Consider the following 112,676-nt stretch of genomic DNA (forward strand, 5'->3'; position numbering starts at 1 on the left):
GCACTCGCGCCGATGGAACTGAAGCAACTGCTTGCCGAAGCGGAAGCGGCGCTGATCGCCCAGGCGTTGGCGCTCTCCAACGGCACGGTCGCGGAATCCGCCCGCCTGCTGGGCCTGAAGCGAACAACGCTTGTCGAGAAGCTGAAACGCATGGGCCTCAAGGCCGCGAACGAAGCCGCGTGAAGCCGTCAGGCGGCAGCCGCACGCGCCCTGCGCAATCGAAGGCCTAGAAGTCCGAATCCCGCAATCATAAGGATCCAGGCGTCAGGCTCGGGGATTGCGCCTGAATTGTAGGTGGTCAGTTCCGTTTCGAACCAGAAGGGCGTGTTCAGCGGCACCAGCAGCGGAATGCCCGCCACGCCGGAATCGCCCGCAGGCAGCAATCCGTCGCCCAGCACGAACGAAACAGATCCCCCTTTGCCGGCCTTGATCCGGCTCACGAAATCGTCGGAAACCAGCTTGGCGAGGGTCGGGTCTGACTGGGCCAGTGTCGGCAGCAGCAGGCTTGTGGCCTTGCCGTTGCCCTTGCCGGTCGCTTCTGCCAGCAGCCAGGATCCGCCCTCGGTCGCGACCGAGACGGTGAAACTGAATTCGGTTCGGGGCCCAAGATCGCTGGCGAAGCTGACGGGCACGAAGATCTCGCCCATCGCGGTCCCGTCGCTGAAGGCGGATTGCAGTGGATCCGGTGGGATGCCGATCGCTTCCTTCAGAACACCAAGGACGCCCTTGATCCGCGTGTTCTCGTTGGCCTTGCCCGAAATCCCGTCCGGGGCAGTCAGGGCAGGGGCCGCATTCTGATGGATATGAACATTCTCGGAAAAGAAGTTGTATTCCGCATAGGCGCGATACGCTTGCCGGGCGTCGCCCGCCGGCGGGCTGCCGACGCCGGATGTCATTTCGCCCTTCACCTCGGCCCAGATGAAGCCGTCGTCGTAGAAGGCATCTGTTCGCAGGCCCTGGCTGTGCGAAACCGCAACAGGGTTCGCCACGGCCACGGCATTGCTGCTTGCCGCGCTCAGGAAGTCCCACACGAAGCTGGCGGCCCGGTTCGCCAGTGCGATTTCCAGCGTCGTGAATGCGTGCGCCGGCATCGCAGCCACCAACAACGCAGACAGAACGGCAGGCTTCAGCATCTCCACCCCCCTTCGGCACCAGGATGGATAGTGAACCGGCCGATCAGAATTAACCATGATCCGAATCAATAATCCGGATCCCGGTGGCACGGTTGCCGGCTAAGGCGGCCAAATTGGAAAGGCGTTAGAACCCGGGTTCGGATGAAGGGTGGGGCGGGCTGCACACCCGCCACCTGGATCTCAACGCTTTGTGATCGGCACATAATCCCGCTTCGGCGCGCCCGTGTAGAGCTGTCGGGGACGGCCGATCTTCTGCTCCGGATCGCCGATCATCTCGTTCCACTGCGCCACCCAGCCCACGGTGCGGGCCAGCGCGAACAGCACGGTGAACATGCTGGTGGGGAAGCCGATGGCGGACAGGATGATGCCCGAATAGAAATCGACGTTCGGGTAGAGCTTCTTGGAGACGAAATATTCGTCCTTCAGCGCGATCTGCTCCAGTTCGCGCGCAACATCGAAGATCGGGTCGGTCACGCCCAGCTTCGCCAGCACTTCGTTCGCCGTCTGCTGCATCACCTTCGCGCGCGGATCGTAATTCTTGTACACGCGGTGACCGAAACCCATCAGGCGGAACGGATCGTCCTTGTCCTTGGCGCGGGCAATGAACTCCGGAATCCGTTCCGGGCGGCCGATCTCGCGCAGCATGTTCAGGGCCGCTTCGTTGGCGCCGCCATGCGCGGGGCCCCACAGGCAGGCGATGCCGGCGGCCATGCACGCAAACGGGTTGGCGCCCGAAGATCCGGCCAGACGCACTGTCGAGGTGGAGGCATTCTGTTCATGATCGGCGTGCAGGATGAAGATGCGATCCATCGCCTTTTCGATCACGGGATCGACCACATACTCCTCGGCCGGAACGCCGAAGGTCATCTTTAGGAAATTGCCCGTGTAGCTCAGCGAGTTGTCGGGATACATGAAGGGCTGGCCGACGGAATACTTATAAGCCATGGCCGCAATCGTCGGCATCTTCGCGATCAGCCGGTTGCTGGCGATCATGCGCTGCTTCGGATCGTCGATGTCGGTGGAGTCGTGATAGAAGGCCGAAAGCGCCCCCACCACGCCGCACATGATCGCCATCGGGTGGGCGTCACGCCGGAAACCCCGATAGAATTGCAGCAGCTGCTCATGCACCATGGTGTGGCGGCTGATGGTATGTTCGAAGCGCTTCAGCTCCTCGGCGGAGGGGAGTTCGCCCTCGGTCAGCAGATAGGCGACTTCCATGAAACTCGAATGTTCGGCCAGTTGCTCGATCGGGTAGCCGCGGTGCAGCAGAACGCCTTGGTCGCCGTCGATGTAGGTAATGGCGGATTCGCAGGAGGCCGTCGAGGTGAAGCCCGGGTCGAAGGTGAAGGCGCCGGTCTGGCCATAGAGCTTGCGGATATCGAGCACCTGCGGGCCGATGCTGCCGTCTTTCACGGGCAGATCGATGGTCTTGTCCCCCAGGATGATTTTGGCTTCCGTGCTCATGTTTCGCCTTTCCAATCCCGTTTCGTATGGGGCGCCTCGCCCCTTTGATGTGGTGCGCATTTCGATGCGCTTCCAGCCCCGGATCTGCCCCCGGGGCGCTTTCCAGTCCGGGCGCGTCGAAGCCGCGTCCCGCAAATCCCGGCGCATTCCGGATGCGCCCCGTTTACCCGAGCGCATCTCCGATGCGCCCCAGGCTTTCGTCGCGGCCCAGCGCCGCCATCACGGCGAACACGCTCGGCGCGTTGGGCTGGCCGGTCAGCGCCGCCCTAAGCGGCCCCGCCACCTTGCCCAGCCCCAGCCCATGGGCTTCCGCCACCTGTTTGGCGGCGGCTTCCAGGGCTTCGCGGTTCCACTCGGGAACCGCAGCCAGGGCTGTCCGCGTTTCCGCCAGCAGCCCAAGCCCTTCGGCGTCTAGCAACTTTCGGGCGGCCTCGTCCACAACCAGCGGGCGGCTGCGAACAAGAAACAGCGCGGAAGAGGCCAACTCGTTGAGATTCTTTGCTCTGGGCTTCAGCTCGTCCATGCTGCGAAGCAGCAGGTCGCGCTGCGCATCCGTCAGGGGGGCGTCCAGCATCGCCTCTATGCGTGGCGTCACAAGCCTCACCAGGCGCTCGTTCGCCGCCTGCTTCATGTGGTGGGCGTTCACGCTTTCCAGCTTCTTCAGGTCGAAGCGCCCCGGCGAGCGGCCCACGCCATCCAGGTCGAACAGTTTCACGGCCTCGTCGCGCGTCACAAGTTCGGTGTCGCCATGGGCCCAGCCCAGCCGCAGCAGGTAATTTTCAAGCGCCTCCGGCAGGATGCCCATCTCGTCGCGATAGGCTTCCACCCCCAGCGCGCCATGCCGCTTGGACAGCTTGGCGCCATCCGGGCCGTGGATCATCGGTACATGGGCATAGACGGGTTCCGGCCACCCCAGCGCCCGAATCAGCGCCAGTTGCCGGAACGTGTTGGTCAGGTGGTCGTCGCCCCGGATCACATGGGAAACGGCCATGTCATGATCGTCCACCACAACGGCCAGCATGTAGGTGGGGGTGCCATCCGATCGCAGCAGCACGAAATCGTCCAGCTCCGCATTGGCCTGCGCCACACGGCCCTGCACCTGGTCCTCGATCACAGTCTCGCCGTCGCGGGGGGCTTTCAGCCGCACCACAAAGGGCAGGTCCGGGGTTTCGATGCGGTCGCGCCAGCGGCCATCATAGCGCTGCGGAAGCCCCTGCGCCTTCTGCGCCTCGCGCATTTCTTCCAGTTCCTGCGCCGTGGCATAGCAGCGATAGGCCTTGCCTTCGGCAAGCAGCCGATGGGCGATTGCGACATGTCTGCCGGCGCGGGCGAACTGGAACAGCGGCGGGCGATCCGGCGTCAGGCCCAGCCAGTCCATCCCGTCGATGATCTTGGCGATCGCATCGTCGGTGGACCGCGCCCGGTCCGTGTCCTCGATTCGCAGCAGGAAGCTGCCGCCGTGGTGACGGGCATACAGCCAGTTGAACAGGGCCGTGCGCGCCCCGCCGATGTGCAGATAGCCGGTGGGGGATGGCGCAAACCGCGTCACGGGGCGTGGCAGGCTGGCATATTCGGGAAGCACGGTATCGCTTGCGTCTGGCATCAAAGGATCCGATTGAAGCCTCCGGGGTCGACAGAGGCGGTAAGGGCTGAAGTCGGGGCGTGGCTAGCAGCATCGGTGCGATCGGGCAAAAGGCGATTGATACGCCGCATGGATGGCGCGCGCTGGCCGGGGCGTGGATCGCCGCGCAGCAGCGCCAGCTGATCCTGTTCGCGCCCGTCGCCTTCGCAGGCGGCATTGCCCTGTGGTTCGGGCTTCCCTTCAACAGCCAGCGGCAGGCGGCCTTGCTGCTGGCACTTGCCATCGCGCTGTCTGGCCTTGGTGTCAGTGGTCTTATCAGGCGCCTTACAATCGCGTTCGGCCTGCTGCTGGCGCTGGGACTCGCGGCCGCCGAATATCGCAGCGCCTCGGTTGCGGCACCGCGCCTGCACCACCGGCTCACGCCTTATCCGATCACGGGAACGGTCCTTGCCGTCCGCCCGCACGAAGGGGGCGAACGCCACGCGATCCTGCTCCGTAGAGACGCGACGTCCGTCGATCCGCCCGTCACCGTTCGGCTTTCGCTGCACAGCGCCCCGCCGGCCTGGTTGCGCCCCGGCGCTCGCATCGGCGCGCTGGCCAGCCTCGGCCCACCGGCGTCGCCGGCACTGCCCGGTGCGCATGATCCAGGCCGCCGGGCCTGGTTCGAAGGCGTGTCCGCGACGGGGCGCATCTTTACGCCCCCCCGGTTGCTGGCCCCTGCGGCCGGCGGCCTGCCGCCGCTTGCCGCTGTCCGCGCCGCCGGCAGCGAAGCCACGCTGAAGGCGCTGGGCGGAGACGCTGGCGCCATCGCCGTCGCGCTGATCTTCGGGGAACAAGGGCGGATCCGGACGGATCTGCTGGCGGCGATGCGCACGGCCGGGCTTGCCCATATCCTCACCGTTTCCGGTTTCCACATCGTCGTCGTCGTAGGCGGGATGCTGTTCCTGCTGCGCCGTTTGCTGGCGCTGTGGCCCTGGCTGGCGCTGCGCACGTCCGTCACCCGGATCGCGGCAGTGGGGGCAGGGGCATCGGGCACCCTTTACACATTGCTGTCCGGCGCGGATCTGCCTGCCGTCCGTGCGGCCATCGCCGCCTGGGTGGTGCTGGGGGCCCTGATGCTTGGCCGCGATCCGCTCTCGCTCCGGCTGATCGGGTTCGCGGGCCTGCTGATCCTGCTTGCCCGGCCGGAAGCCCTGCTGAACCCCGGCTTCCAGCTCAGCTTTGCAGCGGTCACCGCGCTCGCCGCGCTGGCCGTCTCGCCGCTGGGCGCCCGGCTGCGCCGCCGGGCAGAGGACGGCCCGCTGCAACGGCTGGCCCGCCATGGTGCGGCCCTGTTTCTGACGGGGCTGGTCGTGGAACTGGCGCTGGCTCCCATCGTGCTCGCCCACTTCGGCCGGGCGGGCATTTACGGTCTTCTCGCCAACCTCGTCGCCATTCCGCTGACAGGGCTTGTGATCATGCCGCTGCTTGGTGTGTGGCTCGCCTTTTCCGCCATCGGTTTCGGCCCGCTGGTCGCCCCGCCACTGATCCGGTCGCTGGAGGCGCTGGCCGGGATCGGGGAGGCCGTGGCCGGCTGGCCGGGCGCCACCGTCCAGCTTGCCGCCATGCCATGGACTGCGCTGCTGCCCATGCTCGCCGGCGGCCTGTTGATCGCCCTTCTGGCGGGCCGCCCCCGCTGGCTGGGCGCGCCGCTGATTCTTGCGGGTGCACTGGTGGCCGTGCTGGCCCCGCGCCCGGATCTGTTCATCAGCGCGGATGGCCGACAGGTGGCGGTCGTCAGCGATGGCCGGCTGCACATGCTGCGCGCCCACCGGGAGGGTTTTCTTGTCGGCAACTGGTCGGAACAGGCCGCCGCAAGCCCCACCGCGCGGCTTTCCGCGTTTCCGGGCGCGCGCTGTTCGGCCGAAGCCTGCGAACTGTCTCTGAACGGCCTGAACCTGCTGGCGCTGAAGGATGAGCTGCCCGCGGATGCCGCCCGCCTGTGCGCCCGGGCCGATCTGGTGACCGCGCCCTTCGTCCTCCACGGCCCCTGCGCCCCGCGCTGGCTGAAGCTGGACAAGGCGGCACTGCGGCTGGAAGGCGCCGTCAGCATCCGCAGCGACACGCGCCGGTTCGACAGCGTCTCGAGGCGCGCGGGCGATCACCCCTGGAGCCCTTCGGCCCTTCCCGGCCAGCGTCCGCGCCTGCTAGGGGGGATGGAATGGACGGGCGTGATCGCGGAATGACGGACGAACAGGCCGCCCGGCGGCTGGCAGAGCTTGCGGCCCGGATCGCGGAAAACAGTCGTCTTTATTATCAGGAAGATGCGCCGGAAATTTCCGACGCCGAATTCGACGATCTGGTGGAGGAGAACCGGCGGCTGGAGGCGCAGTTCCCGCATCTGGTCCGCCCCGATTCGCCCAGCCGGAAGGTCGGCGCACCCGTTTCCTCCGGCTTCGGAAAGATCCGCCACGCCCGGCCCATGCTTAGCCTGGACAATGGCTTTTCGGATGCGGACGCGCTGGAGTTCGAAGCGCGGGTGAAGCGTTTCCTGAACTGGCCGGAGGGCGAAACGATCCTCTTCACCGCCGAAGCCAAGATCGACGGCCTGTCCCTGAACCTGCGCTATGAAGGCCGCCGCCTCGTGTCCGCTTCCACGCGTGGCGATGGCGCGGAAGGCGAGGATGTGACCGCCAATGCGCTGACCGTTTCGGCAATCCCGCACGAACTGCCCGCCGACGCCCCGGACATCCTGGAGGTGCGCGGCGAGATCTACATGACATGGGCTGCGTTTCAGGCGCTGAATGAGGCGCAGGAAGCGGTTGGTGGCAAGATCTTCGCCAACCCCCGCAACGCGGCTGCGGGCTCGCTCAGGCAGATCGATTCCCGCATCACCGCTTCGCGCACGCTGGCCTTCTATGCCCATGGCTGGGGCGAAGTGTCGGCGCCGATCGGCGAAACGCAGTATGATTGCATGAAGCGCTTCGAAAGCTGGGGTTTCCCGGTGTCAGATACGCTCACCCGCTGCCGGGGCATGACAGAGGTGCTGGAAAGCTATCGCGCGCTGCAACAGGCCCGGCCGACGCTCGGTTATGACATCGACGGGCTGGTTTCAAAGGTGGACAGCCTCGCCCTGCAGGAACGGCTGGGGCAGGTCGCCCGCCATCCGCGCTGGGCGATGGCGCACAAATTCCCTGCCCAGCGTGCGCTGACGGAGCTGCTTGCGATTGACATCCAGGTCGGTCGGACGGGCGCGCTCACCCCGGTCGCCCGGCTCAAGCCGGTAACGGTCGGTGGCGTTGTCGTCACCAACGCCACCCTCCACAACGAGGACGAGATCCGCCGCAAGGACGTCCGCGTGGGGGACATGGTGGAGCTGCAACGCGCCGGAGACGTGATTCCCCAGATCCTGCGATGGACAGGCGATGAAGCCGCCCACGCTGCCCGTGCGGAATATGCCTTCCCCGATCATTGCCCTGAGTGCGGAAGCCTTGCCCTGCGCGAGGATGACGAGGCCGTGCGCCGCTGCACCGGCGGCCTGATCTGCCCGGCCCAGCGCTATGAACGGTTGCGCCACTTCGTATCCCGCCGCGCCGTCGACATCGACGGACTGGGCGGCAAGAGCCTGGAGGAATTCCTGGCGCTGGGCTGGATCGCCAACCCGGCCGATATCTTCCGCCTGCACCGCCACGCCGACGAACTGGTCAGGCGTGAGGGCTGGAAGGAAAAAAGCGTCCGCAACCTGATCGACAGCATCGAGGCACGGCGAAACGTCGGGCTGGACCGGTTGCTGTTCGCACTGGGTATCCGCCATGTCGGTGAGGTGACGGCGCGCGATCTGGCGCGGACCTACCACATCTGGCCCAATGTGGAGGCGTTGCTGGATCGCCTCGTCGCCCACGCCCCCGAACCGGCGCTGGGCGAAACGCCGGAAAAGCACTGGAAGCGCCTGGCGGCAGACCGCGCCCAGCTGGTGGGCGTGGGCGGTGTCGGCCCTGAAGTCGCCTCGGCGCTCGCCGATTTCTGGCGCGAACCGCACAACCGCGAACTGGTCCACGACCTTCTGCGCGAAGTGACCCCGGCGGAGGTGCGCCTGGAAACCCGCGAAAGCCCGGTTTCCGGCAAGATCATCGTCTTCACCGGCACGCTGGAAAGCATGGGCCGCGACGAGGCCAAGGCCAGGGCCGAAGCCCTGGGCGCAAAAGTGGCCGGCAGCGTCAGTGCGAAGACCAACATTCTGGTGGCCGGCGCAGACGCGGGCTCCAAACGCGCGAAGGCGGAGGCGCTGGGCGTGCAGGTGATTTCAGAGGGGGACTGGCTGGCGATCCTTGGTCAGTAACCCCCGGCGGCGAAGCCGCCGCAAGCGCGACTGCGCGCCCGAGCCAGTGCGAGGAACCGGCGCGCAGCGCCGCAATCAAAGACTGTCGATCTGCCACCCGCGCCCGGCTGTCTCCCGCCGGCTGCCCCTCAGCGCCGCCCGCCGGTTCGCGGGCGCATCCTTGCGGAACAGCAGAACCGGCCATTCCCGACGGGGGGAACGGTCGATCAGCGTCAGCCCCTGGGCCCGGTAGGCCGCGATCACTTTCGCTGCCTGCGGTTGCAGCAGTCCGGCCAGGATCAGATGCCCGCCGCGCGCCACCACGGCGGAAACCGAAGGCGCCAGCGCCACCAGCGGCCCCGCCAGTATGTTCGCGAAAACCAGATCATAGGGCGCGCGGCCCGCGATCAGCGGATGCTCCACGCCGGGCGCCGCCAGCAGCGTGATCGCGCCCGGCCCCCGGCCGGCCGGCACGCCGTTCAGCCGGGCATTCGCAACCGCCACTTTCGTGGCGATCGGGTCCAGGTCTGCCGCCGTCAGCCGGGCCCTGGGGAACAGCTTGCGCGCCGCGAACGCCAGCAGGCCCGATCCCGTGCCCACATCCAGAACATTCCGCTTCTCGCCTCGCTTAGCCAGCCGCGCGGCCACACCGATGCAGCCCGCCGTCGTCGCATGCTGACCGGTGCCGAAGGCCAGTCCGGCATCGATGCGGATCGGCCATTGTCCCGGCTTTGCGGTGCCCCCCCATTCGCCCGTGTGCACATGGAAGCGTCCGATATCCACCGGCTCCAGCCCCGCCTGGGACAGCGTCACCCAGTCGGCGTCCTCGATGGCCTCCACCATGGGCGCCCGGCCGGATGAAGGAGCCAGCGCCCGGAACGCCGCGAGCAGATCGTCAGACGGCTGACCATCACAATAAAGCCGCAGAACCCAGGCGTCGCCATCTTCCGCCGCAACCAGCGTGGGGGCGGGATCCAGGCCGGGGAACGGCTCGTCCATCAGCGCGGCGGCATCCGCCTCGGCCCGGGTGCAGGGCAGGGTTGCAACGATCGCGGTCACAGCAGCGGCTCGATCGCAGCGATGGCGGCCGCCTTCCGCCCGGCCCAGCTGCCAGAGATTTCGACGGCCCTGATGTCGCGCAGGCCGAATTCCTCGACCACCCGTTCATGGAAGCGCATCCGAACCTGGTCCGCCCCGAACATCCGAACCGGATCCGCCACGAAGGGCACATCGGGCAGCAGCAGCAGATGCAGGTCCGCCCGGCTCTTGCGGGCGGCGAGGATGGGGTCTCGTGCGCCGAACAACATGGTCGCCCACACCGTGGTCATCACGATGTCCGTATCCTCGATCAGCACCGGCGGATCCGCGGCTGCCGCCTGATCGGATGCGATCTCATGCCCTTCGGCGATGGCGTAATGATCTTCCAGCGTAAGGTCGCGACGCAGCCGCTCGGTATAGGTCCGGCCGAACTCCGGCACCAGCAGCCCGCGGAAGTGACGGGCCAGTTCGGCCGCCAGGGTGGATTTCCCCACCGATTCCACGCCAGACAACACCACCCGCAGCATCAAGCGATTCCCCGTTCCGCCCGGCGCCATTCGCACCAGCCATAGATGGCGACACCCAGCAACACGGCATAGACCGCACTCGTGAACCACAGGGCCTGAGAGGCATAGAGCCCCACGGACAAGAGATTCACGAGGCTCCACAACGCCCAGGTCTCGACCCGGCGGCGCGCCTGCCAGAACTGCGCGGCCAGCGCCAGTGCCGTATTCGCGCTGTCCGCGAAGGGAACGGCGGCATCCGTCGTCCGGTGCAGCAGCAGCCCCGCCATCAGGCCAAGGATGGCCGTTCCCGCCAGCGTCACCCAGCGCTCGGTGCGGCTCATCCGCTGCACCGGCACGACACCGCCTTCACTGGCGGATCGGCGCCAGTTCAGCACCCCATAGATGTTCAGCCCCAGGAACAGGCCCTGCAGGGCGAACGCGGCAAAGAGATGCGCCCGCCAGAAGATGATCGCATAGAGGGCGACTGCCACTATTCCGAAGGCATAGTTCCAGAGCGACCGGCGCGCGACCAGCCACACATTGGCCAGAAGCAGGGCCGACGCCAGCGCCTCCAGCTGCCAGCTCATCCGCGGCGGCTCCCCCCAATGGCAGGTTGCCGAACGGGCCCTTCATATCCAAGGCTTGGCGCAGAGGAAAAGGGAAGGGGAGCCATGTCTCTGAAGCGGTGGCGGCAAAGGCATATGCCTGTCAATTCGGGATTATCCCGTGCTTGATCCGGCGAAAGAGGGAAAGCCGGCCCTTCAGGCGCTGATTTCGCGGGGGCTTGGCGAATCCATCCAGGTGGGCGAAGTCGTCCAGCTGTCGGGCGGCGCCTCCAGCGCCACCTACCGGGTGGAGGTGGAGGATGGCTGCGGCCTGCGGCAGCTGATCTTCCAGCGCACCGCCGGCCAGAATGGAAACGGCATTTCCCGCCGCGTGCAGGCAGAGGTGCAGACCCGCGCCGGCGGGCTGGGCGTGCCGGTCGCCCGTGTGATCGCCACCACCGTCGAGGAAGACGATCTCGGCGATGGCGCGGTCACCGAACTTGTCGCGGGCGAAGCGCTCGCGCCGCGCTGGCTGCGGCAGCCCGAATATGCCGCCGCGCGGGAGCTGCTGACGGCCCAGTGCGCAGAGGCGCTGGCGAAGCTGCATTCCGCCCCCGTCGGCCACTGGGCCGATCTGCCGCTGAAACGCGGGTCCGGCCTTGAGCTGCTGGATGACATGTTCGGCTGGTACCGCCGCATCGGCGTGAACGTGCCGGCCTATGATCTCGCCTTCGCCTGGCTCCGTCCGCGCATGCCCGTCACCCCGGCGACCTGCCTCGTCCATGGCGACTTCCGCTCGGGCAACTTTCTTGTCGGCGCCGATGGCCTGACCGCCGTTCTCGACTGGGAGCTGACGCACCTCTCGGTTCCGGCGGAAGATCTTGGCTGGCTGTGCGTCCAGGCCTGGCGCTTCGGCCAGTGGCAGCTACCCGTCGGCGGCTTCGGCAGGCGGGAGGCGCTGCTGGAAGCCTATGGCGGCGGCGTCAGCTCGGAAGAGCTTCACATCTGGGAAGTCTATGGCAATCTGAAATGGGGCATGAGTTGCCTGCAACTGGCGGATGATCATGTCTCTGGCCGGGTTCCCTCGGTGGAACGCGCCGCCATCGGCCGCCGCGTCACGGAAGTCGCTGCGGACCTCACCTACCTCCTCGCGTTCGGAGAGCTTTAGATGAGCCACCCAACCGCAACCCAGCTGATCGAAGCCGTGCAGCTGTTCCTGAAAGAGGCCGAAGGGGAACTGAAGGGCCGGCTCGCCTTCCACGCCAAGGTCGCCGGAAACGCGCTCGCCATCGTCACGCGCGAACTCGCGCAACAGCCCGATGCGGCGGAGGAACGGGCGCTCGCCCCCTTCGGCGGGGCGGACGCCCTTTGCGAGGGGCTCAGGTCCGGCGCGCTCGATCCGATGGACAAGGGGCTGCTCGTGGCGATCCGGCAGGGGGTGCTCGCCCGGCTGTCGGTCGACAATCCCCGCTACGCGACCTTCTCGCGCCTCGCGGAAAGGGATATCGCATGAGCTTCCCGCCCGCCAATTACCACGCAGACATCGACCCGACTGGCGATCGGATCCGTGATCTCCGTGACAACGGCCCGGATGGTCCCGTGGTGATGCTGAACCTGCTGAAGTTCAGGGAACGGGCGGATTATCCGGCCGGCCATCCGGACGAGGGATCGACGGGCGCGGAAGCCTATGCCCGCTACGAACGCCTTTTCACCAAGACGGTCGGCGCCATCAGTCAGGCCCGGCCGCTGTATGATGGCCCGGCCATGCGCATCCTCGCCGGCTCCGACGCGGACGGAGACTGGGACAGGATGCTGATCGTGCGCTATCCTTCGCGGCAGCATTTCCTGGCGATGATGGCCGACGAAACCTACCGTGACGGGCTCGTGCATCGCTATGCGGCGCTGGAACGGACCATCCTGCTCCAGTGCGGCGCCAACGAGGCGGAAGAGGCGGAGCCCGGGCGGAATGGACGGGAATAGGACAGTCGCCATGCAACAGCGGCATGGCTGCCACAGTCATCAGGCAAGCGCGCCGTGCGGGACCTCCGCTGTTGCAATACGACCGAATTCGCATCAATGCAGCCTGCGATAAGGGGATAGAAGGGATCACAAGGGCCAATGGCTAGCCGTCCGCTGTCGCCGCACCTCTCCATCTGGAAATGGCGGGTGCATGCGATCACATCCATCACCCACCGGATCACCGGCAACGGGCTCGCCTTCGCGGGTCTCGGCGCCTTTGCCTGGTGGCTGGCCGCCGCCGCCACCTCCCGGGAGGCTTACGAGACGTTCCAGGCGTTTGCCGGCAGCATCTTCGGCTGGGTTCTCTGGGTCGGCCTCAGCTGGGCCTTCTTCCAGCATCTCCTCTCCGGCATCCGCCACCTGCTGATGGACACCGGCTGGGGCTATGAACTGGGCGTCGCGAAGGCCAGCGCCACCTGGACATGGGTGGGCTCGGTGCTTCTCTCCGCCACCTTCTGGGGCGTCATCCTGTACGGCAAGGGAGCCTTCTGATGGCCGGCAAGTTCCAGAGCGCATCCGGACTCAAGCAGGTTCGCGGCCTCGGCAGCGCGAAATCGGGCGTGCATCACTGGTGGCTGCAACGTGTCACCGCCGTCGGCACCTTCGCGCTGGCCGTGTGGTTTGTCGCATCGCTGATCCTGCTGCCGAACCTTGATCACAGCAGCGTCGTCGCCTGGGTCGGCCAGCCGCTGGTCGCGGTTCCGCTGCTGCTGCTCACCGTGTCGGCCTTCTGGCACGCCCGCCTGGGCGTCCAGGTGCTGATCGAGGACTATGTGCATGGCGAAGGGCTGAAGCTGCTCGCCATCGTCGCTCTCAACTTCTTCATTCTGGGCGTGGGGGCGATCGCGTTCTTCTCCATCGCCCGCATCGCTTTCGGAGCCTGAGATGGCCGACGCCTACAAGATCATCGACCACACCTATGATGCCGTCGTCGTCGGCGCGGGCGGCTCGGGCCTGCGCGCCACCATGGGCATCGCGGAAACCGGCCTGAAGACGGCCTGCATCACCAAGGTGTTCCCCACCCGCAGCCATACCGTGGCGGCGCAGGGCGGCATCGCGGCGGCGCTGGGCAACATGGGCCCCGATCACTGGACCTGGCACATGTACGACACCGTGAAGGGGTCGGACTGGCTGGGGGACCAGGACGCGATCGAATATATGGTGCGCGAAGCGCCGGCTGCCGTCTACGAACTGGAACATGCCGGCGTGCCCTTCAGCCGCACCACGGAAGGCAAGATCTACCAGCGCCCGTTCGGCGGTATGATGCAGAACATGGGCGCGGGCCCTGCCGCCCAGCGCACCTGCGCCGCGGCGGACCGCACCGGCCACGCCATGCTTCACGCGCTCTATCAGCAGAGCCTGAAGTATGACGCGGACTTCTACATCGAATATTTCGCCATCGACCTGATCATGGAAGGCGGCGAATGCCGGGGCGTGATCGCAATCTGCATGGCGGATGGCTCCATCCACCGCTTCCGCAGCCACGCGACGGTGCTTGCGACGGGCGGCTATGGCCGCTGCTATTTCTCCGCCACGTCGGCCCACACCTGCACCGGAGACGGTGGCGGCATGGTGCTGCGCGCGGGGCTTCCGCTGCAGGATCTGGAATTCGTGCAGTTCCACCCCACGGGCATCTACGGCGCGGGCGTTCTCATCACCGAAGGCGCGCGCGGCGAGGGCGGCTACCTCACCAACTCGCAGGGTGAGCGCTTCATGGAACGCTATGCCCCCAGCGCCAAGGATCTCGCGTCCCGCGATGTCGTCTCGCGCTCGATGGCGATGGAAATCCGCGAAGGCCGTGGCGTGGGCAAGGAAGGTGACCACATCTTCCTGCACCTCGATCACATCGATCCGAAGATCCTGCACGAACGGCTTCCGGGCATCACCGAAACCGGCAAGATCTTCGCCGGCGTCGATCTGACCCGCCAGCCGCTGCCTGTGGTGCCGACGGTCCATTACAACATGGGCGGCATCCCCACCAATTATCATGGCGAAGTCGTCACCCTGAAGGATGGCAACCCGGATCATGTGGTGCCCGGCCTGTTCGCGGTGGGCGAGGCGGCCTGCGTGTCGGTGCATGGCGCCAACCGCCTGGGCTCCAACAGCCTGATCGACCTTGTCGTGTTCGGCCGCGCCACCGGCCACCGCATCGCGGAAATCGTGAAACCCGGCACCGCGCACAAGCCGCTGCCAAAGGATTCGGCCGATTTCGCGCTCACCCGGCTCGATCACTTCCGCAACGCGAAGGGCGGCACGCCCACGGCGGATATCCGGCTGAAGATGCAGAAGACGATGCAGAAGCATTGCGCCGTGTTCCGCACCGACGAACTGATGGCCGAAGGCGTGGAGCTGATGAACGGCGTCTATGCCAGCATGCAGGACATCCAGGTGACCGATCGCTCGCTGATCTGGAACACCGACCTCATCGAAACGCTGGAACTGGATAACCTGATCAGCCAGGCCCAGTGCACCATCCGGGGCGCGCTCGCCCGCAAGGAAAGCCGCGGCGCCCACATGCACGAGGATTATCCCAACCGGGATGACGAAAACTGGATGAAGCACACGATCAGCTGGTTCGAAGGCTGGGGCGGCAACGGCGGCGAGGTGAAGCTCGACAGCCGGCCGGTGCACACCTACACGCTCACCGAAGAGGTAGAGTACATCAAGCCAAAAGCGCGGGTTTACTGAGGGTTATATGGCAGAATTCCAACTCCCTGCGAACAGCCGCATCACCGGTAAGGGCAAATCCTATCCGGCCCCCGCCGGTGCACAGCGTCCCCGCACCTTCAAGATCTATCGCTGGTCCCCCGATGACGGGCAGAACCCGCGGTACGACAGCTACACCATCGATCTCGCGGATTGCGGGCCGATGGTTCTGGATGCGCTGATCAAGATCAAGTCGGAAGTCGATCCCACGCTCACTTTCCGCCGCTCGTGCCGGGAAGGCATCTGCGGCTCGTGCGCGATGAACATCGACGGCTCCAACACGCTCGCCTGCACCATGGCGATCGAGGATGTGAAGGGCGACATCACCATCACGCCGCTTCCGCACATGGAAGTCGTGAAGGACCTCGTGCCCGACATGACGCATTTCTATGCGCAATATGCCAGCATCAAGCCCTGGCTGCAGACCGTCACGCCAGAGCCTGCGCTTGCCGAACGGATCCAGTCCCCGGCTGACCGGGAGAAGCTCGACGGCCTGTACGAGTGCATCCTGTGCGCCTGCTGCTCCACCTCCTGCCCCAGCTACTGGTGGAACTCGGACCGCTTCCTGGGCCCGGCGATCCTGCTTCAGGCCTATCGCTGGCTGGCCGACAGCCGCGACGAGATGACGGGCGAGCGACTGGACGCGCTGGAGGATCCGTTCCGCCTCTATCGCTGCCACACCATCATGAACTGCGCGAACGTCTGCCCCAAGGGCCTGAACCCGGCCAAGGCAATCGCGGAGATCAAGAAGATGATGGTGGCGCGCGCAGTCTGACAGGCCCGGCGCGCGACGCTTGCATCCGGTCTCGGCCGGGATCGTGCGGCAGTCGCCGGAACTGACGGCATCCATCGCCGCGGCATGTGAAGAAGGCGGGCCCGGCCCGCCTTTTTCCATTCTCCCCCCCTCTCGTGAAGGCGGCTCATCAGCGCGGCTGTCGGCCGTCCGAAGCGTCGGGCTCCCACTTGCCGCGCGCCCGCCCGTCCGCCTAAACGATCCGCAAACAGAGGGGGGATTTATGCGTCAGGCAAGGTTTACCGCGATTGCAATGCTGGCACTCGCGCTCGCGGCCTGTTCAACCCGCGCACCCAGCCCCCCGCCGGAACCCTCCCGCCCGGCGCCCGCGCCCGCGCCGCTGTCCCCGATCCACCAGAATCTCGATCCGCTGGAAACCGTGTGGCACCTCCGTGCAGGGCTGAACGTCGCGGCGCTCAGCTGCGCCCAGCGCGTCGGGCCGGGCATCGTCACCGATTACAACACCTTCCTGAAGGCGAAGAAGGCGCTGCTGGCCGAAGCTTACGCGGCACTGACTGCCGATTATCGCGCGAAGGGCGGCAACTGGCAGCGCGCGCTCGATTCCGACATGACGAAGCTCTACAATCATTTCGCTTCACCCACCGCACAGGCCGCCTTCTGCGACGCTGCCGCCGCACAGGTGAAGCGCGCCATCGCCGCCACCCCGGATGAACGGCACCTCTGGGCCGAGGAGGCGCTCGCCAGCCTCGACCGGCCTTTCACCACGCCCCAGCTGGCTGTCGCCGCGCGCGGGCTGCTGGCAATGCCTGTCGCCGAACCGGCGATTCCCGGCGGCTGGCGCATTCAGCTGGGGGCCTTCGGATCCCGCGCCGGTGCCGAAAAGGCCTGGGCGGACATCCAGTCGCGCAGTCCTCAGGTCGGGGCGATGACCCCCCATTTCGAACCGGTTCCAGGCCAGTCGCTCACGCGCCTTCAGGTCAAGGGCGTCAACAGCCGCTCAGAGGCGATTGCGCTGTGCGCCCATGCCGCCGCAGCCGGTTTCGATTGCTTCCCGGTGAAGGCCGCAGCCTGAGATTTCCCCCCTTGTTCCAAGGGGGTTGCGCCAGACTGTGCATTATTGTCGCCAGCGGGAATCACCGGGCCGTTAACCTCTTTGCCCGGATAAGTCATCCTGCCGGTCAACGACAATAAACCCAAAGGGGGTCGCTCATGTCCGGTCGCGTCGGCAGCTCCGCTGCCATTTTCCCGCTCGCCGCCGCAACGCTCGCGCTGGTCGGGGCCTGTTCCCAGCCGAAGCCGCGCCCGCAGCTCCAGGCCGCCCGGCCCGCCGCATCGCCCGTCATCACAGCTCAGCAGCCGATCGCCCTCACGCAAGGCAGCAGCATCCGGCTGGTCAGCGTGGCGCCAGCGCAACCCTCCGTGCAGAAGGCCCGGCTCTCGGCAAAGAAATAGCCTGTTTGCCGGGGTTCTTGCGGGCGCGCGCCCTCGCCGCTAGGCCGGTTCCATGGCAGCATCACTGGTGGAAGACGGCCCCTGGAAGGGCTGGCGCGCATGGCATGCGAAGCCCGAGGGCCGGTTCGTCGACGGGCTGGGCGACGTCTATTACCGGGATGAACCCCCCGGCATCCTCGCCTGCATCGAAACTTCGCGCAAACATGCGAACGGCCTGGGTTTCCTGCACGGCGGTTTCCTGATGGCCTTCATCGACGTCACCATGTTCGCCACCATCCGCCATCAGCTCCAGCAGTCGGCGGGCGTCACGCTGCAATGCTCCACTGATTTCATGGGCGCAGGCCATGTCGGCAAACTGCTGGAAGGTCGCGGCCATGTGGTGAAGGAAACCGGCAAGCTCGTCTGGGTTGCGGGCACGCTCACGCAGGATGATGGCGTAAGCATCGTCTGCCAGTGGCACGGCCTGTTGCGCAAGGTTCCCCGGAACCAGTGAGCCGGATCCGCAAGGCTTATGACGCGCTCGTCGCGTCGGGTGAACTGCGCCCCGATCAGGCGCAGGCCTCCGTCGCGGACCGGCTCGACACGCTCGCCCACAGGCTGGAGCAGCCGGCCCGGAAGCCGGGTCTTCTGCGAAAGCTGTTCGGCGGCAATCCCGCCCCCGCGCCGCAGGGCCTCTATCTCTGGGGCGGGGTGGGGCGGGGCAAGTCCATGCTGATGGACCTGTTCTTCACCCATGTGGCGGTCGAACCGCGCAAGCGCATCCACTTCCACCAGTTCATGCTGGAAACCCACGCCCGCATCTTCGCCCGCCGGCAGTCCGATCCGGGCGATCCATTGCCGGCGGTCGCGAAAAGCTGGGCCGATGAAGCCAGGCTGCTCTGCTTCGACGAGTTGCAGGTGACCAACATCGCCGATGCGATGATCCTGTCCCGCCTGTTCACGGCCCTGCTGGCGTCAGGGGTCACCGTGGTCGCCACCTCGAACCGCCCGCCTGTCGATCTCTACAAGGATGGCCTCAGCCGGGAACTGTTCCTGCCCTTCATCGACCTGATCCAGCGGGAACTTCAGGTGATCCCGCTGGACGGCCCCACCGATTACCGGCTGCACCGCATGGGTGGGATGCCCACCTATTACAGCCCGAACGGGCCCGAGGCGACGAAGGCGCTCTCCGAACTCTTCTTCCGCCTGACGGATTTCCCGGTGGAGGATCGCGCCCATGTGCCTGCTGCCGAACTGGATGTCGGCGGCGGCCGCATCCTGCAGGTGCCGAAAAGCCTGAAGGGCGTCGCCGTATTCTCCTTCCGCAAGCTCTGCGGAGAGGCGAGGGGGGCCGCCGACTATCTGGCGGTCGCGCGGGCCTATCACACGGTCATCCTTGTCGGCGTGCCGAAGCTCGGCCCAGAAAACCGCAACGAGGCCAGCCGCTTCGTCACGCTCATCGACGCGCTCTACGAATGGCGCTGCAAGCTGCTGATCGCCGCCGATGCCCCGCCACATCAGCTCTACGAACAGGGCGACGGCCGCTTCGAGTTCGAGCGGACGGTTTCGCGCCTGATGGAAATGCAGTCGGCGGATTATCTCGCGGAAGGGCACGGCCTACGCGTCTGATCCGGCGCGGTTGAAGCGCATCAATGCGGGGTTGTCGGCACGAAGGGTGCCGCATATTGTCGCCCCGTAATTCGAGTCTCGCTCAGAAACCCGAATTGCCGCTAATTGCCGGCTGCCAGCCTGCTTTTCGCCAGTTCCCCGCGCCGTGCGCGCAACCTAGGTTTTCGTCATGGATCGACTGCGCAGCAACATCTTTCCCTTGGTGCTCGGCGTGCTTGCGCTGCTGGCGGCCGGGTTCGGGCTCTGGTGGTATCTGGAAGGCCGGCACTGGCAGTCCACCGACAACGCCTATGTCGAAGCCGACATTGCCGTCATCGCGGCCAAGGTGCCCGGCTATGTCGCCCGCGTCGACGTGACGGACAACCAGCCGGTGAAGGCGGGTGATCCGCTCGTGCACATCGTCGATGCCGATTATCGCGCCGCGCTGGCGAAGGCGGAAGCGCAGGTGGAGCAGCTTGCCCGCGCGCGGGGCGCGGCCGGGGCCCGCGCCGTCGCCCAGTCGCGAATGATCGCCGAGGCGCAGGCCTCGCTCCGCGCCGCAGAGGCCGGATCCCGCAGGGCGGCCGCGGATGCGGACCGCGCCGAAAACCTGCTGAAGCAGGGCTTCGCCACCCGCGCCACCGTCGATGCCCGCCGGGCAGAGGCGGAGGCCGCTGCCGCAGCCGTCGTTCAGGGCGAGGCCGCCGTCGCCGCGGCCGAGGCCGGGCGTGACGCCGCCAGCGCCGACACTGGCGGGGCAGGGGCCGCGCTGAAGGCCGCGCTCGCGGCGCGCGATGCAGCCGCGCTCGATCTGGAAAACACCGTGATCCGCGCGCCCTATGAAGGGGTGGTCGGAAATCGCACCGTCCGTCCCGGCCAGTTCGCCCGGCAGGGCCAGCAGCTGATGGTGGTGGTGCCGGTCGCCCAAGCCTATCTCGTCGCCAACTTCAAGGAAACGCAGATCCGCGGCATGAAACCGGGAATGCCGGTCGAGGTGGAGCTGGATGCCTACCCGGGCCAGCCGCTCACGGGCCGGATCGACAGCTTCTCGCCGGCGTCCGGCTCGCGCTTCTCGATCATCCCGCCTGAAAATGCCACGGGCAACTTCACCCGCATCGTCCAGCGGGTGCCTGTGAAGATCCTGCTCGATCGTCCGCTTCCCGAAGGTGTCCGCCTCACGCCCGGAACCTCCGCCGAAGTGCGGGTGGATCTGCGCCGAGCCCCGGGCGAATGAACGTCGCCGCCACGCTGGAGGCGCCGTCTGCGCCGCCGGCAACCGGCGGCCCGGATACCGCAAGCCTGATCGCCTTCATCCTGATGGCGTTCGGCATGTTCATGGCGATCCTCGACATCCAGATCGTCGCGGCGTCGCTGGGCCAGATTCAGGCCGGGCTATCGGCCTCCGCCGACGAGATCGCATGGGTGCAGACCAGCTACCTCATCGCAGAGGTGGTGATGATCCCGCTGTCGGGCTTCCTGTCGCGTGCGCTGGGCATCCGGATGCTGTTCGTCCTGTCGTGCGCGCTGTTCACCGCCGCCAGCCTCGTCTGCGCGATGGTCACCACGATCGAGGGGATGATCGCCGCCCGTGCCTTCCAGGGCTTCGTGGGCGGGGCGATGATCCCCACGGTCTATGCCGCCAGCTTCATGCTGTTCGGCCGCGAACGGCAGACGAAGGTCACCGTCATCATCAGCTTCATCGTCACCCTCGCCCCCACCATCGGCCCGGTGCTGGGCGGCTGGCTCACGGGGCTGTTCAGCTGGCACTGGATCTTCCTCATCAACCTGGTGCCGGGCGTGCTGATCACGTTGGGCGTGCTGCTGCTGGTGAAGCTGCCGGACAGGCCGGATCATGGCCTGTTGCGCAAGATCGACGTCCCCGGCCTGATCGCGCTGTCGCTGCTGTGCGGCGGGCTGGTGTTCGTGCTGGAGGATGGCGCCCGGCGCCAGTGGTTCCAGGATGAAGCCGTGCGCACCATGTCGGGCGTGGTGGTGCTGGCGGCCTTGGTGCTGTGGTGGCGGATCCATCATGCCGCGGAACCGATCATCAGCCTGAAGCCCTTCACCAACCTGAACTTCGCGGCTGGCGCCGGCATGGGTGCGGTGTTCGGCATCGGCCTATACGGCCTCGTCTATCTCTATCCGCTGTTCCTTGGCCGGGTCGCGGGCCTTTCCTCCGAACAGATCGGCACGACGGTTTTCGTCACCGGCCTGTTCATGGGGATCGGCGCGCCGCTGGGCGGGTTTCTCTCCACCCGGATCGATATCCGACTGCTTGCTTCCATGGGCTTCCTGCTGCTTGCGGGATCCACCTGGCTCGGCAGCGGCATCACCAGCGAATGGCGTTTCTGGGAACTGTTCTGGCCCCAGGCGCTCAGGGGAACAGGCATCATGTTCTGCATCGTATCCGTCAGCGTGATGGCGTTCGCCACGCTGCCGCAGGCGCAGATCAAGGATTCCACCGGCCTGTTCACGCTCTTCCGGAACATGGGCGGCGCGGCGGGCATCGCCATCATCAACACCATCCTTCAGATCCGCACCAATTTCCACCAGGCCCGGCTTGCCGAGTCGGCCAATCCCGGCCGCGCGGAAATCGCGGAGCGGCTCGACATGATGGCCAGTATGGCGACGTCGCGCGGGATGCCCGATCCCGACGGTTTTGCCGTCCGCGCGCTCGCCCATTCCATCCAGAAGGAAGCACTGACGATGGCGATCGCGGATGCCTTCCTGATCCTGTCGGCCATTTTCGTCTGTTCCGCCCTGATCCCGCTGTTCCTGAAGCGGCCCGGCACATTCGCGGATGCCCCGCCCGACGCGCATTAGAAACAGGTTCAGACCAAAGCCCGGTTGACCATTGCGAAAGCCGGGGTCTATCGCGTGCCTCGCAATTGCAACATCCACCGGCCAAGAGGATCACCATGGCACGCAGCAAGATTGCGCTTATCGGCGCTGGCATGATCGGCGGCACACTCGCCCACCTGATCGGCCTGAAGGAACTGGGCGACGTCGTCCTGTTCGACATTGCCGAAGGCACCCCGCAAGGCAAGGCTCTGGACATCGCGCAATCGGCGCCCGTCGACGGCTTCGACGTGACCCTGAAGGGCGCGAACGACTATGCCGACATCGCCGGCGCGGATGTCTGCATCGTGACGGCCGGCGTCCCCCGCAAGCCGGGCATGAGCCGCGACGACCTGCTGGGCATCAATCTCAAGGTCATGAAGGCCGTGGGTGAAGGCATCAAGGCCCATGCGCCGAACGCCTTCGTCATCTGCATCACCAACCCGCTTGACGCGATGGTCTGGGCGCTGCGCGAATTCTCCGGCCTTCCGGCCGAAAAGGTCGTCGGCATGGCCGGCGTGCTGGATTCGGCCCGCTTCCGCCACTTCCTCGCGGAAGAGTTCAACGTGTCGGTGAAGGACGTGACCGCCTTCGTTCTGGGCGGCCACGGCGACACCATGGTGCCCGTGGTGGAATATTCCACCGTCGCCGGCATCCCCATTCCCGATCTCATCAAGATGGGCTGGTCCACCAAGGAAAAGATCGAGGCCATCGTCGCCCGCACCCGCTCCGGCGGCGGGGAGATCGTCGGCCTCCTGAAGACGGGCTCGGCCTATTACGCCCCGGCGGCGTCCGCCATCGCCATGGCGGAGAGCTATCTGAAGGACCAGAAGCGCCTTCTGCCCTGCGCCGCCAACCTGACGGGGCAATATGGCGTGGACAATCTCTACGTCGGCGTGCCGGTGGTGATCGGCGCGGGCGGCGTGGAACGCATCGCCGAAATCGCCCTGAACGCGGAAGCCAAGTCCAATTTCCAGGTCTCGGTCGATGCCGTGAAGGAACTGCTGGTCGCCTGCAAGGCTATCGAGCCGTCGCTGGCCTGAGGGGGTAACAGATGAACATTCATGAATATCAGGCGAAGGAACTGCTCGCCAAGTGGGGCGTGCCGATCCCGAAGGGCATCGCGGCCTTCTCCGTCGAGGAAGCCGTTGAGGCCTCGAAGCAACTGCCCGGGCCGCTCTATGTAGTGAAGGCGCAGATCCATGCCGGCGGCCGCGGCAAGGGCAAGTTCAAGGAACTGCCGCCCGAAGCCAAGGGCGGTGTCCGCCTTGCGAAATCGGCCGAGGAAGTGGGCGTTGCCGCAGCGGAAATGCTGGGCAACACGCTCGTCACCATCCAGACGGGCCCCGCCGGCAAGCAGGTCCAGCGCCTCTACATCACCGACGGCGTCGATATCGCACAGGAATTCTACCTGGCGTTCCTGGTGGATCGCGCCACCGGCCGCGTCGCCTGCGTGGTTTCCACCGAAGGTGGCATGGACATCGAAACCGTCGCCCATGACACGCCCGAGAAGATCAAGACCTTCTCGATCGATCCGGCCACCGGCTGGATGCCGCACCACGGCCGCACCGTCGCCAAGGCGCTGGGGCTTTCGGGCGACCTCGCCAAGCAGGCGGAATCGACCGCCGCGAAACTCTATGCCGCCTTCCTCGGCACCGATGCCTCGCAGATCGAGATCAACCCGCTCGCCGTCACCGACGACGGCAAGCTGATGGTGCTGGACGCCAAGGTGGGCTTCGATTCCAACGCGCTCGGCCGCCATCCCGATCTCGTCGAACTGCGCGACCTCACGGAAGAGGATCCGGCCGAAGTCGAAGCGTCGAAGTACGACCTCGCCTTCATCAAGCTGGATGGCAACATCGGCTGCCTGGTGAACGGCGCCGGCCTCGCCATGGCCACGATGGACATCATCAAGCTGAACGGCGCGGAACCCGCCAACTTCCTCGATGTCGGCGGCGGCGCCAGCAAGGAGAAGGTGACGGCGGCGTTCAAGCTGATCCTCGCCGATCCGGCGGTGGAAGGCATCCTCGTCAACATCTTCGGCGGCATCATGCGCTGCGACATCATCGCGGAAGGCATCATCGCGGCCGCGAAGGAAGTGAACCTCTCGGTTCCGCTCGTCGTCCGCCTGGAAGGCACGAACGTGGAACTGGGCAAGGAAATCCTGGCCGGTTCGGGCCTCCCCATCGTCTCCGCAGACGATCTGGGCGATGCAGCCCGCAAGATCGTGGCCGAAGTGAAGAAGGTGGCCTGAACCATGTCCATTCTCGTCAACAAGAACACCAAGGTCATCACCCAGGGCTTCACCGGCAAGCAGGGGACCTTCCACGCCGAGGCGGCCATCGCCTATGGCACGCAGATGGTGGGCGGCGTCGCGCCGGGGAAGGGCGGGTCCACGCACCTGAACCTGCCCGTTTTCGACACCGTGCTGGAAGCGAAGGAAGCCACCGGCGCCGACGCCTCCGTCGTCTATGTCCCGCCGTTCGGCGCGGCCGACGCCATCCTTGAGGCGATCGCGGCTGAAATTCCGCTGATCGTGTGCATCACCGAAGGCATCCCCGTGCTGGACATGGTGCCGGTCAAGCGTGCGCTGCAAGGCTCGAAGTCGCGCCTCATCGGCCCGAACTGCCCCGGCGTCCTCACGCCCGGCGAATGCAAGATCGGCATCATGCCGGGCTCCATCTTCTCGAAGGGGTCGGTCGGCGTCGTCTCGCGGTCGGGCACGCTCACCTACGAAGCCGTGTTCCAGACCACGAATGAAGGCCTGGGCCAGACAACGGCTGTCGGCATCGGCGGCGATCCGGTGAACGGCACCAATTTCATCGACGTGCTCGAGCTCTTCCTGGCCGACGACGCCACCAAGTCGATCATCATGATCGGCGAGATCGGCGGCAGCGCGGAAGAGGAAGCCGCCCAGTTCCTGAAGGACGAAGCGAAGCGTGGCCGCAAGAAGCCGATGGTCGGCTTCATCGCCGGTACCACGGCGCCTCCGGGCCGCCGCATGGGCCACGCCGGCGCGATCGTGTCCGGTGGTCAGGGCAAGGCGGAAGACAAGATCGCGGCGATGGAATCGGCCGGGATCACGGTCAGCCCCAGCCCGTCGGAACTCGGCCGCACGCTGAAGGCGGTGCTGAACGGCTGATCCGGATGCCCGGCCGCCTGCGGGCCGGCCGGGCGTTCGGTCGACTTTGGTCGCATGGCTGCCATGATGACGGCACAAGCGGTTGAGGAACCTGTCCTCAACCGCTATCTGCTGCTTGAAGGCTCCTATAGGTGATTTGAAAGATGCAAGACGAGCAGGGCTTCCCAGACACCCTGCCACGCCCGAGCTGGGCGCGGCCGAACTGGCCCATCACGCCGGATGACGACCTGACGCTGGCGCTGGACGCCGGCCTGCCCGGCAAGGCGGCTGCCGCCGTTGCGAGATCCGCCGGCAAGCCCGCACCGGCCGCCAATTCGGATGAAGCGCGCCGCGCGGCCGAAGATACGGTGAAGGCGACGATGCTGATCCGCACCTACCGGGTGCGCGGGCACCTCGCCGCCACGCTGGATCCGCTGGGCCTGGCAGATCGTCCGCTGCCGGCCGATCTCACCCCGGAATATCATGGCCTCCATGATCCGGCCCGCACCGTCTATCTGGGCGGCCTTTTCGCCGGTATCGAAACCGTCACCGTCTCCGAACTCGTCGCCATCCTGCGCCGCAACTACTGCGGCCATGTCGGCCTCGAATATATGCACATCAACGATGTGGAGGAGCGGCGCTTCCTGCAGGAGCGGATCGAGGGCCGCGACAAGGAGATTCACTTCACGCCCGAGGGCAAGAAGGCGATCCTGAACAAGCTGATCGAGGCGGAGCAGTTCGAAAAGTTCCTCGCCCGCAAATATGTCGGCACCAAGCGCTTCGGTCTTGAGGGCGGCGAGGCCGCGATCCCGGCGCTCGAATCCATCATCAAGGTGGGCGGCGCGCAGGGCGTGAACGAAATCGTGATCGGCATGCCGCACCGCGGCCGGCTGAACGTGCTGGCCAACGTGATGCAGAAGCCGTTCCGCATCATCTTCCACGAATTTTCGGGCGGCTCCTCCAATCCGGACGATGTCGGCGGCTCGGGCGATGTGAAATATCACCTCGGCGCCTCAACCGACCGGGTATTCGACGGCAACCGCGTCCACCTGTCGCTCACCCCGAACCCTTCCCACCTCGAGGCCGTGAACCCCGTGGTGCTTGGCAAGGTGCGGGCCACCCAGCGTCTGAAGGGCGCCGCAAAGCCGGGGCAGACGAACGACGAACTGCAGGATCAGGTCCTGCCCGTGCTTCTGCATGGCGATGCGGCCTTCGCGGGGCAGGGCATCGTCGCGGAATGCTTCGGCTTCTCGGGCGTGCCGGGCTACAGCACCGGCGGCACCATCCATTTCATCGTCAACAACCAGGTCGGTTTCACCACCAGCCCGGCCTTCGCGCGCTCCAGCCCCTATCCCTCGGATGTGGGCAAGGTGGTGCAGGCGCCGATCTTCCATGTCTGTGGCGATGATCCGGAAGCCGTCACCTTCGCCACGAAGGTCGCCACGGAATTCCGGCAGAAGTTCAACCGCGATGTCGTGATCGACATGTGGTGCTACCGCCGCTTCGGCCACAACGAAAGCGACGAGCCGGCCTTCACCCAGCCGCTGATGTACGCGAAGATCCGCGATCACAAGTCGGTCGCTACCCTCTATGGCGAACGGCTGGTGGCCGAAGGGCTGGTCACGGCCAATGATATCGCTGCCATGGAAAAGGCCTTCATCGATCGGCTCGAAGCCGATTTCGAAGCCGCTGGTAGCTTCCGCCCGGAAAAGGCGGAATGGTTCGGCGGTCGCTGGCAGGGCCTGCACCAGCCGGCGGATCCCGTCACCGCCCGCCGTTCGGCGGATACCGGTGTCCCCGTCGCACGCCTCAGGGAAATCGCGGCGAAGCTGCACAGCGCACCTGAAGGCTTTACCATGCACCGCACGCTGGAACGCGTGGTGAAGGCGCGCGAAGCGGCCGTTGAAGCGGGCGAGGGGCTGGATTGGGCGACGGCGGAAAGCCTCGCCTTCGGCACCCTCGTCAGCGAAGGGGCCGATCCGTTCGGTGTCCGCCTGTCAGGTCAGGATTCCGGCCGCGGCACCTTCTCCCAGCGCCACGCCGTCTGGGTCGATCAGAAGACCGGGCAGAAATATGCGCCGCTGGCGCATCTGGGCGGATTCTTCGAAGTCTATGACAGTCCGCTGTCTGAATTCGGCGTTCTTGGCTTCGAATATGGCTTCGCCATGGCCGATCCAAAGACGCTGGTGATGTGGGAAGCCCAGTTCGGCGATTTCGCCAACGGCGCGCAGGTGATGATCGACCAGTTCATCGCGGCAGGCGAAGCGAAGTGGCTGCGGGCCAACGGCCTGGTGATGCTGCTGCCGCACGGTTATGAAGGCCAGGGGCCGGAACACAGCTCCGCCCGCCTTGAGCGCTATCTCCAGCTCTGCGCTGAAGACAATATGCAGGTCGCCAACTGCACGACTCCGGCCAACTACTTCCACATCCTGCGCCGGCAGATGCTGCGGCCGTTCCGCAAGCCTCTCATCATCATGACGCCGAAGTCGCTTCTGCGGCACAAGCGCGCCGTCTCGTCGCTGGCCGAACTGGGCGAAGGTTCCACCTTCCACCGCTGCCTCGATGATCTCACCCCCGCCGATCCGGCGAAGGTGAAGCGGCTCATCCTCTGTTCCGGCAAGGTCTATTATGATCTCGCGGACGAGCGTGACGCCCAGGGCCGCGAGGATGTCTATATCCTGCGCGTGGAACAGATCTATCCGTTCCCCGGCGACGCCATCGCGGACTATGCCGCCCGCTTCCCGAATCTGGAAACGGTGGTCTGGTGCCAGGAAGAGCCCAGGAACGCGGGCAGCTGGTTCTTCGTGGAACCGCTGATCGAGGAAGCGCTGGGCCGCCGCGCCGTCTATGCCGGCCGCGCCGCCGCCGCCTCGACGGCAACGGGCCTCGCCCGCCGTCACGCGGCCGAACAGGCCAAGCTCATTCACGAAGCGCTGGGAGAGGACAAGAAGGCGGTCCGCGCCGCCATCCGTTCCAGCCTGAAATCGTCGGCCACGAAGGCCGCCTGAGGGGACGACAATGGACGTTGTGATTCCGGCGCTGGGTGAAAGCGTCACCGAAGCGACCATCGGCCAGTGGCTGAAGAAGGCAGGCGATGCCGTGAAGGCCGACGAGCCGATCGTCAGCCTGGAAACGGACAAGGTCGCGGTCGAGGTGAACGCCCCGGCAGACGGCGTTCTGACCGAGCTGAAATTCAAGGAGGGCGACACTGTCACCGTCGGTGCCGTGATCGCCACGATGGAAGCCGGCGCCACCGCCGCTGCAACTCCGGCTCCGGCGGCGGCCCCTGCCGCCGCTGCTCCGGCGCCTGTTGCCGCTGCCGCACCGGCGCCTGCCGCTCCGCCGTCCGCTCCGGCTCCGGCCTATGAAGCCATCGCGCCCGCCGTGCGCGTGCTGCTCGATACCTACAATCTCGATCCCGCCAGCATCAGCGGCACCGGCAAGGATTCCCGTCTGACGAAGGGCGATGTGCTCGCCGCCATCGAGGCCGGCACGGCGAAGGTGAAGGGTGCCCCGGCTCCGGCTCCGGCGGCCGCCGCCCCCGTCGCGGCCCGCACCGAAGAGCGTGTCCGGATGACGCGCCTGCGCCAGACCATCGCGCGCCGTCTGAAAGAGGCGCAGAATACCGCGGCCATGCTCACCACGTTCAACGACGTGGACATGACCGCCGTGATGGACGCCCGCAACCGCTACAAGGATGCGTTCGAAAAGAAGCATGGCGTGCGGCTCGGCTTCATGTCCTTCTTCGTGAAGGCCTGTGCGCTGGCCGCCCGGGATGTTCCCAGCGTGAACGCCCGGATCGAAGGCGACGAGATCGTCTTCCACAATTACTTCGATGTCGGCGTTGCCGTTTCCTCCCCGGGCGGCCTTGTCGTGCCGATCCTGAAGGACGCCCAGGCCAAGAGCTTCGCCCAGATCGAGCTGGAAATCGCGGACTTCGGCAAGCGCGCCCGCGACGGCAAGCTGAAGATGGAAGAGATGCAGGGCGGCACCTTCACCATCTCCAACGGCGGCGTGTTCGGCAGCCTCATGTCCACGCCCATCCTCAACCCGCCGCAATCGGGCGTGCTGGGCATGCACAGGATCGAGGATCGTCCCGTCGTCCTGAACGGGCAGATCGTGATCCGGCCGATGATGTATCTGGCGCTCAGCTATGATCACCGCCTGATCGATGGCCGCGAGGCTGTCACCTATCTGGTGCGCGTCAAGGAAGCGCTGGAAGATCCCACGCGCCTCGTCATCGACCTTTGATGGACGAAGTGCCGCCCCCTTGGCTTGTGCTGCCAGATCTTCCGGTGAGTTCGATCGGATGGCGCATGGGTGATGGTGAAGAAGCATTGTATCGGTTCATCGAGTATTTTCATTCTCTTCCGCTTGAGCAAGCTCGGGCGTTGAAGGATCGATATCCAGAACCTGAGGGTTGGACAGGCTTTCTGGATAACTTGCTTAGGAGCAGGACTGATGTCTGAAGCCGGCTACGACGTGATCATTATCGGTGCAGGCCCCGGCGGCTATGTCGCCGCGATCCGTGCCGCGCAGAACGGCCTGAAGACGGCCTGTGTCGAATCCCGGGAAACCCTGGGCGGCACCTGCCTCAATGTCGGCTGCATCCCATCGAAGGCGCTGCTGCACGCGTCCGAACTCTATGAGGAAGTCTCGGCCGGGCATCTGAAGAAATTCGGCATCACCGCCAGCGCCAGCTTCGACCATGGCGAGTTGCTCGCCTCGAAGGACAAGGCCGTGAAGGGCCTGACGGATGGCATCGCCTTCCTGTTCAAGAAGAACAAGGTGGACTGGCTGAAGGGCCACGCGAGCTTCGAAGGACGGAACAGCATCAGGGTCGGTGACAAGAACTACACCGCGAAGAACATCGTCGTGGCAACCGGTTCCTCCGTCACGCCGCTGCCCGGCGCTGAGATCGACAATGACAAGGGCGTCATCGTCGATTCGACAGGCGCGCTCAGCCTGAAGAAGGTGCCCGGCCACCTCGTCGTCATCGGTGGCGGCGTGATCGGCCTCGAGCTCGGCTCGGTCTGGCGTCGCCTGGGCGCGAAGGTCACCGTCGTCGAATATCTCGACCAGATCCTGCCCGGCATGGACGGCGAAGTCCGAAAGGAATCCGCGAAGCTGCTGAAGAAGCAGGGCATGGAGTTCCGCACCTCCACCAAGGTCACCTCGGTGAAGGCCGGAAAGTCCGGCGCGACGCTCACACTGGAACCGGCCGACGGCGGCGACGCCACCACGCTGGAAGCCGATGTCGTGCTGGTCTCCATCGGGCGTCGTCCCAACACCGAAGGCCTTGCGCTCGAAAAGGCCGGCCTCGCTCTCAACGCGCGCGGCCAGATCGAGGTGGATCACCACTTCGCCACCGCCGTTCCCGGTATCTGGGCCATCGGCGACGTCACGCCCGGTCCCATGCTCGCCCACAAGGCGGAAGATGAAGGGCTCGCCGTCGCGGACAACATCGCTGGCCTCGCCGGCTATGTGAACCATGATGTGATCCCGTCCGTCGTCTACACCATGCCGGAAATCGCAGGCGTCGGCCTCACGGAAGAAGCCGCGAAGGAAAAGGGTGAAATCCGCGTCGGCAAATTCCCCTTCCTGGCAAACAGCCGCGCCAAGGCGAACCAGGATACCGACGGCTTCGTGAAGATCATCGCCGACGCGAAGACGGATCGCGTCCTGGGCGTCTGGATCGTCAACCGGCTCGCCGGCACGCTGATCGCCGAAGCGGCGCTCGCCATGGAGATGGGCGCGTCCTCCGAAGATATCGCGCTCACCTGCCACGCCCACCCGACGCACGCGGAATCGCTGAAGGAAGCCGCGATGGCGGTCACGGGCAAGCCGATCCACATCTGATGGAGCCCGCCGCGCTCGAGGAGCTTCGGCGCATCTTCATCGCGCTCGATTATCTCGGCGTCGCAATCTTCGCCGTCACCGGCGCCCTTGTCGCGGCCCGCGCCCGGCAGGACATCGTCACCTGCGCCTTCTTCGCTGGCATGACGGGCATGGGCGGCGGAACCATCCGCGATCTGCTAATCGGCGCGCCGGTCTTCTGGATTGGGGAGGCCGGATTTCTCGCCGTCTGCCTCGTCGCCACCATCGCCGTCTGGATTCTGCGCACCGAACAATGGCCCGGCAAGCCGCTGCGCTGGCTCGATGCTGTCGGCCTCGCCGCCTATTGCGCCTTCGGCTCTCTGAAGGCGCTCAGCTTCGGCATCGATCCGGTTCCTGCCGTTCTGATGGGCGTGATCACGGCGACGTTCGGCGGCGTCCTGCGCGACATCGTGGCGGGCCAGCCCTCCATCCTGCTCCAGCGCGAAATCTATGTCACCGCCGCCATCGTCGGCGCGGGTGTCACCGTTCTCCTCGCCACATTTGCGGGTCTCAACGGCTGGATCGCCGGCGGGGCAGGGGCAGCCAGCGCCTTCGTGATCCGCGCCGGCGCCATCGCCCGTGGATGGAAGCTTCCGATCCACCCGGGTTGAATCCGCCCATCGTCCGCCCGGCTCAGCGGCGCCGCCGGGCCAACAGATACAGGGCTGAGCCGACAAGCGCCGTCCCGGCCAGCATGATCCAGGCGTCCCGCTCTGTCTGCGAAACCGCCCACAGGCACAGCAGCGTCGCCAGCGCCAGCACCACGGACAGCCCGACCGGCGGCAGCGGCCGCTCCCCGGCATCGGCGCGCAGCTTCGGCAGGCTGGCATAGACCAGCAGGAACAGGAACAACCGCGCAATCGTTCCCAGCACGGCCAGCCACACGAAACTGCCGGTCAGCGCCATCAGCAACGCAACGCCGCCAAAGGCCAGAATTGCATTCGCAGGCGTCGCAAAGCGCGGGCTCACCCGTCCGAACCAGCCCGGAAGAACCCCGCGCTCCGACATGGCGAACAGCAGCCTGGGCGACGACAGGATGTTGCCGTGCAGGTTCCCCGCCAGAGAGGCCAGCACCGCCAGCGCCACGATCGTCGCGCCGGCCGCACCGGCCACGCTGTTCCCAAAGGCAATCATGGGCGCGTCATTGCTGGAAGGCGGGTCCACCGTCAGGAATCCGAACTGGATCAGCACGTAGAAACCGGTCGTCAGGATCAGTGTCAGCACCAGGGCACGCGGGATCGTCCGCCTGGCGTCCTGCGTCTCTCCAGCCGGCACCAGCACATTCTCGAACCCGACAAAGGCGTACAGCAGGATCAGCGCACTTGCCTCCACCTTCGATAAGGCGGGCAGGGCGCCCGGCATCGGCACCGGGCCGAACAGCCACAGCCCTGCCGCCACCAGCAGCAGCACCGGCACCACCTTCGCCACCGAAACAGCGCCCAGTAACCGCACGGATTGCTTCACGCCCGCCACATTCGCCGCCACCAGCGTCCCGATCAGCAGCAGGATCACGATCGGCCCGGCCAGGGCGGCATTCAGCGAAGGGAGCAGACCCGTGAAATAGGAGGCGAACACATTCGCGTTGGCGGCCAGCGCCGTCAGCTTGGCCAGCGTGTACAGCCAGCCCGCCTGAAAGCCGGCAAAGGGGCCGAAGGCCGTGCCGACATAGGCGACTGGCCCGCCACTGATGTCGAAACGGGCGGCGGCCGCCGCCAGCGGCAGCACCATCAGCAGCATCGCCAGGCCGAACACCGGGAACAGCCATGGGCCGAACGCGCCGAATTCGGCGTGCACCAGGCCCGGCAGCATGAAGATGCCGGCCCCCACGATGCCGTTGAACGAGATCAGCGCCGCCCCCAGCGGCCCGATCCCCCGGCGAAGGCCCTCAGTCTGCAAGCAGGGACTTCACGATGGCCGGAATGTCCGTGCGCGCCGCCGACGCGGCCGGCACGGAATAACCCGTGCAGGTCAGGCAATGGGCCTGCACGGTCGGCCCTTTCGCCACGGCGATGGCGGCTTCCACCTGCGCCGCCGCCCGCATCCGGGAAATCGCCACGGCACGGGCCATGGCGTCCTGCGCAGGCGCCGTGCTTCCGCCGGTCAGTTTCGAAAGCATCTGCACCAAGAAGGGCTGCGGCTGCCGCATCACAAGGATCCGCGGTTCCCCCTTCAGCCCGGCCTGCCGCGCCGCCTCGCGGATGGCCGCCGGCAGGTCGCCGTACCGGTCGATCAGCTTCAGCTCCTTCGCCCGCATGCCAGACCAGACACGCCCTTCCGCGATGGGTGCCACTTCGGCCACCGGCATCTTGCGCGCGCCGGCCACGATCGTCAGGAACTGCTGGTAGATATCCTGGACGCCTCCCTGGATCAGTGCCCGGGTCGCGTCGTTCAGGCCGCCGGCCACATCGGGCTGGCCGGAAAAGGGGGTTGTGGTCACGCCGTCGGTGGAAACGCCCAGTTGCTTCAGCGTTGCTTCAAAGGTGGGGAGCACGCCGAACACGCCGATGGAACCTGTCACCGTCGCCGGGCTGGCAAAGATGGTGTCGGCGCCCGTACCCACCCAGTAGCCGCCGCTTGCGGCCACAGGTCCGAAGCTCGCGACCACCGGCAGCTTCCGCGCCCGCGCCTCCAGCATCGCCTGACGGATCTCGTCAGAGGCCAGTGCCGATCCGCCGCCCGAATCCACGCGGACCACGATCGCCTTCACATCGTCGTTGGCAACCGCATCCTCGATCAGGCGGCGGATGCTGCTGCCGCCGGCCGTGCCCGCAGGGGCGTCGCCGTCCACGATGGAGCCGGCCACATGCACCACGGCCACCGCTGCGCCCCTTTCGGCCACCGGCCTTCGCGCCGCCCAGTAATCGCGGACATCGATCCGCCTGTAGTCGCCGGGCCGGTCCGGCTCGTCGCCGTCGCCCAGCCGTTCCTTCAGGCTCGCGTTCCAGGCGCTCTCGGTGATCACCACATCCACAAGCCCCGCGTCCTTCGCAAGCTCGGCCTGGCTCCGGTTCGCGCCACGCACGCGTTCGGGCCAGCTGGCCAGTGTCGCGGCGACGTCCAGTTCCTGCCGCTCGCGCTGAACGGCTGTGCGCCATGTCGCCCACAGGTCATTCGCCAGCTGCTGGTCCGCCTGCTTCGCCTGGGGGGATGCCTCGTTGCGGGTGAATGGCTCGACGAAGCTCTTGTAGGTGCCCACCCGGAACACCTCCACATTCACCTTCAGCTTGTCGAGCGCGTCCTTGAAATAGAGGTTGCTGCCCCCCGGCCCGGTCAGCGCCACGGCCCCCATGGGGGAAATCCCGATGCTGCCGGCATGCGCCGCCAGATAATAGCCGGAATCGGTATAGGCGGTTGCCCAGGCCTCCACTTCCTTGTTCTTCGCGCGAAAGCGCTTCAGCGCGGCGCCCACGCTTTCCAGATTGGCCTGGCCACCGCCCATGAACCCGTCCAGGTTCAGGGTGATCATGCGGATCGCCGGATCGTCGGCCGCCTTGTCGATGGCGCGCACCAGCGCCAGAGTCTCGGTTTCGGGGATGATGTCCTGCCCGCCCAGCAGCGCCAGGGGCGCCGGCTCCGCCGCTTCGTCCACCAGCAGGCCGTCCAGGTCGATTACCAGCGCAGCGCCGTCAGGCACGCTGACAGTCGGCGCACGCATCGACAGGCTGGCCCACAGCAGGCCGAACAGCAGCAGCAGGAACAGAAGGACCAGCGCGTCCTTCACACCCACAAGGAAAGTCCAAACGCCCTTCAGGAACTGCATCGACCCGGCTCCAGCTTTTCGTTGGTCAGACTTAGCCGCTGGCGGCCAAACTGCAAGGCGCGCCCGCGCCCCACCCGCAAAAGGCGCACTGCCGCGTGGCAGCGCGGTTGACTTGCACGGCATGGGTCGCAAATCTCCGTCCCATGGACATCCGCAAGGAAGATCTCGACGCCGCAGTCGAAGCCGGCGTCATCGATGCACCCGCACGGGACAGGCTGATCAGCTTCGCGCGGGCCCGCCTGCAGGGTGCTGGGCCGGATAACGAAAGCTTCCGGCTTCTCACCGGCTTCAACGACATCTTCGTCACACTGGCCTGCCTGCTGGTGCTGGGGGCGATCCCGGCGCTGCTGCCCGGCCTGGCGGCGGCGGTTGCCCTGGCGATCGTCAGCTGGGGGCTTGCGGAATATTTCACCCGTCGGCGGCGCATGGCGCTTCCGTCCATCATCCTGCTGCTGGCCTTTGTCAGTGCGGCCTTCGCCGGCACCTTCATGGCGATCACCGCAGGCGGCCACTGGGGCCGAGCGGCGCAGCAGATCTGGGCGCAGGGGCAGGTTACCGCGGCCTTTGCCCCGCTCATGGTCGCCGGACTGGCTGGCGCGGCTGCGGCTGCGCTGCACTGGCGGCGCTTCCGCGTGCCGATCACGCTCGCGGCCGGGGCCGGGGCGCTGGCCGTGGGGTTCATCGCGCTCGTCGGCGCGCTCGTCCCGTCCGGCCCGGCGATGCAGGCGGCGGCCTTTCTGGCCGGCCTCGCCATCTTCGCGGGCGCAATGGCCTACGACATGCGCGATCGGGATCGTCTCACGCGCAGCACGGATATCGCCTTCTGGCTGCACCTTCTGGCGGCCCCGCTGATCGTCCACCCGGTATTCAAGGTCACGGGCGTTCTGGAACCGGGGTCGGGCCCGGACGCCGCCGTCATCGTCCTGCTGCTGTATGTGGCGCTCACCACGCTTGCCCTGGTGATCGACAGGCGGGCGCTGCTCGTGTCGGCGCTGGTCTATGTGCTTCTCGCGCTTCAGGGCCTGTTCGCCGCCGGTCAGGTTGCCGCCGGGTTCGGGCTCACGGCATTGATCCTTGGCGCTTTTCTCATCATGCTTTCGGCGGGATGGGCGTTGCTTCGGCGTCGCCTTCTTGCGTTCCTGCCTGGCGGCTGGCGGGCGCGTCTGCCATCTCCTGTCTAGGCAGGGGGCGAATCACGGCCCACACCGGTTCCCCGCGCGCGTCGCGTGGAATCTCGCCCCAGGTCACCGCGCCGCGCTGAAGTCCGCTTGACGTGTACAGGGGGGCAGGGGCACAGGCCGCCAGAAGGGCGGGCGAAAGGGTCAGGCAAAGGATGATCTTCTTCATCATGCCGCGTCTCCCCACGGTCGCATATTCCTTTTCATATCGTTAACGCCAACAGCATAGGTTCCCTCTCCCACATGACGGACGCGTTGCAAAGCGTGCTGATCGAACGTTTCGCCGCACGCGGGGATGGGGTCGCCGCAGACGGGCGGTTCGTGCCCGGCGCCGTGCCGGGCGATCGGCTCCTCCCGGATGGCAGCCTGTTGCACGGCGCCGATCATGTCGAGGCCAGATGCCGCCACTTCGGCACCTGCGGCGGCTGCCAGCTTCAGCATGTGTCGGACCGCCTGATCGCGGACTTCGCGCGGGACAGGGTTCTTGCGCCGCTTGCCCGGTCGGGGATCGCGCCCGAACAGCTGATGCCCGTTCATGTCTCTCCGGAAGGCACGCGCCGCAGGGCCGCCATGCGCGCCACCCGCACGGATGGCGAAGTCCGGCTGGGGTTCAACGCCGAAGGCGCGCACCGGCTCGTGGACATGGCGGAATGCCCGGTGCTGCATCCGGCCCTGTTTGCGCTTGTCCCGCCGCTGCGCGGGCTCCTCGGCCCTTGGCTGGCGGAACGCTCCGCGATCGGCGTCACCATGACGCTGACGGACAATGGCGTCGATCTGCTGCTCGCCAACCTGCAGGCCAACAGTCTGCCGCGAATCGAAGGCCTCACCCGCTTCGCTGCCGATCAGGGTCTTGCGCGCCTGTCGGTCGAGGGACCGATGGGGGTTGAAACGCTGGTTGCCAACGCCAACCCCAGCCTCACGCTCGGCGGCGTTCCCGTCACCCTGCCGCCGGCGGCCTTCCTGCAGGCGACGGCGGATGGTGAAGCCATGCTCGTTTCGGCCGTCACCTCGGTGTTGGGGGATGCGCGGCGCGTGGTGGATCTGTTCGCGGGCTGCGGCACCTTCGCGCTTCCCGCCAGCCGCACGGCGCAGGTCCTGGCGGTGGACGGCGCCGGTCCCGCCATCCGTGCCCTCGCCGAAGCAGCCGGAAGGGCAGGGCGCCGGCTCCTCACCGAGCATCGGGATCTGTTCCGCAAACCGCTCGCAGCCGAAGAACTCGACCGCTTCGACGCGGCCATCATCGATCCGCCGCGCGCAGGCGCGATCGCACAGACGGAACAGCTCGCCGCCAGCCGCATCCGCACGGTCGCCGCCGTCAGCTGCAACCCGGCCACTTTCGTCCGCGATGCCGAACGGCTGGTCACGGCCGGTTTCCGCCTGGGCCGGCTCTGGCCGGTCGCCCAGTTCCGTTGGTCGACGCACGTGGAGCTCGTCGCAGAGTTCCGTCGCTGAGGCGCGTGACCGCACCGCCCTGAAAAGCGCTTCATTTCAATGTTGTTACATACACTGCTTCACAGACAGGGCGTCCGCCTTTCGCTAGATGGCGCTTGTCCAGGCGATGCCCCGGTATCCATGGTCCAAAAAGCAAGAACAGACAGCACAAAACCAAGAACAATGGAAAAATCCATGAAGGTCGCAATTCTTCTCGCACGCATCGCCACATTCGCCGCCATTCCCGGCGCCGCGCTTGCCGCTGCTCCCCACGGCCAGTCGGCGGCTCCCCTGTCCGAGCCTGCAAGCTGGGCATTCCTCATTCTCGGCGTCGGCCTCGTCAGCGCAAGTGCGCGGCGCCGGCGCCCTTCCACGCAGGTCCTTGCTTGACTGCGGATCGAACAGTTCTGGGTCGGAAAGCCGGGCGAATCCCTTTCGGGGGGTTCGCCCGCGCTCTTTCCAGCCACCCGCACCGTTGCTAACCTCCATGCCGAGAGAGGGCTGGAGGAATCTTGATGAACCATGCCCCGTTCGCCGCCATGCTGGGCGGCCTGTTGTTCGCCAGCCTGTCGCCCGCCGTTGCCGGCCAGTTCGATCCGCGCCAGCACCGGGCGCCCCTCGCCGGTCAGCCGACCGCCGTGATGGTGCTGGGGTCGCCGCACCTCTCGGGACTGCCCGAAAGCTTCCACCCGGATTCCCTTGCCCCCCTCATCGACAGGCTGGCCGCCTGGAAGCCAGACAGGATCGCGATCGAAGGCCTGTCCGGCCTGCAGTGCGATCAGCTTCGCCGCCACGCAGCTCTTTATCCTGCTGATCTCGCAGACCAATATTGTTTCGATCCGGCAGAGGCGCAGGCCGCCGCCGGGCAGGACGGCCCGGCCGCGCTGGCCGCCGCCGCGCAGATGTTGAAGGCTTGGCCGCAGCAACCGTCGCCGGCCGATCGCCGGCGGCTCGCCCTTCTTTTCCTCGCCGCTGGTGAACGGCCCTCGGCGCTTGTCCAGTGGCTGCGCCTCTCCCGGGCCGAACGGGTCGCCGCCGATGGCCTCACACCCGGGCTCGTGAAACTGCTCGATGAAACCATCACCCGCCGGAACGAGAATTATCTGCTCGCCCCCGTCGTCGCAGCCCGGCTCGGGCATGAACGGGTCTGGATGATGGACGACCATACGGCGGATCTTGTCGCCACGTCCTATGATCCGGGGTTCGAGGCCGCGATGAAACAGATCTGGTCCGGCCCCGCGCTCGATGCGCGGCTGGCGGTCGCAAAGGCGGTCGAGGCGAAACTCGGCAGCCCGGCCGCAACGCTCGCCATGTATCGCCATTACAACGATCCCGCAGAAGCCGCGCGCGCCTTCGAAACGGATTTCGGCGCCGCCATGCGCCATGAAAGTCCGCAGCTGTCCGGCCGCCGCTACCTCGGCTGGTGGGAAACCCGGAACCTGCGCATGGCCGCCAACATCCGGGAAGTCGCGGCTCTCGATCCCGGCAGCCGCCTTCTTGTCATCACCGGGGCCAGCCACAAGGGCTATCTCGATGCCTATCTCGGCATGATGCACGATCTGAAGGTTGAAAGTCCGCTGCCCCTTCTGGACTGAACGAAAAAGGGCCCCGCCCCCGGAAGGGAGGTGGGGCCCTTTGTCAGGTCAGATGCCGCCTTAGGCGAACAGCTTGGCCCAGCCGCGCTTCGCCCGGCCCTTCCAGTGGCCGCGATGATAGGCATCGCTCGCCAGCAGCGGCATCACGCTGCCCGCTTCCGCGAACACCATTTGCTCGATCGCGGTGGAAACCTTGCCCCAGCTGGCGGCTTCCTGAAGGGTCGAGGACGAGCAGGCGCCGTCACGCACGTCGGCGACGGTGATCTGCACGGCATATTTGTGCACGGCCACATCCTCATGGCCCAGGATCTCGGCGCAGACGACGGTATCCTGGATGAAGTTCTTCGGCACGCCGCCGCCGATCATCAGCAGGCCGGTTTCGCCCGCCTTGATCTTGATGTCGGTCAGTTCACGGAAGTCGGCGATGGCGTCCAGCACCATATAGGGCTGGCCTTCCTTCGCACGGTCCACCTGGTGCTTAACCAGTCCGAATCCGGCCGAGCTGTCCACGAACGCCGGGCAGAAGATCGGCACGTCATGCTCATAGGCGAGCTTGACGAGGCTGTTCTCCTTCTTGCCATGTTCCGCCAGATACTTCCCCATCTCGCGGATGAAGGCGCGGCTGGAATAGGCGCGCGGTTCCAGCGAGTTGGCGATCTTGTTGATCGTGAAGTCGCAGTCCTGCAGCTGCTCCTCGTCGATATAGGTGTCATAGATGCGGTCGATATAGAGCGACCGCAGCGTGTCGTCGTCCGGCACTTCCAGTGCCTGGTAATGCTTGTGACCAAGGCCTTCGAAGAAATCCATGTCCACGATGGTGGCGCCAGTGGCGACAACCACGTCCACCATGTTGTTGCGGATCAGTTCCGCATACAGATCCATGCAGCCGCCGGCCGAAGTGGATCCGGCGATCACCAGGCACACGGTGCAATCGGGATCGGACAGCATCTGGTTGTAGATGCCGGTCGCGCGCGCCAGATCGCGGCTTGTGAAGCTCATGTTCGCCATCTGGTCGATGATCGGCCGGGCGTCGAAGCTGCGGATGTCGATATGCTCGACCTTCTTCGACAGTAGCTCTGCTTTCCGTTGCGCGTTTGCTTGCTCGCTCATGTTCGTCTCCAACAGGAATTGAACCCCACCGCCGAAGCGGTGGGGAAAAACAATGAAACCTTGATGACGCGCTCAGACGCGCGCGACAACTCCAAGCGGCACGACATTTGCCGGAACGGTCGCGATGCCGCCTTGCGGGATCAGGCTCGTCATTGGCGAGTCCGTCACGATCACGGTATCGCCCGCGCCGAAGCCGTTGAAACCGGTGCGCATGGCCTGGCCGTAAGCGCCCAGCTGGCCGATCTCGATATAGTCGCCCGCCTTCACATCCGCCGGCAGAGCGAACGGACCCTTCATATGATCCATGTCGTCACAGGTCGGGCCATAGAAGGAATAGTCCATCAGCTCCGCTTCCGAGGCATCCGCGCGCACCAGTCGCACCGGATAGCGCCACTCCACATGCGCGGCATCGAACAGCGACCCATAGGCGCCGTCGTTGATGTAAAGTTCCTCGCCGCGTCGCTTCTCCACCCGCACCAGCACGCTGGCATAGTCGGCGGAAAGCGCCCGGCCCGGCTCGCACCACAGCTCGGCGGAATAGGAAACCGGCAGCGACTCATAGGCCCGCTCGATCACCGCGAAATAGGTTTCCAGGCTCGGCGGTTCCATGCCCGGATAGCGGCTGGGGAAGCCGCCGCCCACGTCGATCACGTCCACGGTCACGCCCGCTTCCACGATCGCCGCCCGCACGAAGGCCATGGCGTCGGCATAGGCCGCAGGGCTCATCGCCTGCGATCCCACATGGAAGCAGATGCCAAGCGAATCCGCCACCTGGCGCGCCGCCAGCAGCAGGGCAGGGGCGTCGGCCACGCCGATCCCGAATTTCGAAGCGAGGCTCAGCTTCGAATAGCCAGAGGAAACCTTCAGCCGCACGCACAGCGTCAGGTCGGCCGCCGGTACGCCATCCGTCGCGCAGGCGCGGACGATCTTCGCCAGTTCCTCATGCGTATCCAGGCTGAAGATCCGCACGCCATGCACATGATAGGCCTCGGCGATCGCTTCCTCGGCCTTCACCGGGTGCATGAATGCCAGAACGGCGTCCGGCAGCACCTCGCGCACCAGGCGAACCTCGGCGATGGAGGCAACGTCGAAATGGCGGATACCGCCTTCCCAAAGCGTCTCGATCAGGTGCGGCGAAGGGTTCGCCTTCACGGCATAAAAGCTCTTGCCCGGAAATTCCGAAGCGAAGAAGCGCGCCGCATCGAGGGCAGCATCAGGACGGACAAGGGTGACGGGAGCTGCCGGTTGCAGCTCGTTCGCTACCCGAAGCGCGTTATGATGGTTGTGCAATTCAAGGGACCTCCGGGGTGCAGTTTCAGATTCGACTGCCTTGCGGTGGAAGTCCCATGGGGCAGCGGGCGCGCATATGGGGTCAGTGCCCCCCCATGTAAAGTGGAAAATCATTGCACCCGCCCGGCATTTAGCCGGGGTCCGAAACCAGGCGGATCAGGCCGCCGCCAGCTTCGCCGCCACGAAGTTCGCCAGCGTTCCCACGCTCTCGAACAGCTCGCCGGAAACCTCGTCATCGTCGATCAGGATGCCGAAGCGATCCTCCAGCGCCGTCAGCACGGTCGCCACCGCCATCGAATCCAGTTCTGGCAGGTTGCCGAACAGCAGTGTGTCGCGCGTCAGCCCGGCGGCCACATCGTCGGCAAGCGAAAGCGCGCCAGCCAGCACCGCGGCGACATCCTCGACATTTTGTTCAGTCGAAAGAGACAGGCTGGCCACCCTGGTTCCCTGCGGTTTGCGTATCCGGCTTCCCATGTCGGCCGGCCAGATGGCCAGGCTCCCAAGGCCGGGCGCATTACCGCCGCGCCCGCTGCGATGCAACAGAAATGCGCCCTCCATTGCAAGCAGGCCCCAGCGCCCATAGATGCATGGCCCATGGCGACCGCCTTTCTGAAGATGCACGGGGCCGGCAATGATTTTGCCATCTTCGATGCCCGGCAACTGGCGCTTGCCATGCCGCCGGAACGTGTGCGCCGCCTGGCGGATCGGCACCGGGGCATCGGCTGCGACCAGCTGATCCTGCTGGAACCATCTGACAAGGCGGATGTGTTCATGCGCATCTTCAATCCGGACGGCAGCGAATCCGGTGCCTGCGGCAACGCCACTCGCTGCGTCGCCCACCTGCTGGGCGGGGCCGCCACAATCGAAACGCGTGGCGGGCTCCTCTCCGCGGCCGCCGCGGCCGATGGCGTCACCGTCGACATGGGCGCCCCCCGTTTCGGCTGGGCCGAAGTTCCGCTGGCCTATGCAATGGATAGCGCCGACATGCCGGTCGGCTGGGGCGAACTGGAACGCCCTGTCGCCTTGAGCATGGGCAACCCCCATGTCGTCTTCTTCGTGGCAGACACAGCTGCGGTCCCGCTCGAAACCCTGGGGCCAGAGATCGAGCAGGATCCGATCTTCCCGGAACGGGTCAATGTGAACGTTGCCACCGTGCTCAGCCGTTCCCACATCCGCCTGCGCGTATGGGAACGGGGCGCGGGGCTCACGCTCGCCTGCGGCACCGGCGCCTGCGCCACCTTCGCGGCCGCCCGCCGCAGGGGCCTCGTCGAAAGCCGCGTCATCATCAGCCTGCCGGGCGGCGATCTCGTGATCGCCGAAACCCCGCACGGGACCCTTGGCATGACAGGCCCCGTCGCCACCAGCTTTCGCGGAGAGACGGAGCTTTGACGGCCCGCGTCGTCATCCACGGCTGCCGCTCGAACCTTGCCGAGCGTGACGCGCTGGCCGCGCTCGCGCCCGAAGGGGCCACCGTGATCAACAGCTGCGCGGTCACGGCGGAAGCCGTGCGCGACGCCCGCGCGGCCGCCCGCACGGCGGCGGCCGAAGGCCCCGTCTATGTCACCGGCTGCGCCGCCACGCTGGAACCCCGGCGCTTCAAAGATGTGGCAACAATCATTCCCAATGCTCTGAAATTGAACGTGAATGCGTGGGGAAAGGAAGGACGGCTTCACGCGCAGCCGCCTGTCACGCGCCAGTCCCGCGCCTTTGTCGCCGTGCAGGATGGCTGCGATCATGATTGCACCTTCTGCGTCACCCGTCTCGCGCGGGGCCCCTCGCGCTCGGTTTCTCTCGAAACCGTTGTCGACCGCATCGCGGCACTCGCCGCGCAGGGCGTGGCCGAAGTGGTGCTGACCGGAATAGATACGACCAGCTACGGTCAGGATCTCCCCGGCCGCCCCCTGCTCGGCCGGCTGGTGCAGGCGATCCTCGCGCAGACGGCCATTCCCCGCCTTCGCCTGTCCTCACTGGATGCTGCCGAAGCGGATGCCGCCCTGCTGGAAGCGCTGGCCGATGAACGGCTGATGCCGCACCTCCATCTCTCGCTGCAATCGGGCGACGATCTCATCCTGAAGCGCATGAAGCGCCGTCACAGCCGCGCCGATGCCATCGCCCTTGCGCAGCGCCTGCACGCCATCCGCCCAGGTATCGCAATCGGCGCGGATCTGATTGCCGGTTTCCCGACAGAGGGGGAGGCAGCCCACGCCAACAGCCTGTCTCTGTTTGCGGATTGCGGTCTCGCCCAGGCCCATGTCTTTCCCTATTCGCCGCGCCCCGGAACGGCCGCTGCCCGCATGCCGCTGGTGCCGCCCGCCGTGGCGAAGGCCCGCGCCGCCGAACTGCGGGCCGAAGCCGCCCACCGGCTCGCCGGTTTCACCGCTGCCTTCGTCGGAAAGCCGGTCGACACGGTCAGCGAAGGCGGGCAGGGGCTTACCGCACACGGGTTGCGGTTGCGCTACGCCGTCCCCCGGCCCAGGGGTTCCCTCGTGCGGCTGACGCCCACCCATCTCGAAAACGGACTGCTCGCCGAATGAACGACGTCACGGAAAAGACGGGCTGGCTCGCCCGGATGCGCTCGGGCCTCACCCGCTCGTCCGAAAAGCTGGCGCAGAATCTCAGCTTCATGGTCGGCGGCGGCCGGATCGAGGCGGAAGACCTGGAATCGGTCGAGGAGGCGCTGATCTCGGCCGATCTCGGCCCTGCGGTCGCAGCGCGCATCGTTTCGAAGCTGGCCGAAGCCCGGCTCGCCGGCGAGATCGACATGTCGCGGGTGCGGCAGGTGGCGGCGGACGAAATCGCCGCCATCCTCGCGCCGCTGGCAAAGCCGCTCCTCGTCACCGCCTTTCCCCGCCCGCACACCATCCTGGTCGTCGGCGTGAACGGCACCGGCAAGACGACGACGATCGCCAAGCTCGCGCACAACTTCCAGGAAGACGATTACGCCGTGATGATGGCAGCCGGAGACACGTTCCGCGCCGCCGCCGTCGAGCAGTTGAAGGTCTGGGGGGATCGCCTCGCCATCCCCGTCATCTCCGGCAAGCCGGATGCCGATGCGGCGGGCCTTGCCTTCACCGCGATGGAACAGGCCCGCGCGTCGGGCCGGGATGTGCTGCTCGTCGATACGGCGGGCCGGCTCCAGAACAAGGCCGGCCTGATGGACGAACTCGCCAAGGTCCGACGCGTGCTCGGCCGCCAGCAACCTGGCGCCCCGCATGATACGATCCTGGTGCTGGATGCGACGACGGGCCAGAACGCCCTCAGCCAGATCGAGATCTTCCGCGAAGTCGCCGGCGTGACCGGCCTCGTCATGACCAAGCTCGACGGAACGGCGCGTGGCGGCGTGCTCGTCGCTGCGGCCGAGAAGTTCGGCCTGCCCATCCACGCGATCGGCGTGGGGGAACGTCTGGGGGATCTGCGCCCCTTCGATGCCCGCAGCTTCGCGAACGCGCTCACAGGAGCCTGACAACTTGACCGATCAACCCAAAGTCGGGGCAGCCCGGCGTGAACTCGACGGCTGGAAGAAGCTCGCCGTCGATCTTGGTCCGCTGATCATCTTCTTTGCCGCCTATTCCCGCTGGGACATCTATGTCGGAACCGCCGCCTTCATGGCAGCGACAGCCGCAGCGATGGCCGCAGCCTGGGTGCTCACGCGGCATATTCCGGCAATGACGTGGTTTTCCGCCGTTCTCGTCGGCGTCTTCGGCGGCCTCACGCTGTGGCTACATGATGAAACCTTCATCAAGATGAAGCCGACCATCGTGTTCCTGATCTTCGGGGGCGTGCTTGCCTTCGGCCTGCTGCGCGGGCGCAACTATCTGCGCTCGCTGCTCGGCTCGGCCTTCCACGGCCTCAGCGACACCGGCTGGACCTTGCTGGCCCGGCGCTGGGCGCTGTTCTTCCTGTTTCTCGCCGCCGCGAACGAACTTCTCTGGCGATTCTTCCCCACGGATGTCTGGCTGCACTTCAAGATCTGGGGGGATACGCTGCTGACGTTCCTGTTCGCACTGGCGCAGGTGCCCCTGATGCTGCGGCACGGCCTCAACCTCAAGGATGCGCCGGAAGGAGATGGCGAAAACCCCTGATAAGAAAGGCGTTTTTGCACTGCACAATTTTTCCCTGGGGGTCTGGTAATCTTAATGCGACTCGGTTACACATTGCCCTAACTTCATGGTCGAACCCGTTGAGGCCCTTGAAAAAGGGGTCTGCGGAAAAGGCCCGGGGCATAAAAAACAGAGGTCGCACCGATGCTGAAATCCTTCACCGCACTGGCGGTCGTCACCCTTGCTGCATCCTTCGCCACAGCGACGCCTGCGTCCGCGGTCACCGTTCTGCTGGGCGGCCCGTCCGGCACCGCCAGCAGCGTCACCCGATCGGCCGAAGGGGTGGATTTCACCTTCACCGCTGCACGCTTCACCGGCGATCCGTCCCTGCTCGCTGGCCTGTGGTCGCTCGGTGCTCCGCTGTCCGTCTCGATCACCTCGCCCGGCCTCGGCGTTGCCGGTGGCGGGGCCGGCAACCAGATCGATACCAACCAGGCGAACCGCCGCGAGGCGCTTGTCCTTACGGCCAGCCGTCCGTTCGAAATCAGTGGCCTCCGGCTCTCCGCGGCAGACAAGAACGACACGATGATGCTCTATGGCGTGAACGAAGACGGCAGCTTCGTCCCGCTCGTCAACACCGGCACGATCCGGTCCGGTTTCGATGGCGCCGCTTCGGTCATCAACAGCACCGTCAACGGCCGCACCTCGCGCCTCACTTTCGAAAATCCCTGGGGCAATTTCACCCAGTATGTCTTCACCACGCGGGTGCCCGGCGACATCCTCTACAACGGGGATCGCGGGCAGGGTTACCGGCTGGATTCCATCAGCTTCAACATCATTCCCGAACCGCGCATGTGGGCAATGCTGATCGCCGGATTCGGGTTCGTGGGCGTTGCCGCCCGCCGCCGGCGCTCGGTTGCCGTTTCGGCCTGAAGCCGGCCACAAGTTCCAACCCTGCGGAAACGGAAAGGGCGGTCCCTCGCGGGGCCGCCCTTTCTTCGTCACCTCTCGTAGGATCGCACCAGCTGGTCGAACAGCCGCACGCCATAGCCGCGCGGCCCCTTCGGAACCGTCGGCAGGTCGCTCTCGGCCCGGTCCATCGCCGCCATGTCGATATGCGCCCAGGCCGTGGGCTCCGGCGTCAGGAAGCTGATGAAATGCGCGGCTGTCCCGGCACCGGCCCGCCCGCCTTCCTTCGCGTTCCGGATATCCGCGATCTCGCTGGCCATGTCCTCGGCATAGCTCGGATGCAGCGGCATGCGCCACACATCCTCGCCCACGCCGGACGCGGCCTTTGTCACGCGTGCGGCCAGGTCCTCGTTGCGGGCGAACAGGCCGGCATACTCCTCGCCCAGCGCTGCCACGATGGAACCCGTCAGCGTGGCGATATTCACCAGCGCGGCCGGCCTGTATTGCCGGATCGTCCACTGGTTGGCGTCCGCCAGCACCAGCCGTCCCTCGGCGTCGGTGTTGATCACTTCCACCGTCTTGCCGTTCAGCGTCCGCACCACGTCACCGGGTCGCTGTGCGCTGCCGCCGGGCATGTTCTCCGCCAGTGCCGCCACGCCGATCACATTGGCCTTCGCGCCGCGCTTCGCCGCCGCAATAACCCCGCCGATCGCGGCCGCCGCGCCCGACATGTCGCCCTTCATTTCCCACATGCCCGATGCGGGCTTGATGGAGTTGCCGCCGCTGTCGAAGGTGATGCCCTTGCCGACCAGCGCGACGGGGGCGGTGTCGCCGGCGCCGCGATACTCCACCGCCAGCAGGCGTGCGGGCCGGCGCGATCCCTGGCCAACGCCCAGAAGCGTGCCCATCCCAAGCGCGCGCATCTGCGCTTCGTCCAGCACCGTCACCTTCACGTTCGGAACGCCCTTCAGCTCGCGCTGAACGGCGGCCACGAAGCTTTCCGGATACAGTTCGTTCGCCGGCGTCGTCACCAGATCCCGCGTGAAGCGCACGGCGGACGCCACATGGGCAAGATCCGCAGCATAGGCAGCCGCGGCGCCGGTTTCGGCCGTCACCACCACCACGGGGGTCGATGGCCGCGCCTTCGGTTCGGATTTCAGCCGGTCATAGCGATAGTCCGCCAGTGCGGCGCCATAGGCCAGATAGGGGGCAGATCCGGCCGGCAGTCCGCCCGCCAGGATCGCAATCTCCCCGGGCTCGTCGCGCAGCGCCAGCATCGCCTTGCCGGCCGCATCCGCCAGAGCGGCTTCCTTCGGCTGCGCAATCGCCTCGGTCCCGACCAGCAGGATCACGGGGTGCCCGCCCACATCGTGCAGCTTCAGCGTCGTCAGGGGCTTGCCCTCGAACCGGGCGGCCTTCGCGGCCGCGGTCACCGCCGCCGCCGTTGCGGCCGGCAGCCCGGAAGCCGAAAGGTCCAGCGGCGCGCGCACCGGCACGATCAGCGCCGCGCCGGCCGGAACCGTCGCGGCGAAGCGGATCGGCCGCTGGGGGCTGTTCTCGCGGGTCGAAGGGGCGACGCCGCTGCCAACCAGCCCGGCGGGCCGATCCTGCGCCAGGGCCGGCGTCGAAAGGGCAGTCGCAATCATCAGCAGTCCAAGGGTGGCAATCCGCATCTTCTTCGTCACTCCTGCGTAAGGTTACATCATTACCTAACGGCCAGCCGCCCCGCTGCCAAGACGACCCCCTCTTTGTTGGGCGTTTTCGCGGGCCGCTACAGGCCCTACATCAAGCCCCGCACAAGTTTGGGAGAGTGACATGCGCGAGGCACTGAAATTCTACATCGACGGCCAGTGGGTCGATCCCGTCAACGGCGTGAAGCCGCTCGATGTCATCAACCCGGCCACCGAACAGCCGATGGGCCGCATCGCGATGGGCTCTGCCGCGGATGTCGATCGCGCCGCGAAAGCCGCCTATGCCGCCTTCGAAAGCTTCGGCCGCACCACCCGCGCGGAACGGCTGGATCTGCTGGGCGCAATCGTGACCGAATATCAGAAGCGCTATGCCGACATCGCCGCTGCCATCACCGAGGAAATGGGCGCCCCCGCCTGGCTCGCCACCCAGTATCAGGCCGGCCTTGGCGCCGCCCACTTCCAGACGGCGATGGCCATCCTGAAGGATTACCGGTTCGAGGAAGACAGGGGCACCACCCACCTCGTGAAGGAACCGATCGGCGTTTGCGGCTTCATCACACCCTGGAACTGGCCGATCAACCAGATCGCCTGCAAGGTGGCCCCGGCCATCGCCACCGGCTGCACCATGATCCTGAAGCCATCGGAAGTGGCCCCCTTCAACGCCATCCTGTTCGCGGAAGTGATGCACGCAGCCGGCGTTCCCAAGGGCGTCTTCAACCTCGTCAATGGCGATGGTCCCGAAGTCGGCGCCGCCATCTCCAGCCATCCGCTGATCGACATGGTCAGCTTCACCGGCTCCACCCGCGCCGGCATCGAGGTGGCGCGCAATGCCGCGCCCACGGTGAAGCGCGTCAGCCAGGAACTGGGTGGCAAATCCCCGAACATCGTGCTGGACTCGGCCGATCTCGCAACGGCCGTCGGCGGCGGCATCCAGTCGATGATGCTGAATTCGGGCCAGAGCTGCAACGCGCCCACGCGCATGTTCGTGCCGCGCCCCAAGATGGAACAGGCCAAGGCGATCGCAAAAGCCGCAGCGGAAGCGATTACGGTTGGCGATCCCAACGGCAACAGCGTGATCGGCCCTGTCGTCTCCGAAGTGCAGTTCAACAAGATCCAGGCGCTGATCCAGAAGGGCATCGACGAAGGCGCAACCCTCGTCGCCGGCGGTCCGGGCCGTCCGGAAGGGCTGGAAAAGGGCTATTATGTGAAGCCCACCGTCTTTGCCGATGTCACCAACGACATGACGATCGCGCGCGAGGAAATCTTCGGTCCCGTCCTCGCCATGCTGCCGTATGACACGCTCGAGGATGCCATCCGCGAAGGCAATGACACGGTCTATGGCCTCGCCGCCTATGTGCAGGGTCCGGAAGACGAAGCGCGGCAGGTCGCGCTGCGGCTTCGGGCCGGGCAGGTCAACATCAACGGCGCCGCCCCCGATTTCATGGCGCCCTTCGGCGGCTACAAGCAATCCGGCAACGGCCGCGAATGGGGCGATCATGCCTTCACCGAATTCCTGGAAGTGAAGGCGGTGCTGGGATGGAGCCAGGCGCAGGCCGCCGAATGACAACGGCAGCCGGATGAAGCTTGCAGCGCGGGCGCTGGGCGTCTGTCTGGCGCTCGCGCTGGGCTTCATCGGCTGGGGCTATTGGGGGGCGACCCGCGCGGCCGTCATCGTGCGGCACGAATATGTGCTGAAGGGGCTGCCGCCGGGCACGCGCCTGACGGTCCTGCTGTTCTCGGATACGCACTACGGCCGGCCCGACATGCCGGCCGAACGGCTTGCGTCGATCGTCGCCCAGGCCAATGCGCTGAAGCCGGATCTGATCCTGCTCGCGGGCGATTACATCGGCGGGAAGGGGCTCGATGCCGGCAGCCGCCCGCATCTGGAACCCGCCGTTCGCCCCTTCGCTGCGCTGTCCGCGCCGCTCGGTGTGTTCGCGGTGCTCGGCAATCACGACAACGGGAAATGGGGCCCCATCGTCTTCGCCGCCCAGCCGGGGCCCCGCCTGCTGGTCAACGAACAGGTCGATGCGGGCCCGCTTTTGATCGCGGGCGTCAACTCCACGATGCACGGCGCGGATCTCCACGCCGCACTGAAGGATCTGCCGCCGCGCAAGCCGCTGCTGCTGCTGCGCCACGAGGGCGATTCCCTCGCCTACGACAGGCCCCCACCCGGAAGGTCGGTGCTGGCGCTCGCGGGCCACACCCATGGCGGTCAGATCCTGCTGCCGTTCCTCGGCTCGCCGGGGGAATGGAGGCTGGGCGAGCCGCTGTGCCGGCGCGGCTTCTGTCAGCTGAACGGATGGCCGCTCCTCGTCACATCCGGGGTCGGCACCAGCTGGCTGCCGCTCCGCATCAATGTCCCGCCTGAAATGGTCCTCCTCACCCTCGTCGCCGGATGAAGCCGCCCGGCGACAGGGGCTGACGCCGGGCGGGGCCGGTCACTCCGGCAGGAAGTCCGGCACGCTCAGATAGCGCTCGCCGGTATCATAGTTGAAGCCCAGAACCTTGGCGCCAGCCCCCAGCTCGGGCAGCTTCTGCGCGATCGCCGCCAGCGTCGCGCCGGATGAAATGCCCACCAGCATCCCTTCCTCACGCGCGGCGCGGCGGGCCATCTCCTTGGCGTCGTCCGGGGCCACCTGGATCACCCCGTCCAGCAGCTGCGTATGCAGATTGCCGGGAATGAAGCCCGCACCGATGCCCTGAATCGGGTGTGGCGAAGGCTGGCCGCCCGAAATCACCGGGGACAGCGTCGGTTCCACCGCGAACACCTTCAGGGTGGGCCACTTCGCCTTCAGCGCCTGCGCGACGCCGGTGATGTGGCCGCCGGTGCCCACGCCGGTGATGATGGCGTCCAGGCCTTCGGGGAAGTCGTTCAGGATCTCCTGCGCCGTGGTCCGCACATGCACCGCCACATTGGCCGGATTCTCGAACTGCTGGGGCATCCACGCGCCGGGCGTTTCCGACACGATTTCCTGCGCGCGGGCGATCGCGCCCTTCATGCCCTTTTCGCGCGGCGTCAGGTCAAAGCTTGCGCCATAGGCCAGCATCAGCCGGCGCCGCTCCAGGCTCATGCTTTCCGGCATCACCAGGATCAGCCGATAACCCTTCACGGCGGCCACCATGGCCAGACCGATGCCGGTGTTGCCGCTCGTCGGCTCCACGATGGTGCCGCCCGGCTTCAGCGCGCCCGTGGCTTCCGCATCCTCGATCATCGCCAGGGCGATCCGGTCCTTGATCGATCCGCCGGGGTTCTGCCGTTCGCTCTTGATCCACACGTCGGCGCCGGGAAACAGCCGCGCGACCCGAATGTGCGGCGTGTTTCCGATTGTTTCCAGAATGTTGGCAGCGCGCATCGGTCTCTCCTTCAGTCTCTCAGATTTTCCGGCACGTCCAGCCGGTCGGCATCCCTCAGCTCCGGGAACAGCCGCGCCCACAGGATCGTCACGATCAGGGCCAGCACACCCCCGCCCACGGTCGCTGCGACGGGCCCGATCGCGGCCGCCATCACCCCGGCGCGGAATTCCCCCAGCTCGTTGGAGGCGCTCACGAACAGCAGGGATACGGATGAAACCCGCCCCCGCATCGAATCCGGGGTGTGCAGCTGGATCAGGCTGGATCGCACATACACCGAAACCATGTCCGCCGCACCCAGCACCACCAGGCTCGCGATCGAAACCCACAGGATCGTCGAAAGCCCGAAGGCCACGGTCGCCAGCGCGAACAGCCCCACATTCACGAACATCTTCTGTCCCACGCGCCCGCCCAGCGGGTTGCGCGTCAGCCAGAAGGCGACCAGCGCCGCCCCCAGCGCGGGTGCGGCCCGCAGCCAGCCCAGCTCCGCCGGCCCCACGTGCAGGATGTCGCGGGCATAGATGGGCAGCATCGCCGTCGCCCCGGCCAGGATGACCGCGAACATGTCCAGCGAAATGGCTCCGAACACGATGCGGTTGCCCCGCACATAATCCAGGCCCTCCTTCACGGCGGAAAGCCCCTTCGCCCCGGTCGAGCGCGGCAGCTCCACCGGCGGAATCCGGAACAGGGCGATCAGCGAAGCTGTCAGCAGGGCCGCGGCCAGCCAGTAGGGCAGGGCGGGGTGAAGATCATAGCTGATCCCGCCCAGCACCGGCCCCAGCACCGCGCCGGCCTGCCAGCCGATCGAATTCCAGGCGATTGCGGTGGGCAGCACATGCGAAGGCACAAGGTTCGGCGCCAGGGCGGACAGCGACGGCGCCGCAAACGCCCGTGCCACGCCAAGTGCAACCGCCACCGCGAACAGCGGCCACAACAGGGTGGATCCGGCCACCGCCAGGGCCCCCAGCGTCAGCGCGCACAGCAGTTCCAGCGTGATCGCGGCCCGCGCGATCACGCGCCGATCCATGCGGTCGGCCACCACGCCCACCACCAGGCTCAGCAGGAACACGGGCAGGAACTGCGCCAGCCCGATCAGCCCCAGCAGGAAGGCCGCCTCGCGGATGGGCAGCGTCTGACGGGCCAGATCATAGACCTGCCAGCCGATCACCACCACCATCATGATCTGCGCCAGCGTCGATCCCAGCTTGGCCACGAAAAAGGCCCGGAAGGCGGGCCATGCGAAGGGTGAGGGGGGCGTATCGTCCACGTTCCGCGGGCTAGCAGGGGCGTCGCCCGCCCTCAAACCCATTTCCGCTTTCCGGGCTGAAATCCGCGCTGCGCGGATCCTTCCTCGCAGTTTGCGAAGGTTCAGGCCCCGGAAGTTCGTGGCAAACACGATCCGATACCGCCCTTGGGAGAGGGCGACTACGGGAGAATGATCTTGATGACCGTCCGCAACCGGGCTTCCGTCCTTGCAATCGCCGCCACGCTGGCGCTGGCCGCCTGCAACCAGAAGGCCGAAGCCCCGGCTGCGCCTGCCGGCCCGCAGGAGGATGTCTTTGCGAAGGCCGGTTCTGCCGCAGCCGAATGGCTCACCTATGGCGGAACCTATGATGAGCAACGCCATTCCAGCCTGACGAAGGTCAGCGCGGAAAACGTCGGCAATCTCGGCGTCGCCTGGACCTACGATCTCAACTCGAACCGCGGGATCGAAGCCACGCCCATCGTCCACGATGGCGTCATGTATGTCACCTCTTCCTGGTCGATCCTCCACGCCATCGATGCGCGCACCGGCAAGGAACTGTGGGTCTATGATCCCGGCGCGGACAAGTCCGTCGGCGTCGATGCCTGCTGCGATGTCGTGAACCGGGGCGTCGCCATCAAGGACGGCGTCCTGTTCCTGGGCGTGATCGACGGGCGGCTGGAAGCGATCGACGCAAAGACCGGCAAGAAGCTCTGGTCGGTGCAGACGGTCGATCGCTCGAAGCCCTACACCATCACCGGCGCGCCGCGCGTGGTGAAGAACATGGTGCTGATCGGCAACGGCGGCGCCGAACTGGGCGTGCGCGGCTATCTTTCCGCCTATGATGTAAAGACAGGCAAGCTGGTCTGGCGCTTCTACACCGTGCCGAACCCCGAAATGAAGCCGGACGGCGCGGCGTCAGACGCCGCCTTCGCGAAGCTCGGCAACGCCAGCTGGGGCAAGACAGGCCGCTGGACCAAGGATGGCGGCGGCGGCACGGTCTGGGATTCGATCGTCTACGATACGAAGAATGATCAGATCATCTTCGGGGTCGGCAACGGCTCGCCCTGGAACGCACAGCTCCGCGATCCGGATGGCAAGGGCGACAATCTCTTCCTGTCCTCGATCGTCGCGGTCGATGCCAACAGCGGCGAATACAAGTGGCATTTCCAGACCACCCCACGCGACAACTGGGATTACACCGCCACGCAGACGATCATCCTCGCGGATCTTCCCCTCGGCGAAGGCGGCGCCCCGCGCCGCGTGGCGATGCAGGCCCCGAAGAACGGCTTCTTCTATGTGGTCGATGCAAAAACGGGTGAGTTCATCTCCGGCAAGGCCTATGTGCCGCAGAACTGGACGACCGGCCTCGATCCCAGCGGTCGGCCCATCGAAACGGCCGAGGCACGGCCTGTCGCCGGCAAGCCCAGTCTGCTCACGCCCGGGCCGCAGGGCGGGCACAACTGGCACCCGATGGCGTTCAATCCGCAGCTGAATCTCGCCTATATTCCCGCGCAGGAATTGCCGCAGGGCTATGCCCCCAAGAAGGCGGCGGATCCCGGCACGAAATGGAACACCGGCTTCGGATTTGAGGATGGGCTTCCCGTCGGGCCCGTGGATGCCGCCGCGCTGAAGGCGATGCGCGCCATGTACAAGGGCCGCCTGATCGCCTGGGATCCCGTGAAGCAGCAAGCCCGCTGGACTGTGGAACTCCCCACCCCCTCAAATGGGGGCGTCCTGTCCACGGCGGCCGGGCTCGTCTTCCAGGGCACGGTTGGCGGCGATCTCGTCGCCTATGATGCCGCCACCGGCAAGCCGCTCTGGCGCGGCAATGTGAAGGGCGGCATCGCAGCGCCGCCGGTCACCTACGAACTCGATGGCGAACAATATGTCGCCGTCGCCAGCGGCTGGGGCGGGGCCTATGCACTGGCGGCCGGCTTCCTGTTCGACAAGGCGATCCAGTCCAACCTCGGTCGCGTCGTCGCGTTCAAGCTCGGCGCGAAGGGCACGGTGCCGGATCACAACCTCATTCCCGTGAACAAGGTGCCGCAGACGGCGAAGTTCGGGGATCAGGCGATGCTCCAGCGCGGCCTTGTCGCCTACAGCCGCAACTGCATGGTCTGCCACGGGCCCATGGCGATCTCGTCCGGCGTCCTGCCGGATCTGCGCTGGTCGCCCATCTCCGGCGATGCCGAAGCCTGGCGCGACGTCGTGATCGATGGCTCGCGCGCATCGAACGGCATGGTCAGCTTCTCCAAGGTGATGACGCCCGCCGATGCGGAAGCCGTCCGCGCCTATGTCGTCGCCCAGGCGCATGGCGCGCCGGATGCGGCAAAGGGCAAATGACGCGACGCCGGATCGTCGGGGCAGGGGGCGGTATAACCTTGCGCCCTCAGACCGGCAGATACCTCCCCGCCATGAAGTCGGGGCGTCTGGCGGAACTTCGCCAGTAACCGGCCAGCCCCGTTTCCTCGCACAAAGGCAGGAAACGGGGGTGGCTGCGCAAGGCCCGGGCGGGCGGCAGGAACAGCACAGAGGTGCCCAGCCGATGCAGCCGGGCCCTGCGTTCCACAGCTGAAAGGCCCGGCTTGCCGGCGTCCCGATACCAGGCCTCGGCCATCGTCATCGCCCGTTCGATGCGCCCAAGCCCGCACAGGCCCAGAATGGCGATCGCATTCGTTCCGCCGCCGAACGGCGCCAGATCCGACAGGGCGGTTTCCGCCACCTCGATACGATCCGCCCGCCTCGATTCCATCGCCTGAAAGCTCAGCCGCATCGCGTTCAGGATGCGCGAAGGCGCCCGCTGCTGCGCCTGAAGGCGGTCCACCCTGTTCACCGCCTCGCCCATCCGCCCGGCAAAGCCGAGCAGCCATGAATGAAGCAGATCCGACGCGTCCCTTCCGGACTGTCCGGCCTGCCAGGCCTCTGCCGCCGCCAGCGCGTCCGTCACCCCGTTCGTCGCCCACAGGGCCTGGATCCGCCTGGCGGCCGCCCCGCGATGCGCCGGATACGCCCGCAGCAGCGCCCCGGAAATCTCCAGGGAATCCGCCATCCGTCCAACAGATGCCGTCAGTTCGCCCATGCCGGCCCGCGCGGCGACATTCTCCGGCGCAACGTCCAGCGTCTGCGTCAGCCGCGCTTCCGCTGCATGCCAGTCCCCGAACAGGGGCGGCAGCAGGGCCAGCGCGGCCAGTGCATCGCCCTGCACCCGTTCCAGCGCCAGCGCGTGCCGTGCAGCCCCGCGCGCACCGGTTTCGGCATCGCCCAATGTGCCGGCAGGCGATGTCCGCGCGATCGCCTGCCAGCAAAGGGCCAGCAGACCCCAGGCATCGGCGCTCTCCGGGTTCAGCGCCAGTGCACGCTCCAGAATCCCCCTTGCGGTATTTTCCGCGCCATGATCTCGGATCAGAAGTCGTTGCCGCGCTTCGAAGACCAGCATGTCCGCACGCATCGAATGGCGCCAGCCCGCCGCCAGCCAGCCCGTCCCGCCCAGCGCGGCAAGCGCGGCGGACCAGCCGATCAGTCGCCTGCGCGAAGGCGCCTGCTGCCCTGTAGGGCGGGCATCCCCCGCAGGCGTCGGGGCGGCATCGGCCGTCGCCAGCCGGTAACCGACCTTCGGCACGGTTTCCACCCGAACGGTCTGCGATGCGGCTTCCTTCAGCGCCCGCCGCAGTCCGGCGATTGCGCGGTTCAGCGAATCCTCGCCAACCAGCAACCCGGGCCAGCAGCGTCCGGTCAGTTCCTCGCGGGGCACCACTTCGCCGCCGCCATCGGCCAGCGCCACCAGCAACTGCATCACGCGTGGTTCGATCAGGAAGGTGCCGGCCGGCCCTGTCAGGCGCCGTGCAGGCGGATCAGCCTGCACGTCCCCCACCGCCAGATGGCGGCTCCTGCCAAGCTCGATCGGCGGTTTCAGCGAACCTGTTGGCGCGTCCACCCGGCCCCCCATGGCTGCCCGTCAGGAAAATATCAGAAAACCATCGGCTGCTCATCATGGAAATGGAGCCGGGGCTGCCGCATCCTTGCCGTGGCCGGGGGTCATTCTGCCGACGTGCGGATGCCGTTGCAGCCACAGTCGGCCCGGCAAACAGGGAGAATGGGCATGATCAGATCCTGTGCGTTTGCTGCAATCCTTGCGGCAGCTGCGGTCGCCTCCCCGGCGACTGCGGCGCATTATGTCTCGAAGGTGATCGCAACGGGCCTGAACAATCCGCGCGGCCTCGCCTTCGGCCCGGATGGCGCGCTCTATGTGGCGGAGGGCGGTTACTATGTCTCTGGCGGGCCCACTGCCGTCACGCCACGCGGCGAAGTGGGCTATATGGAAACCGGCTCGATCACCCGGATTGCAGGCGGGGTCCAGTCGCGCATCCTCAGCGGCCTCCCGTCCAGCGGGCTCACGAACGGAACCGATGTCGGCGGCCCGAACGACATCGTCTTCACCCCTGACGGCGTCGGCCATGTCCTGATCGGATTGGGCATGAACCCGGCGATCCGCGCGGCCGAATTCGCGCCCGTCGGCAGCAATCTCGGCCGAGTCTGGTCCTTCATGCCCGGCCCGCTCGCCGCGGGCGCGGATATCTCCGCCTATGAACTGGCGAACAACCCGCTCGGCGGTGCGGTCGATAGCAACCCGTTCCACATGGCGGCCATCGGCAACGATCTCCTTGTCACCGATGCGGGCTCCAACACGTTGCTCAGGGTGGATCGCACGAACGGCACGGTTTCGCTCGTCGCTGCCTTTCCCGGCCGCTTCATCGGCCCGCCGGTTCCTTCCAGCGATGCTGTCCCCACCGGCGTCACCGTCGGGCCGGATGGGAATTTCTACGTCGCCGAACTCACAGGCTTTCCGTTCACGCCCGGCGCCGCCCGCATCTATCAGGTCACGCCCGCGGGCGTCGTGACGATCGCCTATGAAGGCTTTACCACCATCACCGACATCGCCTTCGGCAAGGATGGCAGCCTCTATGTCCTTCAGGCGGATTCGAACGGTCTGGCAACACCGGGCGGCAGTGGTCAGCTGATCCGGGTCGGCCCCGGGGGCAAGCGCAGCACTGTGCTCGAAGGACTGGTGGTGCCGACGGGGCTGGAAATCGGCGCCGACGGCAAGCTCTATGTCAGCAACTTCAGCCCGGTGGCCGGCATCGGCCAGGTGCTTGCAATCAGCTATGTGCCGGAACCCGCAAGCTGGGCCATGCTGATCACGGGGTTCGGCATCATCGGCGCGGCCCTGCGGCGCAAGGTGCGGGCCGTTACTGCCTGAATCGGCGAATTGCGTGGAACATCTCCTTCATTTCCAACATGTTAACCATGCAAGTGGTTGAAAACGCAATGTAGGATGATGTTCCACGTGGAACAACCAATGTGGTTATTCAATCAGGCGGGGTCTACGAAACTGTCCAGAACCATCTTCAGGCCCGCGGAATCGAAGTCGATTTCCAGCTTGTTGCCGTCCTGCCCCTTCACCGTGCCCATGCCAAACTTGGAATGATGCACGCGGGCGCCGATCCCGATGTCGTCCCGGGCGGCCCCGCCCACGGTCGAGCTCAGCGGCCGGGCGTTGATCGTCACGGCGCGGCGTGCGGTCGAACGATCCAGCCCGCCTGAAGACGGCGCGCCAGAGCGCCATTCCCCGGACCGCGCAGCCGCCCGTTCCCAGCCGGGCCCGCGCCCGCTGCCCCTCTCCACATCGCCGAAGGGATCGCGCTGGTCCAGTGCGGCGCGCCACAGGCTTGCGCCGCCCGTCAGGGTCGATTCCAGGGTCACATGCGCGTCGGGCAGTTCGTCCAGGAACCGGCTGGGAATGGCGCTTGTCCATTGCCCGTAGATCCGACGGTTGGCGGCATGCAGGATGGTCGCGCGCCGCCGGGCGCGGGTGATGCCAACATAGGCCAGCCGCCGTTCCTCCTCCAGCGCGGCGGCGCCATTCTCGTCCAGCGCGCGCTGGCTGGGGAACAGCCCCTCTTCCCAGCCGGGCAGGAAAACATGATCGAACTCCAGACCCTTGGCGGCATGAAGGGTCATCATCGTCACCTTGGCTTCCACGTCAGAGCGGTCATTCTCCATCACCAGCGCCACATGCTCCAGGAACGCCTGAAGGTCGGTGAACCCCTCCATCGCGCGCACCAGCTCGGCCAGATTGTCCAGCCGACCGGCGGATTCCGCGCCCCGATCGGCTTCCAGCATGGCGATATAGCCGGATTCCTCCAGCACCAGCTGCGCCAGCGCCGCCTGATCCAGGCTTGTCATCTGATCCCGCCAGCGGCGGATGCCCGCCAGAAATTCCGCCAGCGCCCGGCGGGCTGCGGGGGGCAGTTCTTCGGTTTCCACCAGCTGCTGCGCGGCGGCGGGCAGCGTCAGTCCGGTCGCCCTCGCATGGGCCTGGATCTTCGCCTGCGCCTTGTCGCCCAGGCCCCGCTTCGGAGTATTCACGATCCGCTCGAACGCCAGCGCGTCGTCGGGCTGGGCGATCAGCCGCAGATAGGCCAGCGCGTCGCGAATCTCGGCCCGTTCATAGAATCGGAAGCCGCCGACGATGCGATAGGGCAGGCCGATGGATATGAACCGGTCCTCGAACTCCCGCGTCTGGAAACTGGCACGCACCAGGATGGCGATCTCGGTCGGCGGGGCGCCTTCACGCAGCAGCCGTTCGATGCGCTCGCCCACCAGCCGGGCTTCCTCCGGCCCGTCCCAGATGGCGACGACATTCACCTTTTCCCCGGCGTTCAGCTCGGTCCACAACGTCTTGCCCAGCCGGCCCTGGTTGTTGGCGATCACATGCGCTGCGGCGGCCAGGATGTGTGGCGTGGATCGGTAATTCTGCTCCAGCCGGATCACCTTCGCGCCGGGAAAATCCTTTTCGAAGCGCAGGATGTTGGCGATTTCCGCGCCCCGCCAGCTGTAGATGGACTGGTCGTCATCGCCAACGCAGCAGATATTGCCTTGCCCGCCCAGGCTGCGCGCGGCCAGCAGTGTCAGCCAGCGATACTGGGCGGCGTTGGTATCCTGATATTCATCCACCAGCGCATATCTGAAGCGCTTCTGCCAGTCAGCCAGCACGTCGGGGTGGTCTTCGAAGATGCGGATCATGTGCAGCAGCAGGTCGCCGAAATCGGCGGCGTTCAGCTGCTTCAGTTCGGCCTGATAGCGGGCGTACAGATCCGCTCCGCGGCCGTCGCCGAAAGCGAATGATTCCCCCTTGGGCACCTGATCGGGCCGTAGCGCCTTGTTTTTCCACCGGTCGATCAGGCCGGACAGCTGGCGGGCGGGCCAGCGTTTTTCATCAAGCCCGGCATCGAGGATGATTCGCTTCAACAGGCGCAGGACATCATCCGTGTCGAGGATGGTGTAGTTGGACCTGAGGCCGACCAGTTCGGCATGGCGACGCAGCATCCGCGATGCGATGGAGTGGAAGGTGCCGACGAACGGCATGCCCTCGGATCGTGGCCCCAGCAGCTGGGCCAACCTGTGCCGCATTTCGGCGGCGGCCTTGTTGGTGAAGGTGACGGCCAGGATCTCCGACGGCCAGGCCCGGCGTTCATGCAGGATCTGGGCGAGCCGGGCGGTCAGCGCGCGGGTCTTGCCGGTGCCCGCGCCGGCCAGCACGAGGACAGGGCCGTCGAGTTGGGTCGCGGCTTCGCGCTGGGGCGGATTCAGCCCCCTGAGCCAGGGGGGATCTTGGGATGGGAGACTAGCCATGGACGAGAACAGATAGCGAACTCAGGCGTCGGCGCGCAACAGATGAAGTTGCGCCTTGCCGACGGGGCGGGTGGCATCCAGGGTGAATCCGGCCGGTTCGACGACCTCGTCACGCGCGGTTTCGATGCTGACCCATGTATGCGGTGCGATCCAGCCCATCGTCCGGGCAGAGGCAAGGGCAGGGGCCCAAAGCCCTTCGCCATAGGGCGGATCGAGGAAGATCAGATCCGCCGGACCCTTCGCGGGGGGTGGGGCGGCTGCGTCGTGCGCGAGCAGCCGCGCATTGGCGCCGAGTTTTCGGATGTTCGCTTCGATCGCCTTGCGGGCGGCAGGTGCGCGTTCGACGAGGAAGGCCTGTTCCGCCCCGCGCGACAGGGCCTCCAGCGCCAGCGCGCCGGAACCGGCGAACAGGTCCAGCACGGTCAGCCCCTCGAAGCTGCCGAGGCGGCTTGTGAGCATGGAAAACAGCGTTTCGCGCGTCCGGTCCGCTGTGGGGCGGGTTTCCGCGCCCGCCGGGGCTTCCAGCGGGCGGGAGCGCCAGGCGCCTGCGATGATGCGCATGCCTAACCCTCCCGACGAGGGGTGCGAATGAGGCTGCGCTTCAGGTTGGCGACCATCGGGCCCGGGACTTCCTGCACGCCCCGCGCGACGAGATCGCCCAGGTGGAAGGGGCCGTAGCTGGTGCGGATCAGCCGGCTGACCTTAAGGCCCATCGCTTCGCAGAGTTTGCGGACTTCACGGTTCTTGCCTTCCGTCAGCGTCATCGTCAGCCAGATATTGGCGCCGTCCGCGCGGGCCCGCCGATCCACCGAGGCATCGACCGGACCATAGTGCATGCCATCCAGCGTGACGCCCAGCGCCAGCGCCTCCAGATCCTGCTGCCGCACTTCGCCCAGCGCGCGAACGCGATAGGTGCGCGGCACGGCATTGGCGGGCAGTTCCAGCGCGCGCTTCAGTTCGCCGTCGTTGGTGAGGAGGAGCAGACCTTCGGTGTTCATGTCCAGCCGGCCGACCGGCACCAGCCGGGGCAGGCTCTGCGGCAGGGCATCATAGATGGTGGGGCGGCCGCCCGGATCCCGCGCGGCGGTGAGGAATCCCGACGGCTTGTGGAACAGGAAGATGCGGGTGACATCGGCTTCGGCGACGGGCTTGCCATCCACCGTGACGCCTTCGAGCGACTTCAGGATGGTGGCCGGGGTTTCCAGCACCTGCCCGTTCAGCGCGACACGGCCTTCCGCGATCATCCGTTCGATATCCCGGCGGGAACCGACACCGGCGCGGGCGAGGAGCTTGGCGATGCGATCACCGCTGCCGGGCGCCTTGGCCGCGCCCGGGGGCGGTGCGGTGCGCGCGACACGGGCGGCCCGGCGACCGCCGGGTGCCGCCCGTGCGGAGGCGGTCGGGCCGGACGGCCCGCGCCCGCCGGGGCCGCCAGGCCGCCTTGGCCCGCCGGAGGCGCCCGGCCGGCCGGGCTTGCGTGGGCGGCCGGGGCCGGTGCTGCGGGGAGGGCGGCCCTCAGCCATCGACGGGGACGCCGATCTGCGATTTGGACGTGCGGATGGTGAGGGAGGTTTTCACGCTGGCCACATTTGGCGCGCTAGTGAGATGTTCGGTGAGGAAGGCCTGGAAGCTGGGCAGATCGCGCGCGACGAGCTTCAGGATGAAATCAATCTCTCCGTTCAGCATGTGGCATTCGCGCACCTGCGGCAGGCCGGCGACATGGGTTTCGAACGCGCGCAGATCGGATTCGGCCTGGCTTTTCAGGCTGACCATGGCGAAGACGGTGATCGGCCAGCCCAGCGCATCGGGCGAGAGATCGGCGTGATAGCCCTTGATCACGCCCGCTTCCTCGAGCGCGCGGACACGGCGGAGACAGGGCGGGGCGGTGAGCCCGACCTTCTGCGCGAGATCCACATTCGTCATCCGGCCGTCGGCCTGGAGATGGGCAAGGATGTCCCGATCGATCTGATCGAGTTGGTGGATGCGGCTCATGTGCAGCTTCATTCTCCGAAATCGGGTGTTTGCTATAGGATTGTTGCGCACGCACGCAAGGGCCTTGCGACGAACGGATTGCATTTGCCACCAGGCGGTGCCGGCCCGTCACAACTTGCGCATGGGGGAAGCGCCGCCTAAGTCAGCCGTGAAAGGATATTCATGTGAGTGACGTCAGGCGCACGAAGCTGCTGATCATCGGCTCGGGGCCGGCCGGCTACACCGCAGCCGTCTATGGCGCAAGGGCCATGCTGGAACCGGTGCTGGTGGAGGGACTGCAACCCGGTGGTCAGCTGACCATCACCACCGATGTGGAGAACTGGCCCGGCGAAACGGCGATCATGGGGCCGGAGCTGATGGCGAAACTGCGCGCGCAGGCCGAGCATGTGGGCACGCACATCATTTCCGATATCGTGGCCGAAGTGGATTTTTCCCGGCGGCCGTTCCGTGCGGTGCTGGACGGCGGCGAGGTGATCGAGGCCGAGACGGTGATCGTGGCGACCGGCGCCAGTGCGCGCTGGCTGGGGCTGGAGAGCGAGACCCGCCTGCGTGGCAAGGGTGTTTCGGCCTGCGCCACCTGTGACGGCTTCTTCTTCCGCGGCAAGCATGTGGCCGTGGTGGGCGGCGGCAATACCGCCGTTGAGGAAGCGCTTTTCCTGACCAATTTCGCCAGCAAGGTGACGCTGATCCATCGCCGCGACGAACTGCGGGCCGACAAGACCAACCAGCAGCGTCTGTTCGCCAATCCGAAGGTGGAGATGGTGTGGAACGCCACTGTTTCCGAGGTGACCGGCACCGATGGTGTTTCCGGGCTGGTGCTGACGGACATGGTGACGGGCGAGACGCGACCGCTGGCGGTGGATGGCCTGTTCGTGGCGATTGGCCATGAGCCGGCCACCGCCCTGTTCCGGAACCAGCTGGCGATGGACGAAGAAGGCTATGTGCTGGTGACGCCCGGAACGCCGGTGACGAGCGTACCCGGCGTGTTCGCGGCCGGTGACGTGACCGACAAACAGTATCGGCAGGCCGTGACGGCGGCCGGGATGGGCTGCATGGCGGCGCTGGAGGCGGAGCGCTTCCTGGCGCATCAGGCCCATTCGCCGCAGCAGCAAGCGGCCTGAGCGCCCGGCGAGAGGGGATTTATGCCGATCGACTGGGACAAGCTGAGGCTGTTTCACGCCGTTGCCTCCGCGGGCAGCTTCACCGAGGGCGCCCGGCGGCTGAAGCTGTCGCAGCCGGCGCTGAGCCGGCAGGTGATCGCGCTGGAGGAATCGCTGGGCGCCAAGCTGTTCCATCGCCATGCGCGCGGCCTTGCGCTGACGAACGAGGGCGAGCAGCTGCGATCGACGACCAGCCGGATGGCCGAGGAGATCGAGCGGACGCGCAGCAGCATCGAAGCGACGCGCAACCGGCCGACGGGCGAGATCAAGCTGACGACGACGGTGAGTTTCGGATCCTCCTGGCTGCCGGTTCAGCTGAAGGATTTTCTGGACATGTACCCGGACATCCGGGTGAGCCTGATCCTGTCTGACGAGGAGCGGGATCTTGCCCGCGCCGAGGCCGACTGCGCGGTGAGGTTCCACAAGCCGCACCAGGCCGATCTGATCCAGCGCCCGCTGGCTTCCATCCGGCACCGCCTGTGCGCATCGGAAGCCTATCTGGCGGCGCATGGCGAACCCAGGACCCCCGCCGACCTGCTGAACCACCGCATGATCGCCTATGGGCCGGAAGCGCCGGCCTATCTGCGCAGCATCAACTGGGCGCTGGAACTGGGGCATGACGGGCCGCCGCGCGAGCCCGCACTGACGGTGAACAACAGCTTCGGGGTGTTGCAGGCGGTGGAGGCGGGCGCCGGGATCGCGGCGCTGCCATCCTATCTGATCCGCCATTCGGGCAAGGTGAAGGTGCTGCTGCCGGAGCTGCAGGGGGCCGTGTTCCAGACCTATTTCGTCTATTCCTCGGAACTGAGGGGGTCGGTGCGGGTCGCGGCGCTCAGGGATTTCCTGATCGACCGGATGACGCCTGCCAACCTGGGCGACCTGATCCGGTGAGGCGGGTGGCGGCGTGAACTGAGGCTGCATGTCATGCGTTTTGCGCATGGCTGCCCCGATTACTTCGCACTTGCACAAAAATCGGGGTTCTCCTACATAGGCGTTGTTGCTGCATTGCAGCGCGGCCGGCAAAGCCTCACTCCTCCCCGAGGCTCCCGGTCTGGTCGACCACCACTCTCCCTCCCTCCCTCGGAGGTCGACCGAAATCTGGGCCCGGCGTCGAGCTTGCTCCGCCGGGCCCTTTTTCTTTTTCGCCAACGGAACGCCGGGCCAGTGTCTTTCCAATTGGCCGGCGTCTTTCCAACGGGTTCGCGCGCCGCTATCTCCGCGCGCTGGTGGGGCCTGTAGCTCAATGGTTAGAGCTGGCCGCTCATAACGGCTTGGTTGCGGGTTCGAGTCCTGCCGGGCCCACCATATTCCGGATGTCCGGCCAGGGCGGGCAGGGCTGCCCGCCGATTTGTCGCGGCGGTCTCAGGCGTCTTTCGCGCAGCGGAATCCGATATGGCTGGTGGAACTGTCGATCGCCTGTGCATGGCGGGCGGCCGGACGGTAGCGGCGGCAATAGCTGATGGCGCACAGGTGTGACCCGCCCTTCAGGACCCGCCGTGGAATGCGGATTTGCGGCAGGGCGGGATCGAAGCTGGTTTCCAGGGCGTCGCCGCGTGGATTGCGCGGCGTGCAGCAGGCCTTGGGCAGGCCATCGCGGCCGCGTTCGACGGCGTGCCCGTCCGCATACCAGTCGCTGGTCCATTCCCAGACGTTGCCGATCATGTCTGACAGGCCGAAGCCGTTCGGCGGATAGTGGCCGACAGGCGAGGTGCGCATGAAGCCGTCCGCGCCTGTGTTGCCGTACGGGAATTCACCCTGCCATATGTTGGCCATGTGGCGGCCGCCCGGCTCAAGCGCCTCGCCCCAGGCGAATTCATGGCCCGATGCGCCGCCCCAGCCGGCATATTCCCATTCGGCTTCCGTCGGGAGCCGCTTGCCGGCCCACGCGGCATAGGCTTCGGCATCCGAGGCTGCGACATGGACGACGGGGTGATCTTCCAGACCCGCAATGCGGCTGTCGGGGCCGGTGGGGTGGCGCCAGTCCGCGCCTGGCACCCAGCGCCACCACTGGCTCCAGTCGTCCAGGCGGACAGGGCCGGGCGTGGGCGTGAACACCAGGCTTGCCGCGACCAGCATTTCGGGCAGGGCTTCGGGGTAATCCGCGGCGTCCGGCACCTGTTCGGCAAGGGTGATGTGGCCCGTTGCCGCGACGAAGGCGGCGAACTGTCGGTTGGTGACGGGGGTTCTGTCGATCCGGAAGCTGCTGACCTCGACCTCGTGCGCGGGCGATTCTTCGCGATAATGGGCATCGGACCCCATGCGGAAGCGGCCGCCGGGCAGCAGGATCATCGTTTCGTCTGCGCGCTTCTCAGCCATCGGAACAACCGTTGTCTCCGGCTTGGCCTGCATTGGGTTCGCCTTTGGCCTGCGGCCGGCCAGGCCGGACATGGCCCGGCTGCGGGCCGGCCTTCCGGAGATGGTGGAAGCCCGGGATGATCAGAGCGCCTTCGGGCCGGGTTTTTCGGCGGATGCGGTGCGCCGGGCCCAGTCCGCCCAGCCGGCGGCGAGGCCCGGCGCGACCGCGAGGGCGGCCAGTTCGGACCTGTCGGGCGGGCTGCGATAGGAGGCCTGAAGCACGCGGGCGATGGACCATGCGCCATGCGGCCGCTGTTCCAGCGTGACCGGGTTGCCGGCTTCTATCGCGCCTTCTTCCAGCACGCGCAGATACCAGCCGGAGCGGCCGTTGCGGACCATCGCCTTCACCATGCCGGGGTCGTTGAACCAGCGGGCGAGCGTGGCGCAGGGCTGGCGGGGCTGGCAAACCTCGACCAGTGCGGCGCCGATGCGATAGCGATCACCCACATGGGCGGTGGTTTCGTCCAGACCATCGATCAGCAGATTTTCGCCGAAAGCGCCCGGAACGAGGCGTTCGGCATGGCGGGGATGATCCGCGGCCCACAGCGGATAGTTGGCGGCGGCATAGGCATAGATCGCCTTTTCCGGCCCGCCATGAACCCTGCGGTTGCCGACTTCATCGCCTTCGAGGCCGAGCTTCAGGGCTGTGACGGGGCCATTGCGCTGGTCCCGTCCATAGGCCGTGATATGGCCATCGATGAGCCGGGCGCGGCCTGTGCGGAGCTGAAGGAGGCTGGGCATGACCCTGTCTATCGCGCGGACTTGCGGCTGGAAAGCGGACGCGCCAGTCTGCACGGATAATGACATGAAGGGGGACGAAACATGATCGAACTGACCGCCGCGGCGCAATCCATGCTGCAGAGCATCCTGGCGATGGGCCTGCTGACGCTGATGATGTTCATCTGGATGTACGCGACCCGTCTGCCAGCCTTCACGAAGGCGAAACTGGACCCGCAGGAGGCGATGCACCCCGGCACCTATCACGACCGGATCCCGAGCGAGGTGCGGCGCGTTGCGGACAACTACAATCACCTGTTCGAGGCGCCGACGATCTTCTACGCGGTGACGCTGGCGATCGTGCTGCTGGGGCTGGCGGATCCTGTGCATGTGATCTGCGCCTGGGCGTTCGTGGCGCTGCGGGTGGCGCATTCCATTGTTCAGGCAACGGTGAACAAGGTTGTGCTGCGATTTTCGCTGTTTGCGCTGAGCTGGGTGGCGATGGGCGTGATGATCGTGCGGGCGGCGCTGGCGAGTTTCTGATCCATCCGGATGACCGGTATCGCCTGGATTGCCGGAAAAGGTTAACGGCGATGGCGGTGTCGGAATTCTTTACATATTGGTCGCTCCCTCACGTCCTCTTCCCTCTTGAACTCAGTTGGCACGAAAGTTGCATAACTAAGTACGGGCGATGCGTTGCCCATTGTTTCGAAAGGGTAGGACATGAAGAAACTTCTTTTGGCGACCGTTGGGGCGGTGGCTGTGGCCGGGGCTGCGAATGCCGCGACCTATACGTTTGCGCCGGGCGCTCCGAGCCCGAGCATCCACTTCAATGTGATCGACGAGTTCAACGACCTTTCGGGCGTGACGGTCAATTACGGGCAAGTGCTGATCAAGACCCCGCCGGCCGATGGCGCAGGTGCACCGCCGGCCAATTCGGTTCCGGGCGGCACGAGCTATCTTTCGGTTCTGGGCGGCGGCAGCGCCACGATCAACTTCGCGCCGAACACGCGCGCCTTCCAGTTCGACTGGGGTTCGATCGACACCTACAACACGCTGACCGTGACCAGCACGAAGGGAACCTTCGTGTTCGTGCCGGGTAGCAGCAGCTTCCCGAACCTGGCCAATGGCAATCAGGCCCAGCCGGGCACCAACGGCCTGTTCACGGTTCGTGGCGGCCAGGATGGCGAGCGCTTCCTGTCGATGACGCTGACCTCGAGCAGCAACTCGTTCGAGATCGACAATCTGGCGACGGCTGCAATCCCCGAGCCTGCGACCTGGGCGATGCTGATCGCCGGTTTCGGCCTGGTGGGCGTTGCCGCGCGCCGGCGCAAGTTCGCGAACGCGAGCGCCTGACGAGACGCCGGCTTTTCAACCACAGGGTTGGATGAAAACCAGGGCGGATCGGCCTTCGCGGCCGATCCGCCCTTCGTTTGTTGACTGGCGCTTCAGCGAGCCATGAGCGCGGGCAGGGTGGCTTCGTGGGCCTTGCGGAGCGCGGCCACTTCCTGAGCGCCGATGCCTTCCACCTTCAGGGCTGTGCCGCCTGTTGTGCCGATGCGGGCGAGCGGGACGGGGCAGGGCGGAAGCGTGGCGCCGGGCTTCACGGTGACGATGTAGCGGCCCTGATCCTCAGCGAAGGCCCAGGCGGCGAGATGCGGGCCGGAGGGGCTGACGGTGGCGCCGATGCCGCCGGCCATCGCCATTTCCGCGAGCGCGACAAGAAGGCCGCCGTCGGCGCAGTCGTGCACCGCCGTCAGCGTGCCATCGAGGATCCGGGCGCGAACCCAATCGCCGGCGGCCCGTTCGGCGGCGAGATCGACCGGGGGCGGGGGGCCTTCCTCGAGGCCGCGGATCTCGCGCAGCCAGATGGACTGGCCGAGGTGGCCGGCGGCGGCGCCGACGAGCCAGATTTCCTGGGCCTCGCCCTTGAAGGCGAGGGTGGCGGACTGTTCCCAATCGGCGATCAGGCCGACGCCGCCGATGCCCGGCGTGGGCAGGATGCCCTGGCCTTCGGTTTCATTGTAGAGACTGACGTTGCCGGAGACGACCGGGTAATCGAGCGCGCGGCAGGCTTCGGCCATGCCTTCGATGGCGCCGACGAACTGGCCCATGATTTCGGGGCGGGTGGGGGCGGCGAAGTTCATGCAATCCGTGACGGCGAGCGGCGTGGCGCCGACGGCCGTGATGTTTCGCCAGGTTTCGGCGATGGCCTGCTTCCCGCCCTCAACCGGATCGGCGAAGACGTAGCGGGGGGTGACATCGGTGCTGATGGCCAGCGCCTTCTTCGTGCCGTGGACGCGGACGAGGGCGGCGTCTCCGCCGGGGCGCTGGACGGTGTCTGCGCCGACCATGTGATCATATTGTTCCCACACCCAGCGGCGGGACGCGAGATCGGGCGAACCGAGCAGGGTGACGAGATCGCCCAGCAGATCCAACGTATCCGCCACCTCGCCCAGCGGCGCGCGGGGCGGGGTGGGCACGAAGGGGCGATCATATTTCGGGGCGTCTTCCCCGATGGGATCGAGCGGCAGGTCGCAGACGAGATCGCCCTTCCATTCGAGCTGGAGCCGCCCGGTATCGGTGACATGGCCGATAACGGCGAAATCGAGCGCCCATTTGCGGAAGATCGCCTCTGCCTGGGCTTCCGCGCCGGGCTTCAGGATCATCAGCATGCGTTCCTGCGATTCCGACAGCATCATTTCATAGGGTGTCATCCCTTCTTCGCGGGTGGGGACGTTATCCATCACCAGCCGAATGCCGACGCCGCCCTTGGAGGCCATTTCCACCGAGGAGGAGGTCAGGCCCGCCGCGCCCATGTCCTGGATGGCGACGATGGCGTCCGTCGCCATCAGTTCGAGGCAGGCTTCGATCAGCAGCTTTTCCATGAAGGGGTCGCCCACCTGCACGGTGGGGCGCTTCGATTCCGAATCCTCGTCGAACTCGGCAGAGGCCATGGTGGCGCCGTGGATGCCATCCCGTCCGGTTCTGGAGCCGACATAAACGACCGGGTTTCCGATGCCGGCGGCGGCGGAATAGAAGATGCGATCGGTGCGGGCGAGGCCGACGCACATGGCGTTGACAAGGATGTTGCCATTGTAGCTGGCGTGGAAACGCACTTCGCCGCCGACGGTGGGCACGCCGGTGCAGTTGCCGTAGCCGCCGATGCCCGCGACGACGCCGCGCAGCAGTTGCCTTGTCTTCGGATGGCCGATTTCGCCGAAGCTGAGGCTGTTCATGAGGGCGACCGGGCGCGCGCCCATGGTGAAGACGTCGCGCATGATGCCGCCCACGCCCGTCGCCGCGCCCTGATAGGGTTCGATGAAGCTGGGGTGGTTGTGGCTTTCCATCTTGAAGATGGCCGCGTCGCCGTCACCGATGTCGATGACGCCTGCGTTTTCGCCCGGGCCCTGAATCACCCAGGGCGCCTTCGTGGGCAGCTTCGCCAGGTGGATGCGGCTGGACTTGTAGGAGCAATGTTCGGACCACATCACCGAAAAGATGCCAAGTTCCAGAAGGTTGGGCTCCCGCCCGATGGCCTTCAGGATGCGCTGATATTCTTCCGGCTGGAGGCCGTGTTCGGCGACGATTTCGGGGGTGATCGCAGTCATGACCGGCGCTCTAGCGGAGCGCGCGGCAACTGTCATCCGGTGGGTTGTGCAGGGCCCTCGTTCCGCTTATGTTCTTTTCCGGGTGGAGGAGAAATGCAATGGCCGTTCAGAACCCGCCGGCGGGCTATGCCGGGGTAACGCCTTATCTTTCCGTGAAGGACGCCGACGCCGCCATCGAATGGTATGTACGCGCGCTGGATGCCCAACTGAAATACCGGATGGCCTGGAACGGCAAGGTGGGCCATGCCGAACTGGCGATCGGCGGCGGGCATTTCATGCTGGCGGATGAATTTCCGGACATGGATATCCTGGGACCGGCAAGCCGGGGCGGGACGACGGTGAGCCTGCTGGTCTATGTGGCGGACGTGGACCTGGCGCATGCCCGTGCGCTGGCGGCTGGTGCGAAGGCGCTTCATCCGCTGGACACCAAGCCCTGGGGCGACCGCAGCGCCCAGATCGTGGACCCGTTCGGGCACCGCTGGACGCTGGCGACGCATGTGGAGGATGTGTCCAACGCGGAGATCGACGCGCGCATGGCAAAGATGACGGACGGCTGAAGATTTCGCCCGGGCCCGGCGGGCAGGCTGCGGTTCAGTCGTTGAACTCCGCTGCATCGGGGATTCGGGTGAAGGCGATCTTGGTGCCGATGAGGCCGGCGCGGCCCTTGGGCATGGACCCCAGCGTGACGGTGTTGCGGCCGAATTTTTCGTTCAGGACGTCCATCGCGCGGGCGATGCGGAGCGTGGGGCGGGACGGGGCATCGAACAGGTTGAGCTGGGTGCCGACGGCCGGGCGGATATCATCCAGCGTGACGCCGATGACCCGGATGCGATCGTTGCCGATTTCCCGCGCGAGGCGGGGCCAGAGCAGGGTGAGGGCGTCGAGCAGGGGGAAGCTGTCATCCGTGGGGGCGAACTTCACCGTGGCATGCCAGCCACGGCGGGATTCGAAGCGGGCGTGAAGCGTGAGGTGGCAGGTGACGCATTCGGCGCGGCGCAGCCGGCTGGCGGCCTTCAGCAGCAGGCGGCGGGCGGTTTCCCGGGCGGTTTCGAGCGAGCGGATATCGGGGGCGATGACATGGCTGTGGCCGATGGAGCGGCTCTGCTGCGGGCGTTCGGGCATGTCGCGGCCGTGGAGCGCATACCAGAGGCGGGCGCCGACGACGGAGCCCCAGCTGGCGGTGGCGGACTGCGGATCCTGGGCGAGCAGGTCTGCCATGGTGTGGATGCCGCGGGCGTTGAGGCGCGCTTCCATCTTCGCGCCGATGCCGGGGATGTCGCGCAGGGGGAGTGGAAGCAGGGCGCGGGGGAGATCGGTGGACTTCAGCAGCGTGAGGCCATCCGGCTTCTGCATGTCTGCCGCCATCTTGGCGATGAGGCGGGACGGGGCGATGCCGATGGAGGAGGTGAGGCATTCGCCGACCCGTTCCCGGATGCCGGCCTTGATGCGGCGGGCCAGCGCGAGGGCCTGTTCCGGGCTGTTTTCATTGTCGAGCAGGCGGCAGGCGACTTCGTCGATGGAGCAGACCTGGGTGACGGGGATGTGGCGCCACACCTCTTCCACGATGCGGTTGTGGAATTCGGTGTAGCGGCCGTGATCGCCGCCGCAGAAGATGAGGTGCGGGCAGAGGCGGCGGGCTTCGTCCACGCGCATGCCGGTGCGGATGCCGAACGCCTTGGCCGGATAGCTGGCGGCGATGATGGTGCCGCTGTCGATGCGTTCGGGGCCGACGGCGATGGGCAGCCCACGCAGATGCGGGTTCAGCTGTTGTTCGACGCTGGCGAAATAGCTGTTGAGATCGAGATAGAGCCAGCGCAGGGGTTGCATGGGCGGAACATAACAGGAACAGTTGCGCGGGTGAAGGGGCTGGGCCAAGCTGTGAGGGAGAATCGGAAGGGGCGCTGCGTGACGGAGCAGAGGGTTGAAGGACTGACGGTCGAGGAGCCCGAGGGCATTCGTGCCATCGAAGCCGGCGCCATCGTGGGGCGGCGGCTGAAATATTATGATTATTGCATGGCGGCCTTCGCGGTGATCCTGATCTGTTCCAACCTGATCGGGGCGGGGAAGGTGGCGCAGGTGAACCTGCCCCTGCTGGGGGCGGTGACCTTTGGTGCGGGAATTTTGTTCTTTCCCCTCAGCTATGTACTGGGCGATGTTCTGACAGAAGTTTATGGTTACGCCCGCGCCCGGCGCGTGGTGTGGGTTGGTTTTGCGGCATCGGTGTTCGCAGCGGGGATGGCGGCGACCGTGGTGGCCTTTCCGCCTGCGCCCGACTGGCAGGGACAGGACGCGCTGGCGAACGTGATGGGACAGGCGCCGCGGATCTTCGCGGCCTCCATTCTGGCCTTCTGGGCCGGGGAGTTCGCCAATGCCTTCGTGCTGGCGCGGATGAAGGTGTGGACGAAGGGGCGGATGCTTTGGACGCGCACCATCGGCTCGACCGTGGTGGGGCAGGGGGTGGACAGCCTGATCTTCTATCCGATCGCCTTCCTGGGCGTGTGGGAGACGAAGCTGGTGCTGACGGTGATGGCGACCAACTATCTGATGAAGGTGTTGTGGGAAGTGGTGCTGACGCCGGTGACCTATCAGGTGGTAGGCTGGATCAAGAACCGCGAGGGGCTGGACGTGTTCGACGTGGAAACGGATTTCACGCCGTTCCGGACGAAGGTGTGATTCGAAGGGCGCGCTTCACATCCATGTGGGAATGGGCGTGCCGGCCGTGCTGACGGGGCTCGCGCGGGCGCGGATTTTCAGGCGAGGACGCTGAGCAGGCCTTCGAAGAGCCTGCGGCCGTCCTGGTTGCCGTGGGCCTGTTCCACCACGCGTTCGGGGTGGGGCATCATGCCCAGCACATTGCCTTGCGCGTTCAGGATGCCGGCGATGTTGCGGGCGGAGCCGTTGACGTCCTCGGCGTAGCGGAAGGCGACCTGGCCCTGCTGTTCCAGGCGATCCAGCGTGTCGGCGTCGGCCTGGAAGTTGCCGTCGTGGTGGGCGACGGGGATCGTGATGGTTTCGCCGGGCTGATAACGCTGCGTGAACGGGGTTTCGGCCGTGACGACTTCCAGCTTCACGTCGCGGCAGACGAAATCGAGGCCGGCGTTGCGCATCAGCGCACCCGGCAGCAGGCCTGATTCGGTGAGGACCTGGAAGCCGTTGCAGATGCCGAGCACCGGGGTGCCCCGACCAGCCGCCGCGATCACTTCGCGCATGATGGCGCTGCGGGCGGCGATTGCGCCGGAACGCAGATAGTCCCCGTGGCTGAAGCCGCCGGGCAGCGCGATGAGTTCGAGGCCGGACGGCAGTTCGCTGTCGTCGTGCCAGAGCATGGCGGGCTTCACGCCCGTCACCAGTTCCAGCGCGACGGCGAGATCGCGATCGCAGTTGGAGCCGGGGAAGACGACGACTGCGGTTTTCACGCCAGTTCCACCTTGAAATTCTCGATCACGGTGTTGGCGAGCAGCTTGCGGGCCATATCCGCCACCTGATCCTCTGTGGTGCCATCGGCCACGTCGAGCTCGATCACCTTGCCGACGCGCACATCTTCCACCTGCGGGAAGCCGAGGCCTTCGAGGGCGTGATGGATGGCGCGGCCCTGCGGATCGAGGACGCCGGGCTTGAGCGAAACGGTGACTCGGGCTTTCATGGGGCGTGCCTATGCGCCAAACACCAGGGGAAGGGAAGCCGGATGGCGAATGGAACGGCGAACATCGCGCTGCTGATCGATGCGGACAATGCGTCGCCCGCAGCGATCGACTCCGTGCTGACGGTGCTGGCCGAGCTGGGTGCGGTGAACATCCGCCGGGCCTATGGGAACTGGAGCAAGAGCGCGCTTTCGGGCTGGTCCGGCCTGGCGCATCAGTATGCCATCGAGCCGCAGCAGCAATTCGACGTGACGAAGGGCAAGAACGCCACCGACATGAAGATGGTGATCGATGCCATGGATCTTCTCTATTCGGGACGGGTCGACGGGTTCGGCATCATGTCGTCTGACAGCGATTTCGCGCCACTGGTGATGCGGCTGCGGCAGAATGGGCTGCAGGTTTACGGATTCGGGACGGAGAAGACGCCCCTGAGTTTCCGTCAGGCCTGTTCCCGGTTCATCGATGTCATGCGGCTGCCCGCCGACAAGGAGAGCGGCGAAGCGAAGCCGAAGGTGGTGGATGAAGAAGTCGTGGCGTTGCTGACCGATGCCTGGAAGGCTTCGAAGCGGGACGAGAACGGCTTTGCTTCTTTGAGCGAGGTGGGCCAGCGCGCGGGCAACCGATCCTCGTTCGATGCGCGAAACTATGGTGCCTCCAGGCTTTCCGACCTGATTGGAAGGATCCCGCATTTCCAGGTGGAACGGCGGGACAACCAGACATTCGTGCGTCGGGTTCGCTAGCCGGCACAGCCGGGTTTACTGCGCGAAGCGATCCACGGCGGTGAGCGCCTGGGCGAAGGGGCGGGTGCCCGGTGCGATGACTTCGAAATGGCCGGCGACCGGGGCGAGCCAGATATCCGCCTTGTCACCGGCCTTGCGGCCGGCCTGGGCGAAATCGAGGCCGATGGCCGGGAAGGCGGCGGCGTCATAGACGCCGTGCAGCATCACCACGGGCACGCCGAAGGGCAGAAGCCTTTCGGGGCTGGTGTCTGCGAAGCGGAGGTCGTCGGCACGTTCGCTGCCATCCTCGGCTTTTTTGGGGGCGAGCTTTTCCACTGTGTCCGCGCCGCAGAGCGTGTCGATTTCGGCCGACCAGTTGGCGAGCGAGCCGAGGCCGCCGACCGAGACGACCCCGCGCGGTTTCAGCGGGTTTTCGCCGTGGAGCGGGCTGGTGGTGGCGATCTTGCCGCGGCCGGCGGCCCAGAGCGCGAGATGGGCACCCGCCGAGTGGCCGAAGAAAACGACGCGGCCGAGATCCAGTTTGCGGGCTTCGGCATGGTCGCGGATGAGATCGATGGCCTTCGCGACATCCTGGTAGGTACCGGGATAGCCGCCGCCGTCCTCATCGATGCGGCGGTAGCCGATGGACCAGACGGCATAGCCCTTGTCGAGGAAGGCGCCCGCGGCCGGGCGAAGCAGTTCGGGGCCGGCGACCTGCTGCCGCCAGCAGCCGCCATGGATCATCACCACGACCGGAAGCGGGGCATCCGGCGTTTCCGACGAGGGCTTCGGCAGGAACAGTTCGACGAACTGGCTGGGACCCTCGCCGTAGCGGATGGTTTCGGCGGGCGCGGCGGCGGGCAGCGAGGCGACGGCGCGCGGTGTCATCAGGCGCGGCAGATCCGTGAGGCCGGCTGTCTGCGCGAGAAGGGGCGCCGCCAGAAGCGCCGCCCCGGCCACCATCATCCGTTTCATTGCGTGTTGCGGGCCTTGCGGGCTTCGTCGAGATCGAGGACCGAGCCATCGGAGCCTTCGGGAAGCAGGCCGAGGCGGCGCGCCACTTCCTGATAGGCTTCCACCTCTCCGCCGAGGTCGCGGCGGAAGCGGTCCTTGTCCATCTTTTCGTTGGTTTTCATGTCCCACAGGCGGCAGCCATCGGGGCTGATTTCGTCCGCCAGGATCACGCGGCTGTAGTCATCCTCCCACAGGCGGCCGAACTCTAGCTTGAAGTCCACCAGCCGGATGCCGATTCCGGCGAAAAGGCCAGTGAGGAAATCATTGGTGCGGATTGCCATGTCGACGATGTCGGCCAGTTCGTCCTGGCCGGCCCAGCCGAAGCAGGCGACATGTTCTTCGGTGATCATCGGATCGCCGAGCGCGTCGTCCTTGAAATAATATTCCAGGATGGTGCGCGGGAGCTGGGTGCCTTCCTCGATGCCGAGGCGCTTGGAGAGCGAGCCGGCGGCGACGTTGCGCACAACGACTTCGATCGGAATAATTTCAACCTGGCGAACCAGTTGTTCGCGCATGTTGAGGCGGCGAATGAAGTGCGTGGGGATGCCGATGTTGCCGAGCAGGGTGAAGAGGTGCTCGGAAATGCGGTTGTTGAGGACGCCCTTGCCGGAGATCGTACCCTTCTTCTGGGCGTTGAAGGCGGTGGCGTCATCCTTGAAATACTGGATGAGCGTTCCGGGCTCAGGCCCCTCATAGAGGATCTTGGCCTTGCCCTCGTAGATCTGGCGGCGGCGGGACATGTTCATATTCCTTGAGACTGAAATCCGGGCATAGCCGGTTCGATGCCGCCGGGCAACGCGCTAGCAGTGGCGCCGGGTGCCGGGTTGTGCGAGGCTGCGTCCATGATGATGCTGATGATGCTTGCCGCCGCGGCCGTTTCCGACCCGCTTGAGCCTGTTCGCCCCCTTTGCGGGGCCGCCTATGCCGGGCGCGTGGTGACGACCGACCCCGCCGACGCCGACATGGCGGGCAAGCCGCTGATCATGCATGTGCGGGTGTGCGATGCGGGCGAGGTGCAGATTCCCTTCCATGTGGGGGATGACCGGTCGCGGACCTGGTTCCTGACGGCCATAGACGGGCGCTTCCGGCTGAAGCACCGGCATCGGCATGCCGACGGATCGCTGGATGCGCGCACATATTATGGCGGGGAGAGCGCCGGCCCCGCGCAGCCGTTGCCGGGCGGGGGCTGGCAGGTGGCGTTTCCGGCCGACGCGCATTCGAAGCAGATGTTCGTGGCACAGGGGGTTCCGCAATCGGCCGCCAATGTCTGGACGGTGACGCATGTGCCGGGGCGGATGTTCGCCTATCAGCTGCAGCGGCCGGGGCGGCTGTTCCGGGTGGAGTTCGACCTGACGAAGCCTGTGACGCCGCCGCCGCCCCCCTGGGGGGACGAGGGGGTCGCGAACCGCTAGCGGCAAAAGGGCTGGGCGCGGGCGGCCTGATCAAAATGCAGATGATCGGCGTGCGGCGCATCATAATCCGGTGAGAGGGTGGTGCCGAAATAGCGGCAGGCGCCGGTGCGGATTTCGCGCAGGAATGCGCGCTGGGCGGCGTTTCCGTTCCAGTCTTTCAGGAGGTTTATTTCCCGACCGGAGGCGAGGCGGAAGCCTGCGATGTCGATGGCATTGGCGCGGGCATGTTCGGACAGCTGAGCGCCGGGGCGGTTGCTGATCGGGCGGCAGCCATAGCCGCCGAAATGGCGGATGGCGGCGACGGGCTCGCCAAGGTGGCGGCGGGCGGCTGACTGGAGGACGTCGCGCTCCCACAAGGTGAGGGCCGCGGCGACAGCGCAGCTGGTTGCCGGCTGATCCGGCAGCCAGCGCGGGTTTCCGGGCGGCGCAGGCTGGCGGCTGACGGCCCAGCCATAGCCGCAACCGCCGGGCCCGGCGCGGCCCGGCAGGATTGTCGGGCGGATGCCCGTGCGTTCCAGTGCGGCGCGGCACTGGGCCGGGTCCCGGTTGAGATCGGTAAAAGCTTTCAGCGCCGGGGCGCGGCCCGGCGGCGGGACAGGGGCAGGGGCGGGCCTGCCGCAGGCGGCGAGAGCCGCCGCCAGCAGCAGGGGCCAGGCCTTCACGCCAGTTTCACGAGCATCTTGCCGGTGTTCGAACCCGAGAAGAGGCCGATGAAGGCGTCCGGCGCCTTGCCGATGCCTTCGAACACGGTTTCTTCCCAGCGGATCCGGCCCTGCTGGATCCAGCCGCTCATCTCGGCCAGGAACTGCGGTTGCAGGCTGGCGAACTGGGTGACGATGAAGCCCTGCATCCGGATGGACTTGCCCACCACATACATGATGTTGCGCGGGCCGGGCGTGGGTTCGGTAGCGTTGTAGTTCGCGATCATGCCGCATTCGACGAGCCGTGCGAACGGGCGGGCAAGTTCAAGCGCCACTTCCAGATGTTCGCCGCCCACATTGTCGAAATAGACGTCGATGCCCTTGGGCGCGGCTTCGCGCACGGCGGCGAGGAGGTTGCCGCAGGTCTTGTAGTTGATGGCGTGATCGATGCCGGCGGCCTTCAGCCAGGCGCATTTCGCATCGGTGCCGGCCGTGGCGACGACGGTGCAACCCTTGATCTTCGCGATCTGGGCGACGGCGGAGCCAACGGCGCCTGCCCCGCCGGAGACGAAGACGGTTTCGCCCGGCTTCGGTTCCCCGATCTGCGTGAGGCCCGACCAGGCCGTGAGCCCCGGCATGCCGAGGATGCCGAGATAGGCCTGAACCGGCACGCCTTCGATGGCGGGCAGCTTCGTGAGGGCGGCGGCCGGGGCGTTGAAGCCTTCCCGCCAGCCGAGCATCGAGGAAACGATGTCGCCGGGTTTGAAGCCGGGATCATTGGACGCGACGACTTCGCCCACCGCACCGCCTTCCAGCACCTTGCCGACCTGGAAGGGCGGCACATAGGAGGGTCGATCATACATGCGGCCGCGCATGTAGGGGTCGACCGACATAAAGTGATTGCGCACCTGCACTTCGCCGGGACCGGGGGCGGGCAGATCGACCGTCGCCAGCTCGAAATGTTCGGCGCCGGGCACGCCGACAGGGCGGCTCTTCAGGTGGATTTCGCGGGTGGTGGCCATCTCTCTCTCCCCAGATTCCGTTGTTTCGGAAGTTTCAGCGCGCGGGCTGCGGGTTTCAACCCGCATTTCCCGTCAGTGTGCGGATTTCGCCGGCTTCAGCTTCGCGACGAGCGTGACGGCCTGGGCGATGATCGCGCCGAGAATCAGGCCGAAGATGCCCGCGAAGGCGGCATGGACAGTCCATTCGATGGCGCCCTGAAGCACTGGCGACAGGGTGGCGACGGCCTGCGCCCAGCCATGGAGGGCGTGGGGCAGGGCGGGCCAGAAGCCGATGACTTCCATGCCGTGCAGCACGATGCCGCCGCCGACCCATGCCATTGCGGCGGTGCCGATGACGGAGAGGGCGGCGAGCAGTTTCGGCATCGCGGCGACGAGACCGCGGCCGACGGCCTTCGACGCCTCGTTCGGCCGGGTGGCGAGATGCAAACCGACATCATCCATCTTCACGATGAGGGCGACGCCGCCATAGACGAGGATGGTGACCGCGAAGCTGACGCCCACAAGCGCGCCTGCCGTGGTGGCGAGCGGCAGGTTGCCCAGTTCGCCAAGGGCGATGGCGAGGATTTCGGCCGACAGGATGAGATCGGTGCGGATGGCGCCGTTGACCATCTTCGATTCAAGTTCGACGGGTTCCAGCAGGATCGGGCTGTCGGGATCATGGCCTTCGGCGTGCTGGTGCAGGCCCAGCTTTTCCATCACCTTTTCAGCGGCTTCGAAGCAGAGGAAGGCGCCGCCGAGCATCAGCAGCGGGGTGAGCGCCTGCGGCAGGAAGGCGGCGAGCGCAATGAAGACGGGGGTGAGGAAGAGGAGCTTGTTGCGCAGCGAGCCCTTGGCGATCTTCCAGATGATGGGGAGTTCGCGTTCGGGCTTGAAGCCGGTGACATAGGTGGGCGTGACGGCGGCATCGTCGATCACGACACCTGCCGATTTAGCCCCGGCCTTGGCGGTGGCGGCCGCGACATCATCGAGGGAAGCGGCTGCGACCTTGGCGATCGCGGCGACGTCGTCGAGAAGGAGAAGCAGACCGGATGCCATTCAGTGATCCTTCGGTGTCTGGAGCATGGCGGCGATCGCCTCGTTCGCGAGCGCGTCCGCCCGTTCGTTCAGGGGGTGCCCCGTATGGCCCCTTACCCATTCCCAGTGGATGTTGTGCGGACGGACGGCGAGATCCAGGGCCTTCCACAGATCGTCGTTCTTGACCGGATCCTTCGCAGCGTTGCGCCAGCCGTTGCGTTTCCAGCCGTGAATCCATTTGGTAATCCCGTCCAGCAGATATTTGCTGTCGGTGACGAGGATGATGCTGGACGGGCGCTTCATCGCCTCGAGCGCCCGGATCGCGGCTGTCATTTCCATGCGGTTGTTGGTTGTGAGCCGTTCCGCGCCACTGAGGATCTTTTCCGTGCCATTCCACTGGAGGATCGCGGCCCAGCCGCCAGGGCCCGGATTGCCCTTGCAGGCGCCATCGGTGGTGATGCGGACTTCAGGCAAGGCTGGCATAATGGGCGAGCCTGCGGACGAAGGGGAGGGGATCCTTGCGCTGGACGAGCGCATCGGACGGGGGCGCAAGCCAATCCTGCGCGCGGGTGAGGAGGAAGCGGAGCGCTGCGCCCTGGCCCAGCAGCGGGAAGGCGGTGCGTTCGGCATCGGTGAGGGGGCGAACCGCTTCATAGCCTTCGAACAGCGCGCGGGCATGGGCCATCAACGGAGCGCGGCCATCCCTGGGGAACGCCCAGGCGGCGTGCAGGACGGCGAGATCATAGGCGTAGAGATCGGTGCAGGCGAAATAGAAGTCGATGAGGCCGGTGACGGTTTCGCCCAGCATCAGGACATTGTCTGGAAAGAGATCGGCGTGGATGGTGCCGCGCGGAAGATCGGCTGGCCAGCCGGCGGCGAGCACATCGAGACGGCGGGCGACGGTGCCGGCGAGGCCTGGTTCGATGCTGTCGAGCCCGGCGCCGAGTTCGGCGGCGCTGGCCTGCCAGTGGGCAAGGCCGAGTGCGTTGGGACGTTCCGCCGAGTAGGTGGCGCCCGCGACGTGCAGCTGCGCGAGCGCGGCGCCGGCGGCGCGGGCCTGCGCGGCGGTTGGCGCGGAGACGGAGACGCCGGGCAGATACTGGATGAGGCAGGCTGTCTTGCCGACGAGCTGCTGGATCGCCGCGCCGGACCTGTCGCGGATGGGGCGGGGGACCGGCTGGCCGGCATCCGCCAGATGCTCCATCAGGGCGATGAACCAGGGCAGGTCGGAAAGGTCGATCCGCCGTTCATAGAGGGTGAGGATGTAGCGGGCGGTTTCCGTTTCGATCAGGAAATTGCTGTTCGAGACCCCTTCCGCGATGCCCTTCGCGGAGACGAGCGCCCCGGTTTCATAGCGCGACAGAAAGGCTTCCAGCGCCTCCGCCGGGACTTCGGTGTAGACGGCCATGGCGGGGGATCAGGCGACGACGAGGGCGCGGGGCAGCTTGAAGACCACCTGTTCGGTGGCGGTCGTGACTTCCTCGATCGAGACGCTGAAGCGATCCTTCAGGGCATCCAGCACTTCCTGCACCAGCACTTCCGGCGCCGAGGCGCCGGCGGTGAGGCCGACGGTTTCCACGCCTTCGAACCAGGCCCAGTCGATGCTGGCGGCGCGCTGGATGAGGCGGGCCTGCGCGCCTTCGCGGGCCGCGACTTCGCGCAGCCGCTGGGAGTTGCTGCTGTTTTCCGCGCCGATCACCAGCACCAGCTGGCACTGCGCGGCGATTGCCTTGACCGCCGTCTGCCGGTTGGAGGTGGCGTAGCAGATGTCTTCGCCCTTGGGGCCGATGAGGGACGGGAAGCGGCGCTGGAGCGTGGCGACGATTTCGGCGGTGTCGTCAACCGACAGCGTCGTCTGGGTGAGGAAGCCCAGCTCGCTTGTGGGGGGCGAAACGGTTTCGGCATCCTCGACCGTTTCGATGAGTGTCATGGAGCCTTCGGGGACCTGACCGAAGGTGCCGATCACTTCCGGGTGGCCGGCGTGGCCGACAAACAGGATGTGGCGGCCCTGATCCACCAGCCGTTCGGCCTGGCGATGCACCTTGGAGACGAGGGGGCAGGTGGCGTCGAGCCAGTCGAGCCCGCGTTCCTGCGCGGTGGCGGGGATGGATTTGGGCACGCCATGGGCGGAGAAGATGACCTGCGCGCCATCGGGAACCTCGTCCAGCTCCTTCACGAAGACGGCGCCCTTGGCCTTGAGACTGTCGACCACGAAGCGGTTGTGGACGATTTCGTGCCGGACATAGACAGGCGCGCCATGCTTTTCGAGCGCGAGCTCCACGATCTGGATTGCGCGTTCGACGCCGGCGCAGAAACCACGGGGTGCGGCGACGAGAACACGCAGCGGGGCGGCGTGGGGGGTGGAGGCGGGGGAAGAGGACATGGGCTGCCCTTAACGGAGTTTGCCCCCCTCATGAAGCCCCTTCCCAGCGGTGCGTCGCCCGCCTAAGGACGGGGTTCGCTGCGGGCCTGCCCCGACTGTGATGAACCCGGGGGCGGGCTAATGAGGAGAGCCTCAACTTGTCGAAGTCCTTTCTGGCTGTCGGGCTCCTGGTTTCGGCGCTCGCGCTGACCGGCTGCAACCGCAACCCCCTGCTTGTGAAGCGGTCTTCCTGCCCGGCGGTCGCCGTACCCGCCTATGTCGGCAGCGTGACCAAGTTCGATCCGCCCCAGAGCCGCGATGCCGACGCCATCGACGTGACGGCGCAGCTTTCGGACGTGGTGGGCAACTGCACCGAGACGGCCGAGTATCTGTCCACCGACGTGAGCTTCAAGGTGACGGCGCAACGCCGCAAGCCGGGGCCTGCCCGCCAGGTCTATCTGCCGATCTTCGTGGCGCTTGCGCAGGGCGGCAATGTGCTGGTTTCCAAGCAGGTTACGGGCGTGATGCTGGAGTTTCCGGAAGGCCAGCTGCGCGCCGAAGCCCGGGGCGGGGCGCAGGCGCAGGTGCATCGGTCTGCGGTGACGCTGCCGCAGGAGGTGCAGGAACGGATCACGCGCGAACGCCGGCCGGACGAGCCCGACGCGCTGGTTGACCCGCTGTCGGATCCGCAGGTCCGCGCGGCGGTGCGCGCGGCGAGCTTCGAAGTTCTGGTTGGCTTCCAGCTGGATGACGCCAGCCTTGCCTATAACGTGGCCAAATAATCAGCGGATTCGGATTGTTTCCGGCGACCGGAGAAAAGAATGTTCTTCCGCTCGATCGGGCGGAGCGTAAATCATGATGATGTGACGTGCATCAAACCTCCTGAGGCTTGAAGACGGCCGGGTTTCTCGGCTTTCTTCGAACTCCGGGCAGCAAGTGATTCGAGTTGCTGCCCATGTGGAGAGTATCAATGCCGCATCAGCGCAATATCGACATGGATCTTTTGCGCAGCTTCGTGACGATCATTGAAACGAAGAGCTTCACGCGGGCGGCGGTCCGCATGGCCCGCACCCAATCCGCCATCAGCCTTCAGATGAAACGCCTGGAAGAACAACTGGAGACACGCCTGTTCGAACGCGGCGGGCGCGGCGTGGAGCCGACGGAGGCCGGAGTCATGCTTCTGTCCTATGCGAGGCGCATCCTGGCGGCGAACGACGAGCTTGTCGGCCGCCTGGTGGAGCCGGATGTGGAGGGCGATGTGTTGCTGCGGGCCCCGGACGGCTTTGCCGGGCAGCATCTGACATCTGTGCTGGCCCGTTTCCAGCGCGCATTTCCGCTTGTTCGGTTGCAGGTGGCAACCACCCCGGATGGGGCTGTCGATGCCGAGCCCGACCTGGTCCTGTCCACCGGCCTTGGCAGGGCGCCGCAGGGCGCGGATGAGTTGATGCGCGAGACGCTGACCTGGTGTGTCGCCGAAGGATCCGAAACGGTTCAGTCGCTTGGGGATTCGGCGTCGCCATTGCCGCTGGTGCTGCCGATGGGGGGCGATCCCGCACGGGCGGGTGCGGTGGCGGCCCTGGAGTCGGCCGGCCTGGCCTGGGTGCCTGTTTTCGAGGCCGGCTCTCGCTGGACGATGCAGGCGGCGGTGGCGGCAGGGCTGGGCGTCGGCCCGCTGCCGGGTGGGGGCCTGGCATCCGGACCACATCGGCTGACAGAGGCAGACGGACTGCCCGCGCTGCCGGATGCTGTGACCTGGGTGGAGGCGAGGGACGGCGCAAGCCCGGCGGCTGAGCGTTTGCGGACGTTTCTGGTGCAGATGTTCGATGCTCGCCCCTGAATCTGGCCCTGACAGGGTCTGCATCTGCTTGACGTCCGGCCGTTCCTCGCCCTATGGGCCACGACCTTCCTGCCGGGATGCCCGGCGGTTCTTGCGGCGACCGTAGCTCAATTGGTTAGAGCGCCGGTTTGTGGTACCGGAGGTTGCGGGTTCGAGACCCGTCGGTCGCCCCACTTTCCTGACAGCAGGTTTCCCGATGCGCGATTACGGTTATGGCGTGCTCTTGTTTCCGGGCCTGATCGTGGGCCTTGCTGTCGGCCTCTTCATCGGCCAGCCTTCGGCGGGGGCCGTGATCGGGCTGGGCGCCGGCGGCCTTCTTGCCCTGGCGCTGCAGTTTCGCCGGCGGAGCTGATCGCGCAGGGCGCCTGTTTCAGGCCAGGGCGCGGGCTACCCAGATGACGCGCCCAAGAACCCGGATCACCGATGGATCGCAATCCGGATAGGACGGGTAGGCCGCGTTGTCGGACAGGATCGCGACGTGGCGTGTGACCGGGTTGATCGCGAGCCGGCGCGCGGCGGGGCTCGATTCGGTTTCGATCAGATAGAGGCCGTCGCGCGTGAGCGCGGCATTGCCCTGATCCACCAGCAGATGATCCCCTGAAAGCAGGGTGGGCGCCATCGAGTCGCCTTCGACCACATGCGCGACGAGATTTGCGGCCTGAGCCGGGGCGAGGCCGGGAAGCAGGCGGCTATCGAGCAGGATGCCGCCCGGGACGCCGCCGGCATAGCCGATATCGAGCAGGGGGTGACTGGCTGGATCCGGTTGCAGACCGATCGGAGCGGGCGGGGCGCCGAGGAGGCTTTCGGGAACGCTGAAATGCTGTGCGAGGATCCGGCGCTCCATCTCTCCGAGGCGGCGGGGCACGCCGCGCCGGATATATTGCTGGATATAGGCTGGGTTGCGGCCGAGCAGGCGGGAGATTTCGGCATAACCCTGACCGGACTTCCGGATCAGATCGTCGAGCTGTTCGCGGATTGCCTGGTCGGGCACCTGCCCACTCTCCTCGCTGGATGACCGCTGATTCCTATTTACCATAAGTTTTTACCTAGACTAGTAGGAAAATCACAATCAGATTGGACCTTGTCGATTCGGAAGGCGGCGGGGCCTCCGGGCAATTCGGCCGGATCGACACCGGGGTCGACATGTGGAGGATTCCTTTCATGTCGTTGCTGCATGCGATCGAGACCTGTCTGAGACTTTCGAATGTGCCGCCGTCGCGTTTTGGACGGGACAGCGTGAAGGACCCGCGCCTGGTGCATGACCTGCGTCGGGGGCGGCAGCCCGGCCGGCGAGTGGAAGAGCGGGTGAAACGCCATATCGAACAGGTGCTGCGCAGCCTGCCTGCGCAGAAGGGCGCACAGCACCACAGCCGGAGGCACGGCTGATGCGGGTTGGCCTGACGCAGGTTTCCGCCAGCCTTTTGCGCGAGATCCGCAAATGGGCTGCAGGGCCGACACCGCACGATGCTGTGCCGGAAGGCGATGCCGGCGTCGGGACGCGGACGGAGACGCCGCTGCTGATCATCGAGGATTTCGGCGAAGCGCCCTGGGCGAGCCTGACATTTTCGGGCACGCGCCACCGCGTGGACATCCGGCTGGAAGGGGAGGCGTCTGCACTGGCCGCGCTGGAGGAGGGCCTTGCGGGCTGGGAGGCGGAATCCGCGCCGGTCCTGACCGGACATTTTCTGGCCGACCTGCAGGTCACGCGGACCGGGATGGTCGAACTTGATGGCGCGCGCACGTCGCTGAGCCTCCGACTGGATGCGTTGACCATAGAGGAATAGGAATAAGGCGCAAGAAATCTGTGCATCCATAGGATAATACCTATGGATGCACTTTCCAGCGAGATGGAATCCTGTTCCGAGTGTGGCTCAGATACTGCTGGTGCGCGGGCTTGGGCCGCGTTAGAATCTGAGTCCTGCCCAAATCGGAACGGGCGGGCGAGGACGGGGGGCGAGTTTGCAACGATGCGAACGGGATCGGGGCGGTGCGATTCGCAGCGGGCGGAAAGCCCTGCTGCTGGCTTGTCTGCTTGGAATGGCGCCTTCGGCTTGTGGCAGTTCCGATCAGGCGCCATCGCCCCCGCCCGCCCAGCCTGTTTCGCTGCACCAGGTGGGACGTACGGAGCTGTCGCTGGCGACACAGGCCACGGGCACGGTGCGCCTGCGGCGAGAAACCCCATTGGCGTTCGTGAACGACGGACGGGTTCGCAGCGTGCAGGTGCGCGAGGGTGACAGGGTTCGGGCCGGGCAGGTCCTGGCCTCTCTGGATCGGATTGCGATCGATGCGCAGGCACAGGCGGCCGCCGTGCGAAGCCGTCAGGCCGATGCCGAACTGCGCCGCCAGCGCGATCTGGCTGCGAAGGGCTGGGTTTCGAAGGCGCGGGTGGAGGCTGCCGAAGCGACGGCGGAGGCCGCCAGGGCCGAATTGAGCGGCGCGCGCTTCAGCCAGCGGTTTTCCACCATCACGGCACCGGCCGCAGGGGTGATCCTGGCGCGTCTGGCCGAACCGGGGCAGACGGTCGCGGCCGGATCGCCGGTGCTGACGCTGGGTGAATTTTCGAGCGGCTTCGTGGTGCGCGTGCCCTTTCCCGCGGGGCGGGCAGCAGCCCTGTCGGCCGGCGATGTGGCTGACGTGACCTTCCGCGACGGCGCGGCCCCACCGATGAAGGCACGTATCATCGAGATAGCGGGCCGGGCCGATCCGGCCACGGGCACCTTCCAGGTGGAGTTCGCGCTGCCTGCCGATCCCGCTCTGAGATCCGGACTGATCGCCGACGTGGCCCTGAGCGGGGCCGGGGCGCCGGCCGCCGCCCTTGCGATTCCCGCCAGCGCACTGTTCGCCGCGCGGGCCGATGAAGGCTTTGTGTGGCGCTTTGATCCGGCGACCCGGAAGGTGGGGGCGCGGATGGTGCGCCTGGGCCGGGTTTCCGCCGACGGGGTTGAAATCCTGTCTGGCCTGGCGCGGGGGGACCGGATCGTGGCCACTGGCGTCGACCGGCTGTCCGAGGGGCAGGCGGTGAAAGTGGTTCAGGCAGAGGCGCGTTGACCGCCACATGCTGAACAGCCTGATCGCCTTTGCCGTTCACCGCTGGCAGGTGACACTGGTGTTGTTCAGCCTGATCGCGGCGCTGGGCGCGCAGGCCTTCCTGACCATCCCGCGATCGGTGGATCCCACCTTCAAGGCACCCTTCGTGCTGATCCTGGCGATCCTGCCGGGGGCCGACCCGGCCGATATCGAGCAGACGGTGACGAAGCCGATCGAGGATGCGGTGGCCGGACTGGACGCCATCGACAAGATCGAATCCAGTTCGCTGGACGGGCAGGCGGTGATCACCGCGCAGTTCCTGTGGGGATCGGACCCGGACCGGAACTTCGATGAGGTGGTGCGCGAGGTGAACGCCATCCGCGCAAATCTGCCCTCGGGTCTTCAGCGGCTGGAATTCCGCCGCTTCCGCACGACGGAGGCCGTGGTTGCGCAATATGCCATCGTTTCCGACACCGCTTCGTGGCGACGCATGGAGAAGGTGGGCAAGGATCTGAAGGAAGCATTCCAGCGCCAGCCGGGGGTGCGGGTGGCGGCCGTCTGGGGTGTGCCGAAGCCGGAAATGCGCGTGTCGCTGGATCTGGGACGCCTGGCGGAACTGGGGATTCCGGTGACGCAGGTGACGGATGCGCTGCGGGTAGGCGGAACCGATACACCGCCGGGGCCGATCCGATCCGGCGACCAGCGGCTGAACCTGAAGGCGGGCGGCGCATTCCGAAGCGTGGAGGACGTGAAGGCCGTGCCGCTGCGGGCGGTGAACGGGCGCGTGGTTCGGGTGGGCGATGTCGCCAGCGTGGAATGGGCGACGGCGGAACGCACCCATGCGACCCGCTTCAACGGCAAGCGGGCGATCTGGGTGACGGCGACCCAGAAGGATGGCGTGAACGTGCTGGATGTGGAGCGCGCGCTGACGGCGACGGCGGCTGCCTATGCCCGGACGCTGCCGCCTGACATGAAGCTGGAGCTGGCGTTCGACCAGTCGCTGGACGTGAAGCGCAAGCTGGCGCTGCTGGCGCGCGATTTCGGGCTGGCGCTGGCGCTGGTGCTGCTGACGCTGCTGCCACTGGGGCCGCGCGCGTCGCTGGTGGTGATGGTGTCCGTGCCGCTGAGTCTGGCGATCGGGATGTTCGTGATGCTGGTGTCGGGCTTCACGCTGAACCAGCTGGTGATCACGGGCTTCATCGTGGCGCTGGGCATCCTGGTCGATGATTCGATCGTGGTGGTGGAGAATATCTCCCGCCATCTGCGCATGGGCTATTCGCGGACAGCCGCGGCGCTGGCGGGCACGCAGCAGATCGCGGTGGCGGTGGTGGGCTGCACGGCGGTGATCGTGCTGGCCTTCCTGCCGCTGACGGCGTTGCCGGGTGGGGCGGGGATGTTCATCCGGGGGCTGCCGATCGCGGTGATGTCCACGGTGATTGCGTCGCTTCTGGTTTCGCTGACGATCATTCCCTTCCTGGCATCCCGGATCCTGCCGAAAGACAGCGATCCGCACGGGAACAGGGTGCTGCAGGCCGTGGATGGCGGAATCCAGCGGATCTATGCCCCGATCCTGCATCGCGCGCTGGAGAATCCGCGCACCACCTTCCTGGCGGCGACAGCCCTGTGCGTGGCGGCGCTGGGGTTGATCCCGGTGCTGGGGACCAGCCTGTTCCCGCCGGCCGATGCCTCTTATTTCCAGGTGGAGATCGAGGCTTCGAAGGGCACGGACACGGCCGCGACCGAGCGGGCGGTCGCCTTCGTGGAGCAGACCCTGGCCGCGGAGCCGCTGGTGCAGAACCGGATGGCGAATGTGGGGCGGGGCAATCCGCAGATCTTCTACAACAAGGCCGAGATCAGCCAGCAATCCAACATCGGCATGGTCGCCGGAACGCTGGCCGAATGGGATCCGGTGGAAACGCCGGCGCTTTACAGCCGCCTGCGGGCGAAGTTCGAAACCTGGCCGGGCGCCCGTATCCAGTTGAACCCCTATCAGAATGGTGCGCCGATCGACGCCCCCATCCAGTGGTTCCTGACCGGGCCCGATCTTGACCTGCTGCGGCGGTATTCGCTGGAAGCCGAGGCGATCATGCGCGCGGTGCCGGGGACGCGCGACGTCCGCAACCCGCTGGCTTTCGATCGGCTGGATCTAGACCTGGGGCTGGATGCCGACAAGGCCGCCCTGCTGGGCGTGGCGCCGGCAAACGCCCGGCGGGTGACCCGGCTGGCGCTGGCAGGGGAGACGGCGGGCCGATACCGCGACGCGGAGGGCGACAGCTATGATGTGGTGGTGCGCCTGCCGCAGCCCGGCTTCACTGGCGTGGCGCCCGGTGAACGGCTGGGGGCACTGCAGGATGTGTCAGCGCTGGAACGGGTGTTTGTGCCGACGGCGGCCGGTGATGCGGTGCCCTTGCCGGCGATCGCCACGCCGCGGCTGACGGGTGGACCGGCCGCCATCGACCGATATGGCCAGCAGCGCAGCGTGGGCCTGACCGCCCATGTTTCGGACGGCTATCTCACTTCGAAGGTGAACGAGGAGGTTGGGGCCAGGCTGAAGGCGATGAAGCTGCCGCCGGGCTATGGCTTCGTGCAGGGCGGCGAGGCGGCGGAAGAGGAAGAGAGCTTCGGCGGGCTGGGCGGCGTGATCCTGTTCGTGGCCTTTTCGATCTTTGGTGTGCTGGTGCTGGAATTCGGCCGTTTCCGCGAGACGATCGTTGTGGCGGGCGTGGTGCCGCTGGGCATGTTCGGCGGGCTTATCGCCCTTTGGCTGACGGGCAATTCGATCAGCTTCAACGCGATCATCGGTTTCGTCGCGCTGATCGGGATCGAGATCAAGAACTCCATCCTGCTGGTGGATTTCACCACCCAGCTGCGCCAGCAGGGCGTTGAGCTGCGCGAGGCGATCGAGCGGGCCGGCGAGGTGCGTTTTCTGCCGGTGCTGCTGACGAGCGTGACCGCCGTGCTGGCGCTGCTGCCGCTCGCGCTGTCGGGCTCAGGGCTTTATGCGCCGCTGGCCTGGGTGATTATCGGCGGCCTGATTTCATCAACCCTGCTGAGCCGGATCGTGACGCCGGTGATGTATCTGCTGCTGGTGCGCCATGCGCCGCCGTCGCCGCGGCTGGAGCATGCGCCGAAGCCGCTGCCGGAAGCGTAGGGGGCCGCGATCAGCGCGAAAGCGCTGACTCGCAGACTCACAGACGCGATCGGCCGGCGGAATCGGCGATCACTATCGCCGATCCGTCCGACGGCGCAGGCTTTGCCTGCGCGCTCTTCTGTTTCTGTTCACTGGGGCAAGATGCCGGCGCAGCTTTGGCGGATGGCCCCCACCCCAACCCCTCCCCTGACAGGGGAGGGGCTTTCAGCCCAGCCGGGCCAGCGCTGCGCGGAGGCGTTCGGCCTCGGCTGTCCGGGCGGCATGGTCTTCGCGGGCCTTTTCCACGGCTTCCGGCTTGGCGCGCTCGACAAAGCCGGGATTGGAGAGGCGGCCGTTGAGCGCGGCGGCTTCCTTTTCGGCTTGTTCGGCGGCCTTTGACAGCCGGGCCTTTTCGGCGGCGAGATCGATTACGCCTTCGAGAGGCAGGGCATAGGTGCGGCCTTCGACCACAATCTGTGCCGAGCCGCCTGCGGGCGGCGGTGCGAAGGACAGGGCTTCGATGCGGGCGAGGCGTTCGAGCGCGGGAAGCTGGCCTTGCAGCCGAGCGATCAGCGCTTCGTCCGCCTCTGTCGCGTGAAGAACGAGCTTTGCGACCGGCGGCACGTTGAGTTCGGTGCGGGCGGAGCGGATCGCCGAGACGAGATCGATCAGCCAGGCGATTTCTCTGCTGGCGGGATCTTCGGCAGGCTGGAGAGCGGGCCATTCGGCCAGGATCAGGTCTGTGCGGCGTTCGCCCTGCGCGTGCCAAAGCTCTTCGGTGATGAAGGGCATGACAGGGTGGAGGAGAATGAGGATCTGATCGATCACCCAGCCTGCCACGGCTTTTGTCTCGTCCGCGGCCTCTCCACCTTCGGCAAGGAGCGGCTTGATGAGTTCCAGATACCAGTCGCAGAAGCGGCTCCAGACGAACTGGTAGAGGCCCAGCGCATATTGATCGTAGCGGAAGGCCGACAGCGCGGCTTCGGCATCGGCGGCGGCCTGTGCGGTTTCCGCGAGGATCCAGCGGTTGACGGGGAGGGTGGCCGTTGGGGTTCCTGCGGCGGCGGAAATGCCCTGCGCCTGCGCGAAGCGGACGGCGTTCCACAGCTTGGTGGCGAAGTTGCGATAGCCTTCCACCCGCTTTTCATCGAACTTCACGTCACGGCCCTGGGTTTCGCTGGCGGCCATTGTGAAGCGCAGCGCATCGGCGCCGTAACGGTCGATCAGTTCCAGCGGATCGACGGTGTTGCCCTTGGACTTTGACATCTTCTGGCCCTTCGCGTCGCGCACGAGACCATGGATGTAGACGGTTTCGAAGGGGACCTTTTCCATGATCTTCAGGCCGAACATCATCATCCGGGCGACCCAGAAGAAGATGATGTCGAAGCCGGTGACGAGCACGCTGCCGGGGTAGCCGCGCGCCAGATCGGCGGACTGTTCGGGCCAGCCCAGCGTGACGAACGGCCAGAGGCCGGAGGAGAACCAGGTATCGAGGACGTCTTCATCCTGCCGCAGCGGCACACCGGCACCGGCCTTCGCCTGTGCTTCGGCTTCGGAGCGGGCGACGATGACAGCGCCATCCGGCGTGAACCAGGCCGGGATGCGATGCCCCCACCAGAGCTGGCGGGAGATGCACCAGGGCTGGATATTGTCCATCCAGTTGAAATAGGTCTTTTCCCAGGCCTTCGGCACGAAGCTGGTGCGGCCATCGGTGACGGCTTCGCGGGCCTCGACCGCGAGCTTGCTGGTGTCGATATACCATTGGTCCGTCAGCCAGGGTTCGATCACCACGCCCGAACGGTCGCCGTAAGGGGTCTGGATGACCTTGTCCTCAACCCGTTCCAGCAGGCCCAGCGCATCCAGATCGGCGACAATGGCCTTGCGGGCTTCGAAGCGGTCCAGCCCGCGATAGGCCTGGGGGATGCTTTCATCCGCCAGGATATTCGCCTGTGAATCGAGGATGTTGATCCAGCCGATTTCCTTGTGGCGTTCATAGACCTGCCAATCGTTGAAATCGTGCGCAGGCGTGATCTTCACGCAGCCGGAGCCCAGTTCGGGATCGGCCCACTCGTCCCCCACGATGGGGATCAGCCGACCGGTCAGCGGGTGCGCGATCTTCTGCCCGATCAGATGGGCATGGCGGCCATCCGAAGGGTTCACGGCGACGGCGGTGTCGCCCAGCATGGTTTCGGGCCGCGTGGTCGCCACCACGAGATGGCCGGACCCGTCTGCCAGCGGATAGCGCAGGTGCCAGAAATGCCCCTGCGTCTCGCGCGTTTCGACTTCGAGGTCTGAAATGGCGGTCTGGAACTTCGGATCCCAGTTCACGAGGCGCTTGTCGCGGTAGATGAGGCCCGCTTCGTGGAGCCGCACGAACACCTCGATCACGGCCTTGTTGAAGCCTTCATCCATGGTGAAGCGTTCGTTGGACCAGTCCGCGCTGGCGCCCAGCCGGCGCATCTGGCGGGTTATGGCGCCGCCCGACTGTTCCTTCCATTCCCACACATGGTTCAGGAAGGCCTGCCGGCCGAGGCCCTGACGGGTGAGGCCCTGCGAAGCGATGGTGCGTTCCACCACCATCTGCGTGGCGATACCGGCGTGATCGGTGCCGACCACCCAGCGCGCGTCCTTGCCCTTCAGCCGCTGCCATCGGATCAGAATGTCTTGCAGTGTCTGATCCAACGCGTGGCCGATGTGCAGCGTGCCCGTGACATTGGGCGGGGGCAGCACGATGGTGAAGGGGTCGGCATCGGGGCGGGAAGGGCGGAACAGGTCCTTCTGTTCCCAATGAGCATACCATTTGGCTTCGATGGCCGCGGGCGTGAACGTCTTTTCCAGCATGGTTGCGGGATTAGCGGCTGCGCGGGCCCGGCGCTAGTCGCCCACGATCAGCACGGCCGCCACGATCATCAGGCCGAAGCCCGCGAACTGCTTCAGGCTGACGCCTTCGCCCAGCCACAGGGTGGAAACCACGAAGAAGGTGAGGATCGACAGCGTTTCCTGAATCCCCTTCAGCTGCGGGGCGGTGAACACCTGATGACCGATGCGGTTGGCGGGCACCTGAAGCGCATATTCGAACAATGCGATCCCCCAGGCCACGAAGATGACGAGTGCGAGCGGCGCTGCCTTGAACTTCAGATGGCCATACCAGGCCAGGTTCATGATCAGGTTCGATCCCGCCAGCAGCAGGATCGTTGTCGCCTGCGGGCTCACCTGCGGCCGGTGAGCCGGGCGATTTCCTCGGCCGCCATCTTCTGGATCAGTTCCGGCAGGTTGGCCTTCAGCCAGGCATCGAGCTGCGGGCGGATCAGTTCGGCCAGGAACTCCTCGATCGAACGGCCGCCGCCGACGGATGGAAGGGCGGAAGCCGGAACAGGCGCGGACGGTTGCGCAACGGGGGCTGCTGCCTTTTTCGCGGCGCGCACCCTTGGGGCGGACGCCTTCGGTTCCGGATCGGAATCGGCTTCCGGTTCGACCGGATCCTGCGCCTCTTCCCGTTCAGGCGCCGAGCGGGGGGGCTGTTCCCCGCCGACGGTCGCCCGGATCGAATCCAGGATGGAGGCGAGATTCGGGTCGAGCGTCTTGCGGGTCATCGGCCCCGTGATCCTGTTCCGGCGGTCATTGCTGCGGCCCCATCAGCGGCGCGGTGTTGCGGGCGCGATCCGTGGCGGGATCGGGATCATGGCCGAATTCCTGCCAACCCTTGCCCCGCACCCGCTTCGCGTTCGCAGTTGCATCATATTTCTGCACGCCGGTCCCTTCCAGCGCGATGTCGGCCGCACCGATGGATTCCAGCAACTGATAGGCGGCCACATAGCGGTCGCGTTCCGCCTGCACGAGCTGGACGCGGCTGTTCAGCAGTTCCTGCTCGGCGTTCAGCACGTCAAGGATGTCGCGGCTGCCTACCATGTTTTCCTGCCGGACGCCTTCGGCGGCCAGCGTGTTTGCGCTGGTCTGCGACTTGGCGGCGGTGATGGTGGCCTCTGCCGTCTGCAGCAGGGCCCAGCTGTTGGAGACGCCTTCCGTCACCTGCCGTTCCGCAAGGCTGATGTTTTCCAGCGCCTCGCTCTGCCGGGCCTGGGCCTGGCGGACCTGCGCTGCGATCAGGCCGCCTGAAAACAGCGGCATCCCGGCCGTGACGCCGACGCGCGGATCGAAGCCCGACGCGCCGAAGGCGGAGTTGGAATATTCGGTGTAGTTGGCGGACGCCTGAACGCCGATGGAGGGCATGCGGCCGGCCTTTGCGGCGCGGACATCATCCGCGGCCGCCTTTTCGCTGGCCCTGGCGGCGCCGAGCGCCGGGTTCAGATCCGCCGCGCGGTCCAGCGCCTGGCCCTCGCTGCCGGGCAGGGGGGGCAGGGGTGGCAGCGGTTCCAGCTGACCGGGCGCGCGGCCGACAAGGCGCTGATAGGCCTGTCGTGCGAAGATGGCGTTGCCGCGTGCCGCGATCAGGTTCGCCTGGGCCGCGGCCAGTCGCGCTTCGGACTGGGCGACATCGGTGCGGGTCACGTCGCCCACGTCGAACCTGTCTTTCGAGGCGCGCAGTTCCTGTTCCAGAACGCGAACCTGGTTTTCGTTCAGCTTCACGATTTCCTGGGTGCGCAGCACATCGGCATAGGCCGTCACCGTGTCGGTGATGAGGGCCTGTTCCTGTGCGGCGAGGTTCAGGCGGCTGGCTTCGATCCGGGCTTCTGCGGCGGAAATGCCGGCGCGGATGCGGCCGCCTTCCCAGATGGACTGGCGCAGGGTGAGGCCGCCCGTCCAGATCTGGCCGAGATCGGCGAAGCTGTCGCTGAGGCTTTGCGTGAAACTGCCGCCGAGATCGAGGCCGGGGCGGGTGCCGGAGGCAACGAGGGGCACGCCTTCATCCGCCTGCCGCACACGGGCGCGGGCCGCCGCGATCGAGGGGTTGTTCGAATAGGCCTGCGCGATCGCATCCTTCAGCGATTCAGCCGAAGACGGCGCAGCCGTGGAGAGCAGGAGAAGCGAAACCAGGATGTGACGGCGCATGAGGGGGCTTTCAGAACTGGAAGGCCGGAGCCTTCCGGAAGGGGGGCAGGATTGCGGCCACCGCTTCGGCGAAGGGCTCGAGACGGACGGCGCCCGCCCGTTTCACCCCCTTCGACGCACGGCCGACGCCATCGCTGCCATGGACGATCACGACCATCCGGCCCCCCTCGGCCAGTTGAGTGATCAATGTATCGGGCACGATTTCCACGCCCCCGTCAATCAGGATCAAGTCATAGGGTGCGCCATCCGCAACCCCGGCCTCCAGCGGGCCTTCCTGCACCCGGACCGTATCGCCCAGTGCCACGCGGGCCCGCGCGGCAAGGACGGGGTCACTTTCCAGCGCCGTGACGCGGGCGCCCAGATGGGCGAGGATGGCGGCGGAGTAGCCGGTGGCGGCGCCGACGACGAGCGCCGTTTCGCCGGGCTTCACATGGGCTTCTTCCACCAGCAGGCCCAGGCTGAGCGGGGAGAGAAGTTCCCGCCCGTTGCCCAGCGGCTGCGCCGCATCGACATAAGCGAGGCCGCGACGGCCTTCGGCCACATAATCTTCCCGCGGGATGGCGAAGAAGGCGGCCGAGGTGCGCGGATTCACCACGCCGCACGGCTTCAGCTGGCTGTCGATCATCGCTTCGCGGGCGGCGAGCGGGGAATGGGAGGGGGCGGAAGCCACGGGTGGGAAGCCTTTAGGTTGAGAGACGCGCCAAACGGTTGGGCCCTGTTACCCAAGGGTGACGCAGGCCGCAACACTTCGCCTTCGGTACGGGTGGGCGCCCTTTTCGCTTAGGGCCGGTCTTCCACGCTGCGCATCGCCCAGGCGGCCAACAGCAGCACACCGCTGGCGATGCCCATCAGCCAGATCGGCTCGCCGGGGAAGGCGATCTGCATGATGCTGCCCATCACGGCTGAAACCAGTAACTGAGGAAGAACGATGAAAATATTGAAAAGGCCCATGAACACGCCGAGTTTTGCTTGTGGGAGTGCGGACGAAAGGATCGCGTAGGGCATGGTGAGGATGGAGGCCCAGGCGATGCCGACGAGGATCATGGAGAGGATGAGCCAATCCGGATCGCGCACCACCAGGAACAGGCCGAAGCCGATGGCGCCTGCCACCAGGCCCAGCATGTGCGTGTTCACGCGCCCCAGCCGGGCGGCGATCGCGGGCAGGGCGAAGGCGTAGATCGCAGCGACGCCGTTGTAGATTCCGAACAGCACGCCCACCCAGTCCGCGCCGTCGTTGTAGGCGCGGCTGGCGGTGTCGGTGGCGCCGAACATGTAACGGGTGACGATCGGGGTGGTGTAGATCCACATGATGAACAGCGCGATCCAGGTGAAGAACTGGACCAGCGCCAGCCGCTTCATCGCGGGCGGCATCAGCTTCAGATCGGAGATGATCCGCGTGACGGGGCCGGCGGGCTTGCCCGCGAGCGCGCGGCGGCGGGTGAATTCCTGCAGGCCGCCGAACGCAAGCAGCGCCGCGCCGAGGATGTAGACGGGTTTGTCCAGCTGGAACTGGGCGACGCAGATGATGACGATTGCGCCAAGTGTTGCCCACCAGAAGCCGTTGATCGGCACGGCCAGCGGCTCGTCTTCGGTCAGGGCGGCGGCATGGCCTTCGAAGGCGTGCATCTCCTCGGGTGAATATTCGCGGGTGGTGAATACCGTCCATAGAACGGCCAGAAGCAGCGCGCCCGCGCCGATATAGAAGGCAAGCCGGACCGACGGCGGGATTTCGCCGGGAGGGGCGACGTTCGAGACGCCGAAGACATGGGTGAGGATGGCGGGGGCGAGACTGGCGGCGACGGCGCCGGCGCCGATGAACACGGTCTGGAAGGCGTAGCCGGCTGTCCGCTGCCTTTCGCTCACCATATCGCCCACGAAGGCACGGAAGGGCTCCATCGCGATGTTGAGCGAGGCGTCGAGGATCCAGAGCATGCCGGCGGCGAACCAGAGCGCGTGGGAATTGGGCATACCGAGCAGGGCGAGCGTGGCGAGGATTGCGCCCGCCAGGAAATAGGGGCGGCGGCGGCCCAGCGGGGTCCATGTCCGGTCGGAGAAATAGCCGATCACGGGCTGTACCAGCAGGCCCGTCACGGGGCCGGCCACCCACAGGAAGGCGAGGTCGTCGATGGAGGTGCCAAGGGACTGGAAGATCCGGCTGACATTGGCGTTCTGCAGGGCGAAGCCGACCTGGATTCCGAAGAATCCGAAGCTGAGATTCCAGAGGCCCCAGAAACCAAGGCGCGGACGTTCCGCCCGCCTGGCTGTTTCCGTTCCCGCCGTTCCCGCCTGCATGAACCTGTTCCCTCCCCAGGGGTGTTGCAACGCCCGGACGATGTACGCCGCAGATGCGCGGTTACCTCCCGCGCGTTGCGCACGACATGTGCCTGTGCGCGAGGCTGGCGCGATTCGCGGCGGCTGACAACCGCCTGCCTGCGCCTTCAGCCGGCCCCGCAGGAGCGTCGGACGACCAGCCGTGTGGGCAGCATTGCGCCGGGCGCCGGCAGCCCTTCCAGCTGGGCGCGGACGGCATCGACCAGCATCTGCCCGGCCGTCTGTGTATCCTGCACCACCGTCGTCAGCGGCGGACGCGTGCTGGCGGCGGCGGGTATGTCGTCGAAGCCGGTGACCGCGACGTCGGCTGGAACCGACAAGCCGGCTTCTTCCAGCGCGCGCATACCGCCGATAGCGATGAGATCGGAGGCAGCGACGATGGAATCGAACGGTTGTCCGTTCGCCAGAAGGGCCTGGATGGCGGCGAAGCCCGCCTCTTCCGTCGTGATCGCGTCGGCCTGAAGGGGCGGGGGAAGCCCGGCTTCCGCAAGTGCTGCGGCGACGCCTTCGAAGCGGGCGAGGAATTCGGGATAGTGGCTGGAGGCGTGACCGAGGAAGGCGATGCGCCTGCGGCCGAGGCCGATCAGATGTGCGGCGGCCATCTTGCCGCCCGAGTGGTTGTCGGACCCGATCGTGGTGCCAAGCCGCTGGAGGGCGGGCGCAGCCTCAACCGAGCCCCAGCGTGCGAAACGGGTTCCCTGCGCCGACAGCTGGGTGACACGTTCGCGGTAGGTTTCCCAATCCCCGTAGCCCAGCAGGATCAGGCCGTCGGCCTTGTGGCTGTCTTCGAAATCCTTGTGCCAGTCGTCCGACAGTTGCTGGAAGCTGACAAGGAGATCATAGCCCGCGCGCTTCGCGGCCCGGGTGATGGAGCCGAGCATGGCGACGAAGAAGGGGTTGATGAGCGATTCATCCGCCGTCGGATCCTCGAAGAAGAGCAGGGCGATGGTGTCCGACCGGCGTTTCCTGAGGGAGGATGCCGCCTTGTCCACCTTGTAGTTGAGCTGGTGGGCGATTGCCTCGATCCGCTTGCGCGTCGCTTCGGAGACCATCGGCGAGCCGGACAAGGCCCGGCTGACCGTGGGCTGCGAGACGCCGGCGAGATGGGCGATATCGAAGGACGTTGGCGCGCGTTCGGAACGGAGGGCGGGGGTTCCGCCCCGATCCGTCTTCGGTTCCTCCCCGGACTGCTGTGCCTTTGCGGACACGGCCTCTCCTGATGCATTGCGCATACGTATGTGCATTTCTTGAACCAGAACCTGCCCGAACGGAAGATGCGGCGGCAATCGAAATATCGATGCGCGGACCGGCGACAGCCCCGATTCCGGGGTGAGGCGAAGCCTGGCCGCACGGGATTTGGGGAGTTGATCATGCAAGGGTTTTCCGAAAGGCCGCGCGCGGCTTTCGTTTCCGGCCATCTGCTGCTGAAGGCTTCCGCCAGCGCCGTCGCGCTGACGGTGGCGTCCGCCGCGTTCGCGCAGGCGGCGCCGGGCGTCGCCGGCGAGGACATCGTGGTCACGGGTTTCCGGGCCAGCATCGCCAATGCAATTGCGGAAAAGAAGAGCTCCGACATGATTGTCGAGAGCATTTCCGCCGAGGATATCGGCAAGCTGCCCGACACGTCCATCGCGGAATCCATTTCCCGCCTGCCGGGCCTGACGTCGCAGCGGTTCGACGGCCGGGCGCAGAATGTGAGCATCCGGGGCCTGGCGCCGGACTTTTCCACCACGCTGCTGAACGGCCGCGAGCAGGTGACCACCAGCGACAACCGGGGCGTGGAGTTCGATCAGTTCCCGTCCGAGATCATGGCCCAGGTGAATGTCTTCAAGACGCCCTCCGCCAGCCTGATCGGAGCCGGCCTGTCTGGCACGGTCGACCTGCGCACCATCCGCCCGCTGGCGCATGGCAAGACGACAGTTGCGCTGAGCGCCCGCGCCGAGGTTCTGGACGCGAAGAAGCTGAACCCGGATTCCGATACCTGGGGCTATCGCTTTTCGGGCACCTACATCGACCAGTTCGCCAACGACACGATGGGTATCGCCCTGTCCGTCACACACCTGAACCAGCCGTCGCAGATCGAGCGGTTCGAGGCCTGGGGCTATCCCAACGCCACGGCCGATGCGCTGGTGATCGGTGGGGTGAAGCCTTATGCGCGCTCCACCACGCTGGAGCGGACGGCGCTGTCGGGTGCGTTCGAATGGCAGCCGAGCGAGCATTTCCACACGACGCTCGATGTCTTCTACTCGAAGTTCAAGGACGACGAGGTGAAGCGCGGGGTCGAGCTGCCGCTGTTCTGGTCCGGCGCGCAGCTGCAGCCGGGGTTCGCCGTGGATAGCGGGCTTGTCACATCCGGCCAGTTCAACGGCGTGAAGGGCGTTGTCCGCAACGACATCAAGCAGACCGACGCCGACCTGTTCGCCATCGGCTGGAATGTCGAAGCCGGGAACGACATCCTGAAGGCGAAGATCGACGTCAGCTATTCAGGCGTGGACCGCAAGACGCTGGACGTGGAAACCTATGCCGGCACCGGCCGGGGCCCGCTGGGCGCGACCGACAACATGAGCTTCGACATGGTCGGCCGTGGCGTGGTGTTCGGCAGCCAGCTGGACTATGCCGATCCGGCGTTGATCCTGCTGACCAGCCCGCAAGGCTGGGGCGGCAACATCATCAACGGTGGGCAGGACGGCTATTACAACAACCGCCGCATCAAGGACGAACTGCTGGCCCTGCGTTTCGGCGCGGAGCGGGAGCTGGGGGGGGCCTTCCGGTCCGTCGAGGTCGGTTTCAACTACACAGGCCGGGTGAAGCGGCTGACGCCCGACGAGTATTTCCTGGGCCTGGCCGCCAACACGGATGGTCTCACCTCTGTTCCGGTGCCCGGCGAGTTCCTGTACGGCAGCGGCGCCAACATGGGCTTCCTGGGGATCGGGCAGACCATCGCCTATGATGTGAACGGCTTGCTGGACAGCGGCATCTACACCCGCTTGCGCAACCCCAACGCGGACGTGTCCACCAAGGGCTGGCGGGTGCGCGAGGATGTGCTGACGGGCTATCTGCAGCTGAACATCGACGCGCCGCTGGGCACCAGCCGCCTGACCGGCAATGTCGGGGTGCAGCTGGTGAACACCGACCAGGTCTCGAACGGGCTTGCCTCTTCGGGCACCGGTTCGGGCGTGACGAACACGCCGATCACCGACGGGGCGAGCTACCTCTATGCGTTGCCGACGCTGAACCTGGCACTGCGGACGGAGACGGACTTCGTGGCGCGGCTGGGGCTTGGCCGGCAGATGGCGCGGGCGCGGATGGACGACATGCGCGCGTCCATCAACTATAACTACACGCCGGGTCTTGCGGGTTCGCCCGATGTCAACAATTCGCCCTGGTCGGGGAATGGCGGAAACCCGAAGCTTCGGCCATGGATCGCAGATTCCATCGACCTGAGCTTTGAGAAGTATTTCAGCCGCGAAGCTTATGTTTCGCTGGCCGGCTACTACAAAAAGCTGAAGACCTATATCTATGAGCAGAATGTGCTGTTCGATTTCACCGGCTTCCCGGTGACGGCGGGGCCGGAGCCGGTGCTGCGCGAAGGCTTCGTGCGGATCTGGTCGAACGGGGACGGCGGCGAGCTTTACGGGCTTGAAGCTACGGGCTCGCTTCCGTTCAACGTGTTTTCGGACTCGCTCGACGGCTTTGGCGTGCAGGGCAGCTATTCCTACACCGAAAGCAACATCGAGCCGAACGGCCCGGGTTCGACCCAGCCGCTGCCGGGCCTTTCGAAGCATGTGTGGAACGCGACCGGCTATTTCGAACGCTCTGGCTTCTCCGTCCGTGGCTCGGTTCGGCATCGCTCGAGCTTCCTGGCCGAAGTGCGCGGCTTCGGCGGCGGCAACCAGCGGCGCTATGCCAAGGGCGAGACGATCGTGGACGCGCAGATCGGCTACGAGTTCCCGGACGGCAGCGCGCTGGAGGGTCTTTCGCTTCTGGCGCAGGCCTACAATCTGACGAACGAGCCGTTCCGCACCTATGACATTCCGGATACCCGCCTGATCCGGGACTATGAATCCTATGGACGCCGCTTCCTGTTCGGCGCGAGCTATCGCTTCTGAACCGGTATCGGGAGGCCCTGCCAAGGCGGCAGGGCGTCCACCCACAGGCTCGAGGGATCAGGCGGATGAAGGCGCTGCTGGCTGCAACCATGCTGATGGCGGGGCTTTGTCCGCCGGCCCTGGCGCAGGATGTGCGCGAACGGGCGCCGACGGAGGAAGTGATCTATTTCCTGCTTCCGGACCGGTTCGAGAATGGCGACCGCGGCAATGACAGGGGCGGCATCCGGGGTGGGCGGCTGGATCATGGCCATGACCCGGCGCACAAGGGATTCTATCTGGGTGGCGACCTGAAGGGGCTGACGGCGCGGCTGGATTATATTCAGGGGATGGGCGCGACGGCGATCTGGCTGGGGCCGATTTACCGGAACAAGCCCGTGCAGGGACAACCGGGGCGGGAATCCGCCGGCTATCATGGCTACTGGATCACCGATTTCACCACCGTTGATCCGCATTTCGGCACCGAGGCGGACCTGAAGGCCTTCATCGATGCGGCGCACGGGCGCGGGATGAAGGTGTATCTGGACATCATCACCAACCACACCGCCGACGTGATCCGCTATCGCGAATGCCCGGCGAACGACTGCGCCTATCGCAGCAGGGGCGATTATCCCTGGACGCGCATCGGCGGGCCCGAGGGGCAGCCGATCAACGAACGCTTCCTGGGGGACGCGGCCGAGCATCAGACGGCAGAGAATTTCGCCCGGCTGACCGACCCGCGCTTTGCCTATACCCCCTTCGTGCCGAAGGGCGAGGAGCGGGCGAAGACGCCAGCCTGGCTGAACGACCCCATCTTCTACAGCAACCGGGGCGACAGCTTCTGGAAGGGCGAAAGCGCCGTCTGGGGCGATTTTTCCGGCCTGGACGACCTGATGACATCCAACCCCCGCGTGGTGGAGGGGATGATCGACATCTATGGCGGCTGGATCGACCGCTTCGGGGTGGATGGATTCCGCATCGACACCGCGCGCCATGTGAACCCGGAATTCTGGCAGGCCTTCGTGCCCGCGATGCTGGCACGGGCGAAGGCGAAGGGCATTCCGAACTTCCATATCTTCGGCGAGGTGTTCGACCCGGATGCGGGGAACCTGGCGCGCTTCACCCATGTCGATCGCTTTCCGGCGGTGCTGGATTTCGCCTTCCAGTCCGCCGTGCAGCGGGTGGTGGCGGAAAACGAGCCGCCGCTGGTGCTGGCGCAGACCTTCTTCAAGGACCCGCTCTACGCCGGGGGGGAGGGCGCGGTGTTGCAGCTGCCGACCTTCCTTGGCAACCACGACATGGGTCGCTTTTCCACCTTCGTGCGCAAGGCGAACCCCGCGGCCGATGATGCGGAGCAACTGGCGCGGGTGAAGCTGGCGCATTCGATGCTGATGTTGCTGCGCGGCGTGCCTACCATCTATTCCGGTGACGAGCAGGGGTTCGTGGGCGACGGCGGGGACCAGGATGCCCGCGAGCCGCTGTTCCCTTCGAAAGTGGCGGTCTACAACGACAACCGGCTGCTGGGCACAACTGCGACTGCGGCCGACGCCAATTTCGATGCCGCGCACCCGCTCTATCGGCATGTCGCGGCGCTGGCGAAGCTCAGGCAATCGGAGCCGTCGCTGAGGCGCGGGGCGCAGCGCGTGCTGGCGGCCGAGACGGAAGGACCGGGCCTGTTCGCTGTGGCGCGGCGGCTGCCGGAGGGCAATCGCGCGCCGTTCATCGACACGATCATTGCCTTCAACACGTCATCGAAACCGATCAGGGCGAATGTGATGATCGACCCGCGCATCGAGGTGACGAAATCCCTGGCAGGCGATTGCCCGATGCCGTCTGCGCCGGGCACGCTGACGGTGGAGATCGAGCCGTTCGGCACGCTGGTGTGCGCGGGCGCGGTGGCGGTGCGATGAGCGGGACGACGCCCTGGTGGAAAGGCGCGGTGATCTACCAGATCTATCCGCGCAGCTTCCAGGATTCGAACGGAGACGGCGTGGGCGACCTGCCGGGCATCACCCGGCGGCTGGCGCATGTGGCGAGCCTGGGGGTAGATGCCATCTGGCTGTCCCCGTTCTTCACTTCACCAATGAAGGATTTCGGATATGACATTGCAGAATATTGCAATGTTGATCCGATATTCGGCACGTTGGCGGATTTCGACGCGCTGGTGGCACGGGCCCATTCGCTGGGCCTGAAGGTGATCATCGATCAGGTCTATGCCCATACGTCTGACCAGCACGCCTGGTTCCGGGCCAGCCGGGAAGGGCGCGGCGGTGCATTTGCCGACTGGTATGTGTGGGCGGATGCCAAGGCCGACGGCAGCCCGCCCAGCAACTGGCAATCGGTGTTCGGTGGCCCGGCCTGGACCTGGGATGCTAGGCGCCGGCAATATTATCTGCACAATTTCCTGCGCGAGCAGCCGCAGCTGAACGTGCACAACCCGGCGGTGCAGGATGCCCTGCTTGAATCAGCGAAATTCTGGTTGGATCGCGGGGTGGATGGCTTTCGGGTCGATGCGATCAATTTCGCCATGCATGACCCTTTACTGCGCGACAATCCGCCCGCCCCGCCGGGGCCGCGCACGCGGCCGTTCGATTACCAGCTGAAGCTCTACAACCAGTCTCATCCGGACATTCCGAAATTTCTGGAGCGGCTGCGCGCGCTGCTGGACTGCTATGGCGCGACCTATACGGTGGCCGAGGTTGGCGGTGCCGATCCCATCCCGGAAATGCGGGCGTTCACGGCCGGCGAGACCCATCTGAATTCCGCCTACAGCTTCGCCTTCCTCTATGCGGAAAAGCTGACGCCGCAACTGGTGGCGCGCGCGCTGGCGGATTGGCCGGATGAGCCGGGGCTGGGCTGGCCGGGCTGGGCGCTGACCAACCATGACAGCCCGCGCGGGCTTTCGCGCTGGGCCGCGCCCGCAGACCGGCCGGCCTTTGCGCGCATGGCGATGCTGTTGCTGATGAGCCTGCGCGGCAACCCCTTCCTCTATTATGGCGAGGAACTTGGGCTGACGCAGGTGCAGATCCCGTTCGAGGAGCTTCAGGACCCCGAAGCGATCGCCAACTGGCCGCTGACCCTGTCCCGCGATGGGGCACGGACGCCGATGGCGTGGGAGGCGGATGCCCCGAACCTGGGCTTTTCGACCGCGCGCCCCTGGCTTCGCACGGGCGCCGACCATGCCGCGCTGGCAGTGGACCGGCAGGAGGCGGATCCGCATTCGCTGCTGCACCTGACGCGCAGGCTGGTGGCGCTTCGCCGGGCGGAACCGGCGCTGCGCCTGGGCCGGATGGAACGGATTGAAGCAGCCGGCGACCTGCTGACCTTTGAGCGCTGGCATGACAATCGGTGCATCCGCCTGGCCTTCAACTTCGGCAGCAAGCCCCTGCGCATCGCGCTGGACGGGCAGGTGATCGCCGCGGTGAATGGCGCAACCGAAACCGATCTGCCCGCGTTCGGGGCGGTTGCCGTGGAAGGCTGAGGATGCGGAACCTGATGTGGCTCTTCGCTGGCGCGTTATTGCTGGCGGCTGTTCGGGCCGTGGCCGCCCCCGAAACGGTTGCGTCGCCTTCAGGCCTGTTGCGGTTCAGTGTGGAGACCGACCCCGATGGCCGCCCTGTCTGGCGGCTGGATCGGGCGGAAGCGCCGGTTGTGACCCCTTCGCGGCTGGGGTTCATCCTGGGCGACGCGCCGAAGCTGGAACGGAACTTCGCGATCGTGGAGGTGGCGCGGCAGAGCGTCGATACGCGCTGGGAACAGCCCTGGGGCGAACGGCGTTTCGTGACGGACCGGCACAACGAGCTGGTGGTGACCCTGCGCGAAAAGACCCCGCTAAAGCGGCTGCTGCGCCTGCGCGTACGGCTGTTCAATGACGGGCTGGGCTTTCGCATCGAATTTCCCGAGCAGCCGAACCTTAAGACGGCGCGGATCGTGGAGGAGTTGACCGAGTTCGATCTGGCGCAGCCCGGCACCGCCTGGTGGATTCCGGGCGGGGAATGGAACCGCTACGAATATCTGTACAACCGCACGCCGATCGAGGGGGTGGGGCAGGCGCATACGCCGATCACCTTCCGCACGGTTTCGGGCCTGCATCTTTCCATCCATGAAGCGGCGCTGGTGGATTATGCCGGCATGTGGCTGCGCCGGGTGGAGGGGCAGCGCTTCAAGGCGCGGCTTTCGCCTTCGGGAACGGGGCCGAGCGTGGTGCGCGACCTGCCGTTTGCGACGCCCTGGCGGGTGATTCTGGTGGCGCCGGATGCGCCAAAGCTGTACGCCGCATCCGACATCATCCTGAACCTGAACGAGCCATCGAAGCTGCCGGACATCGGCCAATGGTTCACGCCGCACAAATATGTGGGCGTGTGGTGGGAAATGCATCTGGACACGGCCACCTGGGCGACCGGGCCGAAGCTGGGCGCAACCACGGCGAACACGCAGCGATACATCGATTTCGCGGCCCAAAACGGCTTTCGCAGCGTGCTGGTGGAGGGCTGGAACCCTGGCTGGGACGGGGACTGGTTCGCGACCGGCCATGATTTCGATTTCACCCGGCCGACGCCCTATTTCGACCTTGAGGGCCTGAGCGCCTATGCGCAGGGCAGGGGTGTCAGGCTCATGGGGCATCATGAGACAGCCGGAAACATCCGCCTCTATGAAGCGCAACTGGGCGCGGCGCTGGACCTTTACCAGCGACTGGGCGTGGATAGCGTGAAGACCGGCTATGTGGCGGATGCGGGCGGTGTGCTGGCACCCGACGGCAGCTATCAATGGCATGACGGGCAGGTGATGAGCCGCCATCATCTGAAGGTGGTGGAGGAAGCGGCGAAGCGGCGGATCGCGGTGAACCCGCACGAGCCGATCAAGGACACCGGCCTGCGCCGCACCTGGCCCAACTGGGTGGCGCGCGAAGGGGCGCGTGGCATGGAATATAATGCTTGGGGCGATCCGAAGAACCCGCCCGGGCATGAAATCAACCTGATCTTCACCCGGATGCTTTCTGGCCCGATGGATTACACGCCGGGTATCCTGAGCCTGAAGGGGAAGGGCGGCACGCCCATTCCCAGCACCATGGCGCGGCAGCTGGCGCTGTATGTGCTGCTCTATTCCCCGATCCAGATGGCGGCGGACGTGCCGGAAACCTATGCCCGGCATCCGGGGCCTTTCCGGTTCATCAGGGATGTGCCCACCGACTGGGAGCGGACGGAGATGCTGGCCGGCGAGGTTGGCGCTTATGCCCTGATCGCCCGCAAGGATCGGAACAGCCGCGACTGGTATGTGGGCGGCGGCACCGATGAAACCCCGCGTGAACTGGCGTTGCCGCTGGGGTTCCTGGATCCGGGCCGGCGTTACGAAGCGCAGATCTATGCCGATGGCCCGGCGGCGGATTATCGCACTGAAGGCCGGGCCGACATTTCAATCACGAAGCGGGTGGTGACATCGGCTGATCGCATTCCGGTTCGCATGGGCGCGGGCGGAGGGGTTGCCATCCGATTCAGGGCGCTGTGAGATCGGTGGCCGGCGGGATCATGAATTCATCCCTGTTCACCGAAGCAGGTCTTGCTAGGACATGCCCATGACTGCGGTTCTTCTGTTCGGCGCAACCGGCGATCTTTCACGGCGTATGCTGCTGCCATCATTATATGGCCTTTCCGTTGACGGGCTTTTGCCCGCGGATGTGCGGATCGTGGGAACCGCGCGATCCCGGCTGGACGACGAAGGCTTCCGCGCCATGGCGGCAGATGCGCTGGCCGGCCATGTAGCGAACGGGCTGGGGAACCGGGCGAAGGCCGACGCCTTTCTGAAGCAGCTGACCTATGTGCCGCTGGATGCCACCGACCTTGGCGGATACCGGCGGCTGGCGGATGCGACCTGCGCCGATGCGGGGCGGTGTGCGGACCAGTCCATCTCCATCTTCCTGTCAACCGCGCCCTCCCTGTTCAAGCCGACGATCGAGGGGCTGGCGGGTGCCGGGCTGACGGGCCCCGATGTGCGGATCGGGCTGGAAAAGCCACTGGGCTCCGATCTCGCCAGTTCGGCCGAAATCAACGATGCCGTCGCATCCGCGTTCAGCGAGCGGCAGATTTTCCGGATCGATCATTACCTGGGCAAGGAAACGGTGCAGAACCTGCTGGCGCTGCGCTTTGCCAACCTGCTGTTCGAGCCGCTGTGGAACGCCCGCTGGATCAGCCATGTGCAGATCACGGTTGCGGAAACCGTTGGCCTGGAAGGCCGGGTGGATTTCTACGACGGCGCCGGCGCGCTGCGCGACATGGTTCAGAACCACATGCTCCAGCTGCTGGCGCTGGTGGCGATGGAGCCGCCGGGGAATTTCACCGCTTCGGCCGTGCGCGACGAGAAGGTGAAGGTGCTGCACGCCCTGCGCCCGATCGACGGCCGCACGGCCCTTACCAGCAGCGTGACCGGGCAATATGTCGCCGGTGCGGTGGAGGGGCAGCCGGTGAAGAGCTATGCCGAGGAACTTGGCCGGGCCAGTTCGACCGAAACCTTCGTGGCGCTGAAGGCCCATGTGGACAACTGGCGCTGGAAGGGCGTGCCCTTTTACCTGCGCACCGGCAAGCGACTGGGGGCGCGCAAATCCGAGATCCTGATCAGTTTCCGGGATGTGCCGCACAACATTTTCGGCGACGCAATCAAGGGAATGCAGCCCAACCGGCTGCTGATCAGCCTGCAGCCCCAGGAGAATATCCAGCTGCAGCTGATGGCCAAGGTGCCGGGGCTTTCGCGCGGCGGGATTTCGCTTCGCCCTGTCGCGCTGGACATCGGGCGAAAGGATGCGTTCGCGGATACGCGGCGCCGCATCGCCTATGAACAGCTGCTGCTGGATCTGATCGAGGGGCGGCAGACGCTGTTCGTTCGCCGCGACGAGGTGGAGGCGCAATGGGCCTTCATCGATGGAATCCGCAAGGGCTGGGCCGAAAACGGCATCGAGCCCAGGCCCTATACCGCCGGAAGCTGGGGACCATCCGCCGCAATCGCGCTGATCGAGCGCGACAATGCCAGCTGGAACGACTAGCGCCACCCGCGAAGGAGATTCGAATGATCGACGCGGAATGGTGGGAGTATGACTCGGCGGAGGAACTGGCCGAGGCGGTTGCGGGCGATGCGCAGTTCGTGATCGAAAGTGCGCTGGATGCGCGCGGCGACGCCGTGGTGGCGTTCGCCGGCGGGCGTACGCCGACAGCGGCGCAGGCCTTGCTGGCGAAGGCAAGGCTGAAGTGGAAGAATGTGACCATCGTGCCCACGGACGACCGGCTGGTGCCCGTGCAGGACGAACGTTCGAATGTGCGCGCGCTGGCGGAACGCTTCCTGCCGCTGGGGGCGCGGGTGATTCCACTGACGGGCGGCGACCTGCCCGTGGAGGCGGCCGGCAAGGCTGCCGACGCGCGGCTTCAGGCGGTTCACTGGCCGCTGGATTTCGTGTGGCTGGGCATGGGTGAGGATGGGCACACCGCTTCCATCTTCGCCGGGCCCGATCTGGAAGCGGCCCTTTCCGCCCCGCACCGGGCGATCGGCGTGACGCCGGACCCGATGCCGGCGGAGGCCCCCGTGGCGCGGGTGACGCTGACCAAATCCGCGATCCTGGGCGCGCGTGCGGTGATGATCCAGATCACCGGCGACAAGAAGCGCAAGGTGCTGGAAAAGGCCCTGAAGGATGGCGCGGGATCCCCGTACCCGATCGGGCGGCTGCTGGCCGATGCCACGCAGGCCATCGATATCCACTGGTGCCCCTGACAGGAGGCGATGACCGCGATGACCATGAACCCGACAGTCGAGGCCGTGACGGCCCGGATCATCGAACGTTCACGGAACAGTCGCGGTCGTTACTTGGAACTGATCGCGCGGGAGGCTGAAAAAGGCCTGAACCGCCATATGCTGGGTTGTTCGAACCTGGCCCATGCCTTTGCGGCTTCGGGTGAGGACAAGCCGGCCATCAAGGCCGGCGCGGCGTTCAACATCGGCATCGTGACAGCCTACAACGACATGCTGTCGGCGCATCAGCCCTATGGCCGCTATCCAGAGCAGATGAAGATCTTTGCCCGCGAAGCCGGCGCCACGGCGCAGGTGGCGGGTGGCGTTCCGGCCATGTGCGACGGGGTGACCCAGGGCCAGAGCAGCATGGAACTGAGCCTGTTCAGCCGCGACATCATCGCGCTTTCCACTGCCATTTCGCTGAGCCATGCCATGTATGACGGCGTGGCGATGCTGGGCATCTGCGACAAGATCGTGCCGGGCCTGTTGATCGGCGCGCTTCGGTTCGGGCATCTTCCGACGGTTCTGATTCCGGCCGGCCCGATGCCATCCGGCCTGCCCAACAAGGAAAAGCAGCGCATCCGGCAGCTGTATGCCGAAGGGAAGGTGGGGCAGGCGGACCTGCTGGATGCGGAATCGGCCAGCTATCACAGCCCGGGAACCTGCACCTTTTACGGCACGGCGAACTCCAACCAGATGATGATGGAGATGATGGGGCTGCATGTGCCGAATGCGGCCTTCGTTCAGCCGGGCACGAAGCTGCGGCAGGAACTGACCCGGGCGGCGGTCCATCGACTGACGCAGATCGGGCGCGGCGGAACCGACTGGCGGCCCATCGGCCATGTGGTGGACGAAAAGGCGATCGTGAATGCCGTGGTGGGCCTGCTGGCGACGGGTGGCTCCACCAACCATGCGCTGCACCTGCCGGCCATCGCGCGCGCGGCGGGCATCCTGCTGGACTGGGAGGATATGGACCGGCTGAGCGCGGTGGTTCCGCTGATCGCCAATGTCTATCCGGCGGGTCAGGCGGACGTGAACCAGTTCCACGCGGCAGGCGGGATGGCTTTCACCATCCGCGAACTGTTGGGCGCGGGGCTGGTGCATGGCGACATCCTGACGGTGGCGGGCGGAGGGCTTTCGGATTACGCAACCGAGCCGGCGCTTGAGGGGGATGCGCTGGTGTGGAGGCCCGCGCCGGAGACGAGCCGCGACGAGAGCATCCTGCGGCCGGTTTCCGCGCCGTTCCGCCCGGACGGGGGCATGCGGCTGGTGCAGGGCAACCTGGGGCGCGGCACCTTCAAGACGAGCGCCGTCGATCCTTCGCGTTGGACGATCGAGGCGCCCGCGCGGGTGTTCGAGGATCAGGCACAGGTGAACGCCGCCTTCAGGGCAGGCGAACTGGACCGTGACGTGGTGGTGGTGGTGCGCTTCCAGGGGCCGCGCGCCAACGGAATGCCGGAACTGCACAAGCTGACCCCGCCGCTTGGCGTGCTGCAGGACAGGGGCTTCAAGGTGGCGCTTGTGACGGACGGGCGGATGTCTGGCGCGAGTGGCAAGGTGCCGGCTGCGATCCACATGAGCCCGGAGGCGCTGGGCGGCGGGCCGCTTTCCCGCGTGCGCGACGGCGACATCATCCGGCTGTGCGCCGAAAGCGGCGCCATCGACGTGCGGATGGACGAGACGGAATTCCGGGCCCGCGAACCGGCGGTTCCCCCGCCTGAGGCGGATGGCACCGGGCGGGAGCTGTTCGCGCTGTTCCGCCAGGCTGCCGGCACGGCGGAATCCGGTGCGTCGCCCATTCTTTCGGGTGCCGGGCTGTGACCGAACTGGTGACGGCGGATATCGGCGGCACCCATTGCCGCTTCGCCATCGCCAGCCGTGCGGCCGATGGCGCAATCCGGCTGACCGATATCGTGAAGCTGAAGGTGGCCGATCATGCCAGCCTGCAGGGCGCGTTCGAAACCTATCGGCAGGGATTGGGCCGGCCGATGCCCGCCCATGCGGCGATTGCGCTGGCGGCGCCAGCCGATCTTGAGCTGATCACGCTGGCCAACAACCCCTGGGTGATCCGGCCGGCGCTGGCGGCGGAGCGGCTGGGTCTTGAATCCGTGCGATTCATCAATGATTTCGCCGCCGTTGCTCATGCTGTTTCTGCCTGCGGCGACGACGCCCTGGAATGGATCGCCGGCCCAGGCGGCGGCCTGCCGACGCAAGGGGTTGTCAGCGTGATCGGGCCGGGCACCGGGCTGGGCGTGGCAATCCTGCTGACGGGCGCCCCGCCGCGCGTGGTTGCGACCGAAGGGGGCCATGTCGATTTCGCACCGCTGGACAGCCTGGAGGACAAGATCCTTCAGCAGTTGCGGACGCGCTTTCGCCGGGTTTCGGTGGAGAGGATCGTTTCCGGTTCCGGTTTCGCGAACATCCATGCGGCGATGGCCGCGATCGAGGGGCGGGCGGTGCCGCATCGCGACGACAAGGCGCTGTGGGCGGCGGCGCTGGAAGAAAAGGACAGGCTGGCCGAAGCCGCGTTCGACCGCTGGTGCCTGGCGCTGGGCAGCGTGGTGGGCGACCTGGCGCTGGCGCAAGGGGCGGAAGCCGTGGTGCTGGCGGGGGGCATGCTGCCCCGGGTGAAGCACCTGCTGGGGCAGAGCGGCTTTCATTCGCGTTTCATGGCGAAAGGCCGCTTTGAAACGCGCATGGCGGCGATTCCCATCCTTCACATCACGCACCCCGAGCCCGGCCTGCTGGGGGCTGCGGCAGCCTGGTTTGCAAGGGAGGCGGCATGAACAGGATCGAATCCATCCTGCGGATGGGGCCGGTGATACCGGTGCTGGTGATCGATTCGCCCGAGGAAGGCGTGCTGATCGCGGAAGCGCTGGTGGCAGGCGGCCTGCGCGTTCTGGAAGTGACCTTGCGCACGGCAGGCGCCCTTGAGGTGATCCGCGCGATGAAACGGGTTCCGGGGGCGGTTGTGGGCGCGGGCACGGTGCTGAACATCAGGGATCTGGATGCGGCAATCGCAGCCGGAGCGGAGTTCATCGTTTCACCGGGCCTGACCGAGAGACTGGCGCACGCCGCCATTGACCGGGAGATTCCCTTCCTGCCCGGCGTGGCCGATGCGGGGGACATCATGCGCGGGCTGGACCTGGGGCTGGACCGGTTCAAATTCTTCCCGGCCGAAGCCGCGGGTGGGCTGAAGGCGCTGAAGGCGCTGGCAGCGCCGTTCCGCAATGTGCGCTTCTGCCCAACAGGCGGGATCACCCAGGCGACCGCGCCAGACTGGCTGGCGGAAGAAACCGTTCTGTGCGTGGGGGGCAGCTGGCTGGTGGGCAAGGGTGTTCCGGACAGGTCGACGATTCGCGCCGCAGCAGAAGCGGCTGCCGCACTGGCATGAAGGGAGAAATCCGGCTGGAAGAGAGCTGGCGCCGGGCCCTGGCCGGGGAGTTTGCAGAGCCCTACATGCACGATCTGCGCGCATTTCTGCTTTCGGAACGGGAAAAGGGAAGGCGCATCTATCCGCGCGCGTCGAACTGGTTCCGCGCCCTTGACCTGACGCCGCTGGACAAGGTGCGCGTGGTGATCCTGGGCCAGGATCCCTACCATGGCCCGGGCCA

103 protein-coding genes and 2 tRNA genes (2 of these 105 running past the window's edge) are annotated in these 112,676 nt (G+C 66.4%); 64 read left to right on the forward strand and 41 right to left on the reverse strand.

Annotated features, from left to right (window positions below; translation table 11 throughout):
• Positions 1-183, forward strand: partial view of a sigma-54 interaction domain-containing protein gene (locus ACW9TV_RS09025; protein ID WP_494303149.1) — the end only. Its footprint begins 885 nt before the window's first position; 183 of the gene's 1,068 nt are visible here — the last part of the coding sequence; its start codon lies beyond the left edge, outside the window; its stop codon occupies positions 181-183.
• A 5-nt stretch (positions 184-188) separates the two neighbouring features.
• Here the strand turns inward: ACW9TV_RS09025 and ACW9TV_RS09030 are convergent, their stop codons facing one another.
• The 3 genes from ACW9TV_RS09030 to gltX all read right to left on the reverse strand — a co-directional run bounded on the left by ACW9TV_RS09030 (position 189) and on the right by gltX (position 4,200).
• Positions 189-1,133, reverse strand: a complete 945-nt coding sequence (locus tag ACW9TV_RS09030) for a PEP-CTERM sorting domain-containing protein (protein WP_494303150.1) — start codon at positions 1,131-1,133, stop codon at positions 189-191.
• Between the two features lie 180 nt (positions 1,134-1,313).
• Complete coding sequence (locus ACW9TV_RS09035; RefSeq protein WP_494303151.1) at positions 1,314-2,597, reverse strand: citrate synthase; 1,284 nt, start codon at positions 2,595-2,597, stop codon at positions 1,314-1,316.
• 163 nt (positions 2,598-2,760) lie between these two features.
• Positions 2,761-4,200: a glutamate--tRNA ligase gene (gltX, locus tag ACW9TV_RS09040; RefSeq protein WP_494303152.1), complete on the reverse strand. Its 1,440-nt coding sequence runs from the start codon at positions 4,198-4,200 to the stop codon at positions 2,761-2,763.
• 59 nt (positions 4,201-4,259) lie between these two features.
• Here gltX and ACW9TV_RS09045 point away from each other — a divergent pair, with 59 nt between their 5' ends.
• Positions 4,260-6,404, forward strand: coding sequence for a ComEC/Rec2 family competence protein (locus tag ACW9TV_RS09045; protein ID WP_494303153.1), 2,145 nt, complete (start codon positions 4,260-4,262; stop codon positions 6,402-6,404).
• Positions 6,380-8,497, forward strand: coding sequence for an NAD-dependent DNA ligase LigA (gene ligA / locus ACW9TV_RS09050; protein WP_494303154.1), 2,118 nt, complete (start codon positions 6,380-6,382; stop codon positions 8,495-8,497). The genes ACW9TV_RS09045 and ligA overlap by 25 nt, the downstream gene beginning before the upstream one ends.
• Before the next feature lie 75 nt (positions 8,498-8,572).
• Here the strand turns inward: ligA and ACW9TV_RS09055 are convergent, their stop codons facing one another.
• The 3 genes from ACW9TV_RS09055 to pnuC are packed head-to-tail and all read right to left on the reverse strand — an operon-like array spanning position 8,573 to position 10,607.
• On the reverse strand, positions 8,573-9,535 hold the full coding sequence (locus ACW9TV_RS09055; RefSeq protein WP_494303155.1) for a 50S ribosomal protein L11 methyltransferase: 963 nt from the start codon (positions 9,533-9,535) through the stop codon (positions 8,573-8,575).
• Positions 9,532-10,041, reverse strand: a complete 510-nt coding sequence (locus tag ACW9TV_RS09060) for an AAA family ATPase (protein ID WP_494303156.1) — start codon at positions 10,039-10,041, stop codon at positions 9,532-9,534. The genes ACW9TV_RS09055 and ACW9TV_RS09060 overlap by 4 nt, the downstream gene beginning before the upstream one ends.
• Positions 10,041-10,607, reverse strand: coding sequence for a nicotinamide riboside transporter PnuC (gene pnuC / locus ACW9TV_RS09065; protein ID WP_494303157.1), 567 nt, complete (start codon positions 10,605-10,607; stop codon positions 10,041-10,043). The genes ACW9TV_RS09060 and pnuC overlap by 1 nt, the downstream gene beginning before the upstream one ends.
• 139 nt (positions 10,608-10,746) lie before the next feature.
• Here pnuC and ACW9TV_RS09070 point away from each other — a divergent pair, with 139 nt between their 5' ends.
• The 21 genes from ACW9TV_RS09070 to ACW9TV_RS09170 all read left to right on the forward strand — a co-directional run bounded on the left by ACW9TV_RS09070 (position 10,747) and on the right by ACW9TV_RS09170 (position 31,530).
• Positions 10,747-11,733 (forward strand): phosphotransferase family protein, encoded by a 987-nt coding sequence (locus tag ACW9TV_RS09070; RefSeq protein WP_494303158.1) that lies wholly within the window; start codon positions 10,747-10,749, stop codon positions 11,731-11,733.
• Positions 11,734-12,078, forward strand: coding sequence for a DUF6285 domain-containing protein (locus ACW9TV_RS09075; protein WP_494303159.1), 345 nt, complete (start codon positions 11,734-11,736; stop codon positions 12,076-12,078). It begins immediately after the preceding gene.
• Complete coding sequence (locus tag ACW9TV_RS09080; RefSeq protein WP_494303160.1) at positions 12,075-12,545, forward strand: DUF1330 domain-containing protein; 471 nt, start codon at positions 12,075-12,077, stop codon at positions 12,543-12,545. The genes ACW9TV_RS09075 and ACW9TV_RS09080 overlap by 4 nt, the downstream gene beginning before the upstream one ends.
• Before the next feature lie 138 nt (positions 12,546-12,683).
• Positions 12,684-13,076 carry a succinate dehydrogenase, cytochrome b556 subunit gene (gene sdhC, locus ACW9TV_RS09085; RefSeq protein ID WP_494303161.1) on the forward strand — a complete coding sequence of 131 codons (393 nt, stop codon included), beginning with the start codon at positions 12,684-12,686 and terminating at the stop codon, positions 13,074-13,076.
• Positions 13,076-13,468, forward strand: a complete 393-nt coding sequence (sdhD, locus tag ACW9TV_RS09090; RefSeq protein ID WP_494303162.1) for a succinate dehydrogenase, hydrophobic membrane anchor protein — start codon at positions 13,076-13,078, stop codon at positions 13,466-13,468. The genes sdhC and sdhD overlap by 1 nt, the downstream gene beginning before the upstream one ends.
• A 1-nt stretch (position 13,469) precedes the next feature.
• Positions 13,470-15,272 carry a succinate dehydrogenase flavoprotein subunit gene (gene sdhA, locus ACW9TV_RS09095; protein ID WP_494303163.1) on the forward strand — a complete coding sequence of 601 codons (1,803 nt, stop codon included), beginning with the start codon at positions 13,470-13,472 and terminating at the stop codon, positions 15,270-15,272.
• 7 nt (positions 15,273-15,279) lie between these two features.
• Positions 15,280-16,065 (forward strand): succinate dehydrogenase iron-sulfur subunit, encoded by a 786-nt coding sequence (locus ACW9TV_RS09100; protein ID WP_494303164.1) that lies wholly within the window; start codon positions 15,280-15,282, stop codon positions 16,063-16,065.
• 241 nt (positions 16,066-16,306) lie between these two features.
• A complete protein-coding gene (locus ACW9TV_RS09105) occupies positions 16,307-17,116 on the forward strand; it encodes an SPOR domain-containing protein (RefSeq protein WP_494303165.1) in 810 nt (269 codons plus the stop codon).
• 137 nt (positions 17,117-17,253) lie between these two features.
• A complete protein-coding gene (locus ACW9TV_RS09110) occupies positions 17,254-17,496 on the forward strand; it encodes a hypothetical protein (RefSeq protein ID WP_494303166.1) in 243 nt (80 codons plus the stop codon).
• Positions 17,497-17,548: 52 nt separating this feature from the next.
• Positions 17,549-17,989, forward strand: a complete 441-nt coding sequence (locus tag ACW9TV_RS09115) for a PaaI family thioesterase (RefSeq protein WP_494303167.1) — start codon at positions 17,549-17,551, stop codon at positions 17,987-17,989.
• Positions 17,986-19,104 (forward strand): cell division protein ZapE, encoded by a 1,119-nt coding sequence (zapE, locus tag ACW9TV_RS09120; RefSeq protein WP_494303168.1) that lies wholly within the window; start codon positions 17,986-17,988, stop codon positions 19,102-19,104. Before ACW9TV_RS09115 ends, zapE begins: the two co-directional genes overlap by 4 nt.
• A 169-nt stretch (positions 19,105-19,273) precedes the next feature.
• Entirely contained in the window at positions 19,274-20,317 is a 1,044-nt protein-coding gene (locus ACW9TV_RS09125; protein WP_494303169.1) for an HlyD family secretion protein, read from the forward strand.
• Complete coding sequence (locus tag ACW9TV_RS09130) at positions 20,314-21,906, forward strand: DHA2 family efflux MFS transporter permease subunit (protein WP_494303170.1); 1,593 nt, start codon at positions 20,314-20,316, stop codon at positions 21,904-21,906. The genes ACW9TV_RS09125 and ACW9TV_RS09130 overlap by 4 nt, the downstream gene beginning before the upstream one ends.
• A 95-nt stretch (positions 21,907-22,001) precedes the next feature.
• Positions 22,002-22,964 carry a malate dehydrogenase gene (gene mdh / locus ACW9TV_RS09135; protein WP_494303171.1) on the forward strand — a complete coding sequence of 321 codons (963 nt, stop codon included), beginning with the start codon at positions 22,002-22,004 and terminating at the stop codon, positions 22,962-22,964.
• Positions 22,965-22,975: 11 nt separating this feature from the next.
• The gene (gene sucC, locus ACW9TV_RS09140) at positions 22,976-24,175 is read left to right on the forward strand and encodes an ADP-forming succinate--CoA ligase subunit beta (RefSeq protein WP_494303172.1); all 1,200 of its coding nucleotides are present in this window, start codon (positions 22,976-22,978) and stop codon (positions 24,173-24,175) included.
• Positions 24,176-24,178: 3 nt separating this feature from the next.
• Positions 24,179-25,063 (forward strand): succinate--CoA ligase subunit alpha, encoded by an 885-nt coding sequence (gene sucD, locus ACW9TV_RS09145; protein WP_494303173.1) that lies wholly within the window; start codon positions 24,179-24,181, stop codon positions 25,061-25,063.
• A 143-nt stretch (positions 25,064-25,206) separates the two neighbouring features.
• Complete coding sequence (locus tag ACW9TV_RS09150; protein WP_494303174.1) at positions 25,207-28,050, forward strand: 2-oxoglutarate dehydrogenase E1 component; 2,844 nt, start codon at positions 25,207-25,209, stop codon at positions 28,048-28,050.
• A gap of 10 nt (positions 28,051-28,060) precedes the next feature.
• Positions 28,061-29,293 (forward strand): 2-oxoglutarate dehydrogenase complex dihydrolipoyllysine-residue succinyltransferase, encoded by a 1,233-nt coding sequence (gene odhB, locus ACW9TV_RS09155; RefSeq protein WP_494303175.1) that lies wholly within the window; start codon positions 28,061-28,063, stop codon positions 29,291-29,293.
• The gene (locus tag ACW9TV_RS09160; protein WP_494303176.1) at positions 29,293-29,511 is read left to right on the forward strand and encodes a hypothetical protein; all 219 of its coding nucleotides are present in this window, start codon (positions 29,293-29,295) and stop codon (positions 29,509-29,511) included. The genes odhB and ACW9TV_RS09160 overlap by 1 nt, the downstream gene beginning before the upstream one ends.
• On the forward strand, positions 29,504-30,901 hold the full coding sequence (lpdA, locus tag ACW9TV_RS09165; protein ID WP_494303177.1) for a dihydrolipoyl dehydrogenase: 1,398 nt from the start codon (positions 29,504-29,506) through the stop codon (positions 30,899-30,901). The genes ACW9TV_RS09160 and lpdA overlap by 8 nt, the downstream gene beginning before the upstream one ends.
• Positions 30,901-31,530, forward strand: a complete 630-nt coding sequence (locus tag ACW9TV_RS09170) for a trimeric intracellular cation channel family protein (RefSeq protein ID WP_494303178.1) — start codon at positions 30,901-30,903, stop codon at positions 31,528-31,530. The genes lpdA and ACW9TV_RS09170 overlap by 1 nt, the downstream gene beginning before the upstream one ends.
• Before the next feature lie 22 nt (positions 31,531-31,552).
• Here ACW9TV_RS09170 and ACW9TV_RS09175 read toward each other — a convergent pair whose 3' ends face one another.
• Both ACW9TV_RS09175 and sppA read right to left on the reverse strand, forming a co-directional pair.
• A complete protein-coding gene (locus ACW9TV_RS09175; RefSeq protein WP_494303179.1) occupies positions 31,553-32,815 on the reverse strand; it encodes an APC family permease in 1,263 nt (420 codons plus the stop codon).
• Positions 32,805-34,679, reverse strand: coding sequence for a signal peptide peptidase SppA (gene sppA, locus ACW9TV_RS09180; RefSeq protein WP_494303180.1), 1,875 nt, complete (start codon positions 34,677-34,679; stop codon positions 32,805-32,807). Before sppA ends, ACW9TV_RS09175 begins: the two co-directional genes overlap by 11 nt.
• 143 nt (positions 34,680-34,822) lie before the next feature.
• Here sppA and ACW9TV_RS09185 point away from each other — a divergent pair, with 143 nt between their 5' ends.
• The 4 genes from ACW9TV_RS09185 to ACW9TV_RS09200 all read left to right on the forward strand — a co-directional run bounded on the left by ACW9TV_RS09185 (position 34,823) and on the right by ACW9TV_RS09200 (position 38,883).
• The gene (locus ACW9TV_RS09185; protein ID WP_494303181.1) at positions 34,823-35,860 is read left to right on the forward strand and encodes a hypothetical protein; all 1,038 of its coding nucleotides are present in this window, start codon (positions 34,823-34,825) and stop codon (positions 35,858-35,860) included.
• A gap of 240 nt (positions 35,861-36,100) precedes the next feature.
• Positions 36,101-37,309, forward strand: a complete 1,209-nt coding sequence (locus tag ACW9TV_RS09190; RefSeq protein ID WP_494303182.1) for a class I SAM-dependent RNA methyltransferase — start codon at positions 36,101-36,103, stop codon at positions 37,307-37,309.
• A 120-nt stretch (positions 37,310-37,429) separates the two neighbouring features.
• Positions 37,430-37,678 (forward strand): hypothetical protein, encoded by a 249-nt coding sequence (locus tag ACW9TV_RS09195; RefSeq protein ID WP_494303183.1) that lies wholly within the window; start codon positions 37,430-37,432, stop codon positions 37,676-37,678.
• A gap of 125 nt (positions 37,679-37,803) precedes the next feature.
• On the forward strand, positions 37,804-38,883 hold the full coding sequence (locus tag ACW9TV_RS09200; protein WP_494303184.1) for a DUF5694 domain-containing protein: 1,080 nt from the start codon (positions 37,804-37,806) through the stop codon (positions 38,881-38,883).
• Between the two features lie 60 nt (positions 38,884-38,943).
• Here the strand turns inward: ACW9TV_RS09200 and ACW9TV_RS09205 are convergent, their stop codons facing one another.
• From ACW9TV_RS09205 to ACW9TV_RS09215, 3 genes are all read right to left on the reverse strand, one after another.
• Positions 38,944-39,993: a 1,9-bis(guanidino)-5-aza-nonane synthase gene (locus tag ACW9TV_RS09205; RefSeq protein ID WP_494303185.1), complete on the reverse strand. Its 1,050-nt coding sequence runs from the start codon at positions 39,991-39,993 to the stop codon at positions 38,944-38,946.
• A 72-nt stretch (positions 39,994-40,065) separates the two neighbouring features.
• Positions 40,066-41,283, reverse strand: coding sequence for a type III PLP-dependent enzyme (locus tag ACW9TV_RS09210; RefSeq protein WP_494303186.1), 1,218 nt, complete (start codon positions 41,281-41,283; stop codon positions 40,066-40,068).
• A gap of 156 nt (positions 41,284-41,439) precedes the next feature.
• A complete protein-coding gene (locus ACW9TV_RS09215) occupies positions 41,440-41,712 on the reverse strand; it encodes an acyl carrier protein (protein ID WP_494305071.1) in 273 nt (90 codons plus the stop codon).
• A 165-nt stretch (positions 41,713-41,877) separates the two neighbouring features.
• On the opposite strand from ACW9TV_RS09215, the gene dapF reads away from it, so the two are divergent.
• The 5 genes from dapF to ACW9TV_RS09240 all read left to right on the forward strand — a co-directional run bounded on the left by dapF (position 41,878) and on the right by ACW9TV_RS09240 (position 46,256).
• Positions 41,878-42,672: a diaminopimelate epimerase gene (gene dapF / locus ACW9TV_RS09220; RefSeq protein WP_494303187.1), complete on the forward strand. Its 795-nt coding sequence runs from the start codon at positions 41,878-41,880 to the stop codon at positions 42,670-42,672.
• Positions 42,669-43,817, forward strand: coding sequence for a radical SAM protein (locus ACW9TV_RS09225; RefSeq protein ID WP_494303188.1), 1,149 nt, complete (start codon positions 42,669-42,671; stop codon positions 43,815-43,817). The genes dapF and ACW9TV_RS09225 overlap by 4 nt, the downstream gene beginning before the upstream one ends.
• Positions 43,814-44,746, forward strand: coding sequence for a signal recognition particle-docking protein FtsY (gene ftsY, locus ACW9TV_RS09230; RefSeq protein WP_494303189.1), 933 nt, complete (start codon positions 43,814-43,816; stop codon positions 44,744-44,746). Before ACW9TV_RS09225 ends, ftsY begins: the two co-directional genes overlap by 4 nt.
• 4 nt (positions 44,747-44,750) lie before the next feature.
• Entirely contained in the window at positions 44,751-45,365 is a 615-nt protein-coding gene (locus ACW9TV_RS09235) for a septation protein A (protein ID WP_494303190.1), read from the forward strand.
• Positions 45,366-45,527: 162 nt separating this feature from the next.
• Complete coding sequence (locus ACW9TV_RS09240; protein ID WP_494303191.1) at positions 45,528-46,256, forward strand: PEPxxWA-CTERM sorting domain-containing protein; 729 nt, start codon at positions 45,528-45,530, stop codon at positions 46,254-46,256.
• Positions 46,257-46,324: 68 nt separating this feature from the next.
• Here ACW9TV_RS09240 and ACW9TV_RS09245 read toward each other — a convergent pair whose 3' ends face one another.
• A complete protein-coding gene (locus tag ACW9TV_RS09245) occupies positions 46,325-47,878 on the reverse strand; it encodes a leucyl aminopeptidase family protein (RefSeq protein ID WP_494303192.1) in 1,554 nt (517 codons plus the stop codon).
• 169 nt (positions 47,879-48,047) lie between these two features.
• On the opposite strand from ACW9TV_RS09245, the gene ACW9TV_RS09250 reads away from it, so the two are divergent.
• Positions 48,048-49,487, forward strand: coding sequence for an aldehyde dehydrogenase family protein (locus tag ACW9TV_RS09250; RefSeq protein ID WP_494303193.1), 1,440 nt, complete (start codon positions 48,048-48,050; stop codon positions 49,485-49,487).
• 13 nt (positions 49,488-49,500) lie between these two features.
• Complete coding sequence (locus tag ACW9TV_RS09255) at positions 49,501-50,325, forward strand: metallophosphoesterase (protein WP_494303194.1); 825 nt, start codon at positions 49,501-49,503, stop codon at positions 50,323-50,325.
• 39 nt (positions 50,326-50,364) lie between these two features.
• Here ACW9TV_RS09255 and cysK read toward each other — a convergent pair whose 3' ends face one another.
• Both cysK and ACW9TV_RS09265 read right to left on the reverse strand, forming a co-directional pair.
• Complete coding sequence (gene cysK, locus ACW9TV_RS09260; RefSeq protein ID WP_494303195.1) at positions 50,365-51,279, reverse strand: cysteine synthase A; 915 nt, start codon at positions 51,277-51,279, stop codon at positions 50,365-50,367.
• Between the two features lie 11 nt (positions 51,280-51,290).
• On the reverse strand, positions 51,291-52,544 hold the full coding sequence (locus ACW9TV_RS09265; protein ID WP_494303196.1) for an MFS transporter: 1,254 nt from the start codon (positions 52,542-52,544) through the stop codon (positions 51,291-51,293).
• Positions 52,545-52,712: 168 nt separating this feature from the next.
• On the opposite strand from ACW9TV_RS09265, the gene ACW9TV_RS09270 reads away from it, so the two are divergent.
• On the forward strand, positions 52,713-54,866 hold the full coding sequence (locus tag ACW9TV_RS09270; protein ID WP_494303197.1) for a PQQ-dependent dehydrogenase, methanol/ethanol family: 2,154 nt from the start codon (positions 52,713-52,715) through the stop codon (positions 54,864-54,866).
• A gap of 46 nt (positions 54,867-54,912) precedes the next feature.
• On the opposite strand, the gene ACW9TV_RS09275 is transcribed toward ACW9TV_RS09270, so the two are convergent.
• Positions 54,913-56,457 carry a winged helix-turn-helix domain-containing protein gene (locus ACW9TV_RS09275; protein WP_494303198.1) on the reverse strand — a complete coding sequence of 515 codons (1,545 nt, stop codon included), beginning with the start codon at positions 56,455-56,457 and terminating at the stop codon, positions 54,913-54,915.
• Between the two features lie 165 nt (positions 56,458-56,622).
• Between ACW9TV_RS09275 and ACW9TV_RS09280 the strand changes: the two genes are divergently transcribed.
• A complete protein-coding gene (locus tag ACW9TV_RS09280; protein WP_494303199.1) occupies positions 56,623-57,780 on the forward strand; it encodes a ScyD/ScyE family protein in 1,158 nt (385 codons plus the stop codon).
• A gap of 113 nt (positions 57,781-57,893) precedes the next feature.
• Here ACW9TV_RS09280 and ACW9TV_RS09285 read toward each other — a convergent pair whose 3' ends face one another.
• The 4 genes from ACW9TV_RS09285 to ACW9TV_RS09300 are packed head-to-tail and all read right to left on the reverse strand — an operon-like array spanning position 57,894 to position 62,207.
• Positions 57,894-60,215 carry an ATP-dependent helicase gene (locus ACW9TV_RS09285; protein WP_494303200.1) on the reverse strand — a complete coding sequence of 774 codons (2,322 nt, stop codon included), beginning with the start codon at positions 60,213-60,215 and terminating at the stop codon, positions 57,894-57,896.
• A 21-nt stretch (positions 60,216-60,236) separates the two neighbouring features.
• Complete coding sequence (gene rsmD, locus ACW9TV_RS09290) at positions 60,237-60,776, reverse strand: 16S rRNA (guanine(966)-N(2))-methyltransferase RsmD (protein WP_494303201.1); 540 nt, start codon at positions 60,774-60,776, stop codon at positions 60,237-60,239.
• Positions 60,777-60,778: 2 nt separating this feature from the next.
• Positions 60,779-61,738 (reverse strand): pseudouridine synthase, encoded by a 960-nt coding sequence (locus ACW9TV_RS09295; protein ID WP_494303202.1) that lies wholly within the window; start codon positions 61,736-61,738, stop codon positions 60,779-60,781.
• A complete protein-coding gene (locus tag ACW9TV_RS09300) occupies positions 61,731-62,207 on the reverse strand; it encodes an Lrp/AsnC family transcriptional regulator (RefSeq protein ID WP_494303203.1) in 477 nt (158 codons plus the stop codon). The genes ACW9TV_RS09295 and ACW9TV_RS09300 overlap by 8 nt, the downstream gene beginning before the upstream one ends.
• A gap of 164 nt (positions 62,208-62,371) precedes the next feature.
• On the opposite strand from ACW9TV_RS09300, the gene trxB reads away from it, so the two are divergent.
• From trxB to ACW9TV_RS09315, 3 genes are all read left to right on the forward strand, one after another.
• Positions 62,372-63,328 (forward strand): thioredoxin-disulfide reductase, encoded by a 957-nt coding sequence (trxB, locus tag ACW9TV_RS09305; RefSeq protein ID WP_494303204.1) that lies wholly within the window; start codon positions 62,372-62,374, stop codon positions 63,326-63,328.
• 21 nt (positions 63,329-63,349) lie between these two features.
• The gene (locus tag ACW9TV_RS09310) at positions 63,350-64,258 is read left to right on the forward strand and encodes a LysR family transcriptional regulator (protein ID WP_494303205.1); all 909 of its coding nucleotides are present in this window, start codon (positions 63,350-63,352) and stop codon (positions 64,256-64,258) included.
• 338 nt (positions 64,259-64,596) lie between these two features.
• Positions 64,597-64,672 (forward strand) — tRNA-Ile (locus ACW9TV_RS09315).
• A gap of 57 nt (positions 64,673-64,729) precedes the next feature.
• Here ACW9TV_RS09315 and ACW9TV_RS09320 read toward each other — a convergent pair.
• Positions 64,730-65,656, reverse strand: coding sequence for a formylglycine-generating enzyme family protein (locus tag ACW9TV_RS09320; RefSeq protein ID WP_494305072.1), 927 nt, complete (start codon positions 65,654-65,656; stop codon positions 64,730-64,732).
• Positions 65,657-65,803: 147 nt separating this feature from the next.
• Positions 65,804-66,463, reverse strand: coding sequence for an MOSC domain-containing protein (locus ACW9TV_RS09325; protein WP_494303206.1), 660 nt, complete (start codon positions 66,461-66,463; stop codon positions 65,804-65,806).
• 81 nt (positions 66,464-66,544) lie between these two features.
• Here ACW9TV_RS09325 and ACW9TV_RS09330 point away from each other — a divergent pair, with 81 nt between their 5' ends.
• Both ACW9TV_RS09330 and ACW9TV_RS09335 read left to right on the forward strand, forming a co-directional pair.
• Complete coding sequence (locus ACW9TV_RS09330; protein WP_494303207.1) at positions 66,545-66,982, forward strand: MAPEG family protein; 438 nt, start codon at positions 66,545-66,547, stop codon at positions 66,980-66,982.
• 180 nt (positions 66,983-67,162) lie between these two features.
• Entirely contained in the window at positions 67,163-67,795 is a 633-nt protein-coding gene (locus tag ACW9TV_RS09335) for a PEPxxWA-CTERM sorting domain-containing protein (protein WP_494303208.1), read from the forward strand.
• Between the two features lie 92 nt (positions 67,796-67,887).
• Here ACW9TV_RS09335 and purL read toward each other — a convergent pair whose 3' ends face one another.
• Positions 67,888-70,050 carry a phosphoribosylformylglycinamidine synthase subunit PurL gene (purL, locus tag ACW9TV_RS09340; protein WP_494303209.1) on the reverse strand — a complete coding sequence of 721 codons (2,163 nt, stop codon included), beginning with the start codon at positions 70,048-70,050 and terminating at the stop codon, positions 67,888-67,890.
• 98 nt (positions 70,051-70,148) lie between these two features.
• On the opposite strand from purL, the gene ACW9TV_RS09345 reads away from it, so the two are divergent.
• Positions 70,149-70,607, forward strand: coding sequence for a VOC family protein (locus ACW9TV_RS09345; protein WP_494303210.1), 459 nt, complete (start codon positions 70,149-70,151; stop codon positions 70,605-70,607).
• A 34-nt stretch (positions 70,608-70,641) separates the two neighbouring features.
• Here the strand turns inward: ACW9TV_RS09345 and ACW9TV_RS09350 are convergent, their stop codons facing one another.
• Entirely contained in the window at positions 70,642-71,877 is a 1,236-nt protein-coding gene (locus ACW9TV_RS09350; RefSeq protein WP_494303211.1) for a DNA polymerase Y family protein, read from the reverse strand.
• A 78-nt stretch (positions 71,878-71,955) separates the two neighbouring features.
• Between ACW9TV_RS09350 and ACW9TV_RS09355 the strand changes: the two genes are divergently transcribed.
• Positions 71,956-72,723: a queuosine precursor transporter gene (locus ACW9TV_RS09355; protein WP_494303212.1), complete on the forward strand. Its 768-nt coding sequence runs from the start codon at positions 71,956-71,958 to the stop codon at positions 72,721-72,723.
• Positions 72,724-72,800: 77 nt separating this feature from the next.
• Here the strand turns inward: ACW9TV_RS09355 and purQ are convergent, their stop codons facing one another.
• Complete coding sequence (purQ, locus tag ACW9TV_RS09360; protein WP_494303213.1) at positions 72,801-73,466, reverse strand: phosphoribosylformylglycinamidine synthase subunit PurQ; 666 nt, start codon at positions 73,464-73,466, stop codon at positions 72,801-72,803.
• Positions 73,463-73,693 (reverse strand): phosphoribosylformylglycinamidine synthase subunit PurS, encoded by a 231-nt coding sequence (purS, locus tag ACW9TV_RS09365; protein WP_494303214.1) that lies wholly within the window; start codon positions 73,691-73,693, stop codon positions 73,463-73,465. Before purS ends, purQ begins: the two co-directional genes overlap by 4 nt.
• 42 nt (positions 73,694-73,735) lie before the next feature.
• Here purS and ACW9TV_RS09370 point away from each other — a divergent pair, with 42 nt between their 5' ends.
• A complete protein-coding gene (locus ACW9TV_RS09370) occupies positions 73,736-74,431 on the forward strand; it encodes an NYN domain-containing protein (protein ID WP_494303215.1) in 696 nt (231 codons plus the stop codon).
• 15 nt (positions 74,432-74,446) lie between these two features.
• Here the strand turns inward: ACW9TV_RS09370 and ACW9TV_RS09375 are convergent, their stop codons facing one another.
• Both ACW9TV_RS09375 and purC read right to left on the reverse strand, forming a co-directional pair.
• The gene (locus tag ACW9TV_RS09375; protein ID WP_494303216.1) at positions 74,447-75,385 is read right to left on the reverse strand and encodes an alpha/beta hydrolase family protein; all 939 of its coding nucleotides are present in this window, start codon (positions 75,383-75,385) and stop codon (positions 74,447-74,449) included.
• Positions 75,382-76,164 (reverse strand): phosphoribosylaminoimidazolesuccinocarboxamide synthase, encoded by a 783-nt coding sequence (gene purC, locus ACW9TV_RS09380; protein WP_494303217.1) that lies wholly within the window; start codon positions 76,162-76,164, stop codon positions 75,382-75,384. Before purC ends, ACW9TV_RS09375 begins: the two co-directional genes overlap by 4 nt.
• A 102-nt stretch (positions 76,165-76,266) precedes the next feature.
• On the opposite strand from purC, the gene ACW9TV_RS09385 reads away from it, so the two are divergent.
• Positions 76,267-76,836, forward strand: a complete 570-nt coding sequence (locus ACW9TV_RS09385) for a hypothetical protein (RefSeq protein ID WP_494303218.1) — start codon at positions 76,267-76,269, stop codon at positions 76,834-76,836.
• On the opposite strand, the gene ACW9TV_RS09390 is transcribed toward ACW9TV_RS09385, so the two are convergent.
• From ACW9TV_RS09390 to ispH, 6 genes are all read right to left on the reverse strand, one after another.
• Positions 76,833-77,498 carry an extensin-like domain-containing protein gene (locus ACW9TV_RS09390; protein WP_494303219.1) on the reverse strand — a complete coding sequence of 222 codons (666 nt, stop codon included), beginning with the start codon at positions 77,496-77,498 and terminating at the stop codon, positions 76,833-76,835. The genes ACW9TV_RS09385 and ACW9TV_RS09390 overlap by 4 nt on opposite strands.
• The gene (locus ACW9TV_RS09395; protein WP_494303220.1) at positions 77,495-78,499 is read right to left on the reverse strand and encodes an NADP-dependent oxidoreductase; all 1,005 of its coding nucleotides are present in this window, start codon (positions 78,497-78,499) and stop codon (positions 77,495-77,497) included. The genes ACW9TV_RS09390 and ACW9TV_RS09395 overlap by 4 nt, the downstream gene beginning before the upstream one ends.
• Before the next feature lie 72 nt (positions 78,500-78,571).
• Complete coding sequence (locus ACW9TV_RS09400) at positions 78,572-79,534, reverse strand: DUF808 domain-containing protein (RefSeq protein ID WP_494303221.1); 963 nt, start codon at positions 79,532-79,534, stop codon at positions 78,572-78,574.
• A complete protein-coding gene (gene rnhA, locus ACW9TV_RS09405) occupies positions 79,535-79,996 on the reverse strand; it encodes a ribonuclease HI (RefSeq protein WP_494303222.1) in 462 nt (153 codons plus the stop codon). It abuts the gene before it with no gap.
• Positions 79,980-80,921, reverse strand: a complete 942-nt coding sequence (gene thrB / locus ACW9TV_RS09410; RefSeq protein ID WP_494303223.1) for a homoserine kinase — start codon at positions 80,919-80,921, stop codon at positions 79,980-79,982. The genes rnhA and thrB overlap by 17 nt, the downstream gene beginning before the upstream one ends.
• Before the next feature lie 9 nt (positions 80,922-80,930).
• Positions 80,931-81,896, reverse strand: a complete 966-nt coding sequence (gene ispH / locus ACW9TV_RS09415) for a 4-hydroxy-3-methylbut-2-enyl diphosphate reductase (RefSeq protein ID WP_494303224.1) — start codon at positions 81,894-81,896, stop codon at positions 80,931-80,933.
• Between the two features lie 137 nt (positions 81,897-82,033).
• Here ispH and ACW9TV_RS09420 point away from each other — a divergent pair, with 137 nt between their 5' ends.
• The 4 genes from ACW9TV_RS09420 (at position 82,034) to ACW9TV_RS09435 (ending at position 84,064) form a co-directional block, all read left to right on the forward strand.
• A complete protein-coding gene (locus ACW9TV_RS09420) occupies positions 82,034-82,657 on the forward strand; it encodes a hypothetical protein (protein ID WP_494303225.1) in 624 nt (207 codons plus the stop codon).
• Between the two features lie 188 nt (positions 82,658-82,845).
• Entirely contained in the window at positions 82,846-83,712 is an 867-nt protein-coding gene (locus ACW9TV_RS09425; RefSeq protein WP_494303226.1) for a LysR family transcriptional regulator, read from the forward strand.
• Between the two features lie 96 nt (positions 83,713-83,808).
• Positions 83,809-83,885: transfer RNA gene (locus ACW9TV_RS09430), tRNA-His, on the forward strand.
• Positions 83,886-83,908: 23 nt separating this feature from the next.
• Entirely contained in the window at positions 83,909-84,064 is a 156-nt protein-coding gene (locus ACW9TV_RS09435; RefSeq protein ID WP_494303227.1) for a hypothetical protein, read from the forward strand.
• Positions 84,065-84,082: 18 nt separating this feature from the next.
• Here the strand turns inward: ACW9TV_RS09435 and ACW9TV_RS09440 are convergent, their stop codons facing one another.
• A complete protein-coding gene (locus tag ACW9TV_RS09440; protein ID WP_494303228.1) occupies positions 84,083-84,703 on the reverse strand; it encodes a S24 family peptidase in 621 nt (206 codons plus the stop codon).
• A gap of 170 nt (positions 84,704-84,873) precedes the next feature.
• Between ACW9TV_RS09440 and ACW9TV_RS09445 the strand changes: the two genes are divergently transcribed.
• From ACW9TV_RS09445 to ACW9TV_RS09460, 4 genes are all read left to right on the forward strand, one after another.
• Positions 84,874-85,098: a hypothetical protein gene (locus ACW9TV_RS09445; RefSeq protein WP_494303229.1), complete on the forward strand. Its 225-nt coding sequence runs from the start codon at positions 84,874-84,876 to the stop codon at positions 85,096-85,098.
• Positions 85,098-85,496 carry a hypothetical protein gene (locus ACW9TV_RS09450; RefSeq protein ID WP_494303230.1) on the forward strand — a complete coding sequence of 133 codons (399 nt, stop codon included), beginning with the start codon at positions 85,098-85,100 and terminating at the stop codon, positions 85,494-85,496. Before ACW9TV_RS09445 ends, ACW9TV_RS09450 begins: the two co-directional genes overlap by 1 nt.
• A 328-nt stretch (positions 85,497-85,824) precedes the next feature.
• Entirely contained in the window at positions 85,825-86,760 is a 936-nt protein-coding gene (locus tag ACW9TV_RS09455; RefSeq protein ID WP_494303231.1) for an efflux RND transporter periplasmic adaptor subunit, read from the forward strand.
• A gap of 7 nt (positions 86,761-86,767) precedes the next feature.
• Positions 86,768-89,890: an efflux RND transporter permease subunit gene (locus ACW9TV_RS09460; protein ID WP_494303232.1), complete on the forward strand. Its 3,123-nt coding sequence runs from the start codon at positions 86,768-86,770 to the stop codon at positions 89,888-89,890.
• A gap of 204 nt (positions 89,891-90,094) precedes the next feature.
• Here ACW9TV_RS09460 and ACW9TV_RS09465 read toward each other — a convergent pair whose 3' ends face one another.
• From ACW9TV_RS09465 to ACW9TV_RS09495, 7 genes are all read right to left on the reverse strand, one after another.
• A complete protein-coding gene (locus ACW9TV_RS09465) occupies positions 90,095-92,710 on the reverse strand; it encodes a valine--tRNA ligase (RefSeq protein WP_494303233.1) in 2,616 nt (871 codons plus the stop codon).
• 33 nt (positions 92,711-92,743) lie between these two features.
• Positions 92,744-93,082: a DMT family protein gene (locus tag ACW9TV_RS09470; RefSeq protein WP_494303234.1), complete on the reverse strand. Its 339-nt coding sequence runs from the start codon at positions 93,080-93,082 to the stop codon at positions 92,744-92,746.
• Positions 93,079-93,462 carry a DUF2497 domain-containing protein gene (locus ACW9TV_RS09475; RefSeq protein ID WP_494303235.1) on the reverse strand — a complete coding sequence of 128 codons (384 nt, stop codon included), beginning with the start codon at positions 93,460-93,462 and terminating at the stop codon, positions 93,079-93,081. The genes ACW9TV_RS09470 and ACW9TV_RS09475 overlap by 4 nt, the downstream gene beginning before the upstream one ends.
• Positions 93,463-93,487: 25 nt before the next feature.
• On the reverse strand, positions 93,488-94,879 hold the full coding sequence (locus ACW9TV_RS09480; RefSeq protein ID WP_494303236.1) for a TolC family outer membrane protein: 1,392 nt from the start codon (positions 94,877-94,879) through the stop codon (positions 93,488-93,490).
• Positions 94,880-94,889: 10 nt separating this feature from the next.
• Positions 94,890-95,549 (reverse strand): protein-L-isoaspartate O-methyltransferase family protein, encoded by a 660-nt coding sequence (locus tag ACW9TV_RS09485; protein ID WP_494303237.1) that lies wholly within the window; start codon positions 95,547-95,549, stop codon positions 94,890-94,892.
• A gap of 110 nt (positions 95,550-95,659) precedes the next feature.
• A complete protein-coding gene (locus ACW9TV_RS09490; protein WP_494303238.1) occupies positions 95,660-97,171 on the reverse strand; it encodes an MFS transporter in 1,512 nt (503 codons plus the stop codon).
• Between the two features lie 146 nt (positions 97,172-97,317).
• On the reverse strand, positions 97,318-98,322 hold the full coding sequence (locus tag ACW9TV_RS09495; protein ID WP_494305073.1) for a substrate-binding domain-containing protein: 1,005 nt from the start codon (positions 98,320-98,322) through the stop codon (positions 97,318-97,320).
• A gap of 258 nt (positions 98,323-98,580) precedes the next feature.
• Between ACW9TV_RS09495 and ACW9TV_RS09500 the strand changes: the two genes are divergently transcribed.
• The 10 genes from ACW9TV_RS09500 to ung form a co-directional block, all read left to right on the forward strand.
• The gene (locus ACW9TV_RS09500; RefSeq protein ID WP_494303239.1) at positions 98,581-101,316 is read left to right on the forward strand and encodes a TonB-dependent receptor; all 2,736 of its coding nucleotides are present in this window, start codon (positions 98,581-98,583) and stop codon (positions 101,314-101,316) included.
• A 65-nt stretch (positions 101,317-101,381) separates the two neighbouring features.
• On the forward strand, positions 101,382-103,202 hold the full coding sequence (locus tag ACW9TV_RS09505; protein ID WP_494303240.1) for an alpha-amylase family glycosyl hydrolase: 1,821 nt from the start codon (positions 101,382-101,384) through the stop codon (positions 103,200-103,202).
• Complete coding sequence (locus ACW9TV_RS09510; RefSeq protein ID WP_494303241.1) at positions 103,199-104,773, forward strand: alpha-amylase family glycosyl hydrolase; 1,575 nt, start codon at positions 103,199-103,201, stop codon at positions 104,771-104,773. The genes ACW9TV_RS09505 and ACW9TV_RS09510 overlap by 4 nt, the downstream gene beginning before the upstream one ends.
• Positions 104,774-104,787: 14 nt before the next feature.
• Complete coding sequence (locus ACW9TV_RS09515; RefSeq protein ID WP_494303242.1) at positions 104,788-106,797, forward strand: glycoside hydrolase family 97 protein; 2,010 nt, start codon at positions 104,788-104,790, stop codon at positions 106,795-106,797.
• Positions 106,798-106,858: 61 nt separating this feature from the next.
• Complete coding sequence (gene zwf / locus ACW9TV_RS09520; protein ID WP_494303243.1) at positions 106,859-108,325, forward strand: glucose-6-phosphate dehydrogenase; 1,467 nt, start codon at positions 106,859-106,861, stop codon at positions 108,323-108,325.
• 23 nt (positions 108,326-108,348) lie between these two features.
• The gene (gene pgl, locus ACW9TV_RS09525) at positions 108,349-109,044 is read left to right on the forward strand and encodes a 6-phosphogluconolactonase (protein ID WP_494303244.1); all 696 of its coding nucleotides are present in this window, start codon (positions 108,349-108,351) and stop codon (positions 109,042-109,044) included.
• Between the two features lie 18 nt (positions 109,045-109,062).
• Entirely contained in the window at positions 109,063-110,883 is a 1,821-nt protein-coding gene (gene edd, locus ACW9TV_RS09530; protein WP_494305074.1) for a phosphogluconate dehydratase, read from the forward strand.
• Positions 110,880-111,848 carry a glucokinase gene (locus tag ACW9TV_RS09535; RefSeq protein WP_494303245.1) on the forward strand — a complete coding sequence of 323 codons (969 nt, stop codon included), beginning with the start codon at positions 110,880-110,882 and terminating at the stop codon, positions 111,846-111,848. The genes edd and ACW9TV_RS09535 overlap by 4 nt, the downstream gene beginning before the upstream one ends.
• The gene (gene eda / locus ACW9TV_RS09540; protein WP_494303246.1) at positions 111,845-112,456 is read left to right on the forward strand and encodes a bifunctional 4-hydroxy-2-oxoglutarate aldolase/2-dehydro-3-deoxy-phosphogluconate aldolase; all 612 of its coding nucleotides are present in this window, start codon (positions 111,845-111,847) and stop codon (positions 112,454-112,456) included. Before ACW9TV_RS09535 ends, eda begins: the two co-directional genes overlap by 4 nt.
• Positions 112,453-112,676 carry the 5' portion of a uracil-DNA glycosylase gene (gene ung, locus ACW9TV_RS09545; protein WP_494303247.1) on the forward strand. It continues 466 nt past the right edge of the window, so 224 of the gene's 690 nt are visible here — the first part of the coding sequence; its start codon is at positions 112,453-112,455; the stop codon falls past the right edge of the window. The genes eda and ung overlap by 4 nt, the downstream gene beginning before the upstream one ends.

This window comes from Sandaracinobacter sp. T42 (genome assembly GCF_059115405.1).

What these genes read in the sequence shown, in the direction of transcription:
- ACW9TV_RS09245 (WP_494303192.1), bottom strand. Translation starts at nt 47,878, where the DNA reads ATGATTGCGACTGCCCTTTCGACGCCGGCCCTGGCGCAGGATCGGCCC.
- dapF (WP_494303187.1), top strand. Translation starts at nt 41,878, where the DNA reads ATGGCGACCGCCTTTCTGAAGATGCACGGGGCCGGCAATGATTTTGCC.
- ACW9TV_RS09475 (WP_494303235.1), bottom strand. Translation starts at nt 93,462, where the DNA reads ATGACCCGCAAGACGCTCGACCCGAATCTCGCCTCCATCCTGGATTCG.
- ACW9TV_RS09395 (WP_494303220.1), bottom strand. Translation starts at nt 78,499, where the DNA reads ATGGCCACCACCCGCGAAATCCACCTGAAGAGCCGCCCTGTCGGCGTG.
- sdhD (WP_494303162.1), top strand. Translation starts at nt 13,076, where the DNA reads ATGGCCGGCAAGTTCCAGAGCGCATCCGGACTCAAGCAGGTTCGCGGC.
- lpdA (WP_494303177.1), top strand. Translation starts at nt 29,504, where the DNA reads ATGTCTGAAGCCGGCTACGACGTGATCATTATCGGTGCAGGCCCCGGC.
- mdh (WP_494303171.1), top strand. Translation starts at nt 22,002, where the DNA reads ATGGCACGCAGCAAGATTGCGCTTATCGGCGCTGGCATGATCGGCGGC.
- ACW9TV_RS09240 (WP_494303191.1), top strand. Translation starts at nt 45,528, where the DNA reads ATGCTGAAATCCTTCACCGCACTGGCGGTCGTCACCCTTGCTGCATCC.
- ACW9TV_RS09150 (WP_494303174.1), top strand. Translation starts at nt 25,207, where the DNA reads ATGCAAGACGAGCAGGGCTTCCCAGACACCCTGCCACGCCCGAGCTGG.
- ACW9TV_RS09385 (WP_494303218.1), top strand. Translation starts at nt 76,267, where the DNA reads ATGATGATGCTGATGATGCTTGCCGCCGCGGCCGTTTCCGACCCGCTT.
- ACW9TV_RS09205 (WP_494303185.1), bottom strand. Translation starts at nt 39,993, where the DNA reads ATGAGCGAGCAAGCAAACGCGCAACGGAAAGCAGAGCTACTGTCGAAG.
- ACW9TV_RS09460 (WP_494303232.1), top strand. Translation starts at nt 86,768, where the DNA reads ATGCTGAACAGCCTGATCGCCTTTGCCGTTCACCGCTGGCAGGTGACA.
- cysK (WP_494303195.1), bottom strand. Translation starts at nt 51,279, where the DNA reads ATGCGCGCTGCCAACATTCTGGAAACAATCGGAAACACGCCGCACATT.
- ACW9TV_RS09200 (WP_494303184.1), top strand. Translation starts at nt 37,804, where the DNA reads ATGAACCATGCCCCGTTCGCCGCCATGCTGGGCGGCCTGTTGTTCGCC.
- ACW9TV_RS09105 (WP_494303165.1), top strand. Translation starts at nt 16,307, where the DNA reads ATGCGTCAGGCAAGGTTTACCGCGATTGCAATGCTGGCACTCGCGCTC.
- ACW9TV_RS09505 (WP_494303240.1), top strand. Translation starts at nt 101,382, where the DNA reads ATGAAGGCGCTGCTGGCTGCAACCATGCTGATGGCGGGGCTTTGTCCG.
- ACW9TV_RS09480 (WP_494303236.1), bottom strand. Translation starts at nt 94,879, where the DNA reads ATGCGCCGTCACATCCTGGTTTCGCTTCTCCTGCTCTCCACGGCTGCG.
- ACW9TV_RS09510 (WP_494303241.1), top strand. Translation starts at nt 103,199, where the DNA reads ATGAGCGGGACGACGCCCTGGTGGAAAGGCGCGGTGATCTACCAGATC.
- ACW9TV_RS09190 (WP_494303182.1), top strand. Translation starts at nt 36,101, where the DNA reads ATGACGGACGCGTTGCAAAGCGTGCTGATCGAACGTTTCGCCGCACGC.
- purL (WP_494303209.1), bottom strand. Translation starts at nt 70,050, where the DNA reads ATGACTGCGATCACCCCCGAAATCGTCGCCGAACACGGCCTCCAGCCG.
- ACW9TV_RS09500 (WP_494303239.1), top strand. Translation starts at nt 98,581, where the DNA reads ATGCAAGGGTTTTCCGAAAGGCCGCGCGCGGCTTTCGTTTCCGGCCAT.
- ACW9TV_RS09370 (WP_494303215.1), top strand. Translation starts at nt 73,736, where the DNA reads ATGGCGAATGGAACGGCGAACATCGCGCTGCTGATCGATGCGGACAAT.
- pnuC (WP_494303157.1), bottom strand. Translation starts at nt 10,607, where the DNA reads ATGAGCTGGCAGCTGGAGGCGCTGGCGTCGGCCCTGCTTCTGGCCAAT.
- ACW9TV_RS09125 (WP_494303169.1), top strand. Translation starts at nt 19,274, where the DNA reads ATGGATCGACTGCGCAGCAACATCTTTCCCTTGGTGCTCGGCGTGCTT.
- ACW9TV_RS09400 (WP_494303221.1), bottom strand. Translation starts at nt 79,534, where the DNA reads ATGGCATCCGGTCTGCTTCTCCTTCTCGACGACGTCGCCGCGATCGCC.
- ACW9TV_RS09300 (WP_494303203.1), bottom strand. Translation starts at nt 62,207, where the DNA reads ATGAGCCGCATCCACCAACTCGATCAGATCGATCGGGACATCCTTGCC.
- ACW9TV_RS09280 (WP_494303199.1), top strand. Translation starts at nt 56,623, where the DNA reads ATGATCAGATCCTGTGCGTTTGCTGCAATCCTTGCGGCAGCTGCGGTC.
- ACW9TV_RS09425 (WP_494303226.1), top strand. Translation starts at nt 82,846, where the DNA reads ATGCCGCATCAGCGCAATATCGACATGGATCTTTTGCGCAGCTTCGTG.
- sdhA (WP_494303163.1), top strand. Translation starts at nt 13,470, where the DNA reads ATGGCCGACGCCTACAAGATCATCGACCACACCTATGATGCCGTCGTC.
- ACW9TV_RS09185 (WP_494303181.1), top strand. Translation starts at nt 34,823, where the DNA reads ATGGACATCCGCAAGGAAGATCTCGACGCCGCAGTCGAAGCCGGCGTC.
- ACW9TV_RS09250 (WP_494303193.1), top strand. Translation starts at nt 48,048, where the DNA reads ATGCGCGAGGCACTGAAATTCTACATCGACGGCCAGTGGGTCGATCCC.
- ACW9TV_RS09060 (WP_494303156.1), bottom strand. Translation starts at nt 10,041, where the DNA reads ATGCTGCGGGTGGTGTTGTCTGGCGTGGAATCGGTGGGGAAATCCACC.
- ACW9TV_RS09350 (WP_494303211.1), bottom strand. Translation starts at nt 71,877, where the DNA reads ATGCAACCCCTGCGCTGGCTCTATCTCGATCTCAACAGCTATTTCGCC.
- sucC (WP_494303172.1), top strand. Translation starts at nt 22,976, where the DNA reads ATGAACATTCATGAATATCAGGCGAAGGAACTGCTCGCCAAGTGGGGC.
- ACW9TV_RS09100 (WP_494303164.1), top strand. Translation starts at nt 15,280, where the DNA reads ATGGCAGAATTCCAACTCCCTGCGAACAGCCGCATCACCGGTAAGGGC.
- ACW9TV_RS09255 (WP_494303194.1), top strand. Translation starts at nt 49,501, where the DNA reads ATGAAGCTTGCAGCGCGGGCGCTGGGCGTCTGTCTGGCGCTCGCGCTG.
- odhB (WP_494303175.1), top strand. Translation starts at nt 28,061, where the DNA reads ATGGACGTTGTGATTCCGGCGCTGGGTGAAAGCGTCACCGAAGCGACC.
- ACW9TV_RS09445 (WP_494303229.1), top strand. Translation starts at nt 84,874, where the DNA reads ATGTCGTTGCTGCATGCGATCGAGACCTGTCTGAGACTTTCGAATGTG.
- purS (WP_494303214.1), bottom strand. Translation starts at nt 73,693, where the DNA reads ATGAAAGCCCGAGTCACCGTTTCGCTCAAGCCCGGCGTCCTCGATCCG.
- ACW9TV_RS09310 (WP_494303205.1), top strand. Translation starts at nt 63,350, where the DNA reads ATGCCGATCGACTGGGACAAGCTGAGGCTGTTTCACGCCGTTGCCTCC.
- ACW9TV_RS09515 (WP_494303242.1), top strand. Translation starts at nt 104,788, where the DNA reads ATGTGGCTCTTCGCTGGCGCGTTATTGCTGGCGGCTGTTCGGGCCGTG.
- rsmD (WP_494303201.1), bottom strand. Translation starts at nt 60,776, where the DNA reads ATGCGCATCATCGCAGGCGCCTGGCGCTCCCGCCCGCTGGAAGCCCCG.
- ACW9TV_RS09295 (WP_494303202.1), bottom strand. Translation starts at nt 61,738, where the DNA reads ATGGCTGAGGGCCGCCCTCCCCGCAGCACCGGCCCCGGCCGCCCACGC.
- ACW9TV_RS09115 (WP_494303167.1), top strand. Translation starts at nt 17,549, where the DNA reads ATGGCAGCATCACTGGTGGAAGACGGCCCCTGGAAGGGCTGGCGCGCA.
- zwf (WP_494303243.1), top strand. Translation starts at nt 106,859, where the DNA reads ATGCCCATGACTGCGGTTCTTCTGTTCGGCGCAACCGGCGATCTTTCA.
- ACW9TV_RS09270 (WP_494303197.1), top strand. Translation starts at nt 52,713, where the DNA reads ATGATCTTGATGACCGTCCGCAACCGGGCTTCCGTCCTTGCAATCGCC.
- thrB (WP_494303223.1), bottom strand. Translation starts at nt 80,921, where the DNA reads ATGGCCGTCTACACCGAAGTCCCGGCGGAGGCGCTGGAAGCCTTTCTG.
- ACW9TV_RS09490 (WP_494303238.1), bottom strand. Translation starts at nt 97,171, where the DNA reads ATGCAGGCGGGAACGGCGGGAACGGAAACAGCCAGGCGGGCGGAACGT.
- ACW9TV_RS09335 (WP_494303208.1), top strand. Translation starts at nt 67,163, where the DNA reads ATGAAGAAACTTCTTTTGGCGACCGTTGGGGCGGTGGCTGTGGCCGGG.
- purC (WP_494303217.1), bottom strand. Translation starts at nt 76,164, where the DNA reads ATGTCCCGCCGCCGCCAGATCTACGAGGGCAAGGCCAAGATCCTCTAT.
- ACW9TV_RS09320 (WP_494305072.1), bottom strand. Translation starts at nt 65,656, where the DNA reads ATGATCCTGCTGCCCGGCGGCCGCTTCCGCATGGGGTCCGATGCCCAT.
- ACW9TV_RS09325 (WP_494303206.1), bottom strand. Translation starts at nt 66,463, where the DNA reads ATGCCCAGCCTCCTTCAGCTCCGCACAGGCCGCGCCCGGCTCATCGAT.
- ACW9TV_RS09160 (WP_494303176.1), top strand. Translation starts at nt 29,293, where the DNA reads ATGGACGAAGTGCCGCCCCCTTGGCTTGTGCTGCCAGATCTTCCGGTG.
- sppA (WP_494303180.1), bottom strand. Translation starts at nt 34,679, where the DNA reads ATGCAGTTCCTGAAGGGCGTTTGGACTTTCCTTGTGGGTGTGAAGGAC.
- pgl (WP_494303244.1), top strand. Translation starts at nt 108,349, where the DNA reads ATGATCGACGCGGAATGGTGGGAGTATGACTCGGCGGAGGAACTGGCC.
- sucD (WP_494303173.1), top strand. Translation starts at nt 24,179, where the DNA reads ATGTCCATTCTCGTCAACAAGAACACCAAGGTCATCACCCAGGGCTTC.
- ACW9TV_RS09170 (WP_494303178.1), top strand. Translation starts at nt 30,901, where the DNA reads ATGGAGCCCGCCGCGCTCGAGGAGCTTCGGCGCATCTTCATCGCGCTC.
- ACW9TV_RS09375 (WP_494303216.1), bottom strand. Translation starts at nt 75,385, where the DNA reads ATGAAACGGATGATGGTGGCCGGGGCGGCGCTTCTGGCGGCGCCCCTT.
- ACW9TV_RS09435 (WP_494303227.1), top strand. Translation starts at nt 83,909, where the DNA reads ATGCGCGATTACGGTTATGGCGTGCTCTTGTTTCCGGGCCTGATCGTG.
- edd (WP_494305074.1), top strand. Translation starts at nt 109,063, where the DNA reads ATGACCATGAACCCGACAGTCGAGGCCGTGACGGCCCGGATCATCGAA.
- ACW9TV_RS09080 (WP_494303160.1), top strand. Translation starts at nt 12,075, where the DNA reads ATGAGCTTCCCGCCCGCCAATTACCACGCAGACATCGACCCGACTGGC.
- sdhC (WP_494303161.1), top strand. Translation starts at nt 12,684, where the DNA reads ATGGCTAGCCGTCCGCTGTCGCCGCACCTCTCCATCTGGAAATGGCGG.
- ACW9TV_RS09195 (WP_494303183.1), top strand. Translation starts at nt 37,430, where the DNA reads ATGGTCCAAAAAGCAAGAACAGACAGCACAAAACCAAGAACAATGGAA.
- ACW9TV_RS09075 (WP_494303159.1), top strand. Translation starts at nt 11,734, where the DNA reads ATGAGCCACCCAACCGCAACCCAGCTGATCGAAGCCGTGCAGCTGTTC.
- ACW9TV_RS09130 (WP_494303170.1), top strand. Translation starts at nt 20,314, where the DNA reads ATGAACGTCGCCGCCACGCTGGAGGCGCCGTCTGCGCCGCCGGCAACC.
- ftsY (WP_494303189.1), top strand. Translation starts at nt 43,814, where the DNA reads ATGAACGACGTCACGGAAAAGACGGGCTGGCTCGCCCGGATGCGCTCG.
- gltX (WP_494303152.1), bottom strand. Translation starts at nt 4,200, where the DNA reads ATGCCAGACGCAAGCGATACCGTGCTTCCCGAATATGCCAGCCTGCCA.
- ACW9TV_RS09330 (WP_494303207.1), top strand. Translation starts at nt 66,545, where the DNA reads ATGATCGAACTGACCGCCGCGGCGCAATCCATGCTGCAGAGCATCCTG.
- ACW9TV_RS09345 (WP_494303210.1), top strand. Translation starts at nt 70,149, where the DNA reads ATGGCCGTTCAGAACCCGCCGGCGGGCTATGCCGGGGTAACGCCTTAT.
- ACW9TV_RS09450 (WP_494303230.1), top strand. Translation starts at nt 85,098, where the DNA reads ATGCGGGTTGGCCTGACGCAGGTTTCCGCCAGCCTTTTGCGCGAGATC.
- eda (WP_494303246.1), top strand. Translation starts at nt 111,845, where the DNA reads ATGAACAGGATCGAATCCATCCTGCGGATGGGGCCGGTGATACCGGTG.
- ligA (WP_494303154.1), top strand. Translation starts at nt 6,380, where the DNA reads ATGGACGGGCGTGATCGCGGAATGACGGACGAACAGGCCGCCCGGCGG.
- rnhA (WP_494303222.1), bottom strand. Translation starts at nt 79,996, where the DNA reads ATGCCAGCCTTGCCTGAAGTCCGCATCACCACCGATGGCGCCTGCAAG.
- ispH (WP_494303224.1), bottom strand. Translation starts at nt 81,896, where the DNA reads ATGTCCTCTTCCCCCGCCTCCACCCCCCACGCCGCCCCGCTGCGTGTT.
- ACW9TV_RS09285 (WP_494303200.1), bottom strand. Translation starts at nt 60,215, where the DNA reads ATGGCTAGTCTCCCATCCCAAGATCCCCCCTGGCTCAGGGGGCTGAAT.
- ACW9TV_RS09110 (WP_494303166.1), top strand. Translation starts at nt 17,254, where the DNA reads ATGTCCGGTCGCGTCGGCAGCTCCGCTGCCATTTTCCCGCTCGCCGCC.
- ACW9TV_RS09030 (WP_494303150.1), bottom strand. Translation starts at nt 1,133, where the DNA reads ATGCTGAAGCCTGCCGTTCTGTCTGCGTTGTTGGTGGCTGCGATGCCG.
- ACW9TV_RS09465 (WP_494303233.1), bottom strand. Translation starts at nt 92,710, where the DNA reads ATGCTGGAAAAGACGTTCACGCCCGCGGCCATCGAAGCCAAATGGTAT.
- ACW9TV_RS09035 (WP_494303151.1), bottom strand. Translation starts at nt 2,597, where the DNA reads ATGAGCACGGAAGCCAAAATCATCCTGGGGGACAAGACCATCGATCTG.